Annotated in this window: 99 protein-coding genes, 1 tRNA gene and 2 pseudogenes (1 of these 102 running past the window's edge); 73 read left to right on the top strand and 29 right to left on the bottom strand. The window is 65.2% G+C overall.

Features of this window, described 5'->3' with window-relative positions; translation table 11 throughout:
• From J6595_RS11110 to J6595_RS11030, 17 genes are all read left to right on the top strand, one after another.
• Window positions 1–91, top strand: the 3' end of a protein-coding gene (locus J6595_RS11110; protein WP_209594623.1) for a dihydrodipicolinate synthase family protein. It extends 848 nt beyond the left edge of the window; the window shows 91 of its 939 coding nt (coding positions 849–939); its start codon lies beyond the left edge, outside the window; it ends in the stop codon at window positions 89–91.
• Window positions 92–235: 144 nt separating this feature from the next.
• Window positions 236–415 carry a hypothetical protein gene (locus tag J6595_RS11105; RefSeq protein ID WP_209594622.1) on the top strand — a complete coding sequence of 60 codons (180 nt, stop codon included), beginning with the start codon at window positions 236–238 and terminating at the stop codon, window positions 413–415.
• A 1-nt stretch (window position 416) separates the two neighbouring features.
• A complete protein-coding gene (locus J6595_RS11100; RefSeq protein WP_209594621.1) occupies window positions 417–1196 on the top strand; it encodes an SDR family oxidoreductase in 780 nt (259 codons plus the stop codon).
• Window positions 1197–1232: 36 nt separating this feature from the next.
• Window positions 1233–2459, top strand: coding sequence for a D-amino acid dehydrogenase (locus tag J6595_RS11095; protein WP_209594620.1), 1227 nt, complete (start codon window positions 1233–1235; stop codon window positions 2457–2459).
• Between the two features lie 41 nt (window positions 2460–2500).
• Window positions 2501–2887, top strand: coding sequence for a Rid family detoxifying hydrolase (locus tag J6595_RS11090; RefSeq protein ID WP_209594619.1), 387 nt, complete (start codon window positions 2501–2503; stop codon window positions 2885–2887).
• A gap of 2 nt (window positions 2888–2889) precedes the next feature.
• Window positions 2890–4017, top strand: a complete 1128-nt coding sequence (locus tag J6595_RS11085) for a PLP-dependent cysteine synthase family protein (protein ID WP_209594618.1) — start codon at window positions 2890–2892, stop codon at window positions 4015–4017.
• Window positions 4018–4323: 306 nt separating this feature from the next.
• Window positions 4324–5952, top strand: a complete 1629-nt coding sequence (locus J6595_RS11080) for an ABC transporter substrate-binding protein (RefSeq protein ID WP_209594617.1) — start codon at window positions 4324–4326, stop codon at window positions 5950–5952.
• 79 nt (window positions 5953–6031) lie between these two features.
• Complete coding sequence (locus J6595_RS11075; RefSeq protein ID WP_209594616.1) at window positions 6032–7129, top strand: ABC transporter permease; 1098 nt, start codon at window positions 6032–6034, stop codon at window positions 7127–7129.
• A complete protein-coding gene (locus J6595_RS11070) occupies window positions 7126–8058 on the top strand; it encodes an ABC transporter permease (RefSeq protein ID WP_425342141.1) in 933 nt (310 codons plus the stop codon). Before J6595_RS11075 ends, J6595_RS11070 begins: the two co-directional genes overlap by 4 nt.
• Window positions 8055–8891: an ABC transporter ATP-binding protein gene (locus tag J6595_RS11065; RefSeq protein ID WP_209594615.1), complete on the top strand. Its 837-nt coding sequence runs from the start codon at window positions 8055–8057 to the stop codon at window positions 8889–8891. The genes J6595_RS11070 and J6595_RS11065 overlap by 4 nt, the downstream gene beginning before the upstream one ends.
• Complete coding sequence (locus tag J6595_RS11060; RefSeq protein WP_209594614.1) at window positions 8888–9664, top strand: ABC transporter ATP-binding protein; 777 nt, start codon at window positions 8888–8890, stop codon at window positions 9662–9664. The genes J6595_RS11065 and J6595_RS11060 overlap by 4 nt, the downstream gene beginning before the upstream one ends.
• Window positions 9665–10224: 560 nt before the next feature.
• Window positions 10225–10929, top strand: coding sequence for a FadR/GntR family transcriptional regulator (locus tag J6595_RS11055; RefSeq protein WP_342453163.1), 705 nt, complete (start codon window positions 10225–10227; stop codon window positions 10927–10929).
• Entirely contained in the window at window positions 10926–12104 is a 1179-nt protein-coding gene (locus J6595_RS11050; RefSeq protein ID WP_209594613.1) for a PLP-dependent transferase, read from the top strand. The genes J6595_RS11055 and J6595_RS11050 overlap by 4 nt, the downstream gene beginning before the upstream one ends.
• A gap of 37 nt (window positions 12105–12141) precedes the next feature.
• A complete protein-coding gene (locus J6595_RS11045) occupies window positions 12142–13398 on the top strand; it encodes an ABC transporter substrate-binding protein (RefSeq protein ID WP_209594612.1) in 1257 nt (418 codons plus the stop codon).
• 136 nt (window positions 13399–13534) lie between these two features.
• A complete protein-coding gene (locus J6595_RS11040; protein WP_209594611.1) occupies window positions 13535–14467 on the top strand; it encodes a carbohydrate ABC transporter permease in 933 nt (310 codons plus the stop codon).
• A gap of 8 nt (window positions 14468–14475) precedes the next feature.
• Window positions 14476–15309, top strand: a complete 834-nt coding sequence (locus J6595_RS11035) for a carbohydrate ABC transporter permease (RefSeq protein ID WP_209594610.1) — start codon at window positions 14476–14478, stop codon at window positions 15307–15309.
• A gap of 10 nt (window positions 15310–15319) precedes the next feature.
• Window positions 15320–16402: an ABC transporter ATP-binding protein gene (locus J6595_RS11030; protein ID WP_209594609.1), complete on the top strand. Its 1083-nt coding sequence runs from the start codon at window positions 15320–15322 to the stop codon at window positions 16400–16402.
• Between the two features lie 109 nt (window positions 16403–16511).
• Here the strand turns inward: J6595_RS11030 and J6595_RS11025 are convergent, their stop codons facing one another.
• Window positions 16512–17258, bottom strand: coding sequence for a pyridoxine 5'-phosphate synthase (locus J6595_RS11025; protein ID WP_209594608.1), 747 nt, complete (start codon window positions 17256–17258; stop codon window positions 16512–16514).
• Window positions 17259–17526: 268 nt separating this feature from the next.
• Between J6595_RS11025 and J6595_RS11020 the strand changes: the two genes are divergently transcribed.
• Window positions 17527–19584 carry a serine-rich family protein gene (locus J6595_RS11020; protein WP_209594607.1) on the top strand — a complete coding sequence of 686 codons (2058 nt, stop codon included), beginning with the start codon at window positions 17527–17529 and terminating at the stop codon, window positions 19582–19584.
• Between the two features lie 265 nt (window positions 19585–19849).
• The gene (locus J6595_RS11015; protein WP_209594606.1) at window positions 19850–20794 is read left to right on the top strand and encodes an acetamidase/formamidase family protein; all 945 of its coding nucleotides are present in this window, start codon (window positions 19850–19852) and stop codon (window positions 20792–20794) included.
• A gap of 60 nt (window positions 20795–20854) precedes the next feature.
• Here the strand turns inward: J6595_RS11015 and gyrB are convergent, their stop codons facing one another.
• Window positions 20855–23293, bottom strand: a complete 2439-nt coding sequence (gyrB, locus tag J6595_RS11010; RefSeq protein WP_209594605.1) for a DNA topoisomerase (ATP-hydrolyzing) subunit B — start codon at window positions 23291–23293, stop codon at window positions 20855–20857.
• Between the two features lie 176 nt (window positions 23294–23469).
• Between gyrB and J6595_RS11005 the strand changes: the two genes are divergently transcribed.
• Window positions 23470–23907 carry an acyl-CoA thioesterase gene (locus J6595_RS11005; RefSeq protein ID WP_209594604.1) on the top strand — a complete coding sequence of 146 codons (438 nt, stop codon included), beginning with the start codon at window positions 23470–23472 and terminating at the stop codon, window positions 23905–23907.
• 20 nt (window positions 23908–23927) lie between these two features.
• On the opposite strand, the gene J6595_RS11000 is transcribed toward J6595_RS11005, so the two are convergent.
• Window positions 23928–24686, bottom strand: coding sequence for a GGDEF domain-containing protein (locus tag J6595_RS11000; RefSeq protein ID WP_209594603.1), 759 nt, complete (start codon window positions 24684–24686; stop codon window positions 23928–23930).
• A 296-nt stretch (window positions 24687–24982) separates the two neighbouring features.
• Here J6595_RS11000 and J6595_RS10995 point away from each other — a divergent pair, with 296 nt between their 5' ends.
• From J6595_RS10995 to J6595_RS10985, 3 genes are all read left to right on the top strand, one after another.
• Complete coding sequence (locus tag J6595_RS10995; protein WP_209594602.1) at window positions 24983–26389, top strand: cytochrome P450; 1407 nt, start codon at window positions 24983–24985, stop codon at window positions 26387–26389.
• Between the two features lie 559 nt (window positions 26390–26948).
• Window positions 26949–27197 (top strand): 30S ribosomal protein S21, encoded by a 249-nt coding sequence (gene rpsU, locus J6595_RS10990; protein ID WP_209594601.1) that lies wholly within the window; start codon window positions 26949–26951, stop codon window positions 27195–27197.
• Window positions 27198–27563: 366 nt separating this feature from the next.
• Entirely contained in the window at window positions 27564–28298 is a 735-nt protein-coding gene (locus tag J6595_RS10985) for a DUF4396 domain-containing protein (RefSeq protein WP_209594600.1), read from the top strand.
• Window positions 28299–28577: 279 nt separating this feature from the next.
• On the opposite strand, the gene J6595_RS10980 is transcribed toward J6595_RS10985, so the two are convergent.
• The 3 genes from J6595_RS10980 to J6595_RS10970 all read right to left on the bottom strand — a co-directional run bounded on the left by J6595_RS10980 (window position 28578) and on the right by J6595_RS10970 (window position 33463).
• Complete coding sequence (locus J6595_RS10980) at window positions 28578–29585, bottom strand: zinc-dependent alcohol dehydrogenase family protein (RefSeq protein WP_209594599.1); 1008 nt, start codon at window positions 29583–29585, stop codon at window positions 28578–28580.
• A gap of 255 nt (window positions 29586–29840) precedes the next feature.
• Window positions 29841–31241: an ammonium transporter gene (locus J6595_RS10975; protein WP_209594598.1), complete on the bottom strand. Its 1401-nt coding sequence runs from the start codon at window positions 31239–31241 to the stop codon at window positions 29841–29843.
• Between the two features lie 329 nt (window positions 31242–31570).
• Complete coding sequence (locus tag J6595_RS10970; protein WP_209594597.1) at window positions 31571–33463, bottom strand: feruloyl-CoA synthase; 1893 nt, start codon at window positions 33461–33463, stop codon at window positions 31571–31573.
• A 161-nt stretch (window positions 33464–33624) separates the two neighbouring features.
• Between J6595_RS10970 and J6595_RS10965 the strand changes: the two genes are divergently transcribed.
• From J6595_RS10965 to J6595_RS10920, 10 genes are all read left to right on the top strand, one after another.
• Window positions 33625–34434 carry a crotonase/enoyl-CoA hydratase family protein gene (locus J6595_RS10965; RefSeq protein WP_209594596.1) on the top strand — a complete coding sequence of 270 codons (810 nt, stop codon included), beginning with the start codon at window positions 33625–33627 and terminating at the stop codon, window positions 34432–34434.
• A complete protein-coding gene (locus tag J6595_RS10960) occupies window positions 34431–34940 on the top strand; it encodes a MarR family winged helix-turn-helix transcriptional regulator (protein WP_342453161.1) in 510 nt (169 codons plus the stop codon). Before J6595_RS10965 ends, J6595_RS10960 begins: the two co-directional genes overlap by 4 nt.
• 52 nt (window positions 34941–34992) lie before the next feature.
• Entirely contained in the window at window positions 34993–35859 is an 867-nt protein-coding gene (locus J6595_RS10955; RefSeq protein ID WP_209594595.1) for an amidohydrolase family protein, read from the top strand.
• Window positions 35860–35940: 81 nt separating this feature from the next.
• Window positions 35941–36231: a ribbon-helix-helix domain-containing protein gene (locus tag J6595_RS10950; protein WP_209594594.1), complete on the top strand. Its 291-nt coding sequence runs from the start codon at window positions 35941–35943 to the stop codon at window positions 36229–36231.
• The gene (locus J6595_RS10945) at window positions 36218–36541 is read left to right on the top strand and encodes a type II toxin-antitoxin system RelE/ParE family toxin (protein ID WP_209594593.1); all 324 of its coding nucleotides are present in this window, start codon (window positions 36218–36220) and stop codon (window positions 36539–36541) included. Before J6595_RS10950 ends, J6595_RS10945 begins: the two co-directional genes overlap by 14 nt.
• A gap of 97 nt (window positions 36542–36638) precedes the next feature.
• Window positions 36639–38492: a DNA polymerase III subunit gamma/tau gene (locus J6595_RS10940; RefSeq protein ID WP_209594592.1), complete on the top strand. Its 1854-nt coding sequence runs from the start codon at window positions 36639–36641 to the stop codon at window positions 38490–38492.
• A 143-nt stretch (window positions 38493–38635) separates the two neighbouring features.
• Entirely contained in the window at window positions 38636–38959 is a 324-nt protein-coding gene (locus tag J6595_RS10935; RefSeq protein WP_209594591.1) for a YbaB/EbfC family nucleoid-associated protein, read from the top strand.
• A 347-nt stretch (window positions 38960–39306) separates the two neighbouring features.
• Window positions 39307–39912, top strand: coding sequence for a recombination mediator RecR (gene recR / locus J6595_RS10930; protein WP_209594590.1), 606 nt, complete (start codon window positions 39307–39309; stop codon window positions 39910–39912).
• A gap of 206 nt (window positions 39913–40118) precedes the next feature.
• Window positions 40119–40194, top strand: a tRNA-Ala gene (locus J6595_RS10925).
• A 21-nt stretch (window positions 40195–40215) separates the two neighbouring features.
• Window positions 40216–40647, top strand: a complete 432-nt coding sequence (locus J6595_RS10920; RefSeq protein WP_209594589.1) for a DUF6538 domain-containing protein — start codon at window positions 40216–40218, stop codon at window positions 40645–40647.
• Window positions 40648–40831: 184 nt separating this feature from the next.
• Here J6595_RS10920 and J6595_RS10915 read toward each other — a convergent pair whose 3' ends face one another.
• The 8 genes and pseudogenes from J6595_RS10915 to J6595_RS10885 all read right to left on the bottom strand — a co-directional run bounded on the left by J6595_RS10915 (window position 40832) and on the right by J6595_RS10885 (window position 48486).
• Complete coding sequence (locus tag J6595_RS10915; protein WP_209594588.1) at window positions 40832–42103, bottom strand: TRAP transporter large permease; 1272 nt, start codon at window positions 42101–42103, stop codon at window positions 40832–40834.
• On the bottom strand, window positions 42100–42612 hold the full coding sequence (locus tag J6595_RS10910; protein WP_209594587.1) for a TRAP transporter small permease: 513 nt from the start codon (window positions 42610–42612) through the stop codon (window positions 42100–42102). Before J6595_RS10910 ends, J6595_RS10915 begins: the two co-directional genes overlap by 4 nt.
• Window positions 42613–42921: 309 nt before the next feature.
• Window positions 42922–43980 (bottom strand): DctP family TRAP transporter solute-binding subunit, encoded by a 1059-nt coding sequence (locus tag J6595_RS10905; RefSeq protein ID WP_209594586.1) that lies wholly within the window; start codon window positions 43978–43980, stop codon window positions 42922–42924.
• 52 nt (window positions 43981–44032) lie between these two features.
• Complete coding sequence (locus J6595_RS10900) at window positions 44033–44911, bottom strand: NAD(P)-dependent oxidoreductase (protein WP_209594585.1); 879 nt, start codon at window positions 44909–44911, stop codon at window positions 44033–44035.
• Window positions 44912–44954: 43 nt separating this feature from the next.
• Window positions 44955–46316 carry an NAD(P)H-dependent oxidoreductase gene (locus J6595_RS10895; protein WP_209594584.1) on the bottom strand — a complete coding sequence of 454 codons (1362 nt, stop codon included), beginning with the start codon at window positions 46314–46316 and terminating at the stop codon, window positions 44955–44957.
• Window positions 46317–46506: 190 nt separating this feature from the next.
• Window positions 46507–47178: a LysR substrate-binding domain-containing protein gene (locus J6595_RS10890; protein WP_342453170.1), complete on the bottom strand. Its 672-nt coding sequence runs from the start codon at window positions 47176–47178 to the stop codon at window positions 46507–46509.
• Between the two features lie 117 nt (window positions 47179–47295).
• Window positions 47296–47424, bottom strand: a pseudogene (locus tag J6595_RS22845) (helix-turn-helix domain-containing protein); the annotation flags it as partial.
• Window positions 47425–47745: 321 nt separating this feature from the next.
• Window positions 47746–48486 (bottom strand): SDR family oxidoreductase, encoded by a 741-nt coding sequence (locus J6595_RS10885; protein WP_209594582.1) that lies wholly within the window; start codon window positions 48484–48486, stop codon window positions 47746–47748.
• A 109-nt stretch (window positions 48487–48595) separates the two neighbouring features.
• On the opposite strand from J6595_RS10885, the gene J6595_RS10880 reads away from it, so the two are divergent.
• The gene (locus J6595_RS10880) at window positions 48596–49462 is read left to right on the top strand and encodes an AraC family transcriptional regulator (protein WP_209594581.1); all 867 of its coding nucleotides are present in this window, start codon (window positions 48596–48598) and stop codon (window positions 49460–49462) included.
• 270 nt (window positions 49463–49732) lie between these two features.
• On the opposite strand, the gene J6595_RS10875 is transcribed toward J6595_RS10880, so the two are convergent.
• Genes J6595_RS10875 through J6595_RS10845 form a run of 7 tightly spaced genes read right to left on the bottom strand, consistent with a single transcriptional unit; the run spans window position 49733 to window position 57170 of the window.
• Window positions 49733–50461, bottom strand: a complete 729-nt coding sequence (locus tag J6595_RS10875; protein WP_245198145.1) for a GntR family transcriptional regulator — start codon at window positions 50459–50461, stop codon at window positions 49733–49735.
• A gap of 6 nt (window positions 50462–50467) precedes the next feature.
• Window positions 50468–51613 (bottom strand): MalY/PatB family protein, encoded by a 1146-nt coding sequence (locus J6595_RS10870; protein ID WP_209594580.1) that lies wholly within the window; start codon window positions 51611–51613, stop codon window positions 50468–50470.
• Window positions 51613–52383: an SDR family oxidoreductase gene (locus J6595_RS10865; protein WP_209594579.1), complete on the bottom strand. Its 771-nt coding sequence runs from the start codon at window positions 52381–52383 to the stop codon at window positions 51613–51615. Before J6595_RS10865 ends, J6595_RS10870 begins: the two co-directional genes overlap by 1 nt.
• Entirely contained in the window at window positions 52383–53309 is a 927-nt protein-coding gene (locus J6595_RS10860) for a dihydrodipicolinate synthase family protein (RefSeq protein WP_209594578.1), read from the bottom strand. Before J6595_RS10860 ends, J6595_RS10865 begins: the two co-directional genes overlap by 1 nt.
• Window positions 53310–53320: 11 nt before the next feature.
• Window positions 53321–54688 carry a dihydroorotase gene (locus J6595_RS10855; protein ID WP_245198136.1) on the bottom strand — a complete coding sequence of 456 codons (1368 nt, stop codon included), beginning with the start codon at window positions 54686–54688 and terminating at the stop codon, window positions 53321–53323.
• A 2-nt stretch (window positions 54689–54690) separates the two neighbouring features.
• Window positions 54691–55380 carry an aspartate/glutamate racemase family protein gene (locus J6595_RS10850; protein WP_342453158.1) on the bottom strand — a complete coding sequence of 230 codons (690 nt, stop codon included), beginning with the start codon at window positions 55378–55380 and terminating at the stop codon, window positions 54691–54693.
• Window positions 55377–57170, bottom strand: coding sequence for an ABC transporter ATP-binding protein (locus J6595_RS10845; protein ID WP_209594576.1), 1794 nt, complete (start codon window positions 57168–57170; stop codon window positions 55377–55379). The genes J6595_RS10850 and J6595_RS10845 overlap by 4 nt, the downstream gene beginning before the upstream one ends.
• Before the next feature lie 129 nt (window positions 57171–57299).
• On the opposite strand from J6595_RS10845, the gene J6595_RS10840 reads away from it, so the two are divergent.
• The 7 genes from J6595_RS10840 (at window position 57300) to J6595_RS10810 (ending at window position 65592) form a co-directional block, all read left to right on the top strand.
• Window positions 57300–58166: a sulfurtransferase gene (locus J6595_RS10840; RefSeq protein ID WP_209594575.1), complete on the top strand. Its 867-nt coding sequence runs from the start codon at window positions 57300–57302 to the stop codon at window positions 58164–58166.
• A gap of 183 nt (window positions 58167–58349) precedes the next feature.
• On the top strand, window positions 58350–59948 hold the full coding sequence (locus J6595_RS10835) for an ABC transporter substrate-binding protein (protein ID WP_245198133.1): 1599 nt from the start codon (window positions 58350–58352) through the stop codon (window positions 59946–59948).
• A 162-nt stretch (window positions 59949–60110) separates the two neighbouring features.
• Window positions 60111–61121 carry an ABC transporter permease gene (locus J6595_RS10830; RefSeq protein WP_209594574.1) on the top strand — a complete coding sequence of 337 codons (1011 nt, stop codon included), beginning with the start codon at window positions 60111–60113 and terminating at the stop codon, window positions 61119–61121.
• A gap of 10 nt (window positions 61122–61131) precedes the next feature.
• Window positions 61132–61965: an ABC transporter permease gene (locus tag J6595_RS10825; protein ID WP_209594573.1), complete on the top strand. Its 834-nt coding sequence runs from the start codon at window positions 61132–61134 to the stop codon at window positions 61963–61965.
• A complete protein-coding gene (locus J6595_RS10820; protein WP_209594572.1) occupies window positions 61962–63353 on the top strand; it encodes an ABC transporter substrate-binding protein in 1392 nt (463 codons plus the stop codon). Before J6595_RS10825 ends, J6595_RS10820 begins: the two co-directional genes overlap by 4 nt.
• Before the next feature lie 17 nt (window positions 63354–63370).
• Window positions 63371–63766, top strand: coding sequence for a VOC family protein (locus J6595_RS10815; protein WP_245198123.1), 396 nt, complete (start codon window positions 63371–63373; stop codon window positions 63764–63766).
• Between the two features lie 8 nt (window positions 63767–63774).
• Window positions 63775–65592, top strand: coding sequence for a formylglycine-generating enzyme family protein (locus tag J6595_RS10810; RefSeq protein WP_209594571.1), 1818 nt, complete (start codon window positions 63775–63777; stop codon window positions 65590–65592).
• A gap of 154 nt (window positions 65593–65746) precedes the next feature.
• On the opposite strand, the gene J6595_RS10805 is transcribed toward J6595_RS10810, so the two are convergent.
• The 6 genes and pseudogenes from J6595_RS10805 to J6595_RS10780 form a co-directional block, all read right to left on the bottom strand.
• Complete coding sequence (locus J6595_RS10805; protein ID WP_209594570.1) at window positions 65747–66241, bottom strand: MarR family winged helix-turn-helix transcriptional regulator; 495 nt, start codon at window positions 66239–66241, stop codon at window positions 65747–65749.
• Window positions 66242–66288: 47 nt separating this feature from the next.
• Complete coding sequence (locus J6595_RS10800) at window positions 66289–67248, bottom strand: UDP-glucuronic acid decarboxylase family protein (RefSeq protein WP_209594569.1); 960 nt, start codon at window positions 67246–67248, stop codon at window positions 66289–66291.
• 171 nt (window positions 67249–67419) lie between these two features.
• Window positions 67420–67671, bottom strand: coding sequence for a hypothetical protein (locus J6595_RS10795; RefSeq protein WP_209594568.1), 252 nt, complete (start codon window positions 67669–67671; stop codon window positions 67420–67422).
• A 283-nt stretch (window positions 67672–67954) separates the two neighbouring features.
• Window positions 67955–68185, bottom strand: a pseudogene (locus J6595_RS10790) (TIM barrel protein); the annotation flags it as partial.
• Window positions 68186–68259: 74 nt separating this feature from the next.
• Complete coding sequence (gene iolG, locus J6595_RS10785) at window positions 68260–69261, bottom strand: inositol 2-dehydrogenase (RefSeq protein ID WP_209594567.1); 1002 nt, start codon at window positions 69259–69261, stop codon at window positions 68260–68262.
• Between the two features lie 41 nt (window positions 69262–69302).
• Entirely contained in the window at window positions 69303–70418 is a 1116-nt protein-coding gene (locus tag J6595_RS10780) for a Gfo/Idh/MocA family protein (RefSeq protein WP_209594566.1), read from the bottom strand.
• A gap of 91 nt (window positions 70419–70509) precedes the next feature.
• Here J6595_RS10780 and J6595_RS10775 point away from each other — a divergent pair, with 91 nt between their 5' ends.
• From J6595_RS10775 to iolB, 8 genes are all read left to right on the top strand, one after another.
• On the top strand, window positions 70510–71346 hold the full coding sequence (locus J6595_RS10775; protein WP_209594565.1) for a MurR/RpiR family transcriptional regulator: 837 nt from the start codon (window positions 70510–70512) through the stop codon (window positions 71344–71346).
• Between the two features lie 166 nt (window positions 71347–71512).
• The gene (locus J6595_RS10770; RefSeq protein WP_209594564.1) at window positions 71513–72439 is read left to right on the top strand and encodes a sugar ABC transporter substrate-binding protein; all 927 of its coding nucleotides are present in this window, start codon (window positions 71513–71515) and stop codon (window positions 72437–72439) included.
• Window positions 72440–72654: 215 nt separating this feature from the next.
• On the top strand, window positions 72655–73761 hold the full coding sequence (locus J6595_RS10765; RefSeq protein ID WP_209594563.1) for an ABC transporter permease: 1107 nt from the start codon (window positions 72655–72657) through the stop codon (window positions 73759–73761).
• A 1-nt stretch (window position 73762) separates the two neighbouring features.
• Entirely contained in the window at window positions 73763–74575 is an 813-nt protein-coding gene (locus J6595_RS10760) for an ATP-binding cassette domain-containing protein (RefSeq protein ID WP_209594562.1), read from the top strand.
• Window positions 74575–76500 carry a bifunctional 5-dehydro-2-deoxygluconokinase/5-dehydro-2-deoxyphosphogluconate aldolase gene (locus J6595_RS10755; protein WP_209594561.1) on the top strand — a complete coding sequence of 642 codons (1926 nt, stop codon included), beginning with the start codon at window positions 74575–74577 and terminating at the stop codon, window positions 76498–76500. The genes J6595_RS10760 and J6595_RS10755 overlap by 1 nt, the downstream gene beginning before the upstream one ends.
• Complete coding sequence (gene iolD / locus J6595_RS10750; RefSeq protein WP_209594560.1) at window positions 76497–78323, top strand: 3D-(3,5/4)-trihydroxycyclohexane-1,2-dione acylhydrolase (decyclizing); 1827 nt, start codon at window positions 76497–76499, stop codon at window positions 78321–78323. Before J6595_RS10755 ends, iolD begins: the two co-directional genes overlap by 4 nt.
• A 594-nt stretch (window positions 78324–78917) precedes the next feature.
• Window positions 78918–79826 carry a myo-inosose-2 dehydratase gene (gene iolE / locus J6595_RS10745; RefSeq protein WP_209594559.1) on the top strand — a complete coding sequence of 303 codons (909 nt, stop codon included), beginning with the start codon at window positions 78918–78920 and terminating at the stop codon, window positions 79824–79826.
• 94 nt (window positions 79827–79920) lie between these two features.
• Window positions 79921–80745 (top strand): 5-deoxy-glucuronate isomerase, encoded by an 825-nt coding sequence (gene iolB, locus J6595_RS10740; RefSeq protein ID WP_209594558.1) that lies wholly within the window; start codon window positions 79921–79923, stop codon window positions 80743–80745.
• Between the two features lie 194 nt (window positions 80746–80939).
• Here iolB and J6595_RS10735 read toward each other — a convergent pair whose 3' ends face one another.
• Window positions 80940–82514, bottom strand: coding sequence for a Do family serine endopeptidase (locus J6595_RS10735; protein ID WP_209594557.1), 1575 nt, complete (start codon window positions 82512–82514; stop codon window positions 80940–80942).
• A 496-nt stretch (window positions 82515–83010) separates the two neighbouring features.
• Here J6595_RS10735 and J6595_RS10730 point away from each other — a divergent pair, with 496 nt between their 5' ends.
• From J6595_RS10730 to J6595_RS10615, 24 genes are all read left to right on the top strand, one after another.
• Window positions 83011–84222 carry an ABC transporter substrate-binding protein gene (locus tag J6595_RS10730; RefSeq protein WP_209594556.1) on the top strand — a complete coding sequence of 404 codons (1212 nt, stop codon included), beginning with the start codon at window positions 83011–83013 and terminating at the stop codon, window positions 84220–84222.
• A gap of 47 nt (window positions 84223–84269) precedes the next feature.
• Window positions 84270–86168, top strand: a complete 1899-nt coding sequence (locus J6595_RS10725) for an ABC transporter permease (protein ID WP_209594555.1) — start codon at window positions 84270–84272, stop codon at window positions 86166–86168.
• Window positions 86165–86956, top strand: a complete 792-nt coding sequence (locus J6595_RS10720) for an ABC transporter ATP-binding protein (RefSeq protein WP_209594554.1) — start codon at window positions 86165–86167, stop codon at window positions 86954–86956. Before J6595_RS10725 ends, J6595_RS10720 begins: the two co-directional genes overlap by 4 nt.
• A gap of 8 nt (window positions 86957–86964) precedes the next feature.
• On the top strand, window positions 86965–87669 hold the full coding sequence (locus tag J6595_RS10715) for an ABC transporter ATP-binding protein (protein ID WP_209594751.1): 705 nt from the start codon (window positions 86965–86967) through the stop codon (window positions 87667–87669).
• Window positions 87670–87890: 221 nt separating this feature from the next.
• Entirely contained in the window at window positions 87891–88667 is a 777-nt protein-coding gene (locus J6595_RS10710; protein WP_209594553.1) for an SDR family NAD(P)-dependent oxidoreductase, read from the top strand.
• 605 nt (window positions 88668–89272) lie between these two features.
• On the top strand, window positions 89273–89560 hold the full coding sequence (locus J6595_RS10705) for an STAS domain-containing protein (protein ID WP_209594552.1): 288 nt from the start codon (window positions 89273–89275) through the stop codon (window positions 89558–89560).
• A 175-nt stretch (window positions 89561–89735) separates the two neighbouring features.
• A complete protein-coding gene (locus J6595_RS10700) occupies window positions 89736–90104 on the top strand; it encodes a response regulator (RefSeq protein ID WP_209594551.1) in 369 nt (122 codons plus the stop codon).
• Window positions 90101–92167 carry a chemotaxis protein CheA gene (locus J6595_RS10695; protein ID WP_209594550.1) on the top strand — a complete coding sequence of 689 codons (2067 nt, stop codon included), beginning with the start codon at window positions 90101–90103 and terminating at the stop codon, window positions 92165–92167. Before J6595_RS10700 ends, J6595_RS10695 begins: the two co-directional genes overlap by 4 nt.
• Complete coding sequence (locus J6595_RS10690) at window positions 92164–92643, top strand: chemotaxis protein CheW (RefSeq protein WP_245198114.1); 480 nt, start codon at window positions 92164–92166, stop codon at window positions 92641–92643. The genes J6595_RS10695 and J6595_RS10690 overlap by 4 nt, the downstream gene beginning before the upstream one ends.
• A gap of 29 nt (window positions 92644–92672) precedes the next feature.
• The gene (locus J6595_RS10685; protein WP_245198106.1) at window positions 92673–94394 is read left to right on the top strand and encodes a methyl-accepting chemotaxis protein; all 1722 of its coding nucleotides are present in this window, start codon (window positions 92673–92675) and stop codon (window positions 94392–94394) included.
• A 181-nt stretch (window positions 94395–94575) separates the two neighbouring features.
• Window positions 94576–95040 carry a chemotaxis protein CheW gene (locus tag J6595_RS10680; protein ID WP_209594549.1) on the top strand — a complete coding sequence of 155 codons (465 nt, stop codon included), beginning with the start codon at window positions 94576–94578 and terminating at the stop codon, window positions 95038–95040.
• A 139-nt stretch (window positions 95041–95179) separates the two neighbouring features.
• Complete coding sequence (locus J6595_RS10675) at window positions 95180–96067, top strand: CheR family methyltransferase (protein ID WP_209594548.1); 888 nt, start codon at window positions 95180–95182, stop codon at window positions 96065–96067.
• Window positions 96068–96139: 72 nt separating this feature from the next.
• Window positions 96140–97285: a protein-glutamate methylesterase/protein-glutamine glutaminase gene (locus J6595_RS10670; RefSeq protein ID WP_209594547.1), complete on the top strand. Its 1146-nt coding sequence runs from the start codon at window positions 96140–96142 to the stop codon at window positions 97283–97285.
• Window positions 97282–99030, top strand: a complete 1749-nt coding sequence (locus tag J6595_RS10665) for a CoA transferase family protein (protein WP_209594546.1) — start codon at window positions 97282–97284, stop codon at window positions 99028–99030. The genes J6595_RS10670 and J6595_RS10665 overlap by 4 nt, the downstream gene beginning before the upstream one ends.
• Before the next feature lie 199 nt (window positions 99031–99229).
• Window positions 99230–99421, top strand: coding sequence for a hypothetical protein (locus J6595_RS10660; RefSeq protein WP_209594545.1), 192 nt, complete (start codon window positions 99230–99232; stop codon window positions 99419–99421).
• Window positions 99422–99450: 29 nt separating this feature from the next.
• Complete coding sequence (locus J6595_RS10655; protein WP_209594544.1) at window positions 99451–100674, top strand: acyl-CoA dehydrogenase family protein; 1224 nt, start codon at window positions 99451–99453, stop codon at window positions 100672–100674.
• Window positions 100675–100718: 44 nt separating this feature from the next.
• Window positions 100719–101741 carry a phosphotransferase family protein gene (locus J6595_RS10650; protein WP_209594543.1) on the top strand — a complete coding sequence of 341 codons (1023 nt, stop codon included), beginning with the start codon at window positions 100719–100721 and terminating at the stop codon, window positions 101739–101741.
• A gap of 164 nt (window positions 101742–101905) precedes the next feature.
• A complete protein-coding gene (locus J6595_RS10645) occupies window positions 101906–103438 on the top strand; it encodes an acyl-CoA carboxylase subunit beta (protein ID WP_209594542.1) in 1533 nt (510 codons plus the stop codon).
• A gap of 409 nt (window positions 103439–103847) precedes the next feature.
• The gene (locus J6595_RS10640) at window positions 103848–105896 is read left to right on the top strand and encodes an acetyl-CoA carboxylase biotin carboxylase subunit (protein WP_209594541.1); all 2049 of its coding nucleotides are present in this window, start codon (window positions 103848–103850) and stop codon (window positions 105894–105896) included.
• Complete coding sequence (scpA, locus tag J6595_RS10635) at window positions 105893–108040, top strand: methylmalonyl-CoA mutase (RefSeq protein ID WP_209594540.1); 2148 nt, start codon at window positions 105893–105895, stop codon at window positions 108038–108040. The genes J6595_RS10640 and scpA overlap by 4 nt, the downstream gene beginning before the upstream one ends.
• 732 nt (window positions 108041–108772) lie before the next feature.
• Window positions 108773–110395 carry a glycosyltransferase family 4 protein gene (locus J6595_RS10630; protein ID WP_209594539.1) on the top strand — a complete coding sequence of 541 codons (1623 nt, stop codon included), beginning with the start codon at window positions 108773–108775 and terminating at the stop codon, window positions 110393–110395.
• Window positions 110388–111128, top strand: coding sequence for a glycosyltransferase family 2 protein (locus J6595_RS10625; protein WP_209594538.1), 741 nt, complete (start codon window positions 110388–110390; stop codon window positions 111126–111128). Before J6595_RS10630 ends, J6595_RS10625 begins: the two co-directional genes overlap by 8 nt.
• Window positions 111125–112048, top strand: coding sequence for an NAD-dependent epimerase/dehydratase family protein (locus tag J6595_RS10620; RefSeq protein ID WP_209594537.1), 924 nt, complete (start codon window positions 111125–111127; stop codon window positions 112046–112048). The genes J6595_RS10625 and J6595_RS10620 overlap by 4 nt, the downstream gene beginning before the upstream one ends.
• Before the next feature lie 281 nt (window positions 112049–112329).
• Entirely contained in the window at window positions 112330–114420 is a 2091-nt protein-coding gene (locus J6595_RS10615; protein ID WP_209594536.1) for a hypothetical protein, read from the top strand.
• Window positions 114421–114480: 60 nt separating this feature from the next.
• On the opposite strand, the gene J6595_RS10610 is transcribed toward J6595_RS10615, so the two are convergent.
• A complete protein-coding gene (locus tag J6595_RS10610; protein WP_209594535.1) occupies window positions 114481–115224 on the bottom strand; it encodes a phosphoadenylyl-sulfate reductase in 744 nt (247 codons plus the stop codon).
• Window positions 115225–115343 lie beyond the last annotated feature (119 nt).

Below are 115343 nucleotides of genomic sequence, written 5' to 3'. Positions count from 1 at the left end.
GAGGCTCAAGGCCGGTCTCGATGCCGTCGACAAACTGGGGCTGGCCGAACGCTACGGCTTCAAGGCCAATCTGGCTGTAGCGGCCGAATAAGCCCTTGACCATCCGGCGCAAGAGCAGCCTTTGCGACCGGGGCGCGTTTGAGGCGACCGTCGATGACGGTCGTCTTGAACAGACGCGTCCCATTGCCGTGGCGTCGCCCCCGTTGGAAAGACCGTTCCCGAAGGCGTCAGCGTGATGCCGACAGGCGGCTTTTTTGCGCCCCGCGAAACCGCCGTCGGTCCCCTGGAGCTCGACGGCGACCAGAACATACCGACCGCCGACCGGCAGACCTCCTCCCTCGCAAAGGCCTGCGCCGCCCCGAGTGTCCTTATGAGGATCGAGCCCTGGTCGAGCCTCACCGATCAGGGAGACTGAAATGGATCTGGGAATCAGGGGCCGCAAGGCGCTTCTGACGGGCGCCAGCAAGGGCATGGGCAAGGCCTGCGCCATGGCCCTGGCGCAAGAGGGCGTCGAACTGACCATCGCCGCGCGCAACGGGGAGACCCTAGAACGGACCGCGGGCGAAATCCGCGAGACGACCGGCGCTTCGGTCACGATCGTTGCGGCCGACATCACCGCGCAGGAAGGCCGTGCCCGGGTGCTCGCAGCCTGTCCCGACCCCGACATCCTTCTCAACAATGCAGGCGGTTATCCGCCCAGCGATTTTCGGCAGTGGACGCGTGAGGACTGGATCGGCGCCATCGACCTGATGATGCTCGCCCCGATCGAGATGATGAAATCCGTGGTGGACGGGATGATGGAGCGCCGCTTCGGCCGGATCGTCAACATCGTCTCGCGCAGCGTGAAGATCGCCCAGCTCGAACTCGGCCTGTCCAACGGCGCGCGCTCCGGCCTCGTCGGCTTTACCGCCGGCCTGTCGCGGCAGACCGTGGCCCGGAACGTCACCATCAACAACATCCTGCCCGGCATCATCGACAGCGATGCGCAGCGCGAGCACATCGCCGGCATGCTGGAGGAAGGCGGGCCGACATTCGAGGAGATCTGGCAGCGGCGCGCCAGCGCCAATCCGGCCGGGCGCTACGGCCGCACGGAGGAAGTCGGCGCCTATTTCGCCTTCCTGTGCAGCGACAAGGCCGGTTTCGTCACCGGACAGAATCTGCTGATCGACGGCGGCGGCTATCCCGGCACCTATTGAACAGAGACGGCAGACGAAGCGGACATCGACAAGACCATGAGAGTGATCGTCATCGGTGCCGGCGTCGTGGGTATCACCACCGCCTGGTACCTCACCGCCCATGGACACGAAGTGACCGTGATCGAGCGCCATGCCGGGCCGGCGCAGGAAGCAAGCTTCGGCAATGCGGGCGGCATATGTCCGAGCTTTGCCGGCCCCTGGGCGGCGCCGGGCATGCCGTTCAAGGCGGCGAAATGGCTGTTCGACGAATTTCCACCGCTGAAGATCCGGCCAAAGGCCGATCTGGCGCAATGGCGCTGGCTCTTTCAGTTTCTCTTGAATTGCCGCGCCGAGCGTTTCGCCGACAACAAGCGCCGCATGCAGCGCGTCGCCCATTATTCGCGCCATTGTCTGAACGAGCTCGTTCACGAACTCGCCCTCGACTTCGATTTCGCCACCGATGGCGTCCTGCAGGTCTTCCAGACCGAGGAGGAGGCCGAGGGCGGCCGCCGCGCGGCGGAAGTGCTCGATGGCCTCGGCATCGCGCATCGGCTGGTGGAGCCGCAGGAGATCGCAACGCTCGAACCTGCGCTCGCCCGCTCCGGGCTCGCTTTCACGGCAGGCCTGCATCTGCCGCAGGACGGAACCGGCGACAGCCACAAGTTCACCCTGGCCCTGACACGGCGCCTGGAAGAGCGGGGGTGCCGTTTCGTCTTCTCCTGCGACGCCTCTGATTTCAAGAGAGACGGCAACCGCGTCACCGGCCTGCAGACGGCGTCGGGCGAGATGACCGCCGATGCCTATGTCATCGCCGCCGGAGCCTATGCGCCGATGCTTTGCCGCAAGGTGGGTCTCCGCCTGCCGGTCTATCCCGTGAAGGGTTATTCGATCACCGCCCCGATCGTTTCGGCCGAGGCCGCGCCGCTCTCCTCGGTCATGGACGAACATTCCAAGGTCATGATAACGCGGCTCGGCGACCGGCTGCGGGCCGCAGGCGTCGCCGAGATCGCCGGCTATGATCGCAGCCTGCCGGAGGCCGCGCGCCGTGGACTGACGGATCGGGTGAGGATGCTTTTTCCCGAGGCCGTCGATTACGACGAGGCGCAGTTCTGGTGCGGTTTCCGGCCGATGACGCCGGCGGGGCCGGCGCGGGTCGGCAAGACCCGGCTCGACAATCTCTTCCTCAATGCCGGCCACGGCTCCAATGGCTGGACCCAGTCCTGCGGAACCTCGCGCATTCTGGCCGACATCATCTGCGGGCGCAGGCCCGATATCCAACCCTAGCGCGCCGCGCGTGAGCTCATAGAACGAAAGGACATTCTGCCATGCAAGCGATTTCCACCGAGAAGGCCCCGGCCGCGATCGGGCCCTATTCGCAGGCGATCTGCCAGGGCGATCTGCTGTTCGTCTCCGGCCAGCTGCCGATCGATCCGGCGACCGGGGAGTTCAATTCCGACGACGCCGTCGAGCAGGCCCGCCAATGTCTGGCGAACCTCGCCGCGATTGCAGAGGCGGCCGGCACGGATCTGACGAAGACCTTGAAGACCACCGTGCTTCTGACCGATCTTGCGAGCTTTGCCGCGGTCAACGCGGTCTATGGCGAAGCCTTCAGCGACCCTTATCCGGCCCGTGCCTGCTATCAGGTGGCGGCCCTGCCCAAGGGTGCGAAGGTCGAGATCGAGGCGGTGATCGCGATCGCGGCGGGCGCCTGATGATGAGCGAGATGCCCTGCTGCCCGCCGGTGACGGCGCTGCCCGCATGCGTCGACCGCGACTGGGCCAAGCATGCCGTCGCCATTCTGGAAGGCGACGGCCGCCGCTCCGCCGACACTCACTTGGTCAATCCGGTGTTTCGGGGCCTGAAGGGCATCTCGATCTATCTCAAGGATGAATCCACCCATCCGACCGGCAGCCTCAAGCATCGCCTGGCGCGCTCGCTGTTCCTCTATGGCATCTGCAACGGCTGGATCAGGAAGGGCACCACGCTCGTCGAAGCCTCGTCCGGCTCGACGGCCGTCAGCGAGGCCTATTTCGCCCATCTGCTGGAGCTGCCCTTCATCGCCGTCATGCCGAAGACGACGAGCCGCCAAAAGATCGAGGCGATCGAGCGCTTCGGCGGACGCTGCCATTTCGTCGACCTGCCCGGCGAGGTCTATGCGGTGGCGGCAAAGCTCGCCGACGAGGCGGGCGGCCACTATCTCGACCAGTTCACCTTCGCAGAACGGGCAACCGACTGGCGCGGCAACAACAATGTCGCCGAGAGCATCTTCGATCAGATGAAGGCGGAGGCCCATCCCGAGCCCGCCTGGGTGGTGATGAGCGCCGGCACCGGCGGCACCTCGGCGACGCTCGGCCGCTATATCCGCTACCGCAATTTCAGCACGCGGCTCTGCGTCGTCGACGTCGAGCATTCGGCCTTCTACGACGCCTGGAAGAGCGGCGACCGGGAGGCGACCTGCCCGCGTGCCTCGCGCATCGAGGGCGTCGGCCGGCCGCGGGTCGAGCCTTCCTTCATGCCGGGGGTGATCGATCACATGATCAAGATTCCCGACGCGGCCTCGATCGCTGCCATGCACGTCTTGTCCGACCGCCTCTTCCGCCGCGTCGGCGGCTCGACGGGGACGAATTTCTTCGGCCTGTGCTGGATTGCAAGCTGCCTGATGAAAGCCGGCGAACAGGGATCGCTGGTCTCGCTGATCTGCGACAGCGGCGATCGCTACACCTCGACCTACTACAATGAGGAATGGCTGAAAGCGAACGGCCTCGATATCGCGCCCTACCGGGAAATGATCGAGACCTTTCTCGATACGGGCACGTTTCGCAGCGACCTGATGGCGGAGTGACAGAAGGCTGCCGCCGGAAACCGTGTGATGGGACGGCGGCTATCTCTTCATGACCATCCCCACTCCCGGCGGTCATCGGTAGGCGATTCCCCTTGGCTGCCACCCAAGCGCGTGGCGACGAGGCAAGCGAGCCGTAACATCCGGAAATCCCCAGCTGAAATCGGTTTGTCCAATCCCCGGCTGTGTCGGGGATGGACGACCTTGCGCCAAGATTGGGCTTGCCTAGCGAATGGGCGATGGCCTAGCTTCCCCGAATGATCGTCGACCCGCCGCGAGCCGGCGGACACGAAAAACGAAAGGATGTTCATGGGTTTCCTCCCGCCGCTCTGGTCCTCCCGTGGTACTCGCCTCGGCGCGAGCGTGGCGTTGCTTTTCGCCGCGAGCGTGTTCACCGCTCCCGCAGCCCTGGCCGAAACGCCGGCGGACACGCTGGTGATCGCCAACACGATCGACGATCTGAAGGTGCTCGATCCGGCCGAAAGCTTCGAGTTTTCCGGCGGCGACGTCATCAACAATCTCTATGACAAGCTGATCGAGCTCGACCCGAAGACGCTGAAGATGGGCCCGGGGCTCGCCAAGAGCTGGGACGTCTCCGAGGACGGCAAGACCTTTACCTTCAAGATCGATACCAGCCGCAAGTTCGCATCGGGCAATCCCGTGCGCGCCGAGGACGTGGTCTGGTCGCTCCAGCGCGTGGTCAAGCTCGACAAGACCCCGTCCTTCATCCTGACGCAGTTCGGCCTGACGAAGGACAATGTCGAGGACACCGTCAAGAAGGTCGACGACGAGACCGTCTCGATCACCGTCGATCGCCCCTATGCGCCGTCCTTCCTCTACAACGCGCTCACGGCGGACGTTGCGTCCATCGTCGACGAGAAGCTCGCCATGGAGAACGCCTCGGGCGACGACATGGGCAATGAGTGGCTGAAGACCCATTCAGCCGGTGCCGGCCCCTACACGCTGCGCGCATGGAAGCCGAACGAGTCGGTGATCATGGAGGCGAACGAGAACTATCCGACCGTGCCCGCGATGAAGCGCGTCTTCGTGCGCCACGTGCCGGAGCCCGCCACCCAGCGGCTCCTGCTCGAGCGCGGCGACATCGACATCGCCCGCAATCTGACGCCGGAGGACATACAGGCCGTCGAGAACAACGACAAGCTCAAGGTCGAGGACTCCCCGCGAGGCCGCATCTATTACATCTCCGGCAATCAGAAGATGAAGGAACTGGCGACGCCCGGCGTGATGCAGGCGATCAAATATCTCATCGACTATGACGGGATCGCCAACTCCTTCCTCAAGGGCCAGGTCGTCGTCAATCAGCAGTTCCTGCCGATCGGCTTCCTCGGCGCGATCGACGACAAGCCATTCAAGCTCGATGTCGAGAAGGCCAAGAAGATGCTGGCCGATGCCGGCTATCCCGACGGCTTCGAGGTGGAGCTTCTGGTACGCAACGCCCAAGACCGCCTCGCCGTCGCCCAGTCTGTGCAGAACACTTTGGGGCAGGCCGGCATCAAGGTGAACATCAAGCCGGCGACCGGCTCGGAGGTTCTGTCCATCTATCGCGCCCGGAAGGCCGAGCTGACCCTCGAAGTCTGGGGGCCGGACTATCCGGATCCGAACACCAATGCCTCGGTCTTTGCCGAAAACCCGGACAATTCCGACGCGGCCCAGCTGACCGGCAATCTGTCCTGGCGCAACGCCTATGCCGCCGAGGCGACGACCAAGATGGCCGAAGACGCGGTGGTCGAAAAGGACACCGACAAGCGCGCCAAGATGTATGAGGAGATGCAGCGGATCGGCAATGAAAAGTCGCCCTTCGTCCTGATGTTCCAGTATCAGGAGCAGGACGGCATGCAGAAGAATGTCGAGGGCTTCTCCACCGGCGGCGCCGTCTCCTCGGCCTTCTACAAGGCCGTGACGAAGACGACCGAGTGACACCGGCAGCCATCGTGATGAAACCTGCGGCATGGCGGCGTCACCCCGCCATGCCGCAGGTCCTTGGAGTTCTGAGTTCATGAGCGTTTCGCAAGGCGCCCACGATCCGGCTTCGGCGGAGGAAGAAGCCGCCATCGCCGGAACCGGCCTTTTGCCGCGCATCGCCGGGCGCTTCGGCAAGACGCTGTTCAGCCTGTTCGTGACGCTCTTCGGCCTTCTGCTCGTCACCTTCGCCATTGCGAGGCTGGTGCCGCTCGACCCGGCTCTCGCCGTGGTCGGACCGCGCGCGACACAGGCGCAATACGAGGCGGCCCGCAAGGAGATGGGGCTCGACCAGCCGATCCCCGTGCAGTTCGTCAATTACCTCTCCGACGTCGTCAGGGGCGATTTCGGCCGCTCGAACCTCACCTCCCGCCCGGTCATCGACGATGTCCGCGATGCCTTTCCGGCAACGCTGGAACTGGCGACGCTCGCCACCCTCCTCGGTGTGCTTCTCGGCGTTCCGGCAGGCGTCGTCTCGGCCGTCAATCAGGGCCGATGGCCGGATCATGTCCTGAGGGTCGTCGGCCTTCTCGGCTATTCCATGCCGGTCTTCTGGCTCGGGCTGATCGCGCTTCTGATCTTTTACGGCCAGCTCGGCTGGGTCGGCGGACCGGGCCAGCTCGACGTTTCCTACGAACTCTCCTACGAGCTCGACGTGACGGCCTATACCGGCTCGATCCTGATCGACTCGGCGCTGTCGGGCGCCTGGGACGTCTTCGCCAACGCGCTGACCCACATCGCCCTGCCGGTCTTCGTGCTCGGCTATTTCTCGCTCGCCTATATCTCCCGAATGACGCGGTCCTTCATGCTGGAACAGCTCGGTCAGGAATATGTCACCGCCGCGCGGGTGAAGGGCGTGCCGGAGGGCCGCGTCATCTGGGTGCATGCCCTCGGCAATGCGATGGTGCCGCTGATCACGGTGATCGCCCTCTCCTACGCCGCGCTTCTGGAAGGCTCGGTCCTGACCGAGACGGTCTTCGCCTGGCCGGGGCTCGGCCTCTACATCACCCAGGCGCTCTTCGCCGCCGATCTCAACGCCGTCCTCGGCGGAACGGTGGTGATCGGCGTCGCCTTCATCGTGCTCAATCTGTTGTCCGACCTTCTCTATACCGTCGTCGATCCGAGAGCCCGATGAGCGACATGACCCATTCCGAACGCTCTGGCGGCCTCAAGGCATGGCTGACCAGCGACACGCCGGCGTCGCGCTTTCAGGCGCGGGCGATCAACATCTGGTTCGCCTGGCGCGATCTTTTGCGCAATCCGCTCGCGGTGATCGGGATCGTGATCATCGCCGCCCTGATCCTGATGGCGGTCTTCGCCCCTTTGATCGCCACCGACCCGCCGAACCGACAGGACCTCGCCGCACGCCTTCTGGCACCCGGTGTCGACGGCCACCTTCTCGGCACCGACGAGCTCGGCCGCGACATCTGGAGCCGCATCGTCTACGGCTCGCGGGTGACGCTGCAGGTGGTTGCCCTGGTCGCCCTGACCGCGCCGATCTTCGGCCTCGTCGTCGGCACCGTCGCGGGGACGCTCGGCGGCTGGACCGATCGCGTCCTCATGCGCATCACCGACATCTTTCTCGCCTTTCCGCGGCTGATCCTCGCGCTCGCCTTCGTCGCCGCCCTCGGCCCCGGCATCGTCAACGCCATTTTCGCCATCGCGCTGACGGCCTGGCCGCCCTATGCCCGCGTCGCGCGCGCCGAGACCCTGACCGTGCGCCGCGCCGACTATATCGCCGCGGCACGGCTTCAGGGCGCCGGCACGCTCCGCATCATCACCGGCCACATCATGCCCATGTGCCTCTCCTCGGTGATCATCCGCGTGACCCTCGACATGGCCGGCATCATCCTCACCGCCGCCGGCCTTGGCTTTCTCGGCCTCGGCGCGCAGCCGCCGCTCGCCGAATGGGGCGCAATGATCTCCACCGGCCGGCAATATCTCCTCAGCCACTGGTGGGTCGCGACCATGCCGGGGCTGGCCATCCTCATCGTCTCCCTCGGCTTCAATCTGTTGGGCGATTCGCTGAGGGACGTTCTCGATCCGAGGGGAGGTCAGAAATGACCGACGAGCCGCTTCTCGAAGTCGAGAACCTTCGCGTGCGCTTCGAAACCAGCCGCGGCGTCACCGAGGCGGTGCGCGGCGTCTCCTTTCAGGTGGGCCGCGAACGGGTCGGCATCGTCGGTGAATCGGGTTCCGGCAAGTCGATGACCGGCCGCTCCATCCTGCGGCTCATTCGCCCGCCGGGCGTCGCGACGGCCGATCGGCTGATGTTTTCCGGCATCGACCTTCAGGCGCTGTCCGAACGGCGGATGCGGGCCATGCGCGGGCGCCGGATCGCCATGGTCATGCAGGATCCGAAATATTCGCTGAACCCGGTCATGCGCATCGGGAGCCAGCTCGTCGAGGCGCTGAAGGTGCATGAGCGCATCTCCAAGAGCAAGGCCCGCGAGCGGGCGCTGCAGATGCTGGCGGACGTTCAGATCCGCGATCCCGAACGGGTGCTTTCGGCCTATCCGCATGAGCTTTCCGGCGGCATGGGCCAGCGTGTGATGATCGCGATGATGCTGATCCCAAGCCCGGACCTCTTGATTGCCGACGAGCCGACCTCGGCGCTCGACGTCACGGTGCAGCTGGAAGTGCTGCGCATTCTCGACGGGCTGGTGAAGGACCGCGGCATGGGCCTCATCTTCATCAGCCATGACCTGCGCCTCGTCTCGACCTTCTGCGACCGCGTCCTCGTCATGTATCTCGGCAAGATCGTCGAGGAGATCGACGCCTCGCGCCTGCAGGACGCCGAGCATCCCTATACGCGCGGCCTCCTGGAATGCCTGCCGGCGATCGGCGGCTCGCACGAACCGTTGAAGGTCCTCAAGCGCGACGAGGCCTGGGCATGAGCGGACCACAGTCGGCAGGGAACGCCAAGATCGCCGTGTCCGATCTGTCGGTGACCTTCACCCAGGGGCGGCGCCCCGTCCGCGCGGTGAAGGGCGTCAGCTTTTCGGTGAAGCCGCTGGAATCCTTCGGCCTCGTCGGCGAATCCGGCTCCGGCAAGTCGACGGTCCTGAGGGCGATCTGTGGCCTCGCGCCGGTTTCCGGCGGCGAAATCAGGATCGACGGCGCGGCGATGGCCGAGCCGCGCGACAAGGCGTTCGCCCGGCGGGTCCAGATGGTGTTCCAGGACCCCTACGGATCGCTGCATCCAAGGCACACGATCGATCGCGTCCTGTCCGAGCCGCTGGCGATCCACCGCTTCTCCGATCGCGAGGACCGGATCGTCCAGGCGCTGAAGGATGTCGGCCTCGATGCGCGCTTCCGCTTCCGCCTGCCGCATCAGCTCTCCGGCGGCCAGCGCCAGCGCGTCGCGATCGCAAGGGCGCTGATCGTCGAGCCGGAGATCCTGCTCCTCGACGAGCCCACATCAGCCCTCGACGCATCGATCCAGGCGGAGGTTCTGAACCTCCTGACCCGGCTTCGTGAAGAGCGCAATCTGACCTTCGTCATGGTCAGCCACGATCTGGCGGTGATCGACCACATGTGCGAGCGCCTCCTCGTGATGCGCGGCGGCGAAGCGGTGGAGGCGCTGGAGCGCTCGGCTCTGGCCGATCATGCGGTTTCCTCCGACTATACCCGCACGCTGCTCACCGCGAGCGAAGGCTACGTGCGCTGAACCCCTGGGGAGATCGTGTCCCGGCCGGTGGTGCGGGATCACCGCTCTCGGCGGGCCGAGATCATGGTTCGTCAGGCGTCTTCCACAGGTCAGTCGACAAGGCGAGCGGCGGTCATTGTCCCGGGCCGCTGGCATGACCATGTCCGCAGCCCTCTCGCCTTCGCCTTCCTCTTCGTCGCGCCGGAGCGCAACAGCTCGCTGGAATCCGTTTTCGGGCCAATGCTGTGAAGCATGATCCCGAAAAGTCGGACCCCGTTTTCGCAAAAGATCATGCCCCGACAAGAGGGTAGTGCGGGAGGGCGAGCGAAGCTCATCTCACCCCGCTCCAGACGGCGATCGGGACGCCGCGCCGTCGTGAACGCATGGTCGGCGGTGCGAAGCAAATTCATCAGCAACGACGCGGCGACGATGGCCGACGACTGATCGACGCCGATCGAGGGCCCGGCAAGGGCGGATTTTGCGACCCCTGAGAAGCTTAGAGACCGCCCGCGGGCAACAGCGATTGACATCAGCCCTTCGCAGATGTCTGATGTCAGACAAGTTGTCCGTAGAGGCTCGATGTGTCCATCGGTTTTGCCGCACTTCCGCGATCCTATCGCACCGACGATGCCGTCAAGGCATTGGGGGAATTCGTCGCCAATACCGGTCTTTCCGTCGGTGACAAGCTTCCCTCCGAGCACGAGATCATGGCGGCGCTTGGCGTCGGCCGCTCGACGGTCCGCGAGGCGATCCGCCAGCTTCAGGCGCTCGGCGTGGTCGAGACGCGCAAGGGGCTCGGCACCTTTCTGAAAAGCCGCGTCAGCGGTTCGACCGTGCATCTGCCTCTCCATGTCGACACCGGGCAGCTGCGTGACGCCCTGCAGCAGACGCTCGAGGTTCGGCGCGGATTGGAGGCGGAGGCGAGCGCACTGGCGGCGACACGCGCATCCGCTGAGGACATCGACAGGATGCGGGCGGCGCTCGAAGAGATGGAGCGCGTCCATCTCGACAAGGGAACGGCGGGGCGCGAAGATCTCGCCTTCCACCTGACGATCTACGACGCCAGCGGCAATCCGCTCTTCCGCCAGCTTCTGGAGCAGATTCGCGAGGCCTTCGAACATTTCTTCGAAAAGCCCTTCGACCGGCCGGACTTCGCCCGGCGCTCCTTCCCCTTCCACCGTGAGCTTTTCGAGGCGATCGCGAGCGGCGATGCCGAGACCGCCCGCGCCAAGACCTTCGCAATCCTCGACATCGTTGCGGAAGATATCGAGGACATGTCGCGATGACCGGGGACGACGCCTTTCACGAAGCCTCGAAGATCGTCGCCCATGACGAGCCGAACCCCTATGAGGCCGTCGTTCCACCGATCGTCCAGACCTCGCTTTTCACCTTTTCCTCCTATGCCGACATGCTCGCGACCTATCGCGGCGAAAGGGTTCGCCCGACCTATTCGCGCGGTCTGAACCCGACCGTGCGGATCTTCGAGGAAAAGCTGGCCGCGCTCGAGGGGGCCGAGGACGCTCTGGGCTTTGCCAGCGGCATGGCGGCGATCTCCTCGACGGTCCTGTCCTTCGTCGAGCCTGGCGATCGCATCGTCTGCGTCCGCCACGTCTATCCGGATGCCTATCGTCTGTTCGAGACGATCCTGAAGCGGCTGAAGATCACCGTCACCTATGTCGACGGCCGCGATCTCGACGCAGTCGGGAAGGAGCTGCCGGGGGCGAAGCTCTTCTACATGGAAAGCCCGACGAGCTGGGTGATGGAGACCCACGACGTCGCAGCGCTGGCAAGGCTTGCCCGCAAGCACGGCGTGATGACGGTGATCGACAATTCCTGGGCCTCGCCGGTGTTTCAGCAGCCGCTCGCGCTCGGTTGCGACCTCGTCCTTCATTCGGCGTCGAAATATCTCGGCGGACACAGCGACGTCGTTGCCGGCGTCGTCGCCGGCTCGGCCGCGCTGATCGCGCGCATCCGCTCGACGACCCTGCCCTATCTCGGCGGCAAGCTGTCGCCCTTCGACGCCTGGCTCCTGATCCGGGGCCTCAGGACGCTGCCGCTGCGCATGAAGGCGCACGAAGCGGCGGCGCTCGAAATCGCGCGGCGTCTCGCCGATCACCCGGCGGTTTCGTCCGTGCAGCATCCCGGCCTCGGCAATGCGCTGCCACCGGGGCTCACCGGCACGTCGGGGCTGTTTTCCTTCGTCTTCGCCGAAGGGGTCGATGTCGCCGTCTTCGCCGATGCCCTGCAGCTCTTCAGCCTCGGCGTCAGCTGGGGCGGCCACGAGAGCCTCGTCGTTCCCGGCAAGGTGGTGCGGGCGCAGGCGGCAGAGCCCAATTCGGCGATGGCCTTCGGCATCCATGAAAATTCGGTGCGGCTGCATGTCGGCCTGGAGGGGGCAGACGTGCTTTGGCGGGATCTCGAAGCGGCGATCGATGCCGGCATCGGAGGACGCGCGCGATGACGAAGCAGACAATCGAAAACGGTAGAGGTGGCATACGATGAAGAAACTTCTTTTGGCCGCAACCATGCTCGCCGGTCTGGCGATGCCGGCCCATGCAGACACGGTGCTGAAGCTCACCGAAGTGATCACCAGCCCCGAGCGCACCGAGACGCTGAAGCAGATCGTCGGCAAGTTCGAGAAGGCCAATCCCGGCACGACCGTCGAGATCACGTCGCTGCCCTGGGGCGAGGCGTTCGAGAAATTCGCGACGATGGTCTCGGCTGGCGAGACGCCGGACGTCGTCGAGATGCCCGACACCTGGCTGGCGCTCTACGGCAAGAACGGCGCGCTGGAGAATCTCGAACCGTATCTGAAGGACTGGCAATACAGCTCAGACCTCAACGAGCGGGCGCTGCAGTTCGGCCGAGCCGTCGACGACACGGCCTATACGCTTCCCTACGGCTTCTATCTGCGGGCGCTGTTCTACAACAAGACGCTCTTCAAGGAGGCCGGCGTCGAGGCGCCGCCGAAGACGCTCGACGAGTTCCACGACATCGCGGCCAAGGTCGCGAAGCTTCCCGGCAAGTCCGGCTATTGCCTGCGCGGCGGTCCGGGCGGCCTCAATGGCTGGGTCATGTTCGGCGCCACGATGGCCGGCGACAACAAGTTCTTCACCGACGACGGCACCTCGACCTTCGCCGATCCCGGCTGGGTGAAGGGGCTCGCCTTCCTGGTCGATCTCTACAAGGATGGCCTCGCCCCGAAGGATTCCGTCAACTGGGGCTTCAACGAGATCGTTGCCGGCTTCTACTCCGGCACCTGCGCGATGCTCGATCAGGACCCAGATGCCCTCATCGCCATCGATCAGCGGATGAAGAGCGACGAATATGGCGTCGCGCCGATGCCGAAAGGCCCGTCCGGCAAGGCGTTTCCCACGATCGGCTATGCCGGATGGTCGATGTTCGCCAACAGCGAGAACAAGGACCTTGCCTGGAAGCTGATCGCGGCGCTGGAGGGCCCCGAGGGCAACATCGCCTGGAACAAGCGCACCGGCGCACTGCCGGTGCTGAAATCCGCCGAGAAGGATCCGTTCTACGCCCAGGACAAGTTCAAGGGCTGGTTCGAAGAGCTGAACGACAAGGACGTCTACCCGACGATGATGCCGACGGATCTCGAAGAATTCGCTTTCTTCAAGGACTCACTCGTCATCAAGACCAGCCAGCAGGCACTGCTCGGCGAGATTTCGCCGGAAGAGCTCGGCAAGACCTGGGCCGACTATCTGACTGCCGCCAAGAAGAAGCAGATGGGGCAGTAATGCCGCTCTTGTGCAAGACCCGGCCGCGCGGGGGCGACGCGGCCGTCTCGAGGGGCCGGCGGCGGATTTCGCCGGCCCCGGCCGCCCCGTCCCGATTCATGGGCCGCACGGCCTTTCCATCTTCGATCCGGTGACGATGACCGCATCCGCTTCACTCGAACAGGCACAGCCTGATAGACGCCCGCTGAAGCGGCTCGGCCTTCGCGTCGAGCCCTATCTCTACAGCGCGCCTGCGGTGATCATCGTCGCCACCGTCATGCTGGTGCCGCTGGTCATCGGCATGACCTATGCCTTCCGCGACATCCGCCTGCTCAATCCGTTTTCCGGCGGCTTCGTCGGGCTCGACAATTTTCGCAGGCTGGCCGCCGACGGCGACTTTTATCTGGCGCTGAAGAACACCGTCTTCTGGACTGCCGCCTCGGTGTTCTTCCAGTTCACCCTCGGCCTGATCCTGGCGCTGCTCCTCAACCGTCCCTTTGCCGGACGCGGGATCGCCCAGGCTCTGGTCTTCCTGCCCTGGGCTGTGCCGAGCTTTCTTTCCGGTCTCGACTGGGCCTGGCTCTTCAACCCCGTGGTCGGGCCGATCCCCCATTGGCTGACGGCACTCGGCGTGATGAGCCAGCCGGAGAACATCCTCTCCGACCCGGACCTTGCCATGTGGGGGCCGATCGTCGCCAATGTCTGGTGGGGCATTCCGTTCTTCGCCATCACCATGCTCGCGGCCCTGCAGTCGATCCCCGCCGACATCTACGAGGCGGCCTCGATCGACGGGGCGGGTCCGTTCGAGCGTTTTAGGGCGATCACCCTGCCGTTCCTCGCTCCGACCATCGCCATCGCGGTGCTTCTGCGCACCGTCTGGATCGCCAATTTCGCCGATCTGATCGTCGTCATGACCAATGGCGGCCCGGCCGACCGCACGCAGATCGTCGCCAGCTACATCTTCACCACCGCCTTTCGCCGGCTCGACTTCGGTTACGCATCGGCGATCGCGATGGTCCTTCTCGTCCTTCTGATGATCTATTCGCTGCTGATCGTGATCCTGCGGCAGACGCTTCTGGCCAGGGCATGACCGTGACGATGTCCCGCAAACGCTTCGCCGCAACGCTCGCCCATCGTCTGGCGGTCCTCGCCTTCATCGTCGTCGCGCTGTTTCCGCTGTTCTGGCTCCTGAAGGTCTCGGTGACGCCGACGAAGCTGCTGTATTCCGAAGGCGTCAGGATGTGGCCCTCCGAGACGACATGGGCGCATTATGCCTTCGTCATCGAGAATTCGGACTTTCCGCTGTTCTTCCGCAACAGCCTGATCGTCTCCCTCTCGACGGCGCTGATCGTCACGCTCGTCGCGGCTGGGGCCGGCTATGCGATGTCGCGCTTTGCATTTCGCGGCAAGATGTGGCTCGTCGGGCTGCTCCTCGTCACCCAGATGTTTCCGCTGGTGATGCTGATCGCGCCGATCTTCAAGATCCTCTCCAGCATCGGCCTGACCAACAGCCTGAGCGGCCTCGTCCTCGTCTACACCGCCTTCAACGTGCCCTTCGCCGTCTTCCTGATGCAGTCCTTCTTCGATTCGATCCCGAAGGACCTGGAAGAGGCGGCGATGATCGACGGCGCCACCCGCTTCATGGCCTTTCGCCAGATCATCGTGCCGCTGACCCTGCCCGGCATGGCGGCCACCCTCGGCTTCGTCTTCACCGCGGCCTGGAGCGAGCTTCTTTTCGCGCTGATGCTGATCTCGAAGACCGACGCCAGCACCTTCCCGGTGGGCCTCCTCGGCTTCGTCTCGAAGTTCGGCGTCGACTTCGGGCAGATGATGGCTGCCGGCGTCCTCGCGCTGATCCCCGCCGTCCTGTTTTTCCTTCTGATCCAGCGTTTCCTCGTCAAAGGCCTGACGGCCGGCGCGGTCAAGGGCTGAGGAGCGTTTCATGGCAGCCATCGACATCCGCGCCGTCGACAAGTCCTTTCAGAAACTGAAGGTTCTCCATTCGGTCGACCTGTCGATCGACAAGGGTGAATTCATCGTCCTCGTCGGTCCCTCCGGCTGCGGAAAATCCACCCTCCTGCGGATGATCGCGGGGCTGGAAGAGGTGACCGGCGGCGAGATCGTCATCGGCGGAAAGCGCGTCAACGACCTGCCGCCGAAAGAGCGCAATCTCGCGATGGTCTTCCAGTCCTACGCGCTCTACCCGCACATGACCGTCGCCGGGAACATGAGCTACAGCCTGCGGCTCAGGAAGATCGCGAAGGAGAAGATTGCCACCGCCGTCGCGGGCGCCGCCGACATCCTCGGCCTCGCGCCACTCGTCGAGCGGCGGCCGCGCCAGCTTTCCGGCGGCCAGCGCCAGCGCGTGGCGATGGGGCGTGCGATCGTCCGCGAGCCGCAGGCGTTTCTTTGGGACGAGCCGCTGTCCAATCTCGACGCCAGGCTGCGCGAACAGATGCGCGCCGAGATCAAGAAGCTGCATCGCCGCCTCGGGGCGACCTCGATCTACGTCACACACGACCAGATCGAGGCGATGACGCTGGCCGACCGCATCGTCGCCATGGAAGCCGGCACCATCCAGCAGATCGGTTCGCCCGAAGACCTTTACGAACGCCCGGCCAACCGCTTCGTCGCCGGCTTCATCGGTTCGCCCGCAATGAATTTCCTCGATGCGCAAGCTGCCCCGGCGAACGCCGGTCACGCGCGCCTCGTCACCGAGGACGGGCTGACCTTCGAAGCGATCCCGGGTCTGGAGCTGCCTTCCTCCCGCCAGCTGACGATCGGCATCCGCCCCGAACACGTCCTTCTGGGCGAGGCCGCCGGAGAGGGAGCGAAGGAGGCGACCGTCGATCTGGTGGAGCCGACCGGCATGGGCGCCATCGTCCATTTCCGCTTCGCGGACATCAGCCACCAGGCCTATCACCTCGGACGGGCCAGCTGGCGCGCCGGCGACAGTGTGAAAGTCGCCTTGCCAACGGAAAGACTGCACCTGTTCGACGCGACCGACGGCAGGCGCCTCAATTAGAGCGCCCACCCCGGTCTTTGACCCGCGCCAGCAGGTCTACGCCCAATCGCCGTCGAGGCTTGCCGGTGGACCATTGCAAACCCTTCACGAGCGAGCTCCGCCGCAAGCGTCACACCGCCTGTCCGCAGGCCCGCCTGAAGCGGCGCACGGTCTCGGCCATGCCATGTTCCAGGGAATCGGCCGTCAGCCCGTGGCCGATCGAGACCTCCGCGAGCGCCGGAATCCGGGCGACGAGTGGCGGCAGGTTTTCCACGGTCAGGTCGTGGCCGGCATTGACGCCGAGACCGAAGCCGATGGCCGCGTCGGCGGTGGCGCCGAGCCTTTCGATCTCCGCCTTCGCAGCATCCGGATCCGAATGGGTTCCGCCGTAAGGGCCGGTGTAGAGTTCGATCCGGTCGCATCCGGTGTCGGCCGCGGCAGACATCTGGACAGGGTCCGCATCGGCAAAGAGCGAGACCCTGGCGCCGCCGGATTTCAGCTCATCCACCACCGGGCGAAGCATGGCGCCGTCTGCGACGAAATCCCAGCCATGGTCGGATGTCGGCTGCGCCGGATCGTCGGGAACCAGCGTCACCTGTTCCGGCCTTGCCGCCGCAACGAGCGCCAGGAACTCCGGCGTCGGATACCCTTCGATGTTGAACTCGGCCTGCGGGAACTCCTCGTCGATCAGCGCGCGGATCGCCGGCAGGTCGGAGAACCGGATGTGCCGCTGATCGGGACGGGGATGGACGGTGAGCCCATGCGCGCCGGCCTGAAGCGCAATGCGTCCGATGCCGGTCACGCTCGGCCAGGGAAGGTCCCGCCGGTTGCGCAGCATCGCGATCGCATTGAGGTTCACCGAAAGTTCGACCGTCATGTCCCGCTGTCCTCTTCATCGCCGCTTGGCTCGCGAGCTTCATTTCCGCTTTCGCCGCCAAGCGCAAGACCGGGCGTTCCACCCCTTTACCGGCACCGGTTCGCGCGATGATCTGCAGGAACCAATATGCGCGAGGTCGGCGGCGATTTCGGCGGGACGGGACGTCGGGCCGCGCAAAAAAACTTGCATTGACGCCCCGCGCGGTTGACTTCCGCGCCCTCCCCCCTTCCTCTCCACTCCTGCTTCTAGATTGCGGGAGGAAGGTAGCATGGGCGGTTCGAAATTCATTCCGATCGTCGTGGCCCTCGTAGTCGGCCTGTTCATCGGCTGGCTGCTCGGACCGGACGTCGACGACGTCAGCGAGGACGTCGACAATCAGATCGCCTCCCTGAGGGAGCCGATCGACCAGACGAGAGCCGACGTCCAGTCGGTTTCCGAGACCGTGAACACCAAGCTCGATGCGGCGAACCAAGGCGTCACCGATGCCCTCGCCGGGCTGAAATCCGACATGGATCAGCTGGGCCAGACGCTCCAGACGAAGACCGACGAGATCACCGCCGCCGTTCAGCCGAAGGCCGACGCGGCGGCCGATCAGACCCGTCAGGGCATCGAGGATCTGAAATCCGAGATCGCCAAACTGCAGGAGAGCGTTTCCGGCCTGTCGCAGGGCGGCGGCCAGGCGGGCGGCGACATGGCCGAGCTGGTCAAGTCGGTCGGGCCGACCGGCGCGATCCTCGTGCCCGGTCAGTCGGCGATCTTCGGCTCGGGACGGATCTCCGTGACGGAAGTGTCGGATGGTGCCGCCAGGATCGCCTCCGGCGGCGGCGAGGCTGAAGACGTTGAGGCCGGCTCCTCCGTGGATCTCGGCGACGGCTGTTCCGTGACCGTTAGAGGCGTTGCCGCCGGGGCCGCCTTCCTCTCATCACAAGGCTGCGAGGCCGGCTCCGGGCAGGCCGCATCCAGCGATGCAGCCGGCTCGACCTCGCAAGGCGGCGAGCAGCAGACCGCAGCCGCGCAGGACAGCGGGCAGTCCGGGCAAGAGAGCGGCGGCGAAGAGCAGCAGGCCGCTGCGTCCGGCCAGGCCACCTCGGGCCAGACCACCTCCGGCCAAAGCGCCGCCTCCGGTGGCGGCGACAATGGCGCGGTTCCGGTCGGCGGCGTCGCCACCTTCGGCAGCACCAAGATCTTCGTCTCCGGCATCACCGAGGACGGCGCCACGCTGATGGTCGTCGGCGGCAAGCGGCAGCAGGTCGCCACCGGTTCGAGCCTCGATGCCGGCAATGGCTGCAGCGTCACGCTCGACAGCGTGAACGACAACGCCGCGACACTCTCTGCCGAGGGCTGCGAAGGCGGCTCCAGCGAACAGGCGAACCAGCCCGCACAGTCGCAGGGGAACGAGCAGGCCGGTCAGTCTGGTCAGGCAGCTCAGTCCGGTCAGGCCGATCAGTCGCAGCAGGCGGGTTCCGAAGGCTCGCAGGCGGGCGAGGAGACCGCGGCAGCTTCCTCGGACAGCTCGTCTTCGAGCGACGAAGCGGCCTCCAGCAGCGATCAGCAGGCGAGTACCGGCACATCCTCCGAGAGCGCTTCGGCCGGTCAGTCGACGTCCGGCGACAGCTTCAGCGCCGGCCAGACGGCGGTGTTCGGACAGAACCGCATTTTCGTCTCGGGCGTCCAGGACAATGCAGCGACGCTCTTCTTCGTCGGCGGCAAGGGCCGTCAGACCGTCGAGGTCGGCAACAGCGTCGACGCCGGCAATGGCTGCAGCGTGACGCTGGATTCCGTCGAGGCTGGCGCTGCCACGCTGTCGGCGGAAGGCTGTAACGGCGACAGCGCCAACGCTGCCCCAAGCTCCGACCAGCAGCAGACGCAGACCGAGGAGCAGCCGCAACCGGCTTCGACCGGCTCTTCGGGCGCAGCATCCGAACAGCCCGCAACTTCCAACGAAGATCAAGCCGCTGCGGAAAGCGAGAGCAGCAACGGCGAAGAGCCAGCCACCGGCACCGACGCGGCAGCTTCCGCGCAAAGCGAAGGCCAGCCGAGCGAGCAGGGCTCGCAGGCTGCCGCCGCCGGCGGCGCATCGACGGAAGAATCGACACAGACCGCGTCGCTTGGTTCCGACGCGGTCAGCACGGGCGAGACCAAGAGCTTCGGCGACCACAAGGTCTTCGTCTCCGCCGTCTCCGACAAGGGCGCGACGCTCTACATCATCGGAACCGGCCGCAAGGAGGTCGCGACCGGCCAGTCGGCCGATCTCGGTGACGGCTGCTCGGTGACGGTCGAGAAGACCGATGGCGACAGCGCCATGCTGACGGGCTCGGGCTGCTGAACAGCGGTCCGATCCGACCGACGGAGCCTGCGCGGCAATTGAGCGCAAACTCCTTGGCACAGGTCAAAGACCGGGGCCGACAGTATGAGACAGGGTGCGGTCTTCCCGGATCGCACCCTTTTTCGTAGCCTGATCGTTCGTTCGACGTCAGAGCTGCGGGCGCGAGGGGTATCGAAGAGGCATCGAAGCTCCTGCCCGAGCGCGATCGTCTGCGAACAACCGACTGCGTCTTTCACCGATCACACCAGCGACACGGGCCTGAGCGATGTGCACGAACTGCGACCATACGATCCATCGCCACCAGCATCATTTCGGCTGGAACAACGCGTTCGAGCCGGTGGCGCGCGTTGCCCCCGGCTCGACCATCGAGTTCGAATGTCTCGACGCCTCCGGCGGGCACTACACGCCGCAATCGACGGTCGAGGACATGAAGACCGCCGACTTCGACAGGATCAATCCGGTGAACGGACCGATCCACGTCGAAGGAGCCGAGCCGGGCGACGCTCTCAAGATCACCATCGAGGGGTTCCAGCCCTCGGGCTTCGGCTGGACCGCCAACATTCCGGGCTTCGGTCTTCTCGCCGAGGACTTTCCCGACCCAGCGCTCCACATCTGGAAGTACGATCCGTCGGGCCTCGAACCGGCACTGTTCGGCAAGAACGCCCGCGTTCCGCTCAAACCCTTTGCCGGAACGCTCGGCTGCGCGCCGGCCGCGCCCGGCCATCACTCGATCGTCCCGCCGCGCAATGTCGGCGGCAACCTCGACATCCGCGATCTGTCGGCCGGTACGGTGCTGTATCTTCCCGTCGAGATCGCGGGCGCGCTGTTTTCCGTCGGCGACACCCACGCCGCCCAGGGCGACGGCGAAGTCTGCGGCACGGCGATCGAAAGCCCGATGAACGCCGTCCTGACACTCGACCTCGTCAAGGACGCGCGGCTGAAAATGCCACGCTTCACGACGCCCGGCCCCGTGACGCGCCATCTCGACGCCAAGGGCTACGAAGTGACGACGGGCGTCGGGCCGGACCTGATGACCGGCGCGAAGGAAGCGGTTCGCCAGATGGTCGATCTTCTCGCGGGCCGCTATCAGATGGATCCTGTCGAGGCCTATATGCTCGCCTCGACCTGTGCCGATCTGCGCATCTCGGAAATCGTCGACGCCCCCAACTGGGTCGTGTCCTTCTACTTCCCGCGCTGCGTCTTCGAGTAAGGGCAGCGTGACGCGAAGCCTCGTCGATGTCCGAAGACGCCTGGAACCTCGAAAGCGCCGTCAGATATCCAGATTGGCGACCTGAAGGGCATTGTCCTGGATGAACTCGCGGCGCGGCTCGACCTCGTCGCCCATCAGGCGCGAGAACAGCTGGTCGGCGTCGGTGGCGTCGTTGACCCTGACGCGGACGAGGGTGCGCGCCTCGGGGTCGAGGGTCGTTTCCCACAACTGCTCGGGGTTCATCTCGCCGAGGCCCTTGTAGCGCTGGGTCGCGATGCCCTTGCGGCCGACCTCGAAGACCGCCATCAGAAGCTCCAGCGGGCCGGCGATGGTCCGCTCGGTCTCCTTGCGCCGAAGAACCGGCACGCCGCCGTCATAGACCTCCTTGAGACGCGGGGCCTGGCGCATCAGATGAAGCGCGTCGGCGGAGTTCAGAAGAGCGGCATCGAGAATCCTTAGCTCCGTCACGCCGCGAACCGTCCGCATGAAGCGATATCCGCCGTCGACGGCTTCGCCGCTCCAGCCGCGCTCGGTCTCGTCGGCGATGAGGTCGAGACGCTCGGCGACGCGTTTGGCCGTCTGCGGGCCGTCCTGCGGGTGGTCTGCGACCTCCGGCGAGAGGGCGCCCAGAATGGCCGCCTGCTCGACGACGGAACGATCGTAGCGCGAATGAAGACCCGACAGCGTCTGGCGAACGGCGAGCGCATCGTCGACGACGGCTCTCAGATCCCGGCCGGTGCGAACCTCGCCCTGACCGAGCGTCAGCGACGCATCCTCGAGACCGCCGCGGATGAGATAGTCCTCAAGCGCCTTTTCGTCCTTCAGATACTGGCTCTGCTTGCCGCGCGTCACCTTATAGAGCGGCGGCTGGGCGATGTAGACGTATCCGCGCTCGATCAGCTCCGGCATCTGCCGGAAGAAGAAGGTGAGAAGCAGCGTGCGGATATGGGCGCCGTCGACGTCGGCATCCGTCATGATGATGATCTTGTGGTAGCGCAGCTTGTCGGCGTTGAACTCATCCTTGCCGATGGAGGTGCCGAGCGCGGTGATCAGCGTTCCGATCTGGTCGGAGCCGAGCATGCGGTCGAAGCGCGCCCGCTCGACATTGAGGATCTTGCCTCGAAGCGGCAGGATCGCCTGGTTCTGACGCGAGCGCGCGCCCTTGGCCGAGCCGCCGGCCGAGTCGCCCTCGACGATGAAGATTTCCGATTTTGCCGGATCGCGCTCCTGGCAGTCGGCGAGCTTGCCGGGCAGCGAGGTGATGTCGAGGGCGCCCTTGCGGCGCGTCAGCTCTCTCGCCTTGCGCGCCGCCTCGCGCGCGGAGGCCGCCTCGACCACCTTGGCGACGAGCACCTTGGCTTCCTGCGGATGCTCCTCGAACCAGGTCGAAAGCGCCTCGTTGATGAGGTTTTCGACCACCGGGCGCACCTCGGAGGAGACCAGCTTGTCCTTGGTCTGGGAGGAGAATTTCGGGTCCGGCACCTTGACCGAGAGTACGCAGGTCAGCCCCTCGCGGCAGTCGTCACCGGTGAGCGAGACCTTCTCCTTCTTCAGTGCACCCGACGTCTCGGCATAGCCGGTCATCTGTCGCGTCAGCGCGCCGCGAAATCCCGCCATGTGAGTGCCGCCGTCACGCTGGGGAATGTTGTTGGTGAAGCAGAGGACGGTCTCGTTATAGGAGTCGTTCCACCAGAGCGCCGCCTCGACGACGATGCCGTCCTTCTCGCCCATGGTGACGATCGGCTCGGGGATCAGCGGCTTGCGCGAGCGGTCGAGATAGCGGGTGAAGGCCTCGAGCCCGCCCTCGTAGAAGAGCTCGATCCGCTTTTCGTCGGCTGGCCGCTTGTCGGTGAGGACGATGCGAACACCGGAATTCAGGAAGGCGAGTTCGCGCAGGCGATGCTCGAGCGTTCCGTAGTCGAAGGTCGTGACGCCCTGGAAGGTGTCGAAGGACGGCAGGAAGGTGATCGCCGTGCCGGTCTCGCCGCCGGAATCGCCCGTCACCTCCAGCGAGCCGTCCGGCACGCCGTGGGTGAAGGACATCTCGTGCACCTTGCCCTTGCGCTTGATCTTCATCGACAGCTTGGACGACAGGGCGTTGACCACCGACACGCCGACGCCGTGAAGGCCGCCGGAGACCTTGTAGGAGTTCTGGTCGAACTTGCCGCCGGCATGGAGCTGGGTCATGATGACCTCGGCCGCCGAGACGCCCTCGCCCGTGTGCATGTCCGTCGGAATGCCGCGGCCATTGTCGGTGACGGTGCAGGAACCGTCGGCGTTCAGCGTCACGGTCACATGGGTCGCGTGGCCGGCCAGCGCCTCGTCAATGGCGTTGTCGACCACCTCATAGACCATGTGGTGCAGGCCGGAGCCGTCGTCGGTATCGCCGATATACATGCCCGGACGCTTGCGGACCGCATCCAGACCCTTGAGCACCTTGATCGAATCGGCACCGTATTCGGCGTTGGCAAGGGGGTCGGTCTCGGGGATCGCTGACATGATGGTCCTTGGTCTCGGGCCGGCCGCCCGAGGGGCGGCGAATCGGCCAAATCTGAAGCTTTTATATAGGAACTCTCTCGCGTTGACGAAAGCGCTGCGGCACCTTACCCCCGGCTTCCGTCCGGAGTTAGGCGGCCTGGAACGCGCCAGCCCGAATTTTGCCAGAGAGGTGGACGATGACAGAGCCGGCATTCGAAGACTTTCCCGCCACCGCCCGCGACAAGCTGCGCTACGGCGATACGGATCGGCAGGGCCATGTCAACAATGCGGTCTACTCGACCTTCTTCGAGACCGGCCGGGTGGAACTCCTGCATGTCGGCCATGCCCCGCCACCGGCCGGCACGTCCTTCGTGCTTGCCAGGATCTCCATCAATTTCAGGCGCGAAATGCATTGGCCGGGAGAGATCGAGATCGGCTCGGGAATCGCCTCACTCGGCAACAGCTCCATCAAGGTTCGGCAAGGCGTGTTTCAGAATGGCCGGCTGTGCGCCGCCGCCGACAGCGTGATCGTTCTGATCGACGAGAAGACCCGCCGTTCGACGCCTCTGCCCGACGACATGCGCCAGGCGCTCGCGACGCTTGCCATGAAAACCGGGATCGCGGCCACCGACTGACACTGCCAGACCGACACTGCTCAGATGGCTGTCGGACCAGCTCTCGCCACGACCAGCGGGGGCCCCTGCCCGAAGACGGAAAGCCGCGCGCGCCCGCTTTCCTTGGCCTTGTAGAGCGCGGCGTCGGCCCGCGACAGGAGCTCTTCCAGGCCGACATTCGGCTCGATGACCACCGCCCCGATCGAAAGCGTCACGATGGCCTCCGTCACGTCGCTGGCGCCGCGCCTGCAGGCCCTGATCGCGATACCGTCGGCCAGTCGCTCGCCGATAGCCCGGGCAGAATCGAGGTCGGCGCCCATCAGGCCGATGGCGAATTCCTCGCCTCCGTAGCGCGCGACGATGTCGCCTTTGCGGGTCAGCTCGGTCAAGCGCCGGGCAACGGCTTCCAGGCACAGATCGCCGACATGGTGGCCGAAAGCATCGTTGACGCGCTTGAAGTAGTCGACGTCGAGCAGGAGCAGAACCCCGCTTTCCATCTCGCCGGCAGAGGTCAGGAAGGCACGGCGATTGGCAAGGCCGGTCAGAAAGTCCGTCGCGGCCAGATCGGCAAGGCGCCGCTGCAGCTGGTCGAGATAGGAAATCATCCAGAGCGCGAAGACGACGAAAGGCGTGGCGGTGAAGGCCGTCACCACCGTGTCGTAGACCGCATCCGGCCCGCGGCCGGTCATCGCCCAAACGACCAGCCCATTGGCCGCGATGATGAGAAAGACGAACAGGATCGTCTTGCCGAACCAGTCAGCGAGCCCCTTCGGGGAGATGACGGAGACCAGTTTTTTCAACTCTTGCGCTCAGCTTTACTGTGGTAGGCTTAGGAATAGCAAAATGCGAGCCGAATTTTATCGTCCAAATGCTTGAGGAAGGACGAATACACCAAGGTCGAACTGAATGGTCAGCCGGTATCGGGCCGAATTTGTGGCGGCCCGAGGCGAAGCTGCAGAGCCTTTAGCCGCTCGAACGGCGACGGATGGCGCGTTGTCACGCCTTGAGCCCTCACCGGGCAAACCCGCTCGACACGGTCCGACGCTCTCCCCATATGATTTGCCCAACACGCTGAAAATCGATTGGAATTTTCTTCATGTCGACCGTTGCGCCACCACGGCATTCTTCGCAACGCCCCGGGCAGAGCCCGCGCCCGTTCCGCGCTCCCGCGCCGGTCCCTCATTCCACGCCGCTCGGCTTTGCCGGCTTCATCAGGACGGCCTCACGCAATCCGATCGAGATCTGGGGCACGCGGGCTTTCAAGGAGCCCTACATTCGAGGTGCCTGGCTCGGCGTGCCGAACATCGTCGTCAACGATCCGGCCGGCATCCGTTACTGCCTGGTCGAGAACGCGAAGAACTACGTGATGCAGCCGTTGCGCCAGAGGATCCTGCGCCCGCTCTTGCGCGACGGCCTGCTGACCGCTGAGGGCCAATTGTGGCGGCGCACTCGCAAGGCGATCGCGCCGGTCTTCACCCCGCGCCATATTTCCGGTTTCACCGAGCAGATGCAGGCCCGTTCGGCGCTCTTTGCAAAGACGTTGGCGAAACGCGAGGGCACGACCGTCGACGCTTCGCACGAAATGACGCTCCTGACCTTCGACATCCTGCAGGAAACGCTGTTCTCCGGGGACATCGCCTCGGAGCCGGAAGGCTTTGCCCGCTCGACCCGGGATTTCCTCGGCTCGATGGGGCGCGTCGATCCGCTCGATCTCCTGAACGCGCCGGCTTTCCTGCCGCGCCTGCGGCGCCTTCGTGGCCGCAAGTCCATGAACTTCTTTCGCGGCCTGATCGCCGAGACGATCGAGAAACGGCGGGAAAAGCTCGATCGCGATCCCGATGGCACGCCCAATGATCTCCTGACCCTCCTGATCAAGGCCGATGGCCTGTCGAGCGAGGAGATCGAGGACAACATCATCACCTTCATCGGCGCCGGTCACGAGACCACCGCCCGCTCGCTGGCATGGACGCTCTATCTCCTCTCCCAGGCGCCGGACGAGCGCGCGCTGGTCGAAACGGAGATCGACGAGGTGCTGCCGCAGCTGACCCATCCAAGCCAGTGGTCGGAGAAGCTGATTCACACCAAGGCGGCGTTCGAGGAGGCAATGCGGCTTTACCCGCCCGCGCCCTCGCTGAACCGCACGGCGCTGAAGGCCGACAGGGTCGGCGACATCGACATCCCCGCCGGCGCCACGCTGCTCGTCATGCCCTGGCTGGTCCATCGCCACGAAATGCTCTGGGACCGGCCGGAGCATTTCATGCCGAGCCGCTTCCTGCCGGACAATCGCGACAAGATCGATCGCTATCAGTATCTGCCCTTCGGCGTCGGTCCGCGGGTGTGCATCGGGGCAAGCTTTGCCCTTCAGGAGGCCGTCATCGCCTTGGCCCTTCTCCTGAAGGACCTGCGCTTCGACTATGTCGCAAAGCACCCGCCTCGGGTCGTCCAGCGCATCACCGTCCAGCCGGATGGCGGGCTGCCGATGCGGGTCTCCCGCAGGCATTGATCGAGGCGCGGCCGCCGGAAACACCCGCGCTCGCGAACCGCGATACGAGGATTGCAAGATGCGATCATCATTTGCGGTCCACGGCCATTTGGACTATATGACCCACCAAGGTCTTGCTTTGACGCGCCCTTCGCCACGCCGATCGCGTGGAATGACGGCGCGTCAGACGCTTTGACACACCGGGCATCCACGATTTGCCGCCTCCTCGACGCCCGCGTTCTGGACGTGATGCGAATCGGTTCTGGATGTCGCCCGATGCCACGGGCGAAGGCAGAATCCTTCGTGTGTAGGGACGGGTTGCCGGTGCGATCGATCCGCCAGTGATGGCAAGACGTTTATGCTCTCCTGCGATGAGGCAGAGCGAGCCGAGGCATGGACGTTCGAAGGAGCGTCCGGGCACCGGGTGTTGGCTGGCCGGCCGATCCTCGTTGCCACAATGAGCGTGGCGCGGAAGGCGCGTGGTGTCATGACGACACCGGTTTTCCACGTCCAATCGGAACCGGAGCCGACGGCGAATCGACGCCTTAGCTCCCGTCGTGGATGAAGAGAGGGAGTCGCTTTGAAAGTCGACGTCAGAGACAACAATGTTGACCAGGCCCTGCGCGCGCTGAAGAAGAAGCTGCAGCGCGAGGGCGTTTTTCGCGAGATGAAGGCGCGCCGCGCCTATGAGAAGCCGTCCGAGCGCCGCGCCCGCGAGAAGCAGCAGGCGATCCGTCGCTCGCGCAAGCTCGCCCGCAAGCAGGCGCAGCGCGAGGGCCTTCTGCCCGGCCCGAAGCGCCGCACCGCCGCCGGCCCCGGCGCGCGCTGAGACGCTTGCTTTCCCGGACCGTTCCGATTTCGGATCGTCCGGTTCTGGAACTTCGAGTCGCGACCGGCATTCGCTTCTGATCAGGGGCGGAAAACATGCGCCGGCGACGCGGCAGGGGACGAGGCGGCAAGCCTTGTCCGGATACGACATGACCCCGCTGCCCACGTGACCCTTGATGTCATGCTGAGCGCGGGGTTTTGTCGTTTGTGACCGTCGCAGACGCATTTTTCGCCGTCCCGGCCGCGTCGGCCCGAAAGTCGCGATCGATTGTCGGCAAGCACGATGCGGTGGTTCAAGGATTGAAAGCGTCCCCTCTCCGTCCAACAGGACACAGGGCGCTCTCGTGATGATGCAAAAAGGCCCGCCGTGATCCCCACCTGGCTTCATTTCCTTGCGATCGTCTCGCTCCTCGTCGGCGCGGTGTCGGCCATTCTCATCGCCATCGACGTATGGCGCGATCCCCAGCACATGGCGGTGATGAACGTCGTGTGGCCGGTGAGCGGGCTCTATGCCGGGCCGATCGCGCTCTTTGCCTATCGCCGCTGGGGCAAGCTCGCCGCGAACAGCCGCGCGATGCCGGCAATGGAAAAGGGCGAGCCGATGCCCTCCAAGACCCAGACGCCGCATTACGCCACTATCGGCAAGGGCGCCGCCCATTGCGGCGCCGGCTGCACGCTCGGCGACATCTGCGCCGAATGGCTGGCCTTCCTCGTGCCGGCGGTGGCGGTCTGGTTCGGCTGGCACAGCGTCTTTTCCGAAAAGATGTTCGCCGTCTGGATCCTCGACTTCGTCCTCGCCTTCGGCTTCGGCATCGTCTTTCAGTATTATGCGATCAAGCCGATGAGCGACATGTCGGTAGGTCAGGCGATCATCCAGGCCATCAAGGCCGACACGCTGTCGCTCACCTCCTGGCAGATCGGCATGTACGGCTTCATGGCGATCGCCCATTTCGGCATCTTCGCCGTCCTTCTCGGCGTCACCCTCGAAGTCGACAGCGCCGAATTCTGGTTCATGATGCAGATCGCCATGATCTGCGGCTTCCTGACCGCCTATCCGGTGAATGCCTGGCTGATCGACAGGGGCATCAAGGAAGCGATGTAGGGATGCCTTGGCGTTGATGGTTGGCGCGGTGGCGCGTCGGCTCGAACGGCAGCGCCGAGGCGCCCCCCCTCTGCCCTGCCGGGCATCTCCCCCACAAGGGGGGAGATCGAACCTGCGCGACCGCCCCAGACGCTTTCCACCGCCGAATCTGGCGCAGACATCACTAATAGGACACCATTCCCCAAAGCGTCCGATCTCCCCCCATGTGGGGGAGATGCCCGGCAGGGCAGAGGGGGGCGCCTCGGCGCTGCCATCGAACTACAAAGGGTCCTCAGCCCCTCAGAACTCCAGACAGATCTTGCCGAAATGCGCCCCGGACTCCTCATGCCGGAAGGCGTCGGCGATGTCGGCGAGGCCGAAGCTCTTGTCGATGACGGGCTTCAGCCCGGTCGCCTCGAGCGCCCGGACGAAATCCTGCTGATGGGTCCGGCTGCCGACGATGAGACCCTGCAGCTTCTGCTGCCGCGCCATCAGCGCCGCCGTCGGCACTTCGCCGGAGCGCCCGGTCAGAACACCGATCAGCGCGATGTGGCCGGCGATCCGGCAGGCGGTGATCGACTGGGCGAGCGTTCCCGGCCCGCCGACCTCGACGACGATGTCGGCGCCGCGCCCGTCGGTCAGGTCGCGGACCTTGGCTCCCCATTCCTCGGTGGTCTTGTAGTTGATGACGTGATCGGCGCCGAGGCTCGTCAGCCGTTCGAGCTTTTCGTCCGAGGAGGAGGTCGCAATCACCCTCGCGCCCATCGCCTTGGCGAGCTGCACGGCGAAGATCGAGACGCCGCCGGTGCCCAGCGTCAGCACCGTGTCGCCGGCTTTCAGTCCGCCATCGACGCAGAGCGCCCGCCAGGCGGTCAGCCCAGCCGTCGTCAGGGTCGCGGCCTCGGCGTGGCTGTAGCCTTTCGGCGCATGGGTGAATGCCGTCGCGGGCAAGACGACGACCTCGCGGGCAAAGCCATCGACGCCGTCACCCGGCGTCCGCTTGAAATCGGCGACGGGGGCCTCTCCGGCAATCCACTGCGGGAAAAAGCCGGAGACGACGTGATCGCCGGGGGCGAACTCTGCGACACCTTCGCCGACCGCCTCGACTTCGCCGGCGCCGTCGGACATTGGGATGCGGCCGTCCTCGGTCGGGCTCCCGCCGGAAACGACGCCGTAATCGTGGTAATTCAGGGAGCTCGCATGAATCCGCACGCGGATCTCGCCCGGTCCCGGCTGGCCCGGATCCTCCAGATCGACGAGCGACAGGCGGTCGAGACCGCCGGGTTTTGCCAGTTGGATGGCCTTCATGGCTGCACTTCCTCGTTTCCGTGATGGCGGCCAATGGCCGGCCGGCTACTCCTTGAAGTAGTAACGAGCGGTCACAGACACAGGAAACGCAGCGTTCATGAGAGCGCCGTGCGTCCGAATGGACGCACAGAGCACGCTCTAACCTGTTGGTTCTATACGATAAAGCCCGCGCGCCGACAGTCGGCACACGGGCTCCACATGCGATCGCCAGGCCTGCCCCGCCGCGCGGACGCGGCGGGGCAGGCAGGCTCATATTCAGGAGTGGTAGGCGACTTCGCCGTGATAGGCGAGATCGAGGCCTTCGCGCTCTTCCTCGACGGACGGCCGCAGGCCGATGACGGCATTGGTGATGGCGTAGAGGATCGCCGACCCGATGCCGCACCACACGATGGTGATCAGGACCGCGACGATCTGCGCCCAGACCTGCGCGCCCATGGTCACGCCGTCGGCATAGCCGATGCCGCCGAGCGAGGTGGAGGTGAAGACGCCGGTGCCGATCGCGCCGATGATGCCGCCGACGCCGTGGACGCCGAAGACGTCGAGGCTGTCGTCATATTTCAGCGCGTTCTTCACCACAGCGACGAAGAAGTAGCAGACGACGCTGGCGATCGCGCCGAGGACGATGGCGCCCACCGGCCCGATCGTGCCGCAGGCCGGCGTGACCGCGACCAGACCGGCGACGATGCCGGAAGCGGCGCCGAGCATCGAGGCCTTGCCGCGCAGGATCGCCTCGATGAGGCACCAGGCGACCATGGCGCCGGCCGTCGCGGTGAAGGTATTGATCATCGCGAGCACGGCGGCCGAGGTCGATTCGAGGTTCGAGCCGGCATTGAAGCCGAACCAGCCGACCCACAGGATCGAGGCACCGACCATGGTGAAGGTCATCGAGTGCGGCGCCATGTTGTCACGGCCGAGCCCGGTGCGCTTGCCGACGAACATGCAGCCGATGAGCGCGGCGATGCCGGCATTGATGTGAACGACCGTGCCACCGGCAAAGTCGAGGGCGCCGACACCGCCGGACAGGACGCCGTTGAAGATCAGGCCCGAACCGTCCCAGACCATGTGCGCGATCGGAAAGTAGACGAAGGTCACCCAGAGGATGGTGAACATGATCACCGCCGAGAACTTGATCCGCTCGGCGAAGGCGCCGACAATGAGCGCCGGGGTGATGACGGCGAAGGTCATCTGGAAGACGATGAAGAGATATTCGGGAATCTCGACGCCGTCGGTGAAGGTTGCCGACGTGGAATCCACCGTGACGCCGGCAAGAAACAGCTTGCCGAAGCCGCCCCAGAAATAGCTGGTGCCGCCGCCGAAGGCGAAGGAGTAGCCCCACAGCGTCCAGACGATCATCACCACGCCGGTGATGACGGTGCACTGCATGAGCACCGAAAGCATGTTCTTGGCGCGCACCAGACCGCCGTAAAACAGCGCCAGACCCGGCATCGTCATGAACAGCACCAGGAGGGTCGCCGTCATCATCCAGGCCACGTCGCCCTTGTTCACCGTGCTGGTCGCGGCCGCTGCCGCGTCGCCCGTGGCGCTGGCCGCGGCTGGCGCGTCCTGCGCCAGGGACGGGTGACAGGCGAGCGCAAACGCGCCGAGCCCCAAGCCCGCGGCCACCAGGGCGCGGGCGTTAAAAACTGGTCTCTTCATTGTTTTCGAACTTTCGATCGTTGGACGACCCTCGACGGCTGACGCCTGGACACTGCGGGCCTCACCAATCCAATCAAAAGTCATGCCAATTTACGAGCTGGCGAAAATACACGCTCAACAACCGATTTTCCCGACCAGAGCCCGATCAAATCGCCTATTTATTATGCATAAGATCATATTTTGTGCTCAGTGCTGGCTTAGAGGGCGAAGCCCGAAGCAGCTTTGACGTCCGGCCGATACATCGACATTTCATGTCGAAACGACATCGCGCCGAAAAATCCGTGCCGCAGGCCGGACCCGTCCGTTCGCTTTCGCCCGCATCAGTCCGATCACAGGGCGACAACACGTTCGTCCGCGCCATAGAGCGCGGCGACGAGCTCCGGCCGGTTGGCCAGCATCGCCCGCTGATTGAGCGATCCCTTGTCGGTGACCTCGCCGCGATCGATCGAGGGCGGCTTGTCGATCAGGATGAACCGGGTCACACGGGTGGCCGAGCCGGTCGCGCTGGCCGCAAAGGAGACAAGGCGATCGGAGAATTGCCGGCGCAGTTCGGGATGGGCGAGGATCGCCGCATCATCGAGCCCCTCGCCGGCCTTTCCCAGCAGCCGACGGCATTCGGCAATGTCGGCAAGGCCGAGCGCGCCGATCTCTTCGCGCCCCTCGCCGGCAATGACGGCATCGCGGATCACCGCGCCGAAATGATCGACCAGCGCCGCACGCAAAGGGCCGACGGCGACCCATGTGCCGGTGCCGAGCTTGAAGTTCTCGGCCACACGGCCGTCGAAGAGAAAGCCTTTCTCGGCCTTGCCCGGCTCGGCGAAGCGCAGGGCATCGCCCAGCTTGTAGAAGCCTTCCTCGTCGAAAGCTTCCGCCGTCAGATCAGGCTTTCGCCAATATCCCGGCGTGATGCTCGGGCTCTTCAGCCGCGCTTCGAGCCGGCCGCCCGTCGGCACGAGTTTCAAGGTCACCGCCTTCGCCGGAACGCCGACATTGCCGGCTTCCGGCTGCGGGTCGGTCCCGGCGATCGCGAAAGGGCCGGTCTCGGTCGAGCCGAGGCCTGAAACGAGGCGCACCCGGTGGCCGAGGGTTTCGAGCGCCTGCGCTTCCAGCGTGTTCCAGGTGTGCTGGGCCATGCCGGCGCCGGCATACATCATCATCTTCAGGTCGCGGAAGAAGGAGCGGCGCAGCTCCGCATCCTCGCCGAAACGGCGGCTGAGCTCCTCGTAGCCCTTGGGCACGTTGAAATACCAGGTCGGCGAGATTTCCTTGAGGTTGCGGCAGGTCTCGTCCATGCCTGCGGGGGTCGGCTTGCCCTCGTCGATATAGTAGCTGCCGCCATGCCAGAAGGTGAGGTTGAACACCTTGTTGCCGGCCGCCGTGTGGTTCCAGGGTGCCCAGTCGACCAAAACCGGCGGTTCGTCCTGCAGGAAGGCATAACAATCGGCGACCATCGCCTGGTTCGCCGCAAGCATACCGTTGGTCTGGATGACGCCCTTCGGGCTGCCGGTCGAGCCCGAGGTAAAGAGGATCTTGGCGATCGTCCGGCCATCGACGGCATCATGCGCCGCCTCGACACGGTCGCTCGCCACGGTTTTCGCAAGCGAAGCAAAGGAAACACCGCGCCCTGCCGCATCGTCTCCATGGCCGAGAACAAGCAGAGCGTCGTGCGGCAGGATCGCCGCGATCGCCTTGCCGAAAAGCTTCCCGTCGGCGGCAAAGACGAGGCCGGGCGTCAGATCCGCAGCGATGGCCTTCAGCTTGCCGAAATCCTGCGACAGCAGCGAATAGGCCGGCGAGATCGGCGCATAGGGAATGCCGACATGCATGGCGGCGAGCGCCAGCGTCGCATGATCGAGAGAATTGCCGGACAGGATCATCACCGGTCGCTCGGCCGAGGCCGGGCTGTCGAGCAGAGCCTGGCCGACCGATCGGATACGGTCCACCATCTCGCGATAGCTGATCTTGATCCAGCCCTCGCCGCCGGGCTTCGGCCGCTGCGCAAAGAGCGTTCGCTCCGGTACGCGTTCGGCCCATTCGAAGAGCTTGTCGGTCAGGCGGTCGGGATAGGCCGGCAAGGCACCGTCCTGCGTCACGATGAGACTGCCGTCCGCGCGTTCTTCGGTCCGGATCACCGGCGCCCAGACCCGTGACGGCCGCAAGGGGATGGCCTCGCCTTCTCCGGCACCTGCCTCCTGCGGCCCTACCGCTCGATTCTCGACCATGGCGTCCTCCCGTGACATCGATCCTCATTCCCTTCGATGCCCGGCAAAGGTGGCCGAGCCGTCAGAGTTTGTCCACTCAAAAACAATCCACACGGAAACAAAATTGACTTTTCGCCGTGACCGGTGTTCTGTTGGCAGAAGACGCGGCAGATGAGGACGGCATGAGCGAGCAAGCGCACAGTGACTTCGTGACCATCGAGATGGATGGTCCCATCGCGCTTCTCGGCCTCAACCGGCCGACCAAGCGCAATGCGATTTCCGACCGCTTCGTCGAAGCGATCGCCGACGCCGTGGCCGAGGTCGAAAAGACCGCAAAGGCCGGTGTCATCTTCGGCCATGGCCCGCATTTCTGCGCCGGGCTCGATCTTGCCGAACATTCCGAAAAGTCACCGATCGAAGGCATTTACGGCTCGCGCCGTTGGCATCAGGTTTTTTCGACGATCGAGCGCGGCCGCATCCCCTGGGTCTCGGCCCTGCATGGCGCCGTCGTCGGCGGCGGGCTGGAGCTTGCCGCATCCACCCACATCCGCGTCGCCGACGCCTCCGCCTTCTTCGCCCTGCCCGAGGGCCAGCGCGGTATCTTCGTCGGCGGCGGCGGTGCGGTGAGGGTCGCAAGGCTGATGGGCGCGGCCCGGATGAGCGACCTCATGCTGTCGGGCCGCGTGATCGATGCCGCGACCGCCGAAAGCTGGAACGTGGTGCAATATGTCGTGCCCGAGGGCGAGGCGCTGGAAAAGGCGAAGGCCGTCGCGAAGGCGGCCGCCGGAAACGCGCCCTTGTCGAACTACGCCGTCATCCATGCCCTGTCGCGCATCCAGGACATGAGCTCGGAGGACGGCCTCTTCGTCGAAAGCCTGATGGCCTCCTTCACCCAGACGAGCCCCGAGGCCAAGGAACGGCTGCAGGCCTTTCTGGAAAAGCGTGCCGGCAAGGTGGCCCTCGACAAGAGCGGGCGGGACGGCGCGGCGTGAGCGCGCTTTCCCGGCAGGCGATGGCGGAACACGGCGCAGACCGCTTCGAAGCCAGCGGGACCGGAGGCGGCGAAGCGCCCGCCGTCGACTTCGGGCCGCTGGCGGAAAGTCTCGGCTTTCGCCTGCGCCTCGCCCAGATCAAGGCCTTCGAGGACTTCTTCTCGGCCTTTGCCGAGGAGGGGCTGCAGCCCGGCTCGTTCTCGGTGCTGATCACCATCGGCGAAAATCCCGGCATCAGGCAGGGCGTCCTTGCCGGCGCGCTGATGATCAAGCGCTCGCATATGGCCAAGATCGTCCAGGGCTTCGACGAGGCCGGCCTCGTCGAACGGCGGGTGCCCCAGGATGACCGGCGCGCCGTCGAGCTGACCCTGACGGCGGCCGGGCGACAGCGGGTCGAAGCCGTGATGCCGAAATTTCTCGCCCATGAAAAAGCGAGCGCGGCCGCCTTGACCGAAACCGAGCGCCAGACGCTCCTGTCTCTGCTTCACAAACTCGGCGGCTTTTGAGCCGCATCCGCCGATCGCGGTCGGCATAGGACCAATCGAGGGAGGATTTTCCATGAATGTCGACGAGCTGATCGCCATCGATATCCACACCCATGCCGAGGAGCCGTGCGGCTGCCACCCGGACGACGGCTATGACGACTTCCAGGCCGGCATGGCGCGCTATTTCAAGGCGCCCTACGAGCATCCGCCGACAATGGTCGAGACGGCCGCCTACTATCGTGAAAAGAAAATCGGCTGCGTCATCTTCCCGGTCGATGCCGAACGCGAGACCGGCTTCCGCCGCTATGCCAACGAGGAGGTCGCCCAGATCGCCGCCGAAAATTCGGACGTGATGCTGCCCTTCGCATCGATCGACCCGGCCAAGGGCAAGGCCGGCGCCCGGGAGGCTCGGCGTCTCATCGAGGACTTCGGCATCAAGGGCTTCAAGTTCCACCCGACGATGCAGGGCTTCTACCCCAACGACCGCTCGGCCTACGTCCTTTACGAGGCGATCGCCGAAGCCGGCGCCATCGCCCTCTTCCACACCGGCCAGACCGGCGTCGGCTCGGGCATGCGCGGCGGCATGGGCATGCGGATGAAATACTCCAACCCCATCCATCTTGACGACGTCGCCGTCGACTTCCCCGACATGCCGATCATCATGGCCCACCCCTCCTTCCCCTGGCAGGAGGAGGCGCTGGCCATCGCCCAGCACAAGCCGAACGTCTATATCGACATGTCCGGCTGGTCGCCGAAATACTTCCCGCCGATCCTCGTCAAATACGCCAACTCCATCCTCAAGCACAAAATGCTCTTCGGCTCCGACTGGCCGGTGATCAAGCCCGACCGCTGGCTGGCGGATTTCGAAAAGCTGGAGATGAAGGACGAGGTGCGCCCGCTGATTCTGAAGGAGAATGCGCGCAAGCTCTTGAAGATCTGAGACCCTTCGGACACTGGCTCGCAGCGTGCAAAAGGCGTGGTTTTCGATTATATTTGCGCCGAGGATCCGAAGGAGCGCGCCGTGGCCGTTGCAGAAAAGCTCAGCGTCGAATTGCCCGCAGACATGGTGCGGACCCTGCGCGAAACCGTCGAGTCAGGAGAGTTCGGGTCCGAAAGCGAAGCGCTGCAGGAGGCTGTTCGGGCCTGGCAGCGCGAGCGGGAGGATGATGAACGGCAGCTCGACGCCATTCGAGCCCGCATTCGCAGATCGCTTGAAGACCCTCGCCCGAGCCTGACAGAAGCGGAAGTCCGTGCGCGGCTGAACGAGTCCATGGCGCAGCGCGAAAAAGCTGCCGCCGATGAGACGCGTTGAGGTCATCTACCGGCCGGAAGCGCTTGCCGATCTCAACGACATTCTCGAGGCCGTTGCCGAGCTCAGTCAAAGCGCTCTTGTGGCTGAACGATATGTAGATCGTATCATTCTGCGATGTCGCAAGATTGGCGACGCTCCACGCGGTGGGCGCCGGCGGGACGAACTTGAAGCGGGCCTGCGAAGCGTCCCATTCGAGGATAAGGCGCTTATCCTCTATCGCGTCACCGACGTCGTCGAGATCACCAATGTTTTTCCGCGCGGCCAAAACTACGAGGTCCTGTTCAAGAAGGGACGCTTCGATCCCGAGTAGCTCGAAAAACCCGGCAGCAATCGATCGCCCTTGCGCCGCCCGCCCTATCCCGTCAGAACGAAACGCAGCGAAGATCAGGATCGGCTGAAGCGGCATCATGAGCGAAACCGAGGGCACCGAGACGACCACCGGAACGGCAGCGGCCGCAAAGCCCGAGCCCTACCGCGTCCTCGCGCGAAAATACCGGCCGCGCTCCTTCGACGATCTCATCGGCCAGGAGCCGATGGTGCGCACCCTCACCAACGCCTTCGAGACCGGCCGCATCGCCCAGGCCTGGATGTTGACGGGCGTCAGAGGTGTCGGCAAGACGACGACGGCCCGCATTCTAGCCCGCGCGCTGAACTACGAAACCGACGACATCCACCAGCCGACGATCCACATGACAGGCCCCGGCGTCCACTGCCAGGCGATCATGGAGGGCCGGCACGTCGACGTCGTCGAGATGGACGCCGCCTCCCACACCGGCATCGACGACGTGCGCGAGATCATCGCCCAGGTGCGCTATCGGCCGGTCTCGGCGCGCTATAAGGTCTACATCATCGACGAAGTGCACATGCTGTCGAACCAGGCCTTCAACGGCCTGCTCAAGACCCTGGAAGAACCCCCGGAGCATGTGAAGTTCGTCTTTGCGACGACGGAAATCCGCAAAGTTCCGATCACCGTCCTGTCGCGCTGCCAGCGCTTCGATCTGCGCCGGGTCGAATCGGCCACCCTGATCCAGCATCTGAAGAAGATCGCCGCGGCCGAAGAGGTCTCGATCGAGGACGATGCGCTGCGCCTCATCGCAAGGGCGGCCGAGGGCTCGGTGCGCGATTCCCTGTCGATCACCGATCAGGCGATCGCCCATGGCTCCGGCACCGTCACCGAACTCGCCGTCCGCGACATGCTCGGCCTTGCCGACCGGGTGCGGATCATCGACCTCTTCGAGATGCTGATGGCGGGCGATGCCGCCGGCGCGCTCATCGAACTGCGCGAGCAATATGCCGCCGGCGCCGATCCGGCGGTGGTGATCTCCGAACTCGCCGATTTCACCCATCTTGTCACGACGCTGCGCTACGTCCCCGACGCCACCGAAGACGCGGCCGTCTCGCCGATGGAGGCCGAGCGCGGGCTGGACCTGTCGAAAAAGCTCTCGATCCGCACCCTCGGCCAGGTCTGGCAGATGCTGCTCAAGGCGAGCGAGGAGATGCGCACCACCACGACCCCGCGTCAGGCCGCGGAAATGGCGCTGATCCGGGTCGCCCATGCCGCCGACCTGCCCTCGCCCGACGATCTGTTGCGGCTGATCCGCGAGGGCGGCGACGGCGCATTGCCGGCCGGCGCCGCACCGCCCGCTGCGCCTTCCGGCGGCAATGGCGGCGCATCGGCCTCGATCGGTTCCGCAGGCCCCACGGCATCCTCGGGGAACTCGGCGCCACGCCTCGTCGCCTCGGCAAGCGGCGGCGGTGCCCGCATGGAGGCGCGGCCGCGGCTTGAAACCAAGTCTGCCCAGCAGCCGAACGAAGTCGCGATCGGCAGCATCGAGGCGCTGGCGAAAATCGCCGAGGACAAGCGCGATTCCCTGATGCGGGTCTCGATCCGCCGCTATCTGCGCCCGGTCCGCTTCCAGCCGGGGCGCATCGAGGTGGGGCTGGCCGAGGGCGCGCCACAGACGCTGATCGGCGATCTGATGAAGCGGCTGCACCTTTGGACCGGCCAGCGCTGGGTCGTCACCGTCTCCTCGGCCGGCGGCGAGCCGACGCTCGACGAGCGCGAGGCGCAAAAGCGGGCGAGCCTGATCGACGATGCGGCCGCGGACCCGGAAGTCGCGGCGATCCTTTCGGCATTCCCGGGCGCCAAGATCACCAATGTCACCCTTCGCGGCGACGCCGAGGAAGAGGCGGCACCGGCGATCGCGGCGGCCGAGGACGACTTTCTCGGCGATCCCGACGAGTTTCTCGACGACGACTGAGGCCGCGCGGCTTTTGGTGCGACGGGATCGGCGGAAAGAGAGACGGCAGACCTCAAATCGACACCGCGTCGTCCCTATATCGCCTCGAACGACGAACCGCCCGGCAACCCGCCACCAACCATGCCCGAACGAGGAGCCCCGCGATGAAAGACCTGATGAACATGATGAAGCAGGCGAAGGCCATGCAGGAAAAGATGGCCACGCTGCAGGAGGACGTGAAAAGCGTCGAGGCGGCCGGCCAGTCCGGCGGTGGCCTCGTCACCGTCACCCTGCGCGGCAGCGGCGAGATGGCGGGCCTCACCATCGACCCCTCGCTGTTGAAGGAAGACGAGAAGGACATCCTCGAAGACCTGATCGTCGCCGCCCATGCCGATGCCCACACCAAGCTGCAGAAGGCCATTCAGGAAAAGACCCAGGAAATGACGGCGGGGCTGAACCTTCCGGCGGGGATGAAGCTGCCGTTCTGAGGGATCAGCCTCAAAGGTTCGATGCAGAGAGACTGGCAGCATTGCCTTCTCGATTCTCGCGCGAGCGTCCGCGCCGTATCGAAAGCCAATTGTGGCGGCGCCTACCCCACTCTGCCTACCGGCATCTCCCCCACAAGGGGGGAGATCGATCTCAAATAATCGTCCCGCCTCATCTGCGTCGCATCCATCGGGCGGACATGCCTGTCGGCCGGCGGCGGCATTAGAGCTGCCGATCTCTCCCCTTGTGGGGGAGATGCCCGGCAGGGCAGAGGGGGGTGTCGCGCCGGCGCATTGCGATAGTGAAACTCCGAGGGTCAGATCGTCCCTCATTTTCGTTAGATGCTGACATGGCAAAATCCGTCGCCGGCCCCGAAATCGAGAAGCTGATCCAGCTGCTTGCCAAGCTTCCGGGCCTCGGCCCCCGCTCGGCGCGCCGGGCCGCGCTGCATCTCGTCAAGCGCCGGGAACAGCTCCTGACGCCGCTGACTGCCGCCATGGCAGAGGCGCGGGACAAGATCGGCATCTGTTCGACCTGCGGCAATATCGATTCGCGCGACCCCTGCACTATCTGCACCGATCACGCCCGCGATCAGGCGACGGTGGTCGTCGTCGAGGACGTTTCGGATCTATGGGCGCTGGAGCGGGCGAAAGCCCTGAACGCCGCCTATCACGTCCTTGGCGGCGTCCTGTCGCCGCTCGAGGGCGTCGGGCCGGAGGATCTGACCATCCGCCAGCTCATCGACCGGATCGAGGCCGGCGGCGTCAAGGAGCTGGTCATCGCCGTCAACGCCACTGTCGAGGGCCAGACGACCGCGCATTACATCATGGACCGGCTGGAAGGCCTCGACGTCAAGGTGACGCGTCTTGCCCACGGCGTGCCGGTGGGCGGCGAACTCGACTATCTCGACGAGGGAACGCTCGCCGCCGCCATGCGCTCGCGCACGGCGCTCTGACGGGCCTGTCGCGAACGGCGCCGGTACGAACCGTCACCGTTCCGTCATGACCTGATCCGCACCATCTCGCGCGCGGCCGAACCATACGCGACAAAAGCCTCGGCCCCGGCTTCGAAAAGCTCTTGATCTTCGCTCCGGTCTCGCATACACACCCGCCCACACGAGACGGATCACCCAGCTCCGTTTCAGCCGCGAGCCGGCAAAGTGGGGCCATAGCTCAGCTGGGAGAGCGCTACAATGGCATTGTAGAGGTCAGCGGTTCGATCCCGCTTGGCTCCACCAATTTCTCTTAAACGCTTGACGATGCTGGAAGCTCCTGCTTTGCAGGGGCTTGGTATGCCTATTTGGTACAAACAACTGGTACACAAGCGCATCTCAGTATGGCTCGACAAACGCCCCATCTTCAGCTGCGCGGAAGCACCTATTGGCTCCGTGTGGGTCCCGGATGCCCTTCGAGACGTCGTAGGGAAGCGCGAGATCAGGCGGTCTCTACAAACTGGTGGGTTCCAGGAAACCGGCCGACTTGCCCGCCTGGAAAGGATGAAACTCGACGCCGAATGGGACGCGCTGAGGGGTAAGGCTCGCCTGGAAGATAAGCAGCCACTTCGCGAGAGCGACGTTTTGCAAATGGATGCGAGTTGGTTCGTTGAACGATCCTCAAACATTGGCGCATTCGGCCAGCCGGCCGGCGACGATGACGAGGCACGTCGTACAGCGTTGCCATGCGCGATTTGAACGAGGTCGCCTCATTGGGACCTGATGGCGCCGCACTTGTCTGGAGTTGCCAAGCAGCTTTTAGATGAAAGCGCTCGTGCTTTCCTCCGGCTTCAGGAAACGCTTCACAAGAAGAATTTTCTCAAACGCGGCGCGAGCTCAATGCCAGCAGCCAGAATTTACTCTCAAAGTAGCTGGGGGACCTTCACGTCAGTAGCCACATCGGCCACAGGACGATCTGCGGAACCGCCGCGACGAGGATGAGGACAACGAGGTTGATCGCGTAGAAGGGCGTTGCCGCCTTCACCAGTTGCGGGATCGGAACGCGGGAGACGTAGGCCGTTGCGAAGAGGCAAGTACCGACAGGCGGTGTGGCCAAGCCGACCGCGAGGCTGGCGCTCATGAAGATCAGGAAATGCATCGGATCCACGCCGGCCTGGACGGCGGCCGGCATGAGCACGGGGATCAGCATCAACGCCGCCGCGACGATGTCCATCAGCATGCCCACGAGCAGGAACACCAGCCCCATGACCATCAAGGTGGCGAAGGACGATCCCCCGAACAGATCGAGGATGGTCGAGGTCTTCTGGGCCAGTCGGTCGATGGTGAAGACGTAGGTGGCGGCGCTCGCGACCATGAGAATCAGGAGCACGGCGCCTGCCGTTCGGCCGGCGATGATGCTCAGATTGACGGAATCCCGCCAGCCGATCTCACGGTGGATGATGCCCGCGACGAGCAGGGTGTAAAGGACGGCAAGGCCCGCCGCTTCGGTTGGGGTGACGATGCCCGAGAACATCCCCGTCAGGATGATGATCGGGGCGCCGACCGAAGGCAGAGCGCGGGCAAAGGCCTTGACCGCCCGGCCCATCTCGAAGCTCACCTTGACACCGTAGCCATAGCGTTTGGCTGCCCAGGCATTGTAGGCGGCGAGCGAGAGGGCGAGAAGAAGGCCAGGACCGAGCCCGGCCGCGAGCGCCCCCCCGACCGACAGGCCGGCCGCCGCGGCGGCAATGATGATCAGAATCGAGGGCGGTACGAGTGTCGCGAGGGTCGAGGTGATCATCGTGAGCGCCGCCGCGTAGGGACGCGGATAGCCGCGCGTCGTCATTGAGCGGATGGTGATCGGACCGAGGCTGGCGATATCGGCGACCGACGAGCCGGAAATTCCGCCGAAGACGAAGGACGACGCGATGTTGACGTGGCCGAGTCCGCCCAGAAACCGTCCGATCAGGGCTTCGGCCGCATCAAAAATGCGCTCCGACAATCCGCCCCGCTCCATGATCTGACCGGCGAGAATGAAGAGCGGCACGGCAATCAGTAGAAACGAATTGATCGACGTCGCCATCGACTGGGTGATCATGCTGAGCGGCAGCTGGTACCACCAGAGCGTCGCGAGCGTCCCCAGCCCGAGGGCGACGGCCAGGGGCACGCCGAAAATCGCGAGCACGGCGAAGACGCCCAGAAGTGTCAGGCTCATGACGCGATACTCTCCGTCTGGCTCAACTGATCTTCGATGGGGTCGGCGAGCGGATCGCGCACGATGCCATCGATGACGACGCCGACGATCGACAGCGCGGAGCCCAGAACCAGGGGCAGCGTGCTCAACCACATGCCGATCTGCAGGATCGCGGATTGTTCACCGAAGCGGATCTGCTGGCGCAACAGGCCCCAACCGAACCACGTTACCGCGGCAAACAAGGTGACGGTGGCCAGAACGGGCACCACACGAAAGACGATCCGCATCGATGACGGCGCCAGATAGACAAGGAAGTCTAGCGCGGGATGGGAGCCTGCCCGGAAGGATGCGGCAAGCCCCAGCCAGACCGTCCAGATGAACAAAAACCGCGAGAGCTCTTCCGTCCAGGGATAGGAGGCGGCCATCATGCGCGAGCCGACCTGCAGCGTGATCAGCAGCACCATGCCGAAAACTGCCAGCAGGATACCGAAGTCGACCAACCGCCAGAGCCATCTGTCGAGATTTCTCATCATCCGTCCTCCCCCTTAATTCGGCGGCCTGCGCCGCCCTGTCGAGGGCAGAGCGCCTGCTGCTGTTTTCTCGCTTTTATGACCGGGGACCGATTTGATCGAGGCTGGATCGAATTCGGCCCCCGGCAGTGTGCTTCCGCCGTTTCAAACGCGGGGAGCTTTCCTTCCAGGCTGCGGATAGAGCGACCAAAACGGTTCCCGCCCTTTCATCGAGCGAAAAGGGGCGCTCGAAGAGCCAGGCCGCATCTTTCGGTCGGAGATGCGACGCAAGGCGGGCGCCCGGAGCGCCTCTTGAAAAGTCGGATCCTGTTACTGGCCCGTTTTGGCACCGGAGGCTTTGTCCGCATCGACGAAGGCGAGGCTCTCGTCGACAAAGTCCGCGCCGATCTGCTCCTTGAACTGAGGATAGATGCTGCGGGCGACTTTCTGGACACGGGCCAGCTCGCCATCGGCGAAACGGTTGACCTTCATGCCCTTTTCCTGAAGCTCGTCGATGATCTTCTCTTCCGTGGCGATCTCGTTGGCATCGTGTTCGGCGATCATCTCATCGGCTGCCGCCTGGACTTCGGCGCGGTGGTCTTCGGGAATGCGATCCCAGGCCTGGCCGGAGAGTGCGATGAGGAAGCTGTCGGCGATATGCTGCGTCAGATTCAGCTGGCCCTGGACCTCGTAGAACCGATTGTGCAGGGGCACCTCGACCGGGTTTTCCTGCCCGTCGATCGCCTTCAGCTGCAAGGCAGAATAGACCTCGGAGAAGGCCATGGGGGTGGGATTGGCGCCGAGTTTCTGGAACAACGCAACGAACAGCGGATTGTTGGGCGTGCGAATCGTGATGCCCTTGAAGTCTTCCAGCTTGGTGATCGGCGTGTCGCGCGTCGTCACGTCCCGGAAAGTGCGCAGAAAGAAGCCGAGCCCCTTGACGCCGAGCTTGTCTAGTGAGCCGAGCAGTTCCTTGCCCGGCTTGCCGCGCAGATAGGACTGCAACTGGCCGTAGTTCGAGAACAGATAGGGCAGCGAGATCGCGTTCATGCGGGGCTCGAACGAGGCGTAGACCGAGCTGGCCAGAATCAGCCCGTCGAGAGCGCCAGAGCCCAGCTGATTGACGGCCGCGTTCTGATCCCCACCGAACAGGACACCGTCCGGAAACACATCGACGGTCACCTCGCCGCCGGTCTTCTCCTTGACCAGCTCGGCAAAGCGGGTTGCGGCCACACCGACCGAGCTGCCGATCGGGTCAGGCACGGCGAGCCGCAGATTGGTTTCGGCACGGGCACCGAATGTCAGCGCCGTCAGCGCTGTGGTCGCGATGGCCATGCCGGCGAGACCTTTGGTGAAGGTCCGGCGGTTGACGAGATTTGCAATCTTCATTTGGTTTCCTCCCTGTTGAAGATGGTCGATGGCGGAACGGTCGCAGGTCTCCTTACTGCTCCCGCCCGTTGCGTCGTCTCAGCTCGACGAGCAAAGCCGAATGGTCGAGATCGCCGCCGCCATGGGCGACGAGATCGTCGAACAGTCCGTCGACGAGATCGAGAACCGGCAGCTTGAGGTTCAGGCTCGTGGCCGAGGCCCTGGCGGCGCGGGTATCCTTCAGCTGGTAGCGAGCCGGGCCGCCGGGCTCGAAATCACCGTCGATCATGCGCTGACCGTGCTGTTCCAGAATGAGAGAATTGGCAAAGCCGCCGAGAAGGGCCTCGCGGACCCGGGCGGGATCGGCTCCGCCAGCTTCGGCGAAGAGCAAGGCTTCCGCGATGGTGGCAATTGTCGAGGCGACCACGACCTGGTTGATCAGCTTGGCGAGCGCTCCGGAGCCCGACGGTCCGATGTGAACGACCTTGCCCATGGCACTGAGGAGCGGGCGGGCCGCCTCGATGTCACGCGGTTCGCCGCCGGCCATGATCGACAGTGTTGCAGCCGTGGCGCCCTTCGTGCCGCCGGACACCGGCGCATCGATCCAGCGCAGCCCCATTGCCGCCGTGCGTGATGCCATTGCCTTTGCTTCTTCGTGTCCAATCGAGGACATGACAATGAGGAGAGCGCCGGGGGCGAGTGCATCGGCTGCGCCCTCCGGCCCGAAGAGAACATCCTCGCAAACCGAGCCGGAGGACAGCATCACGATGCAGGTCTCAGCGCCCGTGGTGGCTTCGACCGCGGTGTGGGCTACGGTCACGCCGTCGCCAAGGACCCTGGCCTTTTCCGGACTCCGGTTCCAGGCGCGGACGCGATATCCTGCCTTGGCGAGATTGCGGCACATGGGACCGCCCATGAGGCCTGTGCCGAGGAAGGCCATCCCGCCACTCATGGGACCGCCCGCCCGAACTTGGCGTCGAAGAGGACGACGTCACTCATGCAGCGGCGCCGCCGGTCTTCGGCCCCATGGTGGCGACCTGCTCGCGGCGCACCTCAGCCACGTCGAGGTCGTCGGTCAACTCGACGTCGGCCATGGTGACGATCTGGTCGCGCTTCACGTCACGCTTGAGCTTCACCTTATGGGCAAGCCCCATGGGCAGAGCGTCGATCCGGGTCGACAGCGTCGCGGGGATCGCTTTCGCCCAGGTGGCGAAACCGCCCTCGCCGTCGAGCCAATCGCCGGCCTTGAGATCGCTCTTTGCGGTCGCCACGGCATCGGCGCGGAACTCTCTCGGCGTTCCGGTCGGCTCGCCGCGCAGGACCGCTGACAAAACCGATACGGAGGTTTCAAGTCCGATGAGATGGAACGGCCGCCACATCGAGCCGTACCAGCCGGACTTGTCGGTCAGAAGGCCATACTGGCCGAAACAATCGCGGGTGTATTCGTCGGGCGCCCGGAAGGTGACGAACATACCGTAGCGGATGTTGTTGACGACCTCGCGGCCGTCGGGCTCCTGGCTGGCGGCGATATCGACGAGGCCGGACTTCGGCAGGCGCCCCCCCTCCGAGACCGGCTTGAAGGTCTGAGCGAGGTCGTGAAGGCCCGCCGGATAGAAGGCCAGGCCGTCGTCGGGGCAGTCGAGTCCGGTGCCGTTTGCGACGGCAGCCATCTCGATTGCCGCCTTGGTGCCGTCGGTGAAGGAGTTGTACATCTTCGGATTGAAGTCGCCCTTCGCGACGAACTCCTCCGACCACCCAAAATAGCCCCAGACGGTATCGGGTGTGGAATAGCGGTATTCCGGCTGGAAGTTCATGCCTTTGCCGGCCGAAATCAACTCGAAGCCGCAGGAACGGACCCAGTCGACCAATTCGCAGATGAAGGCCGGCTGGTCGCCATAGGCCATGGAATAGACAAGACCCTTGGCCCGTGCCTTTTGAGCCAGGATCGGGCCGCACATCACGTCGGCCTCGACATTGACCATGACGATGTGCTTGCCCGAGTCAATTGCCATCAGCGCATGGCGCACGCCGAAGAGCGGATGCCCGGTCGCTTCGATGATGCATTCGATGCCGTCGAACTCGCACATCGCTTTCGCATCGTCGGTGATGAAGGTCCGCCCCGTATCCATCGCATCGCTGAACGAAGTCGCCGCGTATTCGTCCTTCTGCCAACCCGTGCGGTTGAGCGAGGCACCAACCTTTTGCTTGTCGAGGTCGGCGACGGCCACGATGTGATAGCCGGCGATCTTGCGGGCCTGGGCGAGCACCATGGAACCGAATTTCCCGGCACCGATCAGCCCGACGCGGATGGGCTTGCCCTTGGCATTGCGTTCGGCAAGCATGTTGGAAAGATTCATGGCGTCTTGTTCCCCGTCCGGCCTTCATCGGCACGTTTCAAACGTCAATGGCGGGGAGACGGCGAGCGCGACGGCGGCCCCGGGAATAGCGCCGGGCAATCGCCGAAAATCGGTCCACCGATGGCCTCCCACCATCGATTGACGCTCAGGGTGACCGGCGCACGGGATTAGGTCAATTTATGACTTCTATCTATTTCGGTAGAAAATCTATCGAATTGGCCGGGCTGTTTTCCTGCCATTCGATCGCCTTCTCACGCAGCCATTCCAAGAGTCGGACGACCCGACGTTTGCGCAGGTTGGAACGCGGACAGACGAGCCATTGAGTCGACATGCGCAACTCAGGTGTTCGCGACACGGGGACTACGAGCCGACCCGAGCGCAGTTCGCTTTCCATCATCAACTCGCTCTCCAGCGCGATGCCAAGGCCAAGCGAGGCGGCCTCGATCGCCATATGAGACCGGTCGAAGGAAAGGCGGGCGGCGATCCGCGGCTCGGCGATCCCAACGGCATCGAACCCAGTTGCCCACTGGATCTGAGCCTTGACCGACTGGATCAACCGGAAGCGAACGAAATCCTCGAAGGAGAGCGTACCCGGCCCGGCGAGCGAGGGCGAACAGACGGGCAGGAAGCGTTCGCTCGTCAGTGGTTCGACATGCAGCCCCGGCCAGCCGCCGGTTCCATGCCTGATCTCCAGATCGACGGCATCGCGGGTGAAATCCACGGGTTCGTTGCTGCCGTCGAGATGAACCTCCGTGCCCGGCTCTCTGGCGAGGAAGTCACCCAGTCGCGGCAGCAGCCATTTCGTCGCAATTGTCGGCGTTGCCCGGATAGCGATGGTCGTCGGCTTGCGGATGCCACGCATTGTTTCGGTCGAGCGAATGATGCTTTCGACATGCTCCGAAATCTCCTCGAAGTATCGCTCGCCCGCCTCTGTCAGCCGCACATTTCGGCCCGAGCGGGTGACGAGGCTCGTTCCGACCTGCTCTTCGAGGACCCGGACCTGCTGACTGACCGCCGAGGGTGTCACACCCAACCGGTCGGCAGCCCGCGCAATCGAGTCGAGCAGCGCGACATGGTAGAAGACGACGATGGCGCGAAACGGGGGCAAACGACGGACCTGACTTTCGGCTATGCTCTCAATATCAATCGGCTTAACGTTTTCATCACCCGACGGGGCTGAGCGCGCAGGGAGTAAGGAAGCGAGTCCTTACACCGAATTCCCGACCGGGTCGCCAATTGCCGAACCTTGAGCCCATGAAGCGCTGGCAGTCCTCGCGGCCAGAAAACGCGTACAAGTCGGCACCAATCAGCCGCGCGACCGATCTTGGATGATTTGAGACAGGCACGATCATCCCCGAACCAAAAGCTCATAAAACTGGGTAGCCAGGTCGAAAGCCCGCCGGGTCCGAAGATCATCGGGCGTTTCGCGTCACCAGCGGTTGCGCGATTGTCCGGCGTGGCCATCGTGGAAGAAGCCGGCGGTCGGCCCCATGAAGCCCAGCATTGCCAGGTCCACCACGACCTTCGCCGCCTGCCCGACGTGACGATGGCCGGTATGGCCGTTGAGGTCCGTCGCGGTGAAGCCCGGATCGGCCGCGTTGACCTTGATCCCTTCGGGGAGAAGCTCCTTGGCAAGCTTCACGGTCAGCATGTTGAGCGCAGTCTTCGATGCGCAGTAGCCGGCGAAGCCGACGTTCCAGTACAACCCGGCCATGTCCGTGGCATCGGCGAGCGATCCGAGCCCGCTGCTCAGCATCACGATCCGCGCACCCTGAGCCTGGCGTAAAAGCGGGAGAAACGCCTGAGTGACCCGCACCGGACCAAAGGTGTTCACGTCGAACATCGCCTGCATGTCGGCGATGTTCTCTTCGCTCAGGCGAGGTGGCGCGCCGATGCTGATGCCGGCGTTGTTCACGAGGACGTCGAGCTTGCCGGATTCGTCCAAGACCCGGGCCGCCGCGGCCTTGATACTGGCGCTGTCGGTCACGTCGAGCGTCACCGCTCGCGCCTCGATGCCCTTGTCGCGCAGGGACATGGCGGCCTCTTCGCCCAGCGCGGCGTTGCGGCATCCCAGCCAGACCTCATGACCCTGCGTCCCGAGCTGGCGCGCGACCTCAAAGCCGATCCCCTTGTTTGCCCCCGTGACGAGGGCAGTTATCTTGTCAGTCATGATAGGTCTCCGATGGTGATGCACCGAATATGGCCTCATCGGCTCCCTCCGCGATCCCGATCTCACCAGAAGCTTGCCTGATCCTCCCAAATTGCGTAACGAGCTCAGCATGCTCGACGAAAGACTGATCAGCGCCCTGACACGGCGCGTCGGACCGGATGGCGCTGGGATCGCAACGGGCGTTCCACGGCTGCAGCTATGGAGCGCTGATCGGCCGACAGGCAGCGCACCGGCGATGTTCGAACCAGCCGTCTACCTCGTGCTGCAGGGGGTGAAGCGCACGGTGATCGCGGGCGCCACCTATGACATGAGCCCCGGCGATTGCGCAGTGTCGATCGTCGGGCTGCCGTTCCGCTACCAGGTGATGACTGCTACGCAGGGCCGTCCCTATCTCGGCGCGCAGCTGACGCTCGATCCTGGCATGGTCGCCGCGCTCCTGGTCGATATGCCCGACGGACCGTGCGGCGAGGCGCCTGCATTCCGGGCGGTCCCGGCAGATGATGGTATCCGCGAATGTATGCTAAGGCTCGTGCGGCTGACGCTCACGCCTGAAGACGTCACGGTTCTCGCGCCGCTGACGGAACGAGAGCTACTCTATCGCCTCCTGCGAAGTCCGCTTGGCGGTACGCTGCGCCGGATCGCCGATGTGCGGGGGAATATCGCGGCAATCGGCAGGGCGGTCGACCACATCCGGGTTCGGGCCACCTGCGCCGTCGTGATCCCGGAGGTTGCCGCCGCCGTCGGGATGAGCGAAACCTCGTTCCATCGACACTTCAAGGCTGTCACCGGGCTGAGCCCACTTGCGTATCAGCGCCATATTCGCCTCCTGGACGCTCAGCGACGTCTTGCCATCGGTACACCGGTCACCTCCGTCGCTTTCGAGGTCGGCTACCAAAGCCCCTCGCAGTTCAGCCGCGAATACAAGCGCATGTTCGGCGCCCCGCCACAGGCGCACCTGCGCGCCCATCCTGCCTGATCCCACTTGCATCGTCATGTTCGAACAGCAGGCTGCGACGTGGCGCAAGCCGCACTGGTCGGCGACGGTCGCGCGCAACAAGGCGCATTTGTCGAGTACGCGGTACCCGCTGGGACGCATGACCGACGAAACGGCTTCTTCCCGTCATTCGCCGCGCGCGGCCTGAATGGCAGCTTCGGGCGCTGGCGAGCGCCACGCCGCCCGTAAGAGGCAAACCTTTTTGACGAGGGAGGCAATCTCGGCCGTTCGCGGTGATGACGTCCTGGCGCCTCAAAGCACCAGCGGCGATTCATCGTCGGCGATCAGGGCGCGAAGCAGGCCCTTGCGGGTGTTGTCGGTATGCTGGACGATCGCCTCGCGGGTCGCATCGCCATCGCGCGCGCGAAGGCCGGCGACGATGCGGGCGTGGTCGGCCGCCGTCTCCGGGTTCACGTCGCGGATGGTCGCCCCCATGTGGAAGAGCCGCGTCGATTCCTCCAGATAGGAGCCGATCAGCGTGGCAAGCCTGGGCACGCGCGCGCCTTCGGCGATGGCGGCATGAAAATCGTTGTTGGCCTTGATGAAGGCCGCGATCGTCGGCTCCTCGTCCGGCACATACTGCGCGTTGGAAAGCGCCTCGATCCGCTCGAGTTCCCCCGCGGTGAGGCGGGCTGCCGCAAGCTCGCCGGCAACGCCTTCGAGAGCCTTGCGCACCGTGAAGACGTCGTTGATGCTCTTCACGGTCACGGTCGTCACCCGATAGCCGCGCCGGGGAAAGGCCTCGACCAGCCCTTCGAGCGTCAGGCGCGCCAAGGCTTCGCGCACCGGCGTCTTGCTCATCGCCAGCCGTTCGGCCAGTTCCTGCTCACCGACTTCCGCTCCCGGTTGCAACCGGCAGGTGATGATCTCGGCGCGCAGCAGATCATAGGCCTGCGCCGTCAGCGACTTCACCTTGTCCTGTTGCGTGCCGTTCTTGCGAGTGCCCGCCTTCGCTGCGCTCTTGCCGCGCGCCATTGCCATCCCCGGCTATCCCTGTTCCAGCGCCTTTGCCATGCGCGCGAGCGCCTCGACAAGGGTCTCTCGTGCACATGCGAAATTCAGACGGACCCAGTTTTCAAGGCCAGGGCCGAAATCCGTGCCGCGGCTGAGGCCGATGCGGGCGTTCTTCAGCAGCCAGTCCGCCGCCGGCGCGTCGAGTTCATAAGCGGAAAGATCGATCCATGCGAGAAAGCTCGCCTCGGCCGGCAGAACCTTCGCCTTCGGCAGGGTGCCCGCGACCAAGGATTGCAGCATGTCGCGGTTTTCAGCAATCCTCGCCCGGACCGCATCCCGCCATTCGCCACCATCGCGATAGGCCGCCTCCATCGCGGCAAGGCCGAGGATGTTGACGCTGTCGACGAGGCCCTTCCTGGCACCCATGAAGGCGGTGCGAAGCTCTTCGTCGGCAATCACGGCAAATGCCGCTTTCAGCCCGGCAATGTTCCAGGTCTTGCTCGCGGCCATCAGCGTGATCGTCCGCGCCTCGATCGCTTTTGACAGCGAGGCGACCGGGACATGCGCGCGGCCATCGAGGGTCAGGCCGCAATGGATCTCGTCAGATACCAGAAGCATGTCGTGCCGGATGCAGAGCTCGGCCCGGAACGCCAGTTCGTCGCGACTGTAGACGCGCCCGGTCGGGTTCTGCGGATTGCAGAGCAGCATCAGCTTCGAGCGGGCGGCGGCCTCTTCAAGGGCCTTGTCGTCCGATGCGAAGCCGCCTTCGGCAGTCGCATTCTGCCAGACGGCGGCGGACTTCAGCCCCCAGGTCTCCGGCGCGGTCCTCAGCGGCTTGTAGACCGGATATTCCTGCATCACCGTGTCGCCGGGGGCGGTGAAGGCATTGAGCGCCATGTTGAAACCCGGCTCGACGCCGGGCAGGAACACCAGCCATTCAGGCTCGACGCGCCAGCCATATTCGGCCGCAAGCGCTGCTACCAGCGTTTGGCGCAGGCTGTCGGTCGCAGCTCCGTAACCGAGCACCGGATGGGCAAGGCGCTTTTCGATCGCGGCGATGATTTCCGGCGCGACCGCGAAATCCATGTCGGCGACCGGCAGCGGGATGACGTCGGGCCCGAAGGCCCGCCATTTGTTGGCATCGCTGCCGCGCCGGTCGACGGAAACGATCGCGGTCATCACAGGCTCCGGATCATGCCGCCATCGGCGCGGATCATCGAACCGGTGACGAAGCTTGCCTGCTCTGAGGCGAGGAAAGCGACGATCGCCGCGAATTCCTCCGGCCGGCCGTAGCGGCCCGCGGGGATGGTCTTGCGCGACGCCTCGCGCACGGCCTCCACGCTCTCGCCGGTCTTGGCGGCCTTGCCGGCATCGAGTTCGGCCAAGCGGTCGGTCGCGATCCGGCCAGGCAGCACCATGTTCACGGTGATACCCTTGTCGGCGACTTCACTCGCAAGCGTCTTCGACCAGCCGGCCATGGCGCCGCGCACACCGTTCGACAGCGCCAGATTGGGGATCGGCACCTCGATGCCCGACGAACCGATGGTGATGACGCGGCCCCAGCCCTTGTCGCTCATGCCGGCGAGCGCCGCATCGGTCAGTTCGAAGACGGGCGTCGCCATGGCGGCGAAGGCCGCCTGCCATACAGCGGCGGACTGGCCGCGTGCAGGTCCAGCTTTCGGGCCGCCGCAATTGTTGACGAGGATATCGACCGGCTCGCTGGTAAGCCGCTCCTTCATGGCCGCAACCGACTGCTTGTCTTCGAGATCGAGCGCGACAGCCGTGATCCGCGCGGCGGTCGCGGGCGAAAGCCCGTCGGGCAGAGCGCCCGAACGGGAGGCGGCAATCACGCTCGCGCCTTCTTCTGCGAGAAGCGCTGCGCAGGCCGCACCGAGGCCGCGGCTTGCGCCGATCACCAGCGCGCGTTTTCCGGTAAGCTTGAAATCCATCAGCCGAGTTCCTTCAGTCTTCTTGTCTGTCTTTCGATGAGGCGCTCGACCTCGACGACGGCGGCCGGCGCAAGTCCGGCGCCGGGCTTGCGCAGAGCCGCGGAGGCAATCGCGCCGCGCTTTGCGAGCGCATATTTGCGCACGGCAAGGCCGAGACCCGGCTGCTGCTCGTAGCGCACCAGCGGCAGATAGGCGTCGAAGATATCCTGCGCCCGGTCCATGTCGCCGGCATCCGCAAGCGCGACCACATCCGCCATCATTTCCGGATAGCCGAAGCCGGTCATCGCACCATTGGCACCGCGCGCCATCTCTTCCGGCAGGAACACGCCGCCATTGCCGCAGAGGATCGAGATCCGGCGGCGACCCTTGCTCTCGGCATCGCGCAGCGCGGAGATCTTGGCGAGGCCCGGCCAGTCCTCATGCTTCAGCATGACGATCTGGTCGTTGTCCTCGATGATCCGGCCCATCAGCGGAACGGAGATCTGCACGCCCGTCGACAGCGGGAAATCCTGCAGCACGACAGGCACACCATCGCCGGCGGCGGCGCAGGCCTGGCCGTAATAGGTCGCGATCTGCTCGTCGGTCCGCAGGCTTGCGGGCGGGGCGATCATGACGCCTGCAGCGCCCAGATCCATCACGACCTTCGAAAGCTCGGAAATCGCGGCGAGGCCGGGGGCAGAGACACCGGCGACGACTGGCGTGCCCGCAGCGCGCCTGATGACGCGCTCGACGATTTCGCGCGCTTCCGCCTGGGTCAGCTTCGGCGCTTCGCCCATCATGCCGAGCACGGTGATGCCGGTCGCACCCTTTTCGAGATAGAAGTCGGTAACGCGGTCGAGACTGTCGAAATCGACCGCGCCGTTGTCGTGAAACGGCGTGACCGAGATCACGTAGACGCCTCTGGCGTCGTTGGTCAGAAGGCTCATCTTCCCTATCCTCAGTTGCCGAACCAGCAATTGGCGCCGCGCGCGACATGGCGCCCCGAGCCCTGCCGGCCGGTGATGGCGTTGCCGTCGAAGCCGCATTCGCCGCGCAGATACGTGGCCGCGACCCGCACCGTGAAGGTGTCGCCATGGAAGGGCGACCAGTTCAGGCCGTCATGGGCCTTCGCCTCATCCCAGATGAAGGCGCCCTGTTCCAGAATGGCGAAATCCGCATCCATGCCGACCCGGATCGCGCCCTTGCGATCGGCGATGCCGAAGAAGGCGGCCGGGCGCTCCGAGAGCTGTTCGGCGGCGAGCATGGCGGCGTCGAGGCCACGTGCTTCGGCGGCGGTGAAGAAGGCCGGGAGCAGCGTTTCGAGACCCGGCACGCCGGCGCCGGCATCGAAGATCGAGTCCGTCAGCTTGCCGTCGATCGGCCAGCTGGAATGATCCGACGAGGTGAAGGCGACGAGCCCATCCACGATCGCATCCCAGAGATTTTCGACCTCGCCGGGGCGGATCGGCGGATTGACCTTCATGCGCGGGCCAAGCCTTTCGCCATCGCGGGCGGCATCGAACCAGAGATAATGCACGCAGGTTTCTCCGGTGGCGCGCACGCCAAGCTCAGCGAAGGCGCCGACCTGCGAGAACCCGTCGCCACTCGACAGATGCACCGGATGGGCATGCGCGCCGGTTGCCTGCGCAAGCGCCAGAAACTGGGCGGTCGCCGCAAGCTCGGCGGCCACGGGCCTGGCGGCGGAGTGAGCGGTGATGCCGTTTTCGCCGGCCGCGCGGGCGCGCGCCATGCGCGCGAGCACGATTTCCTGATCCTCGTTGTGGAGGCCGATCGGCAGGTTGGTCGGGGCAAGCTTTTCCATGATGTCGAGCATCAGCGCGGCATCGATCCTGGGAAACCGCGTCGGCGAGCTCTCAAACGAGGAGATCTTGAAGGCAACGACGCCGCCAGCAATCAGCGCGTCGATCTCTTCCGTGCCGGTCTCGGCGGTGACTGTTGCGTAAAGCGCGATATCGGCATGGCTGTGAGCGGCGATCGCTTCGACCTTTGCCGCAAGCCGTTCGGGTCGGTCGAGCGGGGCCGGGTTGTCGAACGGCATGTCGACCAGCGTCGTGACACCGCCGGCAATCGCCGAGCGGGTGGTATCGCCGATGCCTTGAAGCCCCTTGGCGCTGGTCGCGTGGGTCTGGCCGTCGATCACGCCGGGCAAGATCAGGCGATCACCGTAATCGACGGTCTTCGCCGCCTCCGGCGGCGTCGCGGTGCCGTCGCCGATCGCCGCGATCTTGCCGTCACGAACGCCGATCCAGCCGCCTTCGATGGCGGCAAGCGGAGTGATGACGGTTCCGCGCAATAACAGGTCCATATTCAAGCCTTCGCAATATATTCGAGATTGAGAGCGGAAATCGCGGCGGCGACCCCGGCCTGCACCGGATCGATGACGGGCAGGCCGATCGCCTGCTGCAGGAACGGGCGCTGGTTGCCCATGCCGGCACAGCCGAGCACGATGACATCGGCGCCATCCTGACTCGCAAGCGCCTTGCCGGTCTCGATGACCTTGGCGCGCGACAGTCCCTCGTCGCCCGATTCCTCGACCGTGAGGTCTGCCGAGCGATCGCCGGCGAGACGGGCGGCGATGCCGAGCCTATTGATCCGCACCGCATGGCGCGCAATCGAGGCCGGGCCGAGCGAGACGACGCCGAAGCGCCGGCCGAACTGGAGCGCGGCATAATAGCCGGCCTCGGCGACGCCGATCACCGGGATGTCCGTCACCACCGAGCGGGTATCGTCGACGCCGGGATCGGAAAAACAGGCGACGACCACGGCATCGGCATCGCCGACGAGTGCGCGCGCACGCACCATCGGGCCGACGGCCTCGACATCGGCGTCGTCTTCGATGCCGAGCGGGGCCGCCGGCAGGCGCTCGAACACGAGCTGGTGGTCCGTTGTCGCGCCAAGGCCGGCAACAGAGCGACGGATGGAGTCCGTCACCTTCTCGGAACTGTTGGGGTTCAGAACGAGAATACGCGCCATGATATTGTTACTCTGCAGGCTCACGCGGCCTCTTGGCGCATGACGAAATGATCGGGACCGACCGTGTCATAGACACGGCGCGGCGGCATGAAGTCGGCGGGAAAGATCGGGCTTTTCAGTTCCTGAAGCGGGATGTCGCGCCGCATCAGCCGGCGGGCGGGGTCCGGTTCCGGCACGGCGGAGAGCAGGCGCTTCGTATAGGGATGGGCGGGGTTGGCGAAGATCTCGGCGCGCGGTCCGATCTCGACGATCTCGCCGAGAAGCATGACGGCGACCCGGTGGCTGACGCGTTCGACCACGGCCATGTCATGGCTGATGAACAGATAAGACAGGCCGAGTTCCTGCTGCAGCCGCATCATCAGATTCACCACCTGCGCCTTGATGGTGACATCGAGGGCGGAGACGGACTCGTCCGCGATGATCAGCTTCGGATCGAGACCGAGCGCGCGGGCGATCGCGATGCGCTGGCGCTGCCCACCGGAAAATTCATGCGGCCAGCGCGTCGCCATATCCGGCGAAAGCCCGACATTTTCCAGAAGGCCGGCGACCCTGGTTCGCGCTTCGGCAGGCTTTGCCAGACCATGGGCGAGCATCGGCTCCGCGATCGCCGCGCCGACCCGCATGCGCGGGTTGAGGCTGGAGAACGGATCCTGAAAAATCATCTGCATCGACTGGCGAAGCCGCATCAGCTCGGTGTGCGACAGGCTCGAAACATTCTGCCCGTCCAGCGTGACCGTGCCGGAGACGGATTTGGTCAGCCGGAGAATGGCGCGTCCGGTGGTGGATTTGCCGCAGCCCGATTCCCCGACGAGCGCAAGCGTCTCGCCCCTGCGCAGCGAAAACGAGACGTTCTCCACCGCGTGGACACGAGCGTGAACCCGGCCGAGAACACCCTTGCGCAGATCGAACCGGGCGCAGAGATTCTTGACCTCGAGGAGAGCCTCGCCGCCGTGATCGACGGTGTCGACCGGATCGGCCAGCACACCGTCGCGCCCGGGATAGGGGCGAGGAACGGGGCTTTCGCCGAGATCGCCGAGGCGGGGAGCGGCGGCCAGAAGCTCACGGGTGTAATCGGTCGCCGGCCGGGCGAAGACGTCCTCGGTGGCACCCGTCTCCAGCACTTTGGAGCGGTACATCACCACGGTCTTTTCGGCGATTTCGGCAACCACGCCCATGTCGTGGGTGATGAACATCACCGCCATGTTGTCCTCGGCCTGCAGCTCCTTGATCAGCTCCAGGATCTGCGCCTGGATCGTCACGTCGAGCGCCGTGGTCGGCTCGTCGGCGATCAACAGCTTCGGCGCGCAGGCAAGCGCGGTCGCGATCATCACGCGCTGCAGCATGCCGCCGGACATTTCATGAGGATATTCCGAGGCGCGCCTGGCCGCGGCCGGGATCCGCACCCGGTCCATCAGCCGGACCGCCTCCTTCATCGCGGCCCGCTTCGCCAAGCCGCGATGGCGCCGCAAAGGTTCGGCAATCTGGGCACCGACGGACATCACCGGGTTCAGCGAAGTCATCGGCTCCTGAAAGATCATCGCCACCTCGTTGCCGCGCACAGCCTGCATCTCCTCTTCGGATAGCGCCAGCAGATCGCGGCCGCGGAAATGGACCGCGCCGGTCACCCGCGCCTTGCCTTTCGGGAGCAGGCCCATGACCGACAGCGCGGTGACGCTCTTGCCGGAGCCCGACTCGCCGACGATCGCCAGGGTTTCTCCCGCATCGACATCGAAGCTCACGCCGTCGACGGCGTTGCGCCAGCCTTCGGCGGTCGAAAAGGCGGTGGTCAGGTCGCGGACGGACAGAATGGACATGACGGCGATTTCCGTGGAGAGGAACGCGGAAGACTTTTTTGTTGCATCGATTTACACCGCATTGCAACCGTTCTATCAAAAATAAAATGCCCGGTGATATATCATGGATACGCAGCTTGAGAGGCTTCGATGCTGAGGATTGACGACGAGACGCGCAGCCGGGTGCTGGTGACGCCACAGGCGCTTTTCGAGATGATGGAGGGGTCGGCCGCCCCGCACATTCTGGTGGTGCAATCCTCCAATCCCTATACCGGCGCCGACTCGCGGAACGGCGTCTATATTCCGGGCGCGGTGGAGAGCGAGGCCTATCGCGACTTTCAGGGGCCGGCGAGCCCGGAGGCCGGCAACCGGCCGCTTCCCGCGATCGCCGATCTGACGGCCGCGGCCCGGGGCTGGGGCCTCACCCGCGAGCGCCCGGTGGTCATCTACGACGCCGATCGGGCGATGACGGCAGCGCGCGCATGGTGGGTGCTGAGATGGGCGGGACTGCCGGATGTCCGCGTGCTCGACGGCGGTCTGCCGGCCTGGATTGCGGCCGGACTTCCGACCGCCGGCGAGCCATTAAAGCCAGAAAAATCAGATATTTCTTTGACGGAAGGGCATATGCCGCAATTTGGTGCCGATCAGGCGGCCGCGCTTGCGGACCAGGGCGTACTGCTCGATGCCCGCATCCGGCCCAACTATATTGGCGGCCCCGAGGTCGGTGGCGAGCCGGCGCGCGGGCATATCCCGGGCGCCCTGAGTGCGCCGACGATCGACACGCTGACCGACCCCGGCCCGTTCGCCGACAGCGCCACACTCAGGGAGCTGTTTTCAGGGCTCGGCGTCGACGGCGAAAAGCCGGTCGGGGTCTATTGCGGAGCCGGCATGTCGGCGGCGCACGAGGTGCTGGCGCTTGCCGCGATTGGCGTCGAGGCGGCGATGTATCCGGGCTCCTGGTCGCAATATGTGAGCCGCGGTGACCGGCCGGTCAGGCGCGGCCCGTTTCCACGCTGATCAACCTGTGTGCAGCGCATCGGTGCAGATGCATAATCGCTAATCAGACAAGTCCTGTTTTGCGCAAAATCCTCCAGTTCGTGACGTTCGATTCTGTTTTGGATATTGCAAAAGAAATATCACGGGTATTGAAATAGCTTTCGCCGGAAAAATCCGGACGGTCGAAAACAAGAGGAGTTCAGTATGAGCCTGACCCGCAGATCCTTCGGCGCGATGTCAGGTGCCGCATTGGCCATGAGCTTTGCCGCCTTCGTGTCCGCCGGTGCTGTCGCCAGCTTCGCCACTACCGCCATCGCGCAAGAGAGCGAAACGCTCGTGATCGCGGTTCCGTCCGACCCCGCCGGCCTCGAGCCCGGCACCAACAAGGCCGAACCTGTCGGCAGCGAGATCATCCTCAACGTTTTCGACACGCTGGTCGCCTGGAAGGCGCCGGATTTCTCCAAGCTTGAGGGCCGCCTCGCCAAGGACTGGTCGATCTCCGAGGACGGAAAGACCTTCACCTTCGACCTGCAAAACGGCGTCGAGTTTCAGGACGGCACCCCGCTCAATGCCGAAGCCGTGAAATTCTCGCTGGAGCGGACCAAGAAGCTGAACCCCTACGTCGAGGCCTCGCTCGGCATGATCGAGGGCATCGACACGCCGACGGACAGCGAGGTGGTCATCCATCTGAGCGAGCCCTATCCGGCGTTCATGTCGATCCTGGCGCAGCCGCAGGCGGCGATCGTCTCGCCCGCCGCCGTCGAGAAATACGGCGCCGACTTCGCCAAACACCCGGTCGGTACGGGACCGTTCGCGTTCCGCGCCTACGAGGCGGACACCCGCGTGGTGCTCGATGCCAACCCGAAATATTTCCGCGGCGCCTCCAAGCTCAAGCGCCTGATCTACCGGATCATCCCCGAGGCCTCGACCCGCAGGCTGGAGCTGGAAAACGGCGGCATCGACGTCATCCAGCAGCAGAGCCAGCTGTCAGCCGTTCCGACGGAGGAAATGAAGGCCTTCGCCGACAATCCGGACATCAAGATCATCGAGAAGCCCTCGCAGATCATCCGCCAGCTGGAGTTCAACAACTCGAAAGCGGATTCGCCGGTCGCCGATCTGAAGGTCCGGGAAGCCATCGCCCACGCGATCGACTATGACGGCCTGCTCTCCGGCGTCTTCGACGGCACGGCCGAGCGCGTCTACGGCCCACTCACCTCCAATAGCTGGGCCTTCGACCCCAAGGTCAAGGATCTCGCGCCGAAATACGATCCGGAGCTTGCCAAGAAGCTTCTGGCGGAAGCCGGCTACAAGCCGGGCGATCTGAACCTCAAGCTCTATTCCTTCCAGGGCTCGCTCTGGGGCGATGTCGCGACCTTCGTTCAGGCCAATCTCGCCGCCGTCGGCATCAACACCGAGATCGCCCAGACCGAGTTCCCGTCCTACCGCGCGCTGCATGTCGCCGGTGACTGGGACATCGCGCTCGATGGCCGTCAGCCGTGGTACAACGACCCGGACGCGCACATCACCATCGGCTATCTGTCGAGCCTCAAGGACACGGCCATGACCTTCCGCATGCCCGAGAACAAGTCGCTCGACGCGCTGATCCTCAAGGCCCAGCAGGATCCCGACATGGACGCCCGCAAGGCGCTTTACGGCGAAATCCAGGAAGATCTCGTGAAAGAAGTCCCGGCGGCCTATCTGTTCAGCCCGAATCTGATCGTGTTCACCCGCGCGAATGTCGATGGCCTGGTCATCAACTCGGCGCCGCCGCTGACCGAATATTGGGGCGTATCGAAGGAATAATCGGAACGCTCCCGATGAAGGCCGGCTCGCCTCCGCCACAGAGCGGCCGGCGGGCGCGGCACTTCACATGATTTGCCTTCAACAGCAGCCTCGGCGGGCATGAAGGCATCGGACGGCTCGGCATCACCCAAGCCGAGCCGTCTCCTTCTGCAAGGTGACCGAATGTTTGCATTTCTCGTGCGGCGGCTGCTGGCATTGATACCGGTGCTGCTCCTGGTGCTGGTGATCGTGTTTTCGCTCGTGCGCCTCATTCCGGGCGATCCGGCCGTCACCCTGCTCGGCCCGGGTGCCACCCGGGACCAGATCATCGCGCTCCGCGCTCAGCTCGATCTCGACCAGCCGGCGCTCTTCCAGTTCTGGAGCTATTTCATCGGGCTCCTGCATGGCGACATGGGCCACTCGCTGAAGAGCGGCCAGCCGGTGCTGAACGAGATCCTGATCCGCCTGCCGGCCACGCTCGAAATCTCGATCAACGCAGTCCTGATCGCCATTGTCGTCGGCATTCCGATCGGCGTCGTCAGCGCAACCCGCGCCAATTCCGGCTTCGATCACAGCGTGCGCGTGATTTCGCTGACCGGCGTTTCGATGCCGGCCTTTCTGCTCGCGCTCCTGCTGCAGCTGGTGTTTGCAATCTGGCTCGGCTGGCTGCCGGTGTCGGGTCGCATCTCGCCCTATTTCTTCGTCGACCGGGTCACCGGCTTTTCGATCATCGATGCGTGGCTTTCCGGCGAGCCAGGCGCGGTCTCCAGCGCCATTGCCCATATGGTGCTGCCGACCACGGTGCTGGCGGTGTTTCTGGCCGCGACGCTCGGCCGGTTCGTGCGCTCCACCATGCTGGAAGTGATGGACGAGGATTTCGTGCGCACCGCCCGCGCCAAGGGGCTGAGCCGCCACGATGTCGTCTACAGGCATGCGCTGCGCAATTCGCTCCTGCCCGCCATCACCGTCATCGGTCTCAAATTCGCCGAGATGCTCGGCGGCGCGATCCTCACCGAGACGATCTTCTCCTGGCCGGGGATCGGTCGCTACATGTACGAGGCGATCCGCAACCGCGACTACCCCGTCATTCAGGGCGCGACGCTGGTGTTCGCGCTGATGTTCATGCTGACTTCGCTCATCGTCGACATTCTCTATGCCGTGCTTGATCCGCGCGTTCGCCGAAAGATGAGCTGAGGAGACAGTCATGCGCGACCTGAAACGTTTTCTTGCGAACAATACGCTCGCCCTCGCCGGCACGATCGTGCTCGCCATCCTGCTCCTCGCCGTCCTCATCGGCCCCTTCCTCCTGCCTTCGCCGCTCGCCATCGACATGGCCGCCAAACTGCAACCGCCATCGTTCAGCCATTGGCTCGGGACCGACAATTTCGGCCGCGACATGCTTTCCCGCGTCCTGGAGGGCGGCCGCTATACGCTGGCGATCGGCGTGCTCGTGGTCGCCTTCGCCTTCGTGGTCGGGGTGTTCTTCGGCCTCGTCGCCGGTTTTGCCGGCGGCATCGTCGACACCGTGATCATGCGCGTCGTCGATGCGATCCTGTCGTTTCCCGCACTCGTGCTGGCCATCGCGCTTGCCGCCGCCTTCGGGCCGAGCCTGCAGAATGCCATGATCGCGGTCGCGATCACGCTCGCCCCGCAGTTTGCCCGCGTCGCCCGCGCCCAGGCGCTCGGCGTGTCCTCCAGGCTCTATGTCGAGGCGGCCCATGCGCTGGGCCTGCCGCGAGGGCGTATTCTCACGCGCTACATTCTCGTCAACGCCATTGGGCCGCTGCTCGTGCAGGCCTCCCTCGCCTTCGGCAGCGCCATCCTGCAGACCTCGGCGCTCGGCTTTCTCGGCCTCGGCGCCCAGCCGCCAATGCCGGAATGGGGCGCGGATGTCTCCGCGAATCTCAGCTTCGTGCGCTCGAGCCCGTGGACGGCGCTCGGACCCGGCTTTGCCATCCTGATCACCGTGCTCTCCTTCAACCTGATCGGGGATTCGCTCGCCGACTGGTTCAATCCGCGTCGCAGGAGTGCCGCATGATCACGATCGCGCTCGAAAAGGTCGATTTCCTGCCGCCCGACCGGGTCACCGACGATGCCAGCATCCTGACGCTGAAGAACCTTGTGCTGGAGCCGATGCTGCGATGGGAAAGCGGCGCGGCCCGGCCGGGCCTGTTCGACCGCTGGCATCTTTCCGACGATGGCTGCCGCTGGACGCTGACGCTTCGCGACGGCGCCGCCTATCATGACGGCACGCGGGTAGTGGCCGAGGACGCCAGACGCTTCATCGCCGCGATCTGCGATGCCCGCGACATGTTCGGCATGCCGTGGTCCTATGCCCGCTATCTCGAAGGTGCCGAAATCACCGCCGACGGCAGCGTGCTTTCGATCGTAACGCCAGCCGCTTTTCCCGATCTGCCGGACATTCTGTCGGAGTTCTACCTGCCGAAGATCGCGGCCGATGGAACGGCGACGATCGGCACGGGGCCGTGGCAGGTGGTCACCTTCGAGCGCGGTGCTTCGGTGACCCTCCGCCATGGCGACGGGCGGAAGCTGCGGCTGGTGGCCATGCCCGAGGCCGAAGCACGGCTTCTGGCCCTTCAGTCCGGCGAGATCGCTGTCGCCACCCATCTGGAGCGCCTTCAACACCCGCGGCGAACCCTTGCGGGCCATGTCTGGCATGAGCAGGCGACCACGCTTTCGGTGATCGCCTACATGAACGGGCGTGAGGGAGCCTTTGCCGACCCTGCCCTCAGGCTTGCAGCCAACCTCGCGCTTGATCGCCAGAAGCTTGTTTCCGAGGTCATGGGCGGGCTCGGCGTGCCAGCCAAGACCATCGTCAGCCCGTTCCACTATGGCATGGGCCACAACGGCGTGAGCCAAAACCGCACGGGCGATGCATTGCCCGATATTCCCTACGACCCCGAAAGGGCCGCAGCACTCGTCGCCACCTCCCGCGCACCTAAGACGCTGACGGTGCGCACGCCGCTCTACATGCCCGAGCGCGCGCCAAAGATTGCCGGCTTCATCGCCAGGAGCCTCGAGGCGGTCGGCTTTGCCGTCACCATCGACACGGCCGACGACCGGCCGGGCTATGCTCGCGAGCTGGGTGCGAAGAAGACGGGCGACCTCGCAATCTTCGATTCCTCGCCCCACAGCACGTTCCGTGTCGTGGACGACAAGATCTCGTCCCGCTCGCGTGCCGTCTGGTGGCAGGGCGTCGAGGATCATGAGGCCGATGCGCTCTTCGAAGCGGCCCGGCGCACGGTCGCAGCCGGAGAACGCGCGGCGGCCTATGCCCGCCTGCTCGCTCATCTCGGCGCCCATCCACACTGGCTGTACCTGTTCCATCCCGTTGATTGCATGGCGCATACCGCAGGGCTCGAGGGCTTCAACCTCGATCCCAAGGGCTATCTGCGCGTCGCGTGAATGAAAGAAGGACCATCATGACCACCTGCCTGCCGCGAGAATGCGCCATCACCTTCTACTATTACGAGGACATCCATGCGGTCGCTCCGTTCTACGAGGACGTGCTCGGCTTCGAACTCGTGCTCGACCAGGGGCTCGCACGGATCTACCGCATTGCCGGCAACGCCTATTTCGGGATCGTCGACGGCAACAAGGGCCATCTGAAGCATCAGCCGAAGAGCGCGGCGCTGCTGACCGTCGTTTCCGAGGATGTCGCCGGCTGGCACGAAAAGCTCTCCGAGGCCGGCGTGACGGGCCTTTCCGAGATATTGCGCGGCAATTACTGCGAGCATTTCTTCTTCGAGGACCCGGCGGGTTATGCGATCGAGATCCAGCGGTTCCACAATCCCGACGTTGCCCGGCTGTTCAAATGACATCCGATATGACGGCGACCGGTGGAAGACCGGGCGAGACGGCGATCCTGCCGCTCCTTTCCCGCTTCACCCATGAGGACAAGGAAGCCAAAGGCCTGCGCGCCTTCAGCGGCGAGGAGGCCGAGCCGCGCCGGCCGGTGCATTTCACCGCCGCCGAGATGGTGTTCATGTTTCCGGCGCTGCTGCTGCATGCCCCCGACGGCGGCGGCAAGACCACCTTCGCCCGGCTGCTGTCCGGCGCGCTGAATGGCGAGGAAACCGCCCGCAGGCATCTCTCCCGCCCGGCCTATCGCAACGCCGAGGGTGATCTTCAGGCGCAGATCCTGCCCGAAGTGCTGCCGGAAGCCGTTTTCTGCGGCCGTGGCGACGACGCCGATGCCGCGCTTGCCGAGGCCCTTTCCCGCGGCGACACGCAGCTTCTCCTGATCATAGACGCCTTGGAGACCCGCGCGGATCCGGCAGCGCTGCTTGCCCGCTGTGCGGCCGCGATCAGGGAGCGGCCCTCGCTCCGGCTTCTCATTCTTTGCGAAAGCCGCGCACTCGAAGCCATACGCCGGCCGGCGAGCATCCCCGAATACGGCCTTCTCGGCCTTGCCCGTCCGGAACGCGCCGCCTTCGAGACCGAGAACGGATTTTCCGGGGCTCAAGACGACGAGGATTTCCTGCTTCCCGGCCTCTGGCAGCTCGCACTCGACCTTGGTCGGCCGGTGGCGCCCAACGAGGTCGCCGCCCGCGCATCGGCCGGCGCGGACTGGGCAAAGACCTTCCGCGATGCCGCAGCGCTCGAAGCGATGAGCGACGAGGCGCTGCTTGAAACCGTCACCGCGCAGCCGAAACGGTGGGTCGGCCCGCTCGACCTTCTCTGCGACCAGATCCTGCCCGATGCGCCACGGGCCGCGGCGCTGGCGCACGGCCTTGCGCGGGCGGACGCCGATCTTTCCATCCTGCTTTGCGCCGGCAAGCTCGTCACTCTCGGCACCGCTGAGGCCGAAACGCTGACGGCAGCGCTGGTCGGCGCGGTCGCAGCGGGCGGCGCGCCGGCCGGCCTCAGACGGCGTGCAGGCGCGGTTCTCGCCCGTCTCGGCGATCCGCGCGACCTCGAGGAACTGGCAGGCATTCCGGCGGGCACGTACCCGATGGGCGGCGACATCCACCAGAACTCCGCGCCGCCGCACCATGCCCCGGTCGGCGATTTCAGGATCGGCGTCTACCCGGTTGTCAACGCCGCCTATCTCCGCTTCGTCCTTGAGACCGGCCGGCCATGGGCGAGCGGCAACGGCCGAAATCGGGAGCGCGCCTCCCATCCGGCCACCGATCTCACCTGGCATGACGCTCGCGCCTACTGCGCCTGGGTCACCGAGAGATGGCGCGCCGAAGGACGGATCGGACGGGACGAAATCGCCCGCCTGCCTTGCGAGCGCGAATGGGAGGCGGCCGCACGCGGACCTTCCGGCCGTCTTTATCCGTGGGGCGAGGACTGGGCCGGCGAACATGCCAATGGCGAGGAAACCGGTTTCAACGACATCTGCACCGTGGGCCTTTTCCCGGAAGGCCGCGCGCCGTCGGGCTGTCTCGACATGGCCGGACAGGTCTGGGAATGGTGCACCACGCTCTGGGGCCGCGACATGGCGGCGCCATCCTTCGCCTTCCCCTGGCAGGCGGATGGCCGAGAGGCGCTCGATGCCCCGGCCAATATCCGCCGGGTGCTGCGCGGCGGCTGCTTCTCCAGCCCGGCCTGGAAGGCGAACGGCGTCTATCGCGGCTCGCTCGAACCCGCCGGTTCCTGGCGTGGCAACGGATTTCGGATCGTGGTGGCGAAGGGCTGAGCCGACGACCCGAGCCGGGCGCGCTGCATGGGCCTTCGCCGGCAGACCCACTCATATCTCTGCCGAACCCCGCTCCACGCCTGAATTGCGCAACCTTTCGTGCCGCGCGCCAAGATGCGGCCCGGCGGCCCGGAGCGCGGCGATTTTTCGTCGGTTATCCGGCCTCGCCGTCCCGCAGATTGGCAATCATCCGATCGAGCGCTCTCAGGGTGGTCTCGATTTCGGCCGGCGACAGGCCGTCCGTCAGCATCGCGTCGTGACGACGGCTTTCGGCCAGGAGCTCCGCCACCATCGCCTCACCGGCTTGCGTCAGCCAGATGCCATTCGTTCGCCTGTCCTCGGCCGACGGCCGCCGCTCGATCAGCCCTTCTTCGCCGAGGAGGTCGAGAATGGTGACGAGGCTCGACCGGCGCAGCGCCACGGCTTCGGCGAGCCGGCTCTGCGGCTGGCCGGGATGGCTCTGGATGATCGCCAGGAGGCCGAGATAGCGCGGCGCGCGGCCACGATCGGCGAGCCTTTCTTCGAAGGAGCGGAAAGCCAGGATCTGGGCGAGCCGCAGCTTGTAGGCGATCGTCGCTTCCGCGTCGCCAGCGCTGATCCTACGGCCTTCCAAGACCGCGTCCTGCCCGTTGCCTTGAAGATCCGTCATCAGCCCCGCCCGTTCGCCTCTCATACCTTGTCCGGCAAAGGCCCGGGTCAAGCTGCCAGAACCGCCCTGAAATAGCGGATGGTCTCGATAAGCCCGTCTTCGAGGCCGACCGTCGGCTGCCAGCCGATGGCCTCCCGTGCCCTGGTGATGTCCGGCCGGCGCTGGCGGGGGTCGTCGGCGGGCAGCGGCCGGTAGACGATCGACGAGCGCGAATCGGTGAGCCGCAGGATGGTTTCGGCCAACTCGGCGACGGTGCATTCGGCCGGATTGCCGATATTGATCGGCCCGGTGAGATCGGCTGGCGTGTCCATCAGCCGGACGATGGCTTCGATCAGGTCCGAGACATAGCAGAACGACCGGGTGTGATTGCCGTCGCCATAGATGGTGATGTCTTCGCCGCGCAGCGCCTGGACGATGAAGTTGGAGACGACCCGCCCGTCATCGGGATGCATTCTGGGGCCGTAGGTGTTGAAGATGCGGGCGACCTTCACCTCGACCCGGTGCTGGCGGTGATAGTCGAAGAACAGCGTCTCGGCACAGCGCTTGGATTCGTCGTAGCACGAGCGCGGGCCGATCGGATTGACGTTGCCCCAGTAGTCCTCGGTCTGGGGATGGACGGCCGGATCGCCATAGACCTCCGACGTCGAGGCCTGGAGGATGCGGGCGCCGCATCGCTTGGCGAGACCGAGCATGTTGATCGCGCCGTGAACGCTGGTCTTGGTGGTCTGGACGGGGTCGTGCTGATAGTGGATCGGCGAGGCCGGACAGGCGAGATTGTAGATCTCGTCCACCTCGACATAGACCGGAAAGGTCACGTCGTGGCGCATCGTCTCGAAGCGCGGATTGCCGAGGAGATGGGCGATGTTGCGCCGGCGGCCGGTGAAATAGTTGTCGAGGCACAGAACCTCGCCATCGCCCTCGAGCAGCCGGTCGCACAGATGCGATCCCAGGAAGCCGGCCCCGCCGGTCACCAGAATTCGGCGGTCGGTTTCTGCGTGGGATGACACGGTCTGCACCAGTCCTGTCTCGAAGCTTGTTCATGCCCGGCGCCACGAGCGCGGACGGTCGAACGGCCATATCGCATGCGCGCCGCAAAAAGCCGAGGCATCGCGGCGTCAGGACATGAAAAAACCGGCGCCGTTGCGGGCGCCGGCCATGCTCGGACCTCTGAAAGGTCTTCAGAAGTCGGAGGCATCACCGGGAACGAGCGCCCGTCCTGGCATGTAGCCGAGTGTCTCAGCCGGGACGGCATCACGCTTGACGGGGCGCTCCGTGCCTGCAAGCGGGCGTTGCCCATCCGTCGCGCGGGCCGCGCTGTTCAAGGCGACGTTGTGGTGTGTCCGGTGGTGATACATCACCGTGGCCGAAGCCGGCAGGGCGGCCGCACCAGCGGTTATCAGGGCGGTGGCGAAAATCGTGATCTTGCGCATTTCGATCTCCATCTTCGACGGTCGGCGGGCGGTCGTGTTGCTATCTCGGGGACGCGCCGACGCGTATATTCATCCGCCCTCCTTGGGAGCGGATCGACACAGGACCGTCTTCATGGCGTCGCGTCGCGGGAAATCTTGTTCCCGCCGGCACCATGCGGTCTCGGCGGAAGAACGCGCGAGCGCGGATTTGGACGCATTAATTCGCGGTAAGCGATCGAAGGCCCGCGCCGTTCGGGAAATTGGGGACGCCCCGCAAGGAAGACCGCGCGGCCGAGCTGTCCGCTCAACCCGCCCAAGGCGATGCGAAGGCTGCCCGAAATGCCGCCAGCGCGTCTTCCGGGTCGCCGCTGGCGAAGGCCTCCATGCCGACGGGACCGTCATAGCCCATGGCATCGAGCGCCCGGGCGACGCCTGAATAGGCGATCTCGCCCGTCCCCGGCTCGCAGCGGCCCGGAACGTCGGCAACCTGGATCTCGCCGATCCAAGGCAGGGCCCTGCGGCAGAGGTCGATCAGGCGCTTGACCCGCCATTCCATCGGAAGGTCCCGCCAGAGCATCTCGGCACAGGCGGCAAGGGCGAAGGCCATGGTCAGGCGCCCGCCATCACCTCGGAAAGTGCGACGGGGCGGCCCTCTTGCAGCGATCGGTTCGCCGCTTCCGCGAGCGCCAGCGCGTTGACGCCGTCCTCGACGGTGGCCGGAACGGGCTTGCCGCCCTCGACCGCATCGACGAAGGCCGCCCATTCGATCTGATAGGCCCGCATGTAGCGTTCGAGGAAGAAGAACATCGGCTTGGCCGACGAGACGCCCGCCGCGGTCGATTTCACCACCGTATTTTCGATCTCGTTCCTCGCTTCCAGCATGCCGTCCGAGCCGAGAAGTTCCACCCGCTGGTCGTAGCCGAAGGCGGCCCGGCGGGAGTTGCGGATGGTGGCGAGCCGCCCGTCGGCATAGGTGAGGACGACGACCGCCGTGTCGACGTCGCCGGCCTCGCCGATCGCCGGATCGACGAGCGCCGAACCATGCGCCATGACGGTTTCCGGCAGACCGAAGAGAAAGGCGCACATGTCGAAATCGTGGATCATCATGTCGCGATAGAGCCCACCGGAGACCTTGATATAGGCGACGGGCGGCGGCGCGGGATCGTAGGAGGTGACGGCGAGCATCTCGCCCTTGCCGATCTCGCCGGCATCGAACGCCATCTTGATGGCGGCGAAGTTCGGATCGAACCGCCGGTTGAAGCCGAGCATCACCGGCTTTGCGGCCCCGGCCGCGATCTCGCGCACCTTCAGGGCGCGCTCCAGCGACAGGTCGATCGGCTTTTCGCAGAAGATCGCCTTCTTCGCGGCGACGCCCTTTTCGATGAGGTCGGCATGGGTGTTGGTCGAGGAGGCGATCAGGATCGCGTCGATTTCAGGATCTGCGAGGATGTCCTCGGGCGAGCGGGCGGCGATGCCGTGTTCCTTCGCCAGACTTTCCGCAGCCTCGGCCATCAGGTCGGTGACGGCGACGAGCTCCGATCGCGGATCGGCCTTGATCGAGGCGGCGTGGACCTTGCCGATGCGGCCGGCGCCGAAGAGTGCGACTTTCATGGGATCCTCCCGGCCCGCCTCTCGCGGACCATCAAACGGGGTCAGAGTTGGACGCGCCGGCCCTCGCGGGCCGAGACGTCGATGGCGTGGATCACCGCCTCGAAGCCGAGGGCGGCGGCAAAATCGGGATGGACCGGCTCGCCCGCGGCGATGGCGCGCAGAAACGAGGCGGCCTCGATGGTCTTCAGGTCACCGAAGCCGAGCTGATGGCCGGGCGCCGGGCAGAAGGCGCCGTAGGGCGGATGCTCGGGACCCGAGAGGATGGTGCGAAAGCCCTGCTGCGCGCGGGGGCCGTCGTTCACATAAAGCTGCAGCTCGTTCATCCGCTCCTGGGAAAAGGCGATCATGCCGCGCGTCCCGTGCACCTCGAAGTCGAGCTTGTTCTTGCGGCCCCAGGCCGAGCGCGAGGTGGACAAGGCCCCTTGTGCGCCGCTCTCAAAGCGCAGGATCGCCGTCGCGGCATCCTCGTTCTCGACGGCGCCCTGCCCCGAGCCATCGGCGAGCGGCCGCGTCGCGTGGATGATCTGCGTGTCGGCGACGAGGCTTTCCACCTCGCCCATCAGGCCGATGGCCATCGAGACGAGATGGCAGCCGAGATCGCCGAGCGTGCCGAGGCCGGCATCCGCGCGTTTGGCCCGCCACGTCCAGGGAAGGTCCGGATCGGCCTGATAGTCCTCGTCGACGACGCCGCGAAAATGCACGGGCCGGCCGATGACGCCCTCGGCGATCAGGCGTTTGGCATGGGCGAAGGCGGGATTGTGGATGTAGCTGTAGCCGACGATGGTGCGAACGCCCGCCGCCCGCGCCGCCGCCTCCATCTCCCGAGCGTCTTCCAGAGTCAGCGCCATCGGCTTTTCGCAGTGGACGTGCTTGCCCGCCGCGATCGCCGCCAGCGCCATCTCTCTGTGCATCCCGTTGGGCGTGGTGATCGAGACGATGGCGACCTCGGGACTTTCGACGAGGACGTGCCAGTCGTCGGTGGCGGCGGCGAAGCCGAACTGTCTCGCCATCGTTGCCGCCTTGTCCGCCGGCGTATCGCAGAGGAGCGCCAGCCGGACGTCCGGCAGATCGCCGAACACCGCGCCGGCGGCGCGATAGGCCAGCGCATGGGCCTTGCCCATGAAGCCCGTGCCGATGAGCCCGAGACCGATCGACATGCATCCTCCCAGATTTCGACGGTAGATTTGGAATATCTATTCCATCAACGGGATGCGCCTGTATAATGCCGCTGTCAAGATGGAGAACGGCATGGCATCGACGGCGGGCGAACAGACCAGGGCCCCGGCAAGTGTTTCGGAACTCTTCGACCGGCTCGACGGCATCGGCGCCAGCCTGCCGAAACGGCTGGTGCAATGCGCCGAGTTCCTGCGCCACAACATCCATCTCGTCGCGGTCTCCACCGTCGCCGATCTCGCGGCCGGCGCCGGCGTCCAGCCCTCGGCCTTCATGCGCTTTTGCCAGGCGCTCGGCTTTTCCGGCTATTCCGACATGCAGGCGCTGTTTCGCGCCGAATACACCCAGTTCCGACCCGACTATGCCGAGCGGCTTTCGCAGCTGCGCGAGCGGGGCGGGCCGGGGCCGGCATCGCTCGCCGCAAGCCTTGCCGAGGCCGGCCACAAGTCGCTGGTTTCGCTGATGAACGGCCTCGACGAGCAGAAACTCGCTCTGGCTTGCGAGACGCTGTCATCGGCCGGCACGATCCATCTCGTTGGCCTTCGCCGCGCCTTCTCCATCGTCAGTTACATGGGCTACATGCTCGACAAGATGCAGGTGCCGACGGTGATCCACCGAACCTCCGGCCAGATCGAGAGCGACCACGCCATCCGGACGGGGGATGCGCTGTTTGCCGTCAGCTTCGCGCCATTCTCCCAGGAAACGCTGCAGCTCGCCGGCCGCGCCGCCAAGCGCGGCATCCCGGTCGTCGCCCTCAGCGACACCGCCGACTGCCCGCTGAAGTCCGACGCCAAGGTGCTGCTGGTCGCCCGCGAAGTCGATGTCGGCGCCTTCCGCGTCCCCACCGCCGCCATGACGCTGGCGACCACGCTCGCCGTCGCGGTCGGCGGCATGCACAAAGAACGCGATTGACAAAGCGGCTTTCTGGGTGAAAATAGAATAAATCTTCCACGACGGGCCGACCGGGAGGCGGCTCGGAAGACGACGGGTTCGGCCGGGTCGGCCGATACCGCAAGCCGCGCCGCGCGCCGGCTCGTTTCCACCATGCCTACGATCATCCGAGGGAGGACATCGGAACATGACACTTCTGAAAACGCTGGCGGCTGCCGCCGTCGCACTGTCGGTCGCCGGCCCCGCCGCCGCCGAAAAGATCATCGTCGTCACCCACGGCCAGGCCAATGATCCGTTCTGGTCGGTGGTCAAGAACGGCGTCGAGGAAGCGGCGAAGGAGACCGGCGCGGATGTCGACTACCGGGCGCCGGAGACCTTCGACATGGTCAAGATGGGCCAGCTCATCGACGCCGCGGTCAACCAGCAGCCGGACGGCCTCGTCGTTTCGATCCCCGATGCGGATGCTCTCGGCCCGTCGATCGAGCGGGCCGTCCAGGCCGGCATCCCGGTCATTTCGATGAATGCCGGCTCCGACGTGTCGAAGAAGCTCGGCGCGCTTCTGCATGTCGGTCAGGACGAGTTCACCGCCGGCAAGAGGGCGGGCGAAAAGCTCAAGGAGATGGGCGGCAAGGACGCTCTCTGCGTCAATCAGGAAGTCGGCAACGTTTCCCTCGACCAGCGCTGCGCCGGCTTCAAGGAAGGCTTCGGCGGCAAGGTCGAGGTGCTGCCGACGTCGAACGATCCGACGGACGTGAAGTCCAAGGTCCAGGCGGCGCTGCAGTCCAATGCCGACATCGACACCATTCTCGGCCTCGGCGCCGCCACCGTCGGCGAGCCCGCTGTCCAGGCGGTCGAGGCAGTGGGTCGCGGCGGCAAGGTCAATGTGGCGAGCTTCGATCTTTCGGCCGGCTTCCTCAAGGACGTCGCGGACGGCAAGGCGGCCTTCGCCATCGATCAGCAGCAGTATCTGCAGGGTTATCTTCCCGTCGTCTTCCTGCACATGTACGCGAAATACGGGCTGATCCCGGCGAGCGACGTCGCCTCGGGCCCGAACCTGATCACCAAGGACAAGGCGAGCCAGGTCATCGAGCTTTCCGCCAAGGGCATCCGCTAGACACCGGAAGCCTCGGGGCGATCGGAACAAAGGAGTCGCGGCGTTGAAGCCGCGGCCCCCAGCAGCCCGGCAATTCCTGCCGGCGGGAACATCGTTTTTGCAAGCGCGCCGCGACGTCGAAGGCGCGGGCTGGCCCGTCTGACAAGGCTTGCAGGACAGAACGAGGCCAAAGGCCACGCGCCACGCCCGGGCGCATCCAATCCGAAGGACATGCCATGGCAGACGTTGCCCCCATCGTCGCTGACGAGCGGCTGAAACGCGAAGGCGTCGTCACGACGCTGATGAAGCGGCCGGAACTCGGCGCCGTCGCGGGCGCCATCGCGGTGACGATCTTCTTCCTCTTCACCGCCAGCCCGACGATGTTCACGCTGTCGGGCGTGATGAACTTCATGACCCCGGCAGCCCAGCTCGGCATTCTCGCCATCGGCGCCGCGATGCTGATGATCGCCGGCGAGTTCGACCTGTCGATCGGCTCGATGGTGGCCTTTTCGGGCCTGATCTTCGGCGCCTTCGTCGTCACCTTCGGCATGCCGCTCGTCATCGCCATCCCAGCGACCTTCGCCATTGCCGCGGCACTCGGCGTCCTCAACGGAACGATCGTCCTGAAGACCGGCCTGCCGTCCTTCATCGTGACGCTCGCCTTCCTGTTCATCCTGCGCGGCGCCTCGCTGGTGGGCCTCAAGATCGCCACCGGCGGCTCCACCCAGCTGCGCGGCGTCCGCGACGCGCTCTCCGGCGACTGGCTGGCGCCGATCTTTTCCGGCAACGCCTTCACCGGCCTCTTCACCTATCTCGGCAAGATCGGCGTCATCGACACCTTTCCGAACGGCACCACCAAGGTACCCGGCATCCCGGTGGAGATCCTCTGGTTCATCGCATTCGCGCTGATCGCCACCTATGTCCTGTTGCGCACGCCCCAGGGCAACTGGATCTTCGCCTCCGGCGGCGACGAGAACGCCGCGTCGAATTCCGGCGTGCCGGTGCGAAAGGTCAAGATCTCGCTCTTCGTCCTCACCGCCTGCTGCGCCACGCTGGTCGCGATCATCACCGTGATCGACGCAGGCTCCACCGATGCAAGGCGCGGCTTCATGAAGGAGTTCGAGGCGATCATCGCGGCGGTCATCGGCGGCTGCCTTCTGACCGGCGGCTACGGCTCGGCGATCGGCGCCTTCTTCGGCGCGATCATCTTCGGCATGGTCACGATCGGCCTCACCTACACCAATTTCGACCAGGACTGGTACCAGGTGTTCCTCGGCGCCATGCTGCTCGCCGCGGTCCTGTTCAACAACTTCATCCGCAAACGCGTGACGGGAGAGCGCTGAGATGGCCGACAAGACCCCCGCCACCAACGGCCGCGAGGCGACCCCGATCGTCCATATGGACAAAATCGAGAAGCACTTCGGCAACATCATCGCCCTTGCCGGCGTCAGCTTCGACGTCGTCGCCGGAGAGTGCCATTGCCTCCTCGGCGACAACGGCGCCGGCAAGTCGACCTTCATCAAGACCATGTCCGGCGTTCACAAGCCGACCAAGGGCGAGATCCTCTTCGAAGGCAAGCCGATGGTCTTCGACAGCCCGCGCGACGCGATGGATGCCGGCATCGCGACGGTGTTCCAGGATCTGGCGATGATCCCGCTGATGTCGGTGACCCGCAATTTCTTCATGGGCCGCGAGCCGACCAAGGGGCGGTGGCCGCTGAAGCGGATGGACATGCAGAAGGCCAATGACGAGACCATGCGGGCGATGCGCGAACTCGGCATCAATCTGCGCGGCCCCGACCAGGCCGTCGGCACGCTGTCGGGCGGCGAGCGCCAGACGGTCGCCATCGCCAGGGCCGTCTATTTCGGCGCGAAGGTGCTGATCCTCGACGAGCCGACCTCGGCGCTCGGCGTACGCCAGACCTCGAACGTGCTGGCCACCATCGACCGGGTGCGCAAGCAGGGCGTCGCCGTCGTCTTCATCACCCACAACGTCCGCCACGCGCTCGCCGTCGGCGACCGCTTCACCGTGCTCAACCGCGGCAAGACGCTCGGCACCGCAAAACGCGGCGACATCACCGGCAACGAGCTGCAGGACATGATGGCCGGCGGCCAGGAGATGGCCGAGCTCGAAGGCTCGCTCGGCGGAACGGTATGATGGCGAAGGATCTCGATCTCATCACCATCGGCCGCTCCTCCGTCGATCTTTACGGCGGGCAGGTCGGCGGGCGGCTGGAGGATATGCGCTCCTTCGATAAATATGTCGGCGGCTCGCCCACCAACATGGCGACGGGCACGGCGCGGCTGGGCCTCAAATCGGCGCTGATCACCCGCGTCGGCGACGAGCATATGGGCCGCTTCCTGATCGAGGAGCTCGAACGCGAGGGCGTCGACACCACCGGCGTCGTCACCGATCCCGAGCGGCTCACCGCCCTCGTCATCCTCGGCATCCGCGACGACACCCAGTTCCCGCTGATCTTCTACCGCGAGAACTGCGCCGACATGGCGCTGTGCGAAGCCGACATCGACGAAGGCTTCATCGCCAGGGCCCGGGCGGTCGTTGCCACCGGCACCCATCTCAGCCATCCGCAGACCGAGGCGGCGGTGCTGAAGGCCATGCGCCTCGCCCGCGAGCACGGCGCGCGAACCGCCCTCGACATCGACTACCGGCCCAACCTCTGGGGCCTTGCCGGCCACGGCGCCGGCGAGGAGCGCTTCATCGCTTCCGAGGCGGTGACGACCAAGCTGCAGGCGACGCTGCATTTCTTCGACCTCATCGTCGGCACCGAGGAAGAGTTTCACATCGCCGGCGGCACGACCGATACGATCGCCGCGCTGAAGGCGGTCCGCGCCGTCTCCGCCGCAACCCTCGTCTGCAAGCGCGGGGCGGCGGGCGCCGTCGCCTTCACCGGCGACATTCCGGAAAGCCTCGACGATGGCGAAGCCGGGCCCGGCTTTCCCATCGAGGTGTTCAACGTTCTGGGCGCCGGTGACGGGTTCATGTCGGGGCTTTTGAAGGGCTGGCTCGACGGCGAGGCCTGGCCACGGTCCCTCGAATACGCCAATGCCTGCGGCGCCTTCGCCGTCTCGCGCCATGGCTGCACACCGGCCTATCCCTCCCTCGCCGAGCTGGAATTCTTCCTGAAGCGCGGCGTGGAGGATAAGGCGCTGAGGAAGGACGCCGAGCTCGAACAGATCCACTGGTCGACCAACCGCAAGGGCGACTGGTCCACCATGCGGGTCTTCGCCTTCGACCATCGGATGCAATTGGAGGACCTGCCTGGCGCCACTCCCGACAGGATCGGCGCCTTCAAGCAGCTCTGTCTCGATGCCGCGCTTCAGGTTCAGGCCGGCCGCCCAGGCTACGGCCTTCTGTGCGATGGCCGGCTCGGCCGCCAGGCGCTTTACCGCGCGGCGGGCCGTGGCCTCTGGATCGGCCGGCCCGTCGAATGGCCGGGCTCGCGCCCGCTGATGTTCGAGCCGGAGATCGGCCTCGACTGCGGTGGGCTGGCCGAATGGCCGGCCGAGCATGTGGTCAAATGCCTCTGCTTCTGCCATCCGGACGACGATCAGGAGATGTGGGCCGAGCAGGAGGCGAGCGTCGCGAGGCTCTTCGAGGCCTGCCGCCGCAACCGGCTGGAATTCCTGCTGGAGGTGATCCCCTCCAAGGCCGGCCCCGTCGACGACGACACCACGGCGGAGGTGATCCGCCGCTTCTACGACCTCGGCATCTATCCCGACTGGTGGAAGCTCGAACCGATGGCGAGCGAAGCGGCGTGGGAAAACGCCTGTGCCGCCATCGCCGAGAACGACCCCCATGTGCGCGGCATCGTCATGCTGGGGCTCGATGCGCCCGAAGAGGCACTGAAGGCGAGCTTTTCCGCCGCCGCGCGTTTCGATCTGGTGAAGGGTTTTGCCGTCGGCCGGACGATCTTCGGCGAGGCCGCCAGGGCCTATCTCGCCGGGGCGCTGTCGCCGGAAGATGCAATAGCGACGATGGCGGAAAAATACGGCCGCCTCTGCGCCCTCTGGGACGAGGCGCGGGCGGCAGCAACGACATCCAGCGGGGAGACGACCCGATGACGACGATCCGGCTGACCGCCGCCCAGGCGATGGTGAAATATCTCTCCGTCCAGATGACCGAGGCGGGCGAGCCCTTCCTCGCCGGGGTCTGGGCGATCTTCGGCCATGGCAACGTCGCCGGCATCGGCGAGGCGCTCCACGCCGAGCGGGAGATGATCACGACCTATCGGGGCCACAACGAGCAGACGATGTGCCATGCCGCCATCGCCTATGCCAAACAGTCCGGCCGCCGGCGGGCGATGGCCGTCACCTCCTCGATCGGCCCCGGCGCCACCAACATGGTGACGGCCGCCGCGCTCGCCCATGTCAACCGCCTGCCGCTGCTGCTCATCCCCGGCGACGTCTTCGCCAATCGCGGCCCCGATCCGGTCCTCCAGCAGGTCGAGGATTTCGGCGACGGCACGATCTCCGTCAACGACTGCTTCCGGCCGGTGACCCGCTATTTCGACAGGATCACGCGGCCCGAACAACTGCTGACCGCCCTTCCCCGCGCCTTCCGTACAATGACCGATCCGGCCGAGTGCGGCCCGGTGTGCCTTGCCTTCTGCCAGGACGTCCAGGCCGAGGCCTATGATTTCCCGGCGAGCTTCTTCGAGCCGAAGGTCTGGCGCATCCGCCGGCCCTATCCCGACCCGGTGGAGCTCGCCGCCGTCTTCAATCTCCTGAAGGCGGCCGCAAAGCCGGTGATCGTCGCCGGTGGCGGCGTGCATTATTCCGGCGCGACGGATGCGCTGAAGGCGTTTGCGGAAAAGCACCGGATCCCGGTCGTCGAGAGCCAGGCCGGCAAGTCGGCCCTTGCCTGGGACGAGCCGATGAATCTCGGCCCCGTCGGCGTCACCGGCTCGTCTTCGGCGAACGTCGCCTGCGCGGAGGCCGATCTCGTCCTCGGCGTCGGCACGCGCTTTCAGGACTTCACGACGGGTTCGTGGAACCTCTTCCGCAATCCGGAGCGCAGGCTCGTCTCGCTCAATGTCGCCGCCTATGACGCGATGAAGCACGGCGCCGAGCCGCTGTGCTGCGATGCTGAGGTCGGCCTGGAAATGCTGTCGGAGGCGCTCGGCGACCTCCGCTTCTCAGGCCCGAACTCGGCGCTCAAGCAAGAATGGTTCGCCGCCGTCGATCCGCTGACCGCCGCCCCGCAAGGCAACGAACTGCCGACCGACGCCCAGGTCATCGGCGCCGTCCAACGGGCGAGCGGCGATGACACCGTCGTCATGTGCGCGGCCGGCACCATGCCGGGCGAGCTCCACAAGCTGTGGAAGGCGCCGCGGCCCGGCGCCTATCACATGGAATACGGCTTTTCCTGCATGGGCTACGAGATCGCCGGCGCCATCGGCATCAAGATGGCCGAGCCCGAGCGCGACGTCGTCTGCATGCTCGGCGACGGCTCCTACATGATGGCGAATTCCGAACTCGCCACGGCGGTCATGCTCGGCCTGAAGATCACCCTCGTGATCACCGACAATCGCGGCTTCGGTTGCATCAACCGGCTGCAGATGGCGACCGGCGGGGCGGAGTTCAACAATCTCCTCGACCATGCCGAGCACGCGCAGCCCTCCAACATCGACTTCGCCGCCCACGCCGCCTCGATGGGCGCGGCGGCCGTCCACGTCGCCTCGATCGCCGAGCTGGAAGCCGCGCTCGAGCGCGCGAAAGAGGCGGCGGGGCCGTTCGTCGTCGTCATCGACACCGATCCCTATCCCTCGACCGAGCCGGGTGGGCATTGGTGGGATGTCGCGGTGCCGGAGGTGTCGACACGCGAGGAGGTTCTTGAGGCGCGCAAGGCCTATGAGGGGGAGGTGAAGATGCGGGCGGGCGGGTAAGGGGCAGTCCGTTGACGAAACGCCGTCCATTGCCGCGCCCGGCGCGCCCCCCTCTGCCCTGCCGGACTCCGGGGCGAGCCGCCGGTCTCGCCCGTCCTTCGGACCCCCCACAAGGGGGGAGATCGGCAGCTTCCGGCCTTGGCGCGCTTCTTTCCCGCGAGTTCCGAACACATCTCGCCAGCGTCTCTACCCCTCCGATCTTCATCCGAATATCGGGTCAGGAGTGGCCGCAAACATTGCGGCTTCGTCATTCTCGGGCCCCGTCCCGAGAATCCAGGAGTGCGCCACAAACGCCTGAACATGGAACGAAAAATGCCCTGCCGCCAACGTTGCTCTGGATTCTCGGGACGGGGCCCGAGAATGACGGCGCGTTGGTGTTCGCTCCTCCTTTGCAACGCCGCAAGAGGCGCGGACGACCCCAACCATCGATCTCTCCCCTTGTGGAGGGGGCGAAGGACGGGCGAGACCGGCGGCTCGCCCCGGAGTCCGGCAGGCAGAGGGGGGTGCGGCGCGGCCGATCGTTCGAAGCACAATCCCGCAACCGCATCCTGAACCTTAAGAAAACCAGATCGCCCCTCCAACAGGACCCCACAAATGATCCGCTTCGGCACCAACCCCATCGCCTGGTCGAACGATGACGACCAAACCCTCGGGGCCGACATCCCTCTCGAAACCTGTCTCTCGGAGGCCGCCGCAATCGGCTTTGCCGGCATCGAGAACGGCCACAAGATGCCCTGGGATCCGGCCGAGCTGAAAGCCACGCTGGAGCCGCATGGCCTCGCTTTCGTCTCCGCCTGGTATTCCATGAATCTCCTCACCCAGTCGGCCGAGGCGGAGATCGCGCTGATCCAGCCGCATCTCGACCGGCTGAAGGCGATGGGCTGCACGGTCTGCATCGCCTGCGAGACGTCCAACGCCATCCACGGCAACGATGCCGCCAGCCTTGCCGCCTCGCCGGTGCTGCCGAAGGAGCGCTGGGCGGAGTTCGGCGAGAAGGTCGAGCAGGTGGCGGAGCACTGCGCGGCCGAGGGCGTGCCGCTGGTCTATCACCATCACATGGGAACGGTGGTCGAGACGCCGGCCGAGCTCGACCTGTTCATGGCCCATACCGGCCCGGCGACGCGGCTGCTCTTCGATGCCGGGCACTTCTATTTCGGCGGCAACGGCGTCGATCCGGCGCCCTATCTCGCCAAGCATATCGGCCGCGTTTCGCATTTCCATGCGAAGAACGTGAGGCCCGAGGTGATGGCCGAGGTCCGCCGTGACGGGCTGTCCTTTCTGGAGGGTGTCAGGCGCGGCGTCTTCACCGTGCCGGGCGACGCGGAGGGCGGCGTCGATTTCGCGCCCTGCCTGAAGCTGCTCGCCGACAACGGCTATGCCGGCTGGATCGTCATCGAGGCCGAGCAGGACCCCGCGGTTCGCGAGCCGGTCGAGTATCAGTCGCTGGGGCTGAAGACCCTCAAGGCGCTGGCAAAAGAGGCAGGGCTCTCCGAAGCGTCGTGAGCGGGCGCCCTCTCCCGTGAGAGATCGGGCGGCAGGGCGAAGCGCCGTGCCACTCGGATTGGGAAGACGATGAATGACGAAAAGGAGCGCTGAGATGAGCGATCTGTTGCGCAAACCCGCCGGCACCACCGGCAAGGTCCACGCCATCACCCCCGAAAGCGCCAGGAGCGGGCTCGCACCGGACTGGGCCTATGTCGGCTTTTCGCTCTATCGTCTCGCGCCCGGCGAAAGCGCCGGCGAGGCGACGGGGAGCCGCGAGGCGATCCTCGTCCTCGTCGAAGGAAAGGCGAAGCTCTCGGCGAATGGCGAAGACTTCGGCGAGATGGGCGATCGCATGGACGTCTTCGACAAGACCCCGCCCCATTGCCTCTACGTGCCGAACGGGGGCGAATGGTCGGCGACGGCCACCACGGCCTGCACCCTCGCCGTCTGCACCGCACCCGGCTCCGGCGACCATGAGGCGAAACGCATCGGCCCCGAAGGCATTTCGCTCGCGAACCGCGGCAAGGGCACCAACCTTCGCCACATCAACGCCATCGCCATGGAGGAGCGCGACGTCGCGGACTCGCTGCTGGTGACGGAGGTCTTCACCCCCGCCGGCCACTGGTCGTCCTATCCGCCGCATCGCCACGACGAGGACGCCTTTCCGGACATGACGTATCTGGAAGAGACCTATTACCACCGGCTGAACCCGGCGCAGGGCTATGGCCATCAGCGGGTGTTCACCGAGGACGGCACGCTCGACGAGACGATGAGCGTCTCCAACCACGACGTGGTGCTGGTGCCGAAAGGCCATCACCCCTGCGCGGCGCCATACGGCTACGAGATGTATTATCTCAACGTCATGGCCGGCCCTTTGCGCAAATGGCGCTTCAAGAACCATCCCGACCACGACTGGATCGCCAAGCGCGACGCCTGAGCCGCTGGGCGGCCCGGATCATCGCGCCCGCACCATCGCACCGACGGCGATCGCCGATCCCGGTCAAGACCGCCATCCTCGCGCATGATCGCCGCATCGGCCACAGCTTCGCCCGTCGAAACGGGCGCCTGCGGCCAAGGGCCGTGTGGAACGCCGGCTTCCGCAAGCGTTCCACCCGCCCTCGTTCCGGCTCATCAGCCATTTTTTGTCGGCAGGGCGACGAACTGCGTCTGGTCACCCCTTTCGACGAGCAGGAGCACCTGCTTGCGCCCGTCGTCGCGGGCCTTGCGCACGGCCTTCTCAACGTCGCTGGCATGCTTCACCGGCACCTGGTTGACCGAGACGATCAAGTCGCCGGGCTCGATGTCGTCGTCGGCCGCCGCGCTGTCCTGATCGACCTTCTCGACGACGACGCCCGAGTCGTCGTCGGACAGGCCGAACTCGCTGCGCGTCTGGTCGTCGAGGGCACCGAGATGCATTCCTAGCACCGACCGACCGCCGGAATAGCCGCTCTGGCCGCTATCGCCGGCATCGTTCGAGGCCACCTCGTCGGCATCCTTCATGTTGCCGATGGTGATCGGCAGCGTCTTCTCGTCACCCTGGCGCAGGACCTTCACCTCAGTCTTGGTGTCGGGCGTCAGATCGGCGACGTCGCGCGACAGCGCCCGTGCATCGGCGACGGACTTGCCATCGATGGATTCGATGATGTCGCCGGGCTTGATGCCGGCCTCGGAGGCGGGCGACCCGTCGCTCACGCTGGCGACCAGCGCGCCCTGCTTGTTGTCGAGGCCGAGGGCGTTCTTGATGTCGTCGGTCACCGGCTGGATTTCGACCCCGAGGAAGCCGTGCTGGATCGAACCGTGCTCGATCAGCTTCTGGACGATGCCCTTGGCTTCGTCGGAGGGAATGGCGAAGCCGACGCCGACATTGCCGCCGTTCGGCGAATAGATCGCCGAATCGATACCGACCACCTGGCCGTTCATGGCGACCAGCGGGCCGCCGGAATTGCCGGTGTTGATCGCCGCGTCGACCTGGATGAAGTCGTCATAGGGCCCCCCGTTCAGATCCCGCCCGCGCGCCGAGACGATACCCGACGTCACGGTGGTGCCGATGCCGAAGGGATTGCCGATCGCCAGCACGTGGTCGCCGAGTTTCAGATCGTCGGAATTGCCCCAGCTGATGACCGGCAGATCATGGCCGGCATCGACCTTGACCACCGCGAGATCGGATTTCGGATCGCGGCCGATCACCTTGCCGGGGAGTTCGGTTCCGTCGTCGAGAATGACCTTCAGATCCGTGCCGCCGTCGACGACGTGATTGTTGGTGACGATCGTGCCGTTCTTGTTGATGATGAAGCCGGAGCCGAGCGCCGTCATCTCGTGGTGCGGCGCCTCCTGAAACGGGCTCTGTCCGGGACCGAACGGCATGCCCTGGCCGTTGTCGCCGAAGAAGCGGCGCATGAATTCGTCGAACGGCATCTGCCGCGGATCCCGCCGGCCGCCTTCCCGCTCCGCCGCGGGCGAGGAATCCTTGTCCATATGCGAGATGATCGTCACCACCGCCGGTTTGTCGGCAGAAACGATCGGGGCGTAGGAATCGGCATGCATGTCGGTCGTCACCTTGGCGTCGACCGGGGTCTGCGAGCCAGACGACGCCGTCTCGCCGGCGGAGCTTGCCAGAACGGGATAGGCCGCGAGCGGAACGGCGATGATGGCGGCGCCGAGACAGGCGGCCGCGCGGTGGTTCCTGAAGATGGATCGATGGGTCATGGCTTTTGCCTCGATGGGAGGTTGACGTCACCGTGGCGTGCCGAGCCCGGGACATGGATCCCCGGCATCGGTCGTCTATTCGGCCTTGTGTATCGAATGCCTCGAGCCGAAGCATCGCGGGCTCAAGCTCGAGCCCGATACAGGCGAAAATGGCTCCCCGACGCCAAGGTTGCTCTGTTACCAAGATTTAAACGGCGCGAATTTTCGAGAAAGTCGGCGTTCGTGGCGGCGCATTCGGCCGCGGATCGCGGCGTCGGCTGGGGTGCGTGGACGATCTTGTCAGGCAAGCGCGCTGTTGCCGCCAGACCCGAAGATCGGCGCTCCCTGCGATGCCGCCGTCGATCGGCCGTGATGTGATGAAAGATTAGGCGCCGCTTCGAATTGGCTTGACGGAGAGCATCAAGATTGTTTGTATACGAACATCAACGGCGCCGGGCGTAAGATCCGCCAATTCCGAAAATCGCGGCGTCCGCAACAACTGGATGAGAGGCTGGAAATGACGAAGACACTGTTTCGAACGGTCTGCTTTGCCGCGCTGCTCGGCGCCGGCCTGATGGCCTCGGCCTCTGCCGGTCGGGCTGCCGACATCAAGGTCGGCGAGATCAACAGCTATTCCGCCCTGCCCGCCTTCACCGAGCCCTATCGCAAGGGCTGGCAGCTCGCCGTCGAGGAAGTCAACGCCAATGGCGGCATCAATGGCGACAAGCTCGTCGTCATCTCCAAGGACGACGGCGGCAAGCCCGGGGCGGCGATCACCGCCGCCAACGAGCTGGTCTCGCGCGACGGCGTCGCGCTGATCACCGGCGGCTTCCTGTCCAATGTCGGCCTGGCCATCGCCGACTTCGCCAAGCAGAAGCGGGTGGTCTTTGTCGCCGGCGAGCCTCTGACCGACGCGATGATCTGGTCGAAGGGCAACGACTATACGTTCCGCCTCCGCCCCTCGAACTACATGCAGGCGGCCATGCTCGCCGAAGAGGCGGCGAAGCTGCCGGCCAAGCGCTGGGCCACCGTCGCGCCGAACTACGAATACGGCCAGTCGGCCGTCGCGGTGTTCAAGGAACTTCTCAAGAAGGCGAGGCCCGACGTCGAATTCGTCGCCGAGCAGTGGCCGCCGCTCGGCAAGATCGACGGCGGCGCGGTCGCCCAGGCGCTGGCCGCGGCCAATCCCGAGGCGATCCTCAATGTCGAGTTCGGCGCCGATCTCGTCCAGTTCGTTCGCGAAGGTACGACCCGCGGCCTGTTCAAGGACCGCTCGGTCGTCAGCTTCCTCACCGGCGAGCCGGAATATCTCGAGCCTTTGAAAGGCGAGGCGCCGGAAGGCTGGATCGTCACCGGCTACCCCTGGTATTCGATCGACACGCCGGAGCACAACGCCTTCAAGAAGGCCTATGAAGACAAGTATGGCGAGCACCCCTATCTTGGCTCCGTCGCCGGCTATATCGAGCTGAAGACCGTCGCCGAGATCCTCAGGAAGGCGAAGTCGACCGAGGCCGAAGACCTCATCGCCGCCGCCAAGGGCCTGAAGGTCGATACGCCCTTCGGCGAGATCACCATCCGGGCCATCGACCATCAGTCGACGTTCGGCAGCTTCGTCGGCAAGACCGCCGTCAAGGACGGCAAGGGCGTGATGGTCGACTTCACCTACAAGGACGGCGCCGACTACCTGCCCTCCGACGAGGAAGTGAAGAAGCTCAGGCCCCAGGGCTGAGCACGTCCGCCTGCGTTCAATAGGATCGGATCAGGAACCGAATAAAAATGTCCCTCTATGTCGTGCAGTTCCTGACCGGACTTGCCAATGCGGCGTCGCTGTTCCTGGCGGCCTGCGGCCTGTCGGTGATCTTCGGGGTCACGCGCATCGTCAACTTCGCCCATGGCGCCTTCTACATGCTGGGCGCCTATGTGGCCTTTTCGCTGACGCTGCGGCTCGAAGGCGTCGTCGGCTTCTGGGCCGGCATCTTCCTCGCGGCGATCATCGTCGCCGCGATCGGCGCGCTTCTGGAGATGCTGCTGCTGCGACGCATCTACCAGGCGCCCGAGCTTTTCCAACTGCTGGCGACCTTCGGCGTGACGCTGATGGTCCAGGACATCGTCCACATGATCTGGGGGGCGCAGGATCTCGTCGGCCCGCGCGCGCCCGGGCTGCAAGGCGCGGTCCAGGTCATGGGCCTGCCGGTGCCGACCTATGACATCTTGCTGATCATCCTCGGGCCGCTCGTCCTCGGCGCGCTGTGGCTGCTCATGCATCGCACCCGCTGGGGCGTTCTCGTGCGCGCCGCGACGGAAGATCGCGACATGGTCGCCGCCCTCGGCGTGAACCAGAAATGGCTCTTCACGGGCGTCTTCACCCTCGGCATCTTTCTCGCCGCCTTCGGCGGAGCGCTGCAGATCCCCCGCACGGCCGTCAACCATCTGATGGACCTTTCCATCATCGCGGAAGTCTTCGTCGTCGTCGTCATCGGCGGCCTCGGCTCGATCACCGGCGCCTTCCTCGCCGCCGTCCTCATCGCCGAGCTCAACGCCTTCGGCATCCTCGTCCTGCCGGGCATTTCCCTCGTCCTGATGTTCCTGGTCATGGCCGTCGTCCTGGTGCTGCGGCCCTGGGGCTTTCTCGGCAAGCCGGTCTCGACGGACGCCAAGACCATCGGCGAAACGACCCGGCCCTGGCACCCCTGGTCGCCGACAATGGCGGTTCTCGTCGCAGCGTCGGTTCTCCTCGCGGCGGCCCTGCCGGCCGTGCTCGGGCCCTATGGCCTCAGCATCGGGGCGCAGATCCTCATCGCCGTGATCTTCGCCATGAGCCTGCAATTCCAGATGTCGACGGGCGGCCTCGATTCCTTCGGCCACGCCGCCTATTTCGGCCTCGGCGCCTATGGTGCGGCGTTCGCCATCCAGTGGTTCCAGCTGCCGATGGAACTCGCCCTGATCGTCGGGCCCCTGGCCGGCCTCGTCGGCGCCCTCGTCTTCGGCTGGTTCTGCGTCCGGCTGTCGGGCGTCTATTTCGCCATGCTGACGCTGGCCTTTGCCCAGATCACCTGGTCGATCGCCTTCCAGTGGGTCGAGGTCACCGGCGGCGACAACGGCATTCTCGGCGTCTGGCCGTCCGAATGGGCCTCCTCGCCGGCCGCCTTCTACTGGCTGACGCTCGCCGCCGCCGTCCTGACCGTCCTCATCCTGCGCCACCTCGTCTTCTCGCCCTTCGGCTACCGGCTGCGCGGGGTGCGCGATTCGAGCGTGCGGGCGGAATCGATCGGCATTTCGCGCCAGCGCACGCAATATGTCGCCTTCGCGATTTCCGGCACCGCGGCCGGTCTCGCCGGTGCGCTCTTCGCCTTCCTGAAGGGCAGCATCTTCCCCGACGCCCTGGCGATCCCGACCTCGATCGACGCCCTCGTCATGGTGCTTCTCGGCGGTGTCGCCACGGTGTCCGGCTCGGTCGTCGGCGCGATCGTCTACACCATGGCAACGATCTGGCTGATGAGCGAAACCGATCTTTCGCGTCTCGTCCTCGGCGGCTTCATCGTCTTCCTCGTGGTCGCCTTCCCGCAGGGCATCGTCGGCTCGCTGTCGTCTTTCACCAGCGGCTCGCTCGAGCGCTGGCGCGGCAGACGCGAGGCGTCCCGGCCCGTTGCCCTTTCGGCGGAGGCATCGCGATGAGCAACGCACCCCTCCTCGAAGTCGAGAACCTTTCGAAGTCCTATGGCGGCGTCCAGGCCGTCTCGGGCGTGACGTTCAGCCTGATGCCCGGCGAAATGCTGGCGCTGATCGGCCCGAACGGGGCCGGCAAGAGCACCTGCTTCAACATGGTCGGCGGCCAGATCCCGTCGAATGAGGGACGTGTGCGCATCTTCGGCCGCGACGTCGCCGGCCTGTCGCCGCGCCAGATCTGGCGGCTCGGCGTCGGCCGGACGTTCCAGGTCGCGCAGGTGTTCAAGTCGATGACCGTGCGGGAAAACGTCGAGGCGGTCTTCGCCTCCCATCAAGCCGGCTGGGGCCTTCTCGCCCGCGCTGGCAAGGCCCACCGGGCCGAGGCCGAAGCGGTGCTCGACCTCATCGGCATGGCCGATTTCGCCGACCGGCCCTGCGCCGACATGGCCTATGGCGACGTCAAGCGGCTGGAACTCGCCATGGCGCTCGCCAATGATCCCAAGCTTCTCTTGATGGACGAGCCGGCCGCCGGCATGGCGCCTATGGAGCGGATCGAACTGATGGCGCTGACGGCCCGGATCGCCAAGGAGCGCCAGATCGGCGTCCTCTTCACCGAACACGACATGGACGTCGTCTTCGCCCATGCCGACAGGATCATGGTCCTCAATCGCGGCCAGCTGATCGCCGAGGGCGAGCCCGAGGCCGTGCGCAACGACCCGCAGGTGCGGGCCGTCTATCTCGGCGAGGGCCTCGTCTACGATCAGGCGGCCGCCGCCGGAAAGGCAAGCGTGCGATGAGTGCTGCAATCAAGCTCGACGTCGGCAAGCTGAACAGCTTCTACAGCCCGGCGCAGATCCTCTTCGACGTCGGCTTCACCGTCGGCAGCGGCGAGGTCGTGGCGCTTCTCGGCCGCAACGGCGCCGGCAAGTCTACCACCTTCAAGTCGCTTGTGGGGCTCGTCGGCCGGCGCGAGGGCGAAATCCGCTTCGAGGGCGAGGAGATTTCCCGCCTGCCGACCTACGAGATCGCAAGGCGCGGCCTCGGCTACGTGCCGGAGGACCGGCGGGTGTTCGGCGAACTGACCGTCGAGGAAAACCTCGAGGTCGGCCGGCAGCCGCCCCGCGACGGCGTCACCACCTGGACGCCGGAAAGGCTCTACGAGCTCTTCCCGAACCTTGCCGAAATGCGCAAGCGCCCCGGCGGCCAGATGAGCGGCGGCGAGCAGCAGATGCTGACCATCTCCCGCACGCTGATGGGTAATCCCTCACTCGTCCTTCTCGACGAGCCCTCGGAAGGTCTCGCCCCGAAGATCATCGAGCAGATGGCCGATGCTATCCTGAAGATGAAAAAGGAAGGCCTCGGCATTCTCCTGTCCGAGCAGAACCTGCATTTCGCCCGGCTGATCTCGGACAGGGCCTATATTCTGGAAAAGGGCCGCATCCGCTTTTCCGGAACGATCGCCGAGCTCGAGGCGAACGAGGCGGTGCGCAACCAGTATCTGGCGGTCTGACCGCGCGAGGGGACGCACCGGCAGCGCGGCCCCGCCTGCCTGCGAGACGGCGACGCTTTTCCGACGATTTCCGCGTCCGCGCGTTGCTTTCCACGTCGATGCCGCACCTGCGCGCCGTGGCGCCGCGCTGAAACCGCCAGATTCGCCAGCTCCGTCCCCTTGGCGTGCCGATCCGTCGCTCCAATGCTACAGATGGGCCACTCAGGGAGGAGAAGACTGCCATGGACAACGTTCAAGCCAGATTCGCGGAGGCCTTCGCGCTTTCCGGCCGCCGGGCGCTGATCACCGGCGCATCCAGCGGCCTCGGGCGGCATTTCGCCCACGTGCTCGCCGGCGCCGGCGCCGAGGTGACGCTCGCGGCAAGGCGGGCGAACGCGCTCGAAGCGGCCTGCGCCGAGATCGATAAGGCCGGCGGCGAGGCCCAGGCCGCTCCCCTCGACGTGACCGACGAAGCTTCGGTCGTCGCGCTCTTTGCCGAGCGCGGACCCTTCGACATCGTCATCAACAATGCCGGCATCAGCGCCCCGTCGAAGGCCCTCGACATGTCGGTAGGCGACTTTGACAAGGTAACCGACGTCAATCTGCGCGGGGTGTTCCTCGTCGCGCGGGAGGCCGCGCGCTCGCTCGTCGCGGCGAACAAGGGCGGCTCGATCGTCAACATCGCCTCGATCCTCGGCCTGCGCGTCGCCGGGGCTCTCGCCTCATACACCGCCTCGAAGGCGGCCGTCCTGCAGCTGACACGCTCGCTGGCGCTCGAATGGGCGCGCCACCAGATCCGCGTCAACGCGATCTGCCCGGGCTATATCGAGACGGAGATCAATGAGGGCTTCTTCGAATCGCCGGCCGGCGCCGAAATGCTCAAACGCATTCCCCAGCGCCGGATCGGCGACAAATCGCATCTCGACGGGGCCCTTCTGCTTCTGGCGAGCGACGCCGGCACCTACATGACCGGCTCGCACATCGTCGTCGATGGCGGTCACTCGATCTCGACACTGTAGCAGACCGTTGCGTCGGATCAGACCGGCCGCACGAAACACAGTCCCACACCCCGCATCACTCATCCCGCTTTGCGAAAATTGCATCGCCGCGGTCGCCGAGCAGACCGCCCGCATCGGGAACCGGCGACGCCACGACAATACGGGGGCGACCGCACGCATCACGCGGCGACCGGCCGCCTGCGCCGCAGGGGATGCAATGGCCGGAACCGCCTGACGGACCGGCGTTACCGGCTTTGCCAATCATGGCGCAAAGACCGGCCGTGCACTGGCATTCACACGGCAAACCATCCGATTGGCAGGCGGCGACGGTACTGCGACCATCAGCCCGTCCTCGAAGGTAAGCTTCAGCTTTCCTGTTGGGCCAGCGCTCCGATCAATCGCGTCAGTTCACAGGAACAGATCGAGATGGGACCGACGCGCGCCCCTCGGGCGTGGACTATCTTGGCACGACATTCGCGGCAGCCGCCACAAAATCGACAAAAGCGTTGACGCCGACCGCCTTATTAAGCCTCACTTAACAAGTCAGGCCTTAGAGTTTTGGGCAAATAACACAGACCAAAACAACGAACGTTGGTCACGATCCGGCTGGGTATGTAGGTGTCAAAATGTCGAGTGTAGAATTTCCTGAAAATTTTACTATTAGAACCATCCAGGAATTTACGTCGATTCTTCAGAACGAACTGAATAATGGCGTATCTACGTTGGATTTTCGCAACGTGAAGGCCATCGATGTTGCGGGCCTGCAGATTATACTGGCCGCCAGGAAGAGCGTTCTGGCCTCGGGCAGGGCCGTTAATATCCTGGCGGATGACGACGGCGTTCTCCTGTCGGCTGCACAGAGGGCAGGACTGGCAGCGGACTTCCGAGAGATGCGGGCAAGTCCCGGGAGCTGATCGCGCTCGACGACGCAGAGCATCCCGAAGATACGGCCTGGACACGGCAGAGCCCGCCATCCCGTCCAGCATGCAATCGCCTTTGCATTGCGGGCTCGGGCTGTCGCGCCAGGACGGCGAGCCAAGCCCTCGCGCCCTTCCCCCTCCCCTAGCGTCAAATGATGGACATTTCCTGATGAGCAAGACAATCCTCACCGTCGACGACTCGGCCTCCGTCCGACAGATGGTCGGCATGACACTGAAGCAGGCAGGCTACAGCGTGGTCGAAGCCTCCGATGGTCGCGAAGCCTTGGAGAAGGCGGCGGCGAACCATGTCGATGCAGTGATCACCGATCTCAACATGCCGGGAATGGACGGGTTGTCGTTCATCCGCGAATATCGCACGAAGCCCTCCAGCAACGGTGTGCCGATCGTCTTTCTGACGACGGAATCCGACGACGGGCTGAAGGCCCAGGCCAAGGCGGCCGGCGCGACCGGCTGGATGATCAAACCCTTCAAGCCCGATCAGCTGCTCGCCATCGTGCGCAAGGTTGCGGGCGCATGAGCAACATCGACCCCACAGAAGTCTTCCGGCAGGAAGCCGCCGATCTCATCGAGACCCTGGAACAGGCGCTTCTCGATCTGGAAACTCGGCCCGACGATCGCGAACTCGTCGGCCTCGCCTTCCGCGCGCTCCACACTCTCAAGGGCTCCGGGGCGATGTTCGGCTTCACCGCCGTCTCGGAGTTCATCCACGAATTCGAAACCGCCTTCGACCGGGTCCGCAAGGGCGAGGCTGCGGTCGACGGCCGTCTCATCGCCGCCGCTCTCGACGCGCGCGATCACGTTTCCCGGCTGATAGACGATCCGGATTACGACCCGGAACGCGGCCAGGCGATCCTCGGCGCCCTGAAGATCGCGGTGAGCGGCGAGGCGAAAGCGTCTCAGGTCAGCGAGCCGCTCGGCACGTCTTCGCAACCGGCACCGGCGACGTCCGAAGCGGCGGCCGGATGGCGCATCCGCTTCAAGCTCGCCACCGATGCCCTGACGCTCGGATCAAATCCCCTCCTGCTTCTCGACGAGATGCGCGGGCTCGGCCCGTGCGAGATCGTCGCCGACGCCAGCGCCGTTCCCCCACTCGAGGAGATCGAACCTCAGCACTCCTATCTCGCGTGGGACGTCACACTGAAGGGGCCGGTCGAGCGTGAGGCGGTGGACGACGTCTTCCTCTTCGTTCGCGATGACATGGAGCTGACGATCGAGCCGCTTGCCGGCGATGATGACGTGGGACCCGCTCCCGTCGCGGCAGTCCAGGCGCCGCTCCCGGCCCCCCCGAAGGCCGAGACGACTTCGACGGCGGAACAACAGGAGACAGGGCCGGTCGCCGCCGAGCCAAGAGCCGCAGCGGCACAGCCCGCGGCGACGACGAAGGCCGAGCGCAACGCCACCTTGCGCGTGCCGGCCGAGCGGCTCGACGAATTGATGGACCGGGTCGGCGAGCTCGTCATCGCCCAGGCCCGTCTCTCGCAGCTTGCCGAAACGATCCACGATCCTTCGCTCGTCAATGTCGCCGAGGAAATCGAGCGGCTGACCTCCAGCCTGCGCGATACCACGATGGGGACCAGAATGGTGCCCTTCGGTTCCCTCTTCGGTCGCTTCCGCAGGCTTGTCCGCGATCTCTCCGAGGATCTCGGCAAACCGATCGATTTCGTGACCGAGGGCGAGGATACCGAACTCGACAAGACGGTGATCGAACAGCTCGCCGATCCGCTCGTCCACATCATCCGCAATTCGATCGACCATGGTCTGGAACGGCCGGACACGCGCGCCGAACTCGGCAAGAACCCGGCGGGAACCCTGCGTCTGTCCGCCAAGCATCGCGGCGCGGAAGTCGCCATCGCCATTCGCGACGACGGGGCCGGTCTCAATGCGGAGCGCATCCGCCGGCGGGCGGAAGAGGCGGGACTGATCTCTGCCGGCCAGAGCGTAGCCGACGGTGAGCTCTACCGGATGATCTTCCAGCCGGGCTTCTCGACCGCCACGCAGGTGACGGCGCTGTCCGGGCGCGGCGTCGGAATGGACGTCGTCAAGCGGACCATCGACGGACTGCGCGGATCGATCGACATCGACACCGTGTCCGGTCAGGGCACGACCGTCACGCTTCGTCTTCCGCTGACGCTCGCGATCATCGACGGACTGCTCGTGAGGGTCGGGGCGGACCGCTATACGATCCCGCTCGCAGCGGTCGAGGAATGCGTCGAACTTCCCGAAGGCATCGATGCCGAGGCGCGCGGTCGCAGCTTCATCAATCTGCGGGGCGAGCTGGTTCCCTTCCTGAAGCTCAGATCTTTGTTCGGCGCGGAGAACGAACCGGACCGCTTCCAGAAGGTCGTCGTCGTCTCGTCCGAGAACACGCGGGTCGGCCTGGTGGTCGATCAGATCATCGGCAACAACCAGACGGTGATCAAGCAGCTCTCGAGCCTTCACTCGGGCCTGAAGACGTTCTCCGGCGCGACTATCCTCGGCGACGGCACCGTCGCCCTCATCCTCGACGTCATGCACCTCGTCGGCTTCGGCCAGAAGATCGAGGAGCGGCGGCGCGCCGAAACGCTGGAGAAGGCCGCATGACCCAAGCCCAGGAGACAAACGCAATGCATGCCCTCACCATCCGGCTCCAGGACGAGATGTTCGCGCTCGAAGCGACGAATGTCCGCGAGATCCTGGACCCGGTTCCGATCACACGGGTGCCCAATGCCGGGGCGTTCGTCGGCGGGCTGATCAACGTGCGCGGCAATGTCGTCCCGCTTGCCGATCTGAGAGTGAGCTTCGGCATGGACCGGCCGCCGGCCGACACCGATACGCGGATCGTCGTGATGGAGATCGAGCTCGACGGCGAGCCGATGGTCGCCGGCATCCTCGCCGACAAGGTCTACGACGTCGCCGACATCGAAGCGGCCTCGATCGAAGAGGCGCCGAAGGTCGGCATGCGCTGGCCGGCCGAATACGTACGCGGCATCGGCCGCCGCGACGACGACTTCGTCATCATCCCCGACATGCAGCAAATCTTCGGCGCACGGGCGAACCCCGCCGCCAACAGCAACTAAGTCGCCAACAGCAACTAAAAGGACAAACCATGAGACTCTCGCTCAAGGCGAAATTCGCCCTTTCCTTCGGCATCCTGCTTGCCCTCATAGCCGGTCTCGGCGCGGTGGCGATCATGCAGATGGGCCAGATCAACGACCAGTCGACGGAGATCGCCGACAACTGGCTGCCGAGCGTCAACGTGGTCAACCGCATGAACACGCTCAGCGGCGACTACCGCATCGCGGAGTACCAGCACATCCTTTCAGAGACCCCTGCCCAGATGCGGGAAGTGGAAGCGAGGATCGCCGACCGAGCCGCCGAGATGGAGAAGGCCCGCGCAAAATACGAGCCGATGATCAGCTCGGATGCGGAGCGCGCGCTCTATCAGAACTTCGAGAACAAATACGCGGAATATCTCAAGGCGAGCGAAGCGATGATCGAGAATTCCCGTCGCAACGAGAACGAGATTGCCGAGCAGAAACTGGCGGCGTCGGGCGGGCTTTACGATGAGTTCTCGGGTTATCTCCAGGATCTCGTCAACATGAACTATGCCTCTGGTCAGGACGCCAGCCTTCGGGGCGACGTGATCTATTCCGAATCCCAGATGATCACCTTCACCGTCATCGGTATTGCGTTCCTGATCGGTATCGTGACCGCGATCTTCCTGACCCGTAACGTTCTGCGTGCTCTCGGCGGCGAGCCGGACTATGCCCGCGAAGTCATCCGCGAGATCTCACAGGGCAACCTCACCGTCGCCGTCAACACCCGCAAGGGCGACAATGAGAGCCTTCTCGCAGCGGCCCGCGACATGGTGTCCAAGCTGCAGGCCATCATCACCGATGTTACCGGCTCGGCCCGCAACGTCTCGTCCGGAAGTCAGGAAATGTCCTCGGCCGCCGAGCAGCTGAGCCAGGGCGCGACCGAGCAGGCCTCGTCGACCGAGGAAGCTTCTTCCTCGATGGAAGAGATGGCCTCCAACATCAAGCAGAACGCCGACAATGCTTCGCAGACCGAGGCAATCGCCCGCCAGTCCGCGAAGGACGCGGAAGCCAGCGGCGAGGCCGTCGGAAATGCCGTCAAGGCCATGGAGACCATCGCCGAGAAGATCCTAATCGTCCAGGAAATCGCTCGCCAGACCGATCTCCTCGCCCTCAACGCGGCCGTCGAGGCCGCCCGTGCCGGCGAACATGGTCGCGGTTTCGCGGTGGTCGCTTCGGAAGTGCGCAAGCTCGCCGAGCGCAGCCAGGCGGCGGCCCAGCAGATCTCCGGCCTTTCGGGCGACACGGTCAAGGCCGCCCAGCAGGCCGGCGACATGCTCACCCGTCTGGTTCCTGATATCCAGAAGACGGCGGAGCTCGTGTCGGAAATCACCAATGCGAGCCGTGAGCAGAACACCGGTGCTGCCCAGATCAACATGGCCATCCAGCAACTCGACAAGGTGACCCAGCAGAACACGTCGGCGGCGGAGCAGATGGCCTCCACCTCTGAAGAGCTGGCAAGCCAGGCCGACCGCCTGCAGCACTCGATCGCCTTCTTCAAGATCGACCAGCAGAGCGGATCGATGTCGGAACTCCCTCAGCCTGCGCGGAAGTCGAAAGGCTCCTCCGGTCTCGGCGTCTCGGAAATGCACGACGCGATCCGTGTCGCGGCCCCTTCGATGTCCGGCGCCCGCAACGCGGCCAAGGGCAGGAGCGGCGGCTTCGACCTCGACATGGAAGACGACAGCGACGATCTCGACCGCCGCTTCGTGCGCAACGGCCGGGCCGCCTGAGGCGACCGGCACGCCCTCCCGGTCCATGGTGGCCGGGAGGGCGCCGATCAGGGAAGATCTCGGGTGCCGAAGCGCACCTAAAGCCCCTCCCGTCCCATAGAATCCAAGGCAGGCCGCGCAGCGACGAAGCGATCCTGATCCGTCCCGCCGATCCCGCCATTTCAGCCGAAAGAGACGCCCCATGACCGAAGCAACGCAATATGTGACCCTGGGCGTCGCCGACTCCCTCTTCGCGGTTCCGGTATCGCGCGTTCAGGAGATTCTCGAGCCCCAGCCCATCGCCAGAATGCCGAGGGCGCCGGAAGACTTTCTCGGCATCATCGAAGTTCGCGGGCAGAGCGTTCCCGTGATCGACCTGAGGCTTCGCCTCGGCATGAGCCCGGCCGAGGATACCCACGACACCCGCGTCATCGTCCTCGACGTTCTGATGAGCGGAGCCATGCAGAAGCTGGCTCTTCGGGCAGACCGGGTTTTCGAGGTCGCGGAGCTCGACGGTCCGCTCGAACCGCCGGTGAAGATCGGCGGGCGATGGGGTGCCGAGTGTGTCGCCGGCGTCGGACGTCGCAACGGTGCCTTCGCGACGGTGTTCGATCTCGACCGGTTGTTCGTCTCCCAAGACGTCGCCGGCGTGACAGCGGCCGCCTGACCTTCGCTCATCCGCCTGAGGGCACGGCCAGGGCTTTCGAAGAAGCACCGGCCCGAGACCTGAACCGTTTCGCCTCTCAAATCTCCGCCATCGCAGCCGGCACCGACAACCCGACCTGCGAGACGCGTAAAGGACGACGATGCCCCCCGCTACCGCTCTTGCCGAGCCGCTTGGCTCCCGTTTCGCTCCGCCCGTCAGGGATGATCAAATCTCCAAGGCCGATTTCCAGCGTCTGACCGACCTCGTCACCCAGCAGACCGGCATAAGGCTGCCCCAGGCCAAGCGGGTGATGATCGAGGGACGTCTTCGCAAACGGATGCGCGCGCGAAAGCTCTCCACCCTGGGCGCCTACTGCCGGCACCTGTTCGACGAGGGAGGCCTGGAAGGCGAGTTGGTTCACCTCATCGACGTGATGACGACCAACAAGACCGACTTCTTCCGCGAACCGGAACATCTCGAGCTGATGGAGCGCCGGCTCGTTCCCGAGCTTCTGGCGCGCGGCGCGAACCGCCTTGTGAAGGTCTGGAGCGCGGCGAGCTCCAACGGTGCGGAAGCCTGGTCGATCGCCATGGTGCTGGAGGATCTCGCCCGCGAGCGCCAGGACTTCACCTATGCGGTGCTCGGCACGGATATCTCGACCGCCGTGCTCGAACAGGCGCGGCGCGCGGTCTATCCGATCGAGGCGATGGCTCCGGTCCCACTCGAAAAACGAACCCGCTACGTCATGGACGGGCGTGCCGAGGACATGCGGGCAGAGGTTCGCATCGTCCCGGAATTGCGCCGCAAGGCGCGTTTCGAGCGCATGAATCTCATGAGCGACCGGTACCCCTATGACAGGGACGTCGATATCATTTTCCTGCGCAACGTCCTCATCTACTTCGACAAGGCCGACCAGCACGCGGTCGTGACCCGTCTCGGCGGCCATCTCAGGCCGAACGGCTTCCTCATCGTGGGGCACTCCGAATCGATGGCCGTGCGCGGGAGCGAGTTTCGCCAAATCGGACCGACGATCTACCAGAAATCCTAAGCGCCCCTTCGTCACGATCGGCCGTGGTCGAACCTCACCGGCTGATTGGGACGCAAAATTCAGGAACGAGCGATGCAGAAGAACGCGGCCGATACGCACGGCGGGAAGATCAGGGTGCTGATCGTCGACGACTCCGCCTCGGTGCGCTCGACATTGACCGCCATCTTCTCCGACGATCCGGAAATAGAGGTCATAGGAACCGCTGCGGATCCCTATCTGGCGGCCGAGAAGATCCGCCAGCAGATCCCGGACGTGCTTGTGCTCGATATCGAGATGCCGCGCATGGACGGCCTCACCTTCCTGAAGAAGATCATGGCCCAGCGGCCGATTCCGGTGGTGATCTGTTCGAGCCTTGCCAGCGAGAATTCCGACGTGATGATGGAGGCACTCGCCGCCGGTGCCGTGGACGTCATCACCAAACCGCGCGTCGATACCAAGCAGTTCTTCACCGAATCGCGCATGCTGATCTGCGACGTCGCCAAGGCTGCGGCCCATGCGCGGGTGCGAAGCGGGGCGCGGCGCGAGCCGAAGCCGGCGGTCGAGGCCAAGCACCTTGCGGACGTCGTCATCCCGCCGATCTCCGAGACCCGCATCGCCTCGCTCAAGCGTTCGATCCCCGTGACCGAGCCGATCGTCGCCATCGGCGCATCGACCGGCGGCACCGAGGCGCTCGCGGCCGTGCTCACCCGGTTGCCGGCCACGGCACCCGGCATGCTGATCGTCCAGCACATGCCGGCAGGCTTCACGGCGGCCTTCGCCCGCCGGCTGAACGGAATGTGCGCCGTCGAGGTGCGAGAAGCCAGCGACGGCGACGTGGTCCTTCCCGGTCGGGTGCTGATCGCTCCCGGCAACCGGCACATGCTGCTGCGGCGCCAGTCCAGCCGCTACACGGTCACGGTGCAGGACGGCCCGTATGTCTGCCGCCACCGTCCCTCGGTCGATGTCATGTTCCGCTCGGTCGCCCAGACCGCCGGCGCGAACGCGATCGGTGTGATCTTGACCGGCATGGGCGACGACGGCGCCCGTGGTCTTCTGGAGATGCGGACCATGGGATCGCACACATTCGCCCAGGACGAAGAGACGAGCATCGTCTTCGGCATGCCGCGCGAGGCGATCCAGCTCGGCGCCGCCGAGAAGATCGTCCCCCTCAACAAGGTGGCGAGCGACGTTCTGCGCAGCGCCGCACTCGCAACCCAGACCGCCGGGATCGCCTCATGAGCGCCATCGCCGTACAGAAGCCCGACATCCTTTCCGATCGAAGCCTTCAACCCGTTCGACACGACGACCAGTCGCTGAAGGGCTCCCGCGCGCGCCTCGACGGGACGATCGAGGGAGTCGAGGCGATTTTTCTCGGCATCGGCGAGAGTCTGCTCGCCTGCCTCGGCCTTCTGGGGGACATGCGCAAGGCGTTCGAGGCTGTCACCGAAGCGCATGCCGGTCCGGAGGTCACATCGGCCGAGGCGGCGATCGACCGGCTCGTCGCCGAATGTCTGACGCTCTTGGAGGCGACGCGCCGGGAGCGTGCGCTGGTCGGCGACCTGATCCGGGTGGTGTCTTCCGCCGGGCATAAGATCGAGGACCTGCGCCAGACGGTCTCGATGATTTCGGCCATTGCGATGAACGCTCGCATGATCGCAGCAACCATTCGAAAGCACGGCGAGATGGAACTCGCCGTCTTTGCCGACGACATTCTCGACTCCGTGAAGCGAACCTCGGTCGTTGTGGACAATCTCACTGCCGGGCAGGTACGACTGCTAAAGCTGCTGACCGCCGCCTCCGCCCGCAGCGAGATCTTTGAACGCAACTTTCTGTCCGCGACCGAACGGCTGCAGGAAAGAATCGGCGCCGATCTCGCCGCTGCCGTGAACGACCGCCAGCGCGCCGCCGGGGCGAGCACGGCTGCGGAAGCGGCCTGCGCGTCGCTGTCGCACCAGGTGTCGGAGGTCGTCTCCTCGATGCAGGTCGGCGACTACACCCGCCAGCGGCTCGAACATGTCTCGTCGGCGCTAGCCAGCCTCGATCAGGCGCCGGAGGCAGAAAATCTGCTGCTCACGCTGCAATGCGCGCAGATGCAGGGCGCCCGGGCCAAGCTCGTCGAGGAGTCGGACTCGCTGAACGAGGCGATTCTCGTCCTGTCTGGCGACATCGACCGCACGTTCGGCACCTTGAAGACGCAGCTCGGCGGCAACAGGCGAGCGGGCGAGCCGGGCACTGCGCGCCTCGGTCTGGACATCGCGCAGGCCGCGAACGAACTCTCTCGCTCCCAATGCGAACAGGAGCACATCATGGCGCTCGCCAGGTCCATCGACGACGACGTCGCGGCCTTCGGCGCCTATGACGGCGAACTGCATCGTCTCGAATTCGAGATGAGGCTCGTCAGCCTCAACATGGCGATCGGATGTTCGCGCCTCGGCACGAAGGGTGTTGCGCTCGGCGTCGTCTCGCGCCAGATGCGGGAAGTCGTGGGCGGCATGGTGATCCAGGCCGAATCGGTCTCGGCGAGCCTGTCGAAACTTGGAACGCTTGCGGACGAGCTCGGGGCGGTCCGTCAGGGATCGGCTGACCGCGGCATCGGAGCTCTCGTCGAGGATGCCCAGCAGGCGCGTTCCATCCTATCGACGGCCGACGAGCGGATGGAAGCAGCCAGCTCGGTTCTCGATTCCGTTGGACGGCGGATCGTCGGCCTGACCGACGATGCCGGCGGCGCTCTTGGGAAACTCTCCGGTCTCGTCGAGGACCTCTCGGAGGTCGAGGCCAGTCTCGGCGAGAGGATGGAGAGTGCAGAAACCGGCGATCCGGCCCTCGCCTCCACCCATGCCGAAATGTTCGCGGCACTGCGACGGGCATATACGATGGAAGCCGAGCGCAGAATACATGACGAAGTGCTCGGAACGGCGTCCCCGGCGCCGGAAGAAGAGCCGGCGCAATCTGCGGATGACGATCTCGACGCCTTTCTCTTCTGAGCAGGCCGGCAGCGACACCAGAGGCCGGCGGGCCCCGCAAGAGCCATCGGCATCACGATTTTGCTGGTCGGTGCGGCGGTCGCTCGAGGCGGGTCTTGCAGGGCGGCCTGCCCGGAAACCGGCATCCGCGACGACGCTTCGTGGCGAAGAATCGTCAATCCAACCCTTCACGCAGCCTCCCGCGAGACTGTCCTGCAGGATGTCCGATGAGACCCGCGTCGTCTTTACAGCGCCGGGCGATAACTTCGCATCGTCCGGTGCTGTAGATTCTATCTGGCGCGCCGGCTTGTCGAAAAACCGGATTCCACTTTTTCGCCCGGCGCTCTCGTCGTGGTTCCTGCGGATCGTGCGTTCTGAAAATCGATTTTCGATTGTTGGGCCGATGCTGTAGATCCCTCGAAACGGAGTTGGGAGGCTTCCATGGATTTTCACATCGCGCCCCGGATCGAGGACTACCGGGCCCGCATCGCGCGCTTCGTCGATCGCGAGCTCCTGCCGCTCGAAGCCGACCCTTCGAGCTATGACGCGCACGAAAACATCGCGCTGCCGCTCCTCGCCGAGCTGCGCGAGAAAGCCAAAGCCGAAGGGCTGTGGTGCCTGCAGCTGCCAGAACATGCCGGCGGCGCGGGCCTTTCCACCGTCGGCATGGCCGTCACCTACGAGGCGATGAACCGCTCGATCTTCGGGCCGGTGGTGTTCAATTCGGCCGCGCCCGACGACGGCAACATGATGGTGCTCGAAAAGCTCGGCACCGAACGGCAGAAGGAGAAGTGGCTGAAGCCCATCGTCGAGGGCAAGGTACGCTCGGCCTTCGCCATGACCGAGCCGCATCCGGGCGGCGGCTCCGACCCCTCGATGATCCGGACGCGGGCGGAAAGGCGCGGCGACCGCTTCGTCATCACCGGGCGCAAATGGTTCATCACCGGCGCTGCCGAGGCGAGCCATTTCATCCTCCTCGCCCGCACCTCGGACGACCCGCGCTCGGGCCTCACCGCCTTCCTGTTCCACAAGGACCAGCCCGGCTGGCAGATCCTGAGGCGTATCCCGATCATGGGGCCGGAGGAGCATGGCGGCCATTGCGAGATCGCCTTCGAGGGGCTCGAGGTCGGCGAGGAGGACATCCTCCTCGACGTCGGCCGCGGCCTCAAGGTGACGCAGACCCGCCTCGGCCCGGCCCGCCTCACCCACTGCATGCGCTGGCTCGGCCTTGCCAAGCGCTCCATGGAAATCGCGACTGAATACGCCGCCGAGCGGGAGGGCTTCGGCGTCCGCCTCGCCGATCGCGAGAGCATCCAGATCATGCTCGGCGACATCGCCATGCGCATCGAGATCGGGCGCCTTCTGGTGGCGAAGGCGGCCTGGGCGATCGACCAGGGCAGCTTCGCCCGCACCGAGGTGTCGATGGCGAAGATCCACGTCGCCAACCTGCTTCACTCAGCCGTCGACACGGCGATCCAGATCAACGGGGCGAGAGGCTATTCCAAGGACACCGTGCTCGAATGGATCTACCGCTATGCCCGGCAGGCCCGCCTCGTCGACGGGGCAGACGAGGTCCACAAGATGGTGATCAGCCGCGCGCTCGCCGAGGAGGGCGCCGATCTCTGGCGCTGGCCGGTCGCGGAAGATGACGGCGGCGGCAGCTGAGAGCTGACGGCGCGAGGCCGGGAGAGGGCACGGGAGGAGGCAGGATGGACATCGCGGTATCAGGCACGCTGGAATTCGACCCCGAGCGGCTCGCCGGTTTCGTCGCCGATCGCCTCGGCGTCGGCGGCCCGATGCGCCTCGAACGCATCGGCGGCGGCCAGTCCAATCCGACCTTCTTCCTCGATGCGGGCGAGCGGCGGATGGTGCTGCGCAAGCAGCCCCCCGGCGACATCCTCAAGGGCGCCCATGCCGTCGATCGGGAATACACGGTGATGGAGGCCCTGTCACAGACCGACGTCCCGGTGCCGGAGATGATCCTCTTTCACGGCGAGCCGGACGTCGTCGGCACGCCCTTCTATCTCATGGAACGGCTGGAAGGCCGGGTCTTCCACGACGCCGCGATGGCGGGCCTGACGCCGCAAGACCGCCGCGCCGCCTATCTGGCAATGGCCGACACGCTCGCCGCCCTTCACGCCGTCGATCCGGATGCGGTCGGGCTTGGCGACTACGGACGCAAGACCGGCTATTTCAAGCGCCAGCTCGCGCGCTGGTCGAGGCAGTGGCGGCAATCGCCGACCAGCGACATTCCCGAACTCGACGAACTCGCCGCCTATCTCGAAGCCAACCTGCCGCCCGACGACGGGCGCGTTGCGATCGCCCATGGCGATTTTCGCGTCGGCAATCTGATGTATCATCGAAGCGAACCGAAGGTCGTCGCCGTCCTCGACTGGGAGCTTTCGACCCTCGGCCATCCGCTGGCCGATCTCGGCTTCTGCTGCATGGCCTGGCGGACGACACCTCAGGAATATGGCGGCATCCGCGGCCTCGATCATGCAGCGCTCGGCATTCCCTCGAAGGACGAATTCGTCGCGCGCTATTTCGAAAAGGCCGGGGATACGCCTCCACTCATGGCTTTTCACGAGGCCTTCGCGCTGTTTCGCTTCGCCGTCATCTTCGTCGGCATCGCCGATCGCGCGCGGGCCGGCAACGCATCCGGCGAGGAGGCGGCAACACTGGCGCCGCTCGCCAGGGGTTTTGCCCTGCGCGGCCTCGAAATCGTATCATAAGCCGGCTGAATGCCCGGGCCCGGCACCGTTGACGGCGAGGGACGACGATGCCGGATCGAAAAAACCACCGCCCTGCCCATTTCCCTAAAAGACATCATGCCGAATGACGCGGCGATCGGGACGACCGATCCTCCGCAAACATCCGCTCTGAAGGTTCGTATCCGATGCTCGACATCATCCAGCAACTGGAAAACCGCCGCGAAGAGGCCCGGCTCGGCGGCGGCGAAAAGCGCATCGCCGCCCAGCATGCCAAGGGCAAGCTGACCGCGAGAGAGCGGCTCGACGTTCTTCTCGATCCAAGCTCCTTCGAGGAATACGACACCTTCAAGACCCATCGCTCGACCGACTTCGGCATGGAGGCCCAGCAGATCCCCGGCGACGGCGTCGTCACCGGCTGGGGCACGATCGCCGGCCGGCCGGCCTATGTCTTCTCCCAGGACTTCACCGTCTTCGGCGGCTCCCTGTCGGAGACCCATGCGGAGAAGATCTGCAAGGTCATGGATCTCGCCGTCCAGAACGGCGTCCCGATCATCGGGCTCAACGATTCCGGCGGCGCGCGCATCCAGGAGGGCGTCGCTTCGCTCGGCGGCTATGCCGAGGTGTTCTGGCGCAACGTCCAGGCCTCCGGCGTCATCCCGCAGATCTCCGTCGTCATGGGCCCCTGCGCCGGCGGCGCGGTCTATTCCCCGGCGATGACCGATTTCGTCTACATGGTCCGCGACACCTCCTACATGTTCGTCACCGGCCCGGACGTCGTGAAGACCGTCACCGGCGAGGTAGTGACGGCGGAGGAGCTCGGCGGCGCGGGCACCCATTCCAAGAAGAGCTCGGTTGCCGACGGCGCCTTCGAGAACGACGTCGAGGCGCTGGCCGAAATGCGGCGGCTGTTTTCCTTCCTGCCCTTGTCGAGCCGGGAAAAGCCGCCGGTCTACGAGACGACGGACAATCCGGCGCGCAGCGAAATGTCGCTCGACACGCTCGTCCCCGACAACGCCAACAAGCCCTACGACATGGGCGAACTGATCGAGAAGATCGCCGACGAGGGCGACGTCTTCGAGATCCAGAAGGACTTCGCGCCGAACATCATCACCGCCTTCGTGCGCCTGAACGGCTCGACGGTCGGCGTCGTCGCCAACCAGCCGATGGTGCTGGCCGGCTGCCTCGACATCGATTCCGCGCGCAAGGCCGCCCGCTTCGTGCGCTTCTGCGACGCCTTCAACATCCCGATCCTCACCCTCGTCGACGTGCCGGGCTTCCTGCCGGGCGTCTCACAGGAACTCGGCGGCATCATCAAGCACGGGGCGAAGCTGCTCTTCGCCTATGCCGAGGCGACGGTGCCCAAGGTCACCGTCATCACGCGCAAGGCCTATGGCGGCGCCTATGACGTGATGGCCTCCAAACACATCCGCGCCGACGTGAACTATGCCTGGCCGAGCGCCCAGATCGCCGTCATGGGCGCGAAGGGCGCCTCCGAGATCATCCACCGCAAGGATGCCGGCGACGCCGAGAAGCTCGCCGCGCATACGAAGAAATATGAAGACCGCTTCGCCAACCCCTTCATCGCCGCCCAGCGCGGCTTCGTCGACGAGGTCATCATACCCCATTCGACAAGGCGGCGGGTGATCCGGGCCTTCGAGATGCTGAAGACGAAGGAGGTCACGGCGCCGTTCCGCAAGCATGGCAACATCCCGCTTTGAGGCGGAGCGATGCCGACGGTGTTGGTGGAGGTGCTGGACGTTCGTGCTGTTCAGCCTCGATCACTTGAGGAATGAGGCGTAAAGCGCCAAAACTTCGTCATTCTCGGGCCCCGTCCCGAGAATCCAGAGATCGTAGGGTACCGACTGATGCAGCCGCGAGCAGCGTTCGTGGCCAATGTTGCGGCACCCGCCCCTGGATTCTCGGGACGGGGCCCGAGAATGACGACGCTTCGGATGTCGGCTCGCCTGCCATAGGCGTAGCGCCGACCTCAGCCGGCGGAAGGGCAGCCGACCGGATTGGCCGCCGCCTCGGGCCGGTGCAGGCAGGGTCCCGGAGCGGGCTGCAGGCGGATAAGAAGAAGCATGCGGAGGCATTGGCCGGCCCGCGCGCAAGGGAGAGAGACGGCACTTGTTCAAGAAAATCCTCATCGCCAATCGCGGCGAGATCGCCTGCCGGGTCATCAGGACGGCGAAGAAGATGGGCATCGCCACCGTCGCCGTCTATTCCGATGCCGACAGGGACGCGGTTCATGTGAGACAAGCCGACGAGGCCGTGCATATCGGCCCGCCCCAGGCGAACCAGTCCTATCTCCTTGGCGAGAAGATCATCGAGGCCTGCAAGGCGACCGGCGCCGAGGCGGTGCATCCGGGCTATGGCTTCCTCTCCGAAAACGCCGCCTTCTGCGAAAAGCTCGAAGCCGCCGGCATCACCTTCATCGGCCCGAAGCCCAGGGCGATCAAGGCGATGGGTGACAAGATCACCTCGAAGAAGCTCGCCGCAGAGGCCGGTGTCTCCACCGTGCCGGGCTTCATGGGGCTGATCGATTCCGCCGAGCATGCCGCCCAGATCGCCGGCGAGATCGGCTATCCGGTGATGATCAAGGCGTCGGCCGGCGGCGGCGGCAAGGGCATGCGCATCGCCTGGAACGACGAAGAGGCGCGCGACGGCTTCGACCGGTCGCGCTCGGAGGCGAAGAGCTCCTTCGGCGACGACCGGATCTTCATCGAGAAATTCGTCGAACAGCCGCGCCATATCGAGATCCAGGTGCTGGCGGATTCGTTCGGCAACTGCGTCTATCTGAACGAGCGCGAATGCTCGATCCAGCGGCGCAATCAGAAGGTCGTGGAAGAAGCGCCCTCCTCCTTCCTCGATCCTGAGACCCGCAAGGCCATGGGCGAACAGTCGGTGGCGCTCGCCAAAGCCGTCGATTACGAGAGCGCCGGCACGGTCGAGTTCATCGTCGACAAGAACCGGAACTTCTACTTCCTAGAGATGAATACGCGGCTCCAGGTCGAGCATCCGGTGACCGAGCTGATCACCGGCGTCGATCTCGTCGAACAGATGATCCGCGTGGCGAATGGCGAAAAGCTGCCTTTCACCCAGGACGACGTCAAAATCGACGGCTGGGCGATCGAAAGCCGCGTCTATGCCGAGGATCCGTATCGAGGCTTCCTGCCGTCGATCGGCCGGTTGAAGCGTTACGGCCCGCCCGCCGAAGGGCCGCTCGACGGCTCGCCCGCCGCGGGAGAAGGTCCTGCCGGCCGCGCCATCGGTGGCGGCGCGCCGATCATCCGCAACGACACCGGCGTCCGCGAGGGATCGGAAATCTCGATGTTCTACGATCCGATGATCGCCAAGCTCTGCACCTGGGGCGAGACGCGCGAGGCGGCGACCGAGGCGATGGGCAAGGCGCTGGACGGCTTCGTCATCGACGGCATCGGCCATAACGTGCCCTTCGTCGCGGCGATCATGCAGCATCCGCGCTGGCGCTCCGGCGAGATCTCGACGGGCTTCATCGCCGAGGAATATCCGGACGGCTTTGCCGGCGCCGAGCCGGATGCGCCGATGCGGGCAAGGCTGGCGGCCGTCGCCGTCGCGCTTGCGGCAAGCAGTGAGCGGCGTCTCGCCGGTACCGCACCGAGCCTTGGCGAAAAGCTCGGGCTCTCCGTCCCCGGCAACCGCCGCATCGTCTTCATCGGCGAGGATCGCTTCACCGTCGATCCAAGCGAGGCTTCGGTGACCGTCGACGGCAGTGATCTCGGGCCGCTCACCTGCCGCTGGCAGCGCGGCGATCTCGCCGCCAGGGCACTTTTCGGCGACGACGAACTCCATATCCGCGTCGATCCGATCACCGACGGGTTCCGTCTGCGCCTCAGGGGCATCGAGATCGACGCCAGGGTCTATCCGCCGCATCTGGCAAAGCTTGCCGACAAGATGCCGGTGAAGGAAGCGCCGGATACCTCCAACCTGCTGCTCTGCCCGATGCCGGGCGTCGTCGTCTGGCTCGCCGTGGCCGAAGGCGACAAGGTGGAGGCCGGCCAGACGCTCGCCGTCATCGAGGCGATGAAGATGGAAAACGTCCTCAAGGCTGAGCATAAGGCGGTGGTGAAGTCCATTCCGGTGAAGGCGGGCGACAGCCTCGCCGTCGACGCGGTCATCATGGAGTTCGAACAATGAGCGAGGCCTATCCGCGCGACTGGCTCGATCTGGCGACCAAGGAGCTGAGGGGTCGCGACGTCGAGGAGCTCACCTGGCAGACTGCCGAGGGCATCGCCATCAAACCGCTCTATACGGCTGCGGACGTGCCCGAAGAAGCCGCGGGCGCCCTGCCCGGCGTCGCGCCCTTCACCCGGGGCCCGCGCGCGACGATGTATGCCGGCCAGCCCTGGACGATCCGCCAATATGCCGGCTTCTCGACGGCCGAGGAATCCAACGCCTTCTACCGCAAGAACCTCGCCGCCGGGCAGAAGGGCCTCTCCGTCGCCTTCGATCTCGCCACCCATCGCGGCTATGATTCCGATCATCCCCGCGTTTCCGGCGATGTCGGCAAGGCGGGTGTCGCCATCGACAGCGTCGAGGACATGAAGATCCTCTTCGACGGCATCCCGCTCGACAAGATGAGCGTGTCGATGACCATGAACGGCGCGATCATCCCGGTGCTCGCCATGTTCATCGTCGCGGCCGAGGAACAGGGCGTCGACAAGGCGAAACTGACGGGAACCGTTCAGAACGACATTCTGAAGGAGTTCATGGTCCGCAACACCTATATCTATCCGCCCGAACCCTCGATGCGGATCGTCGCCGACATCATCGGTTACACGGCGTCGGAGATGCTGAAGTTCAACTCGATCTCCATCTCCGGCTATCACATGCAGGAGGCAGGCGCGACGCTCGCCCAGGAGCTCGCCTATACGCTCGCCGACGGCATGGAATATGTGCGCGCGGCGATGGCGAAGGGGCTCGACGTCGATCAGTTCGCCGGCCGGCTCTCCTTCTTCTTCTGCATCGGCATGAACTTCTTCATGGAAGCCGCCAAGCTTCGGGCCGCGCGGCAGATGTGGGCGAAGATCATGGAGGATTTCGGCGCCACCTCCGACCGCTCGAAGATGCTGCGCACCCACTGCCAGACCTCGGGCGTCTCGCTCACCGAGCAGGATCCGATGAACAACGTCGTGCGCACCGCATATGAGGCGATGTCGGCGGTTCTCGGCGGCACCCAGTCGCTCCACACCAATGCCTTCGACGAGGCGATGGCGCTGCCGAGCGAGACCTCGGCGCGCATCGCCCGCAACACCCAGCTGATCCTCGCGCTGGAGACCGGCGTCACCAATGTCGTCGATCCCCTCGGCGGCTCCTATTATGTGGAAGCCTTGACGAAGGAGCTTGCCGACAAGGCCTGGGCGCTGATCGAGGAGGTCGAGGCCGCCGGCGGCATGACGAGGGCCGTGGCCGACGGTCTGCCGAAACGGCGGATCGAGGAGGCGGCGGCGCTCAGGCAGGCGCGGATCGACAAGGGCGAGGACGTCGTCGTCGGCGTCAATCGCTTCCGGCTGGAGGAAGAGGCCCCGGTCGAGATCCTGAAGATCGATACCGCGGCGGTGCGCAAATCGCAGATCGCACGGCTGGAGGAGGTCCGCCGCACCCGCAGCAAGGACGCGTTCGAAAGCGCCATCGCTGCCCTTCGCCAATGCGCCGGCGGCAAGGACGGCAATCTTCTCGCAGCCGCCGTCGATGCGGCGCGGGCCCGCGCCACGCTCGGCGAGATCTCACAGGCGATGGAGGAGGGCTTCGGCGGCCGCCACGAGCCGTCGACATCGCTGATCTCCGGCGTCTTCGCCGGCGCCCACCAGGGCGACCCGGAATTTGCCACCATCCAGCAGCGCATCGCCGATTACGCCGACGACAGGGGCCGGAAGCCCTCGATCCTCGTCGCCAAGCTCGGCCAGGACGGCCACGACCGGGGCTCCAAGGTGATCGCCACCGCCTTTGCCGATCTCGGCTTCGACGTCCATCTCGGGCCGTTGTTCGAGACGCCGGGGGACGTCGCCAGTCTCGCCATCGAAAAGAAGGTCGATCTCGTCGGCGTTTCCTCCCACGCGGCCGGTCACATGACGCTGGTGCCCGAGCTGATCGACATCCTCGCCGAAAAGCAGCGATCGGACATCCACGTCATCTGTGGCGGCGTCATTCCGTCGGAAGATTATCAGGCGCTCTACGACGCTGGCGTCGCGGAGATCTTCGGGCCCGGCACCAATGTCCTCCAGGCCGCGATGGCGGTTCTGGGCGTCCTCGAAGGGCGAAGGCGCAATACCGGATCGTAGTGGACGGGCGAAGGCATCCGCCTTATCTCCGGCAGCCGGCCGATGACTGCGTCGGAATGCGCGCTGGCGCGATCTTGATTATCATGGAGCATTCGAATTTGACGTGCGAACCGGTGACCCTCGCAGACGGCCACCGACCGACGAATTCGATGTTCGGCAACCGGAGGAAAGCCACGGCCTTTGCCGCTTGCCAAGCCCCCGCTTTGACCGAAAGAGCTTTTTCCGACCGTCCGGACAGACTCGGAACGGCGAACCGCAACAAACACTCTGGCCCCGCCTGTTCGAGCCTTCGCGAGAAGAGCGCCAGTCTTAGACGCCCATCCGTTGCGAAGCCTTGGACTTTCGTTCATGAAGGAGCCGAGCGTCGTAGGTTCGCCGCCGGGATGGTGGATACTTGCCCAATCCGTATGGAGGCGTATTTAAATGGTTGACCCAGAGCGGGACAATGAAATCGACCGCTTGGTCGAAGCATACTTTGATCGTGATTTCTATCTTCACGTCAATAAAGACGTCGCAAACGCTGGCGTAGATCCGCTCCAACACTACCTGCAATACGGTTGGCGAGAGGGCCGAAGCCCGGCCCCCTGGTTCGACTCGAAGCAATACTCTCGCCGGTTTCCAGGTTTGGCCGAAAAGGGCAGCGACCCCTTCAGGCACTTCGTTGCCAGCGGAGAGGCGAAGGAAGCGCGCGCGAAATACGCGAAGGCAGGCCTGCCGCGAACAGGCGGAGTGATGAACCGGGTGGTGAACTCGCGCATCAAATTCCGCGATGAAGTCGACTACTATGTCCTTCAACATCCGGGCAAGGAAGAGATCCGCGTCAGCGAGCCGTTTTTCGACGCCGATTATTATCTGGCTTCAAATCCGGATGTCGCCGAGACCCTTGTCGATCCGCTCGTTCATTTCCTGACGGTCGGCTGGGTCGAAGGGCGAAATCCGTCTCTCGATTTCGATGTCCGGTACTATCTCGAAAACAATCAGGACGTGCGCGAACAAAGGCTGCATCCCTTCCTGCACTACTGCCGCAGCGGGCGGCTGGAAAGCTGGCGGAGCGTTGCGACGGTCGCGGAAGCTGCGATTGCCAGGGCTTTCGCCAAGAACGACAAGCTTATGCAGAGCGTCGCGGAGGCCAAGGCCCTGGACCCGATGGTCGCGCTCCCGGACATCCCGCGCAAGGTCAACATACCCCCTGCGATCCATCGGCAGGTTGCGGATGCGGCAGAGCAGCTCCGCGAGATGTTTGCCGGCCGCAGCTTCGAGCATGTCGTTCTGGTTCCGCACATCCGCATGTCCGGCTCGGCACGCGTGGCGACGGTCTTGGCACGAGCGCTTGCCGGGCTGGTCGACAGCAAAACGGTGGCCGTCGTCAGCACCGACACGTCGGACGACGAGTATCGCCACTGGCTGCCCGATGGCTGCGAATTTCATGACATTTCGCAGATCGTCCAGTCGGCTCCCGAGTCCCATCGGCCGAACCTGCTGTTCGATTTCCTGAGGGGTGTCGAAGCGCGGACGGTCTACAACGTCAATAGCGGCCTCGTCTGGCGGACCAGCAAGATCTACGGCCGGCAGATCAAGCAGGAATTCCGGGTGATGACCTATCTCTTCACCTGGGACGAAAGCGTGAGCGGCGCGCGGGTCGGCTACCCGATCCAGTGGCTCCGCGATACCTGCGACTATCACGACGTCATCCTGACCGACAACGAAGCGCTTTCGACCGACGTCCGCCAGCGCTTCGGTTATGGGCAGGATGACGGCTGCGAGGTGGTGACGCTGTACACCCCGGCGGAAAAGGCCGCGCCGGCGCAATTGCGCCGGGAGGCGGGAAGCGACACGCCGATCTTCCTCTGGGCCGGCCGCTTCGACCGGCAGAAGCGGGTCGATATCCTGATCGAGATCGCCAAACGCCGACCGGACGCCATCTTCCACGTCTACGGCAAGCCCGTCCTCGATGCAGGCAGCTGGGACGAGTCGAAATTTCCACCCAACTGCGTCCTCAAGGGAACCTTCCAGAGCTTCGAGGACGTCTTGCAGAGCGAGACCTTCGCAGGCTTCGTCTATACGGCGCAGTGGGACGGTATCCCGACCATTCTGCTGGATGCCGCCGCGAGCGGCCTTCCCATCATCGCGCCGGACGTCGGCGGCGTCGGCGAACTGATCGACGGGCAGACCGGCTATCTGATTTCAAACTTCGACGATATCGATGCGTATGAAGACGCCATGAACCGCGTCATCCAGGATCCGTCCGAAGCGATCGCACGGGCCGAGCGGCTGCGTGAGCGCCTCGCGCGGGACTTCTCCGACGCCCGATATATGGAAACCCTGAAACGCGTGGTGCTGAACGATCATGCATGACATCACCTGCGTCATCACCGGACATCACGAGCGCCGGATCGCCATCCCCTCGCTGCGCTCCTTCCAGATCGCGATCGAGGAGGCGCAGAAAGCCGGGCTGACGGTCCAGGCCCTCTATCTTCTCGACAATCCCGACGATCTGACGCAATCGCTCTTCGAGCGGTATGCGGTCGCCGGCGGCCAGTTGAAGCTCGTCGACTTCGCGGATCAGGGGCTGGTCCGCAACGCGGCGACAGAGGATGCCACGGGTCGCTACATCGCCTTTCTCGATGGCGACGACCTGTGGTCGCGGACCTGGCTCGTGGAGGCGGTCGCCTTCCTGAAGGAACAGAAGCGCCGGACCATCGCCCATCCGGCCTATAACTACTTTTTCGAGAACCAGGCGTCGATCTTCTGTCATGTCGATCAGGAGGCGCCCGAGTTCCGGCTCGATATGCTGAGGCTCGTCAATTACTGGGACGCCCTGTCGGTCTGCGAGACGGAGATTCACCGGGAGTTTCCGTTCGGCATGAGAGATATCGAAGGCGGCTTTGCCTACGAAGACTGGGCCTGGAACTGCGAAACGCTCGCCGCCGGGATCGTCCACAAGGTCGTGCCCGACACCATTCTCTTCAAACGCCGCCAGGCCATGTCGCAGACTATTCGCGCCTCGGCCAACAAGTCGATGATCCGCCGAACGGCGATGTCCTCCTATTCGAGCCCGATCTTCGCGCCACCCAAAGCGACGCCATGATCCTCGTCGTCGGTGGTACGGGGTTCATCGGCCGGCATTTCCTGCAAAGCCTCGCGGGCTCGCAGCGTCTTGCCGTGACAGCCTCCAGAAACCCGGATCGGGCCTTCCTGGCCGAGCATGCCGCATCGATCGAAGCCGTGACCATGAGCGAGCTTTACCGGCAGCCCGATCGGCTGGCCGAGTTTTCCGCGGTGGTCTGGCTCGCCGGCGGCAACGGGCCGGCGCAAAATGTCGGCGAGCCGTGGCGGGAAATGTCGCAGACCGTCGAGCCCGTCGTTGAATTCGCCCACCGCGCCTTGCGGGTCAGGCCCGACATGCATTTCGTCTACCTGTCGTCCGGCGGCACCGTCTACGGCAGCGTATGCGGCAGGCTGGCGACGGAGGACATGCCCTTGCGGCCGATTTCCTCCTATGGCTTCGGCAAGGTGGTCGCCGAAGCCGCGCTCTTCAGCATCGCCGCCAGCCACGGCCTGAAGCTCACCGTGCTGCGCCCCTCCAATCCGATCGGTGCCTGGCAGGTGGGAAAGCAGCAAGGGGTCGTTCGCTCGATACTGAATGCCATGAAGACGGACGCGCCGTTCACGATCTTCGGCGATGGCGAGAACCTTAGAGACTATTTCGACGCGCGCGATCTCGCGGCCGCGATCGTGCGGACGCTCGACATGCCGGATCAGGCGGCTGGGCGGATCTTCAATGTGGGAAGCGGCCAAGCGCGCAGCGTCAACGACATCGTGTCCCTTGTCGAGACCGTGACGGGGCAGACGCTCAACGTGGTCCGGCTTCCCGGTCGGTCAGTCGACGTCAAGGAGATCGTCCTCGATACGAGCCGTATCCGCGCCGAACTCGGCTGGGCGGCGAAGATCCCCCTGAAACAGTCGGTCGAGGACATGGTGGCCGGCTCGAGCGTGATCGCCGACTGATCCCGGCAGGCCCCGGAGGCATGTGAAGGGCGCGGGGCCGTGATCGCCATGGCCGTGGCATCGGCATCGGCATGGATGACGCGACGCACAGGTCGTGACGGCCGGGGCTCGCCCGCAGACCGAGCGAAGGCCGCGCACGCGGCAGGACCTTGCCGTATGCAAACGCGCGATCCCCGCCGAACCTGTCCCAAATCCGCCATCATGGCTTGGACATTTACGCTAGGATGTGAGCGTTTCAGATGGCGTTTTCGGTCATCTTCACGCCAAAGCGAGAAAAGCCCATGGTCAGCAGGCGTGCCTTCATCGCCCGGAGTATCACTCTCGCCGGTGCGGCGACCGTCGTCGATCTCGAGGCGAGTTTCGCGGCGCAGGGCTCTCGCAAGGCCCTGTCTGGCCAATCGGATCTGCAGGTCGCGGAAGCTGCGCCATCGACGGGCGCCGACAGCGCCGATCTTCCGGCGGTTCTCACCCGCTCGATCATGGACTTCGGAGCGCGGTTCGACAGCGCGACGGACGATACCGACGCCTGGCGAAATGCCGCCAACTGGATCGCGGAGACCGCCGCGGACCGCCTGTATCCCGTATTGATGCTGCCACCGGGCGGGACGGTGGTCTCGGGGGAGATCGATTTCAGCGCGGTGAAGGCCGGGTTTCAGATCCACGGCAGCGGAACCCACAACACGCTGATATTGCCGACGAAAATGGGCCGGGGGAAGAAGCTCTTCAACCTGTCCTGCGGGTCGAAATATGCGAGGATCAAGTATATTGACCTCGTCGGCTTCCAGATCCTTGGCAATGACGACATCGAGGACCCGATCGGCGTCTACGCGCCCTGGGTTTCGACGGTGCAGTGGGACCTCAAATTCGTCGGGCTGAACAACCTCAACGTCCGCATCGAGGAAATCGACAATTCCGATCTCTCGCTGGTGATCGCCGGGGCCGGCCACCAGGCCCTGACGAGGCGGTTTGACAGGCCTGTCTACGCCGAGACGGACGGAACCAGCCTCAACGCCCTCGACGATGCGGGCAATGCCCTGCGCGGTGCCTTCACGAATATGGAAGGGACAGCAGTTTGGGTGACCGACGGCGACAATTCGGACGCCGCCCGCGGTACCTGGGCCAAGCGCTTCATCGTCGATGTCGATTCCAGCGGCTCCCGCTGTACGGTCGACGTTCCGTATGGGCGGAAGATCGTCTTCAAGGACGAAAAGAAGATCTCGTTCGGGCCGCTGCTCGGTTCGATCGACAAGGGGGGAACGGTGCTGCGCGCGAGCCACGCCGTTCTGGAGAAGGCCGATGTCGGGCGCGAGATCGCGATCGAGGGCGCGGGCAGCCGGAGCGGCGTTCATGTCTGCACGATCAGGTCCGTCGATGGAAAGAACATCGGCATCGCCCCGGCGGCGGAAAGCGCGATCAGCGCCAAGCAGGTGTGGACCGCTCCAGCGGTTCTCATCATGCACAACGCCGCCAACTTCAAGCGCGGCGACCAGACCAACGACGTGCGGTTCCCGGTGTATCGAAACGAATCCTATGACGGCCCCGGCATCATCGTCGGGCGGGCCACCGGGGTTCGCGTTCTCGACGGCAAGATCCATGGCCGGCACGAAACGCAGGACAATTTCGCCGCCTCGCTGGCCCAGGAGGTGCTGTCCAACGTGTCGTCCTACACCTCCAGCATCATCCGCGAGAAAGGCTATACCGGCGGCCATCCCGACTTTGAACGCAATGACGCGAATGTGCTGGTGACCGGCGGCGTGGTCAGCGCGGCTTTCTACGGCGAATACGCGCCGATGCCCGACAATCAGCCGCTCTACGAGCTGAGCGCCAGGAACCGGCGCAGTTCGATCATCTGGTCGCCGGCGCGCATCATGCGCTCGCGGCGCTACCCCTATGGTCGAACGAGCGACAATCTCGGCGGGGAGTGCGTGCGGGGCATGTTCGGATGCAATAGCGCGCGCTTTTCCGAGGAGGTCTGCGGCACCCCGCAGATCGTCTCTCAGGCTTTCGGCATCGATCAGCAGATCCTGATTCCCAAGGGGCAGAGCCGTTTCTACAAGCCCGTGGCGCGCGGCGGGTTCCTGGCGATCTTCGCCGCCAACGAGGGCTCGGCCTTCCAGTACTGCTGGCTTGGCCCGGTCATGCTGGGTGGCAACGGCAAGCCCGGCATCGTCGGGCAGCCGATCTTCCAGAGCCAGGACCAGCGCCTCGATGTCGGGCGGTTTGGCAAGCTCGACAGATCCGCCGTCGGGGAACGCCATGGCGCGGCCGGGAAGCTCTCCGTTCGCCTGACGCCCGACGGCTGGATCGCGCTGATCAACCGAACGCCGCGGGCGATCACCCTCAATCTGAGCTTCGGTGCCGGCGGCGCCTGAAGAGGCTCGGATCCCGATCGGAACGGCAGTCCCGGGGACACGACCGGGCTAAAGCCCTGATCACCCCACCGCGCGGGCGATTTTTCCGTCGACGATATGGATGCCGCATTCGGTCTTGTCGGTGCCGGCCCAGCGTCCGGCGCGCGCGTCTTCGCCGGGTTTGACCGCCCGCGTACAGGGCAGGCAGCCGACGGAAAGGTAGCCCGCCGATTTCAGCGGATGTTCGGGCAGATCGTTTTCGCGGAAATAGGCCGCGATGTCGCCGGCCGACCAGTCGATCAGCGGGTTGAGCTTCAGCCGGCGCTCCTCGCCCTCGAACAGCTGCATGTCGGCCCGCGTTCGCGCCTGATGCCGCTTGCGGCCGGTGATCCAGCAGTCGAGCGGTCTGAGCGCCGACAGCATCGGCAGGGTCTTGCGAACATGGCAGCATAGATCGGCATTGCGGGCGTGCAGGTCGCCGTCGGGATCGTCCGCCTCGAGCTGCGCCGGACGCGGCGTGACGATCTGGACGTTGCAAAGGCCGAGACGCTCGATCAGCTGGTCGCGATAGGCGAGCGTCTCGGCAAAATGCTTCCAGGTGTCGAGAAACACCACCGGAACATAGGGGTCGATCCGCGAGACCATGTGCAGGAGGATCGCGGCCTCCGTCCCGAAGGACGACACAAGGCCGATCCGGCCGACGAAGAGCTCCGTCAGCGCCGCCTTCAGAACGACCGACGCATCGGCCCCCTCAAAGCGCAGCGACAGAGCCTGCGCCCTGCGCTGCAGTTCCGTCCGGGAGGTCGTTTCGACTGGCAGAACCATCAATCACCACTCTCGCCCCCCCGGAAATGATCTCCCGATCGCTCAGGAGGACGGCGTCCAGACGGACACGCAGGGGATCTTCGTCGTGTCGCAGCGAGCCGCATAGCGCTCGGCGATCT

Source organism: Jiella mangrovi, from assembly GCF_017815135.1.
Classification (GTDB): Bacteria; Pseudomonadota; Alphaproteobacteria; order Rhizobiales; family Rhizobiaceae; genus Jiella; species Jiella mangrovi.
This window is presented reverse-complemented; position numbering and strand designations above follow the sequence as displayed.

Coding starts and splice junctions, on each gene's coding strand:
- J6595_RS11105 (WP_209594622.1), top strand. CDS start 236: ATGCCGACAGGCGGCTTTTTTGCGCCCCGCGAAACCGCCGTCGGTCCC.
- J6595_RS11100 (WP_209594621.1), top strand. CDS start 417: ATGGATCTGGGAATCAGGGGCCGCAAGGCGCTTCTGACGGGCGCCAGC.
- J6595_RS11095 (WP_209594620.1), top strand. CDS start 1,233: ATGAGAGTGATCGTCATCGGTGCCGGCGTCGTGGGTATCACCACCGCC.
- J6595_RS11090 (WP_209594619.1), top strand. CDS start 2,501: ATGCAAGCGATTTCCACCGAGAAGGCCCCGGCCGCGATCGGGCCCTAT.
- J6595_RS11085 (WP_209594618.1), top strand. CDS start 2,890: ATGAGCGAGATGCCCTGCTGCCCGCCGGTGACGGCGCTGCCCGCATGC.
- J6595_RS11080 (WP_209594617.1), top strand. CDS start 4,324: ATGGGTTTCCTCCCGCCGCTCTGGTCCTCCCGTGGTACTCGCCTCGGC.
- J6595_RS11075 (WP_209594616.1), top strand. CDS start 6,032: ATGAGCGTTTCGCAAGGCGCCCACGATCCGGCTTCGGCGGAGGAAGAA.
- J6595_RS11070 (WP_425342141.1), top strand. CDS start 7,126: ATGAGCGACATGACCCATTCCGAACGCTCTGGCGGCCTCAAGGCATGG.
- J6595_RS11065 (WP_209594615.1), top strand. CDS start 8,055: ATGACCGACGAGCCGCTTCTCGAAGTCGAGAACCTTCGCGTGCGCTTC.
- J6595_RS11060 (WP_209594614.1), top strand. CDS start 8,888: ATGAGCGGACCACAGTCGGCAGGGAACGCCAAGATCGCCGTGTCCGAT.
- J6595_RS11050 (WP_209594613.1), top strand. CDS start 10,926: ATGACCGGGGACGACGCCTTTCACGAAGCCTCGAAGATCGTCGCCCAT.
- J6595_RS11045 (WP_209594612.1), top strand. CDS start 12,142: ATGAAGAAACTTCTTTTGGCCGCAACCATGCTCGCCGGTCTGGCGATG.
- J6595_RS11040 (WP_209594611.1), top strand. CDS start 13,535: ATGACCGCATCCGCTTCACTCGAACAGGCACAGCCTGATAGACGCCCG.
- J6595_RS11035 (WP_209594610.1), top strand. CDS start 14,476: ATGTCCCGCAAACGCTTCGCCGCAACGCTCGCCCATCGTCTGGCGGTC.
- J6595_RS11030 (WP_209594609.1), top strand. CDS start 15,320: ATGGCAGCCATCGACATCCGCGCCGTCGACAAGTCCTTTCAGAAACTG.
- J6595_RS11025 (WP_209594608.1), bottom strand. CDS start 17,258: ATGACGGTCGAACTTTCGGTGAACCTCAATGCGATCGCGATGCTGCGC.
- J6595_RS11020 (WP_209594607.1), top strand. CDS start 17,527: ATGGGCGGTTCGAAATTCATTCCGATCGTCGTGGCCCTCGTAGTCGGC.
- J6595_RS11015 (WP_209594606.1), top strand. CDS start 19,850: ATGTGCACGAACTGCGACCATACGATCCATCGCCACCAGCATCATTTC.
- gyrB (WP_209594605.1), bottom strand. CDS start 23,293: ATGTCAGCGATCCCCGAGACCGACCCCCTTGCCAACGCCGAATACGGT.
- J6595_RS11005 (WP_209594604.1), top strand. CDS start 23,470: ATGACAGAGCCGGCATTCGAAGACTTTCCCGCCACCGCCCGCGACAAG.
- J6595_RS10995 (WP_209594602.1), top strand. CDS start 24,983: ATGTCGACCGTTGCGCCACCACGGCATTCTTCGCAACGCCCCGGGCAG.
- J6595_RS10980 (WP_209594599.1), bottom strand. CDS start 29,585: ATGAAGGCCATCCAACTGGCAAAACCCGGCGGTCTCGACCGCCTGTCG.
- J6595_RS10975 (WP_209594598.1), bottom strand. CDS start 31,241: ATGAAGAGACCAGTTTTTAACGCCCGCGCCCTGGTGGCCGCGGGCTTG.
- J6595_RS10970 (WP_209594597.1), bottom strand. CDS start 33,463: ATGGTCGAGAATCGAGCGGTAGGGCCGCAGGAGGCAGGTGCCGGAGAA.
- J6595_RS10965 (WP_209594596.1), top strand. CDS start 33,625: ATGAGCGAGCAAGCGCACAGTGACTTCGTGACCATCGAGATGGATGGT.
- J6595_RS10955 (WP_209594595.1), top strand. CDS start 34,993: ATGAATGTCGACGAGCTGATCGCCATCGATATCCACACCCATGCCGAG.
- J6595_RS10945 (WP_209594593.1), top strand. CDS start 36,218: ATGAGACGCGTTGAGGTCATCTACCGGCCGGAAGCGCTTGCCGATCTC.
- J6595_RS10940 (WP_209594592.1), top strand. CDS start 36,639: ATGAGCGAAACCGAGGGCACCGAGACGACCACCGGAACGGCAGCGGCC.
- J6595_RS10935 (WP_209594591.1), top strand. CDS start 38,636: ATGAAAGACCTGATGAACATGATGAAGCAGGCGAAGGCCATGCAGGAA.
- recR (WP_209594590.1), top strand. CDS start 39,307: ATGGCAAAATCCGTCGCCGGCCCCGAAATCGAGAAGCTGATCCAGCTG.
- J6595_RS10920 (WP_209594589.1), top strand. CDS start 40,216: ATGCTGGAAGCTCCTGCTTTGCAGGGGCTTGGTATGCCTATTTGGTAC.
- J6595_RS10915 (WP_209594588.1), bottom strand. CDS start 42,103: ATGAGCCTGACACTTCTGGGCGTCTTCGCCGTGCTCGCGATTTTCGGC.
- J6595_RS10910 (WP_209594587.1), bottom strand. CDS start 42,612: ATGAGAAATCTCGACAGATGGCTCTGGCGGTTGGTCGACTTCGGTATC.
- J6595_RS10905 (WP_209594586.1), bottom strand. CDS start 43,980: ATGAAGATTGCAAATCTCGTCAACCGCCGGACCTTCACCAAAGGTCTC.
- J6595_RS10900 (WP_209594585.1), bottom strand. CDS start 44,911: ATGAGTGGCGGGATGGCCTTCCTCGGCACAGGCCTCATGGGCGGTCCC.
- J6595_RS10895 (WP_209594584.1), bottom strand. CDS start 46,316: ATGAATCTTTCCAACATGCTTGCCGAACGCAATGCCAAGGGCAAGCCC.
- J6595_RS10890 (WP_342453170.1), bottom strand. CDS start 47,178: ATGCGTGGCATCCGCAAGCCGACGACCATCGCTATCCGGGCAACGCCG.
- J6595_RS10885 (WP_209594582.1), bottom strand. CDS start 48,486: ATGACTGACAAGATAACTGCCCTCGTCACGGGGGCAAACAAGGGGATC.
- J6595_RS10880 (WP_209594581.1), top strand. CDS start 48,596: ATGCTCGACGAAAGACTGATCAGCGCCCTGACACGGCGCGTCGGACCG.
- J6595_RS10875 (WP_245198145.1), bottom strand. CDS start 50,461: ATGGCAATGGCGCGCGGCAAGAGCGCAGCGAAGGCGGGCACTCGCAAG.
- J6595_RS10870 (WP_209594580.1), bottom strand. CDS start 51,613: ATGACCGCGATCGTTTCCGTCGACCGGCGCGGCAGCGATGCCAACAAA.
- J6595_RS10865 (WP_209594579.1), bottom strand. CDS start 52,383: ATGGATTTCAAGCTTACCGGAAAACGCGCGCTGGTGATCGGCGCAAGC.
- J6595_RS10860 (WP_209594578.1), bottom strand. CDS start 53,309: ATGAGCCTTCTGACCAACGACGCCAGAGGCGTCTACGTGATCTCGGTC.
- J6595_RS10855 (WP_245198136.1), bottom strand. CDS start 54,688: ATGGACCTGTTATTGCGCGGAACCGTCATCACTCCGCTTGCCGCCATC.
- J6595_RS10845 (WP_209594576.1), bottom strand. CDS start 57,170: ATGTCCATTCTGTCCGTCCGCGACCTGACCACCGCCTTTTCGACCGCC.
- J6595_RS10840 (WP_209594575.1), top strand. CDS start 57,300: ATGCTGAGGATTGACGACGAGACGCGCAGCCGGGTGCTGGTGACGCCA.
- J6595_RS10835 (WP_245198133.1), top strand. CDS start 58,350: ATGAGCCTGACCCGCAGATCCTTCGGCGCGATGTCAGGTGCCGCATTG.
- J6595_RS10830 (WP_209594574.1), top strand. CDS start 60,111: ATGTTTGCATTTCTCGTGCGGCGGCTGCTGGCATTGATACCGGTGCTG.
- J6595_RS10825 (WP_209594573.1), top strand. CDS start 61,132: ATGCGCGACCTGAAACGTTTTCTTGCGAACAATACGCTCGCCCTCGCC.
- J6595_RS10820 (WP_209594572.1), top strand. CDS start 61,962: ATGATCACGATCGCGCTCGAAAAGGTCGATTTCCTGCCGCCCGACCGG.
- J6595_RS10815 (WP_245198123.1), top strand. CDS start 63,371: ATGACCACCTGCCTGCCGCGAGAATGCGCCATCACCTTCTACTATTAC.
- J6595_RS10810 (WP_209594571.1), top strand. CDS start 63,775: ATGACGGCGACCGGTGGAAGACCGGGCGAGACGGCGATCCTGCCGCTC.
- J6595_RS10805 (WP_209594570.1), bottom strand. CDS start 66,241: ATGACGGATCTTCAAGGCAACGGGCAGGACGCGGTCTTGGAAGGCCGT.
- J6595_RS10795 (WP_209594568.1), bottom strand. CDS start 67,671: ATGCGCAAGATCACGATTTTCGCCACCGCCCTGATAACCGCTGGTGCG.
- iolG (WP_209594567.1), bottom strand. CDS start 69,261: ATGAAAGTCGCACTCTTCGGCGCCGGCCGCATCGGCAAGGTCCACGCC.
- J6595_RS10780 (WP_209594566.1), bottom strand. CDS start 70,418: ATGTCGATCGGTCTCGGGCTCATCGGCACGGGCTTCATGGGCAAGGCC.
- J6595_RS10775 (WP_209594565.1), top strand. CDS start 70,510: ATGGCATCGACGGCGGGCGAACAGACCAGGGCCCCGGCAAGTGTTTCG.
- J6595_RS10770 (WP_209594564.1), top strand. CDS start 71,513: ATGACACTTCTGAAAACGCTGGCGGCTGCCGCCGTCGCACTGTCGGTC.
- J6595_RS10765 (WP_209594563.1), top strand. CDS start 72,655: ATGGCAGACGTTGCCCCCATCGTCGCTGACGAGCGGCTGAAACGCGAA.
- J6595_RS10760 (WP_209594562.1), top strand. CDS start 73,763: ATGGCCGACAAGACCCCCGCCACCAACGGCCGCGAGGCGACCCCGATC.
- J6595_RS10755 (WP_209594561.1), top strand. CDS start 74,575: ATGGCGAAGGATCTCGATCTCATCACCATCGGCCGCTCCTCCGTCGAT.
- iolD (WP_209594560.1), top strand. CDS start 76,497: ATGACGACGATCCGGCTGACCGCCGCCCAGGCGATGGTGAAATATCTC.
- iolE (WP_209594559.1), top strand. CDS start 78,918: ATGATCCGCTTCGGCACCAACCCCATCGCCTGGTCGAACGATGACGAC.
- iolB (WP_209594558.1), top strand. CDS start 79,921: ATGAGCGATCTGTTGCGCAAACCCGCCGGCACCACCGGCAAGGTCCAC.
- J6595_RS10735 (WP_209594557.1), bottom strand. CDS start 82,514: ATGACCCATCGATCCATCTTCAGGAACCACCGCGCGGCCGCCTGTCTC.
- J6595_RS10730 (WP_209594556.1), top strand. CDS start 83,011: ATGACGAAGACACTGTTTCGAACGGTCTGCTTTGCCGCGCTGCTCGGC.
- J6595_RS10725 (WP_209594555.1), top strand. CDS start 84,270: ATGTCCCTCTATGTCGTGCAGTTCCTGACCGGACTTGCCAATGCGGCG.
- J6595_RS10720 (WP_209594554.1), top strand. CDS start 86,165: ATGAGCAACGCACCCCTCCTCGAAGTCGAGAACCTTTCGAAGTCCTAT.
- J6595_RS10710 (WP_209594553.1), top strand. CDS start 87,891: ATGGACAACGTTCAAGCCAGATTCGCGGAGGCCTTCGCGCTTTCCGGC.
- J6595_RS10705 (WP_209594552.1), top strand. CDS start 89,273: ATGTCGAGTGTAGAATTTCCTGAAAATTTTACTATTAGAACCATCCAG.
- J6595_RS10700 (WP_209594551.1), top strand. CDS start 89,736: ATGAGCAAGACAATCCTCACCGTCGACGACTCGGCCTCCGTCCGACAG.
- J6595_RS10695 (WP_209594550.1), top strand. CDS start 90,101: ATGAGCAACATCGACCCCACAGAAGTCTTCCGGCAGGAAGCCGCCGAT.
- J6595_RS10690 (WP_245198114.1), top strand. CDS start 92,164: ATGACCCAAGCCCAGGAGACAAACGCAATGCATGCCCTCACCATCCGG.
- J6595_RS10685 (WP_245198106.1), top strand. CDS start 92,673: ATGAGACTCTCGCTCAAGGCGAAATTCGCCCTTTCCTTCGGCATCCTG.
- J6595_RS10680 (WP_209594549.1), top strand. CDS start 94,576: ATGACCGAAGCAACGCAATATGTGACCCTGGGCGTCGCCGACTCCCTC.
- J6595_RS10675 (WP_209594548.1), top strand. CDS start 95,180: ATGCCCCCCGCTACCGCTCTTGCCGAGCCGCTTGGCTCCCGTTTCGCT.
- J6595_RS10670 (WP_209594547.1), top strand. CDS start 96,140: ATGCAGAAGAACGCGGCCGATACGCACGGCGGGAAGATCAGGGTGCTG.
- J6595_RS10665 (WP_209594546.1), top strand. CDS start 97,282: ATGAGCGCCATCGCCGTACAGAAGCCCGACATCCTTTCCGATCGAAGC.
- J6595_RS10660 (WP_209594545.1), top strand. CDS start 99,230: ATGTCCGATGAGACCCGCGTCGTCTTTACAGCGCCGGGCGATAACTTC.
- J6595_RS10655 (WP_209594544.1), top strand. CDS start 99,451: ATGGATTTTCACATCGCGCCCCGGATCGAGGACTACCGGGCCCGCATC.
- J6595_RS10650 (WP_209594543.1), top strand. CDS start 100,719: ATGGACATCGCGGTATCAGGCACGCTGGAATTCGACCCCGAGCGGCTC.
- J6595_RS10645 (WP_209594542.1), top strand. CDS start 101,906: ATGCTCGACATCATCCAGCAACTGGAAAACCGCCGCGAAGAGGCCCGG.
- scpA (WP_209594540.1), top strand. CDS start 105,893: ATGAGCGAGGCCTATCCGCGCGACTGGCTCGATCTGGCGACCAAGGAG.
- J6595_RS10630 (WP_209594539.1), top strand. CDS start 108,773: ATGAACCGGGTGGTGAACTCGCGCATCAAATTCCGCGATGAAGTCGAC.
- J6595_RS10625 (WP_209594538.1), top strand. CDS start 110,388: ATGCATGACATCACCTGCGTCATCACCGGACATCACGAGCGCCGGATC.
- J6595_RS10620 (WP_209594537.1), top strand. CDS start 111,125: ATGATCCTCGTCGTCGGTGGTACGGGGTTCATCGGCCGGCATTTCCTG.
- J6595_RS10615 (WP_209594536.1), top strand. CDS start 112,330: ATGGTCAGCAGGCGTGCCTTCATCGCCCGGAGTATCACTCTCGCCGGT.
- J6595_RS10610 (WP_209594535.1), bottom strand. CDS start 115,224: ATGGTTCTGCCAGTCGAAACGACCTCCCGGACGGAACTGCAGCGCAGG.